74 protein-coding genes and 3 pseudogenes (2 of these 77 running past the window's edge) are annotated in these 115,343 nt (G+C 47.2%); 27 read left to right on the forward strand and 50 right to left on the reverse strand.

Annotated features, from left to right (window positions below):
* Positions 1-1,111, reverse strand: the 5' portion of a protein-coding gene (locus ABH897_RS14670) for a sensor histidine kinase (RefSeq protein ID WP_404592284.1). The gene continues 683 nt to the left of window position 1, outside the view; 1,111 of the gene's 1,794 nt are visible here — the first part of the coding sequence; its start codon is at positions 1,109-1,111; its stop codon lies beyond the left edge, outside the window.
* Between the two features lie 166 nt (positions 1,112-1,277).
* On the opposite strand from ABH897_RS14670, the gene ABH897_RS14675 reads away from it, so the two are divergent.
* A complete protein-coding gene (locus ABH897_RS14675; protein WP_404592286.1) occupies positions 1,278-2,264 on the forward strand; it encodes a LacI family DNA-binding transcriptional regulator in 987 nt (328 codons plus the stop codon).
* Positions 2,265-2,350: 86 nt separating this feature from the next.
* The gene (locus ABH897_RS14680; protein WP_404592288.1) at positions 2,351-4,630 is read left to right on the forward strand and encodes an alpha-galactosidase; all 2,280 of its coding nucleotides are present in this window, start codon (positions 2,351-2,353) and stop codon (positions 4,628-4,630) included.
* Positions 4,631-4,791: 161 nt separating this feature from the next.
* On the opposite strand, the gene ABH897_RS14685 is transcribed toward ABH897_RS14680, so the two are convergent.
* The 13 genes from ABH897_RS14685 to ABH897_RS14745 form a co-directional block, all read right to left on the reverse strand.
* Complete coding sequence (locus tag ABH897_RS14685) at positions 4,792-5,070, reverse strand: hypothetical protein (RefSeq protein WP_404592290.1); 279 nt, start codon at positions 5,068-5,070, stop codon at positions 4,792-4,794.
* Positions 5,071-5,297: 227 nt separating this feature from the next.
* Positions 5,298-8,408 carry an efflux RND transporter permease subunit gene (locus ABH897_RS14690; RefSeq protein ID WP_404592292.1) on the reverse strand — a complete coding sequence of 1,037 codons (3,111 nt, stop codon included), beginning with the start codon at positions 8,406-8,408 and terminating at the stop codon, positions 5,298-5,300.
* Positions 8,405-9,829, reverse strand: a complete 1,425-nt coding sequence (locus ABH897_RS14695; RefSeq protein ID WP_283655931.1) for an efflux RND transporter periplasmic adaptor subunit — start codon at positions 9,827-9,829, stop codon at positions 8,405-8,407. The genes ABH897_RS14690 and ABH897_RS14695 overlap by 4 nt, the downstream gene beginning before the upstream one ends.
* 165 nt (positions 9,830-9,994) lie before the next feature.
* Positions 9,995-10,645, reverse strand: coding sequence for a response regulator (locus ABH897_RS14700; protein WP_283655930.1), 651 nt, complete (start codon positions 10,643-10,645; stop codon positions 9,995-9,997).
* Positions 10,642-11,871 carry a sensor histidine kinase gene (locus ABH897_RS14705; protein ID WP_404592294.1) on the reverse strand — a complete coding sequence of 410 codons (1,230 nt, stop codon included), beginning with the start codon at positions 11,869-11,871 and terminating at the stop codon, positions 10,642-10,644. The genes ABH897_RS14700 and ABH897_RS14705 overlap by 4 nt, the downstream gene beginning before the upstream one ends.
* A gap of 471 nt (positions 11,872-12,342) precedes the next feature.
* A complete protein-coding gene (aguB, locus tag ABH897_RS14710; protein WP_283655928.1) occupies positions 12,343-13,218 on the reverse strand; it encodes an N-carbamoylputrescine amidase in 876 nt (291 codons plus the stop codon).
* 28 nt (positions 13,219-13,246) lie between these two features.
* Positions 13,247-14,278 (reverse strand): agmatine deiminase family protein, encoded by a 1,032-nt coding sequence (locus ABH897_RS14715; protein WP_404519020.1) that lies wholly within the window; start codon positions 14,276-14,278, stop codon positions 13,247-13,249.
* A gap of 168 nt (positions 14,279-14,446) precedes the next feature.
* Complete coding sequence (gene yfcE, locus ABH897_RS14720; protein ID WP_044645980.1) at positions 14,447-14,998, reverse strand: phosphodiesterase; 552 nt, start codon at positions 14,996-14,998, stop codon at positions 14,447-14,449.
* 203 nt (positions 14,999-15,201) lie between these two features.
* Entirely contained in the window at positions 15,202-16,620 is a 1,419-nt protein-coding gene (locus ABH897_RS14725; protein ID WP_404519022.1) for a glycoside hydrolase family 1 protein, read from the reverse strand.
* Between the two features lie 130 nt (positions 16,621-16,750).
* Positions 16,751-17,509, reverse strand: a complete 759-nt coding sequence (gene treR / locus ABH897_RS14730; RefSeq protein ID WP_404519023.1) for a trehalose operon repressor — start codon at positions 17,507-17,509, stop codon at positions 16,751-16,753.
* A gap of 60 nt (positions 17,510-17,569) precedes the next feature.
* A complete protein-coding gene (gene treP, locus ABH897_RS14735) occupies positions 17,570-19,609 on the reverse strand; it encodes a PTS system trehalose-specific EIIBC component (protein WP_404580301.1) in 2,040 nt (679 codons plus the stop codon).
* A gap of 97 nt (positions 19,610-19,706) precedes the next feature.
* Positions 19,707-21,434 carry an alpha,alpha-phosphotrehalase gene (gene treC / locus ABH897_RS14740; protein WP_404592366.1) on the reverse strand — a complete coding sequence of 576 codons (1,728 nt, stop codon included), beginning with the start codon at positions 21,432-21,434 and terminating at the stop codon, positions 19,707-19,709.
* Positions 21,435-21,664: 230 nt separating this feature from the next.
* Positions 21,665-22,684 carry a peptidoglycan DD-metalloendopeptidase family protein gene (locus tag ABH897_RS14745; protein WP_404592296.1) on the reverse strand — a complete coding sequence of 340 codons (1,020 nt, stop codon included), beginning with the start codon at positions 22,682-22,684 and terminating at the stop codon, positions 21,665-21,667.
* Positions 22,685-22,898: 214 nt separating this feature from the next.
* On the opposite strand from ABH897_RS14745, the gene ABH897_RS14750 reads away from it, so the two are divergent.
* Complete coding sequence (locus tag ABH897_RS14750; RefSeq protein ID WP_404592297.1) at positions 22,899-23,651, forward strand: response regulator transcription factor; 753 nt, start codon at positions 22,899-22,901, stop codon at positions 23,649-23,651.
* Positions 23,648-25,423, forward strand: coding sequence for a sensor histidine kinase (locus tag ABH897_RS14755; protein ID WP_283655920.1), 1,776 nt, complete (start codon positions 23,648-23,650; stop codon positions 25,421-25,423). The genes ABH897_RS14750 and ABH897_RS14755 overlap by 4 nt, the downstream gene beginning before the upstream one ends.
* 155 nt (positions 25,424-25,578) lie before the next feature.
* On the opposite strand, the gene ABH897_RS14760 is transcribed toward ABH897_RS14755, so the two are convergent.
* A complete protein-coding gene (locus ABH897_RS14760) occupies positions 25,579-26,796 on the reverse strand; it encodes a MalY/PatB family protein (protein ID WP_404592298.1) in 1,218 nt (405 codons plus the stop codon).
* Between the two features lie 237 nt (positions 26,797-27,033).
* Here ABH897_RS14760 and ABH897_RS14765 point away from each other — a divergent pair, with 237 nt between their 5' ends.
* Complete coding sequence (locus ABH897_RS14765) at positions 27,034-27,741, forward strand: helix-turn-helix domain-containing protein (protein WP_404592300.1); 708 nt, start codon at positions 27,034-27,036, stop codon at positions 27,739-27,741.
* Positions 27,742-27,902: 161 nt separating this feature from the next.
* Here ABH897_RS14765 and ABH897_RS14770 read toward each other — a convergent pair whose 3' ends face one another.
* On the reverse strand, positions 27,903-28,502 hold the full coding sequence (locus ABH897_RS14770; protein ID WP_200893409.1) for a DUF1349 domain-containing protein: 600 nt from the start codon (positions 28,500-28,502) through the stop codon (positions 27,903-27,905).
* Positions 28,503-28,546: 44 nt separating this feature from the next.
* Positions 28,547-29,455 (reverse strand): ROK family protein, encoded by a 909-nt coding sequence (locus ABH897_RS14775; protein ID WP_404592367.1) that lies wholly within the window; start codon positions 29,453-29,455, stop codon positions 28,547-28,549.
* Positions 29,456-29,845: 390 nt separating this feature from the next.
* Here ABH897_RS14775 and ABH897_RS14780 point away from each other — a divergent pair, with 390 nt between their 5' ends.
* The 3 genes and pseudogenes from ABH897_RS14780 (at position 29,846) to ABH897_RS14790 (ending at position 31,676) form a co-directional block, all read left to right on the forward strand.
* A complete protein-coding gene (locus ABH897_RS14780) occupies positions 29,846-30,172 on the forward strand; it encodes a ribosomal protein L7/L12 (protein WP_404519298.1) in 327 nt (108 codons plus the stop codon).
* 45 nt (positions 30,173-30,217) lie between these two features.
* Positions 30,218-30,313: pseudogene (locus tag ABH897_RS14785) on the forward strand (Cys-tRNA(Pro) deacylase); the annotation flags it as partial.
* A 169-nt stretch (positions 30,314-30,482) separates the two neighbouring features.
* Positions 30,483-31,676, forward strand: coding sequence for an oxalate decarboxylase family bicupin (locus ABH897_RS14790; RefSeq protein WP_404580408.1), 1,194 nt, complete (start codon positions 30,483-30,485; stop codon positions 31,674-31,676).
* Between the two features lie 246 nt (positions 31,677-31,922).
* On the opposite strand, the pseudogene ABH897_RS14795 reads toward ABH897_RS14790, so the two are convergent.
* Positions 31,923-32,315: pseudogene (locus tag ABH897_RS14795) on the reverse strand (response regulator transcription factor); the annotation flags it as partial.
* 182 nt (positions 32,316-32,497) lie between these two features.
* On the opposite strand from ABH897_RS14795, the gene ABH897_RS14800 reads away from it, so the two are divergent.
* Complete coding sequence (locus ABH897_RS14800) at positions 32,498-33,334, forward strand: COG4705 family protein (RefSeq protein ID WP_404592301.1); 837 nt, start codon at positions 32,498-32,500, stop codon at positions 33,332-33,334.
* Between the two features lie 279 nt (positions 33,335-33,613).
* Positions 33,614-35,335, forward strand: a complete 1,722-nt coding sequence (locus ABH897_RS14805) for a hypothetical protein (protein ID WP_404592303.1) — start codon at positions 33,614-33,616, stop codon at positions 35,333-35,335.
* A 68-nt stretch (positions 35,336-35,403) separates the two neighbouring features.
* On the opposite strand, the gene ABH897_RS14810 is transcribed toward ABH897_RS14805, so the two are convergent.
* The 3 genes from ABH897_RS14810 to ABH897_RS14820 form a co-directional block, all read right to left on the reverse strand.
* Entirely contained in the window at positions 35,404-36,036 is a 633-nt protein-coding gene (locus tag ABH897_RS14810; RefSeq protein WP_404592304.1) for an NmrA family NAD(P)-binding protein, read from the reverse strand.
* A 146-nt stretch (positions 36,037-36,182) separates the two neighbouring features.
* Complete coding sequence (locus ABH897_RS14815) at positions 36,183-36,641, reverse strand: TetR/AcrR family transcriptional regulator (RefSeq protein WP_404580295.1); 459 nt, start codon at positions 36,639-36,641, stop codon at positions 36,183-36,185.
* A gap of 161 nt (positions 36,642-36,802) precedes the next feature.
* Entirely contained in the window at positions 36,803-37,522 is a 720-nt protein-coding gene (locus tag ABH897_RS14820; protein ID WP_137063841.1) for a YebC/PmpR family DNA-binding transcriptional regulator, read from the reverse strand.
* 348 nt (positions 37,523-37,870) lie between these two features.
* Here ABH897_RS14820 and ABH897_RS14825 point away from each other — a divergent pair, with 348 nt between their 5' ends.
* Positions 37,871-38,482, forward strand: coding sequence for an undecaprenyl-diphosphatase (locus ABH897_RS14825; protein WP_404519031.1), 612 nt, complete (start codon positions 37,871-37,873; stop codon positions 38,480-38,482).
* A 62-nt stretch (positions 38,483-38,544) separates the two neighbouring features.
* On the opposite strand, the gene ABH897_RS14830 is transcribed toward ABH897_RS14825, so the two are convergent.
* Both ABH897_RS14830 and ABH897_RS14835 read right to left on the reverse strand, forming a co-directional pair.
* Positions 38,545-39,951, reverse strand: a complete 1,407-nt coding sequence (locus ABH897_RS14830) for a HAMP domain-containing sensor histidine kinase (RefSeq protein ID WP_404592306.1) — start codon at positions 39,949-39,951, stop codon at positions 38,545-38,547.
* Positions 39,948-40,619, reverse strand: coding sequence for a response regulator transcription factor (locus ABH897_RS14835; RefSeq protein ID WP_404519032.1), 672 nt, complete (start codon positions 40,617-40,619; stop codon positions 39,948-39,950). Before ABH897_RS14835 ends, ABH897_RS14830 begins: the two co-directional genes overlap by 4 nt.
* Before the next feature lie 163 nt (positions 40,620-40,782).
* Here ABH897_RS14835 and ABH897_RS14840 point away from each other — a divergent pair, with 163 nt between their 5' ends.
* On the forward strand, positions 40,783-41,151 hold the full coding sequence (locus ABH897_RS14840) for an alkaline phosphatase family protein (protein ID WP_283655907.1): 369 nt from the start codon (positions 40,783-40,785) through the stop codon (positions 41,149-41,151).
* Positions 41,152-41,178: 27 nt separating this feature from the next.
* Complete coding sequence (locus ABH897_RS14845; protein ID WP_404519300.1) at positions 41,179-41,943, forward strand: spermidine synthase; 765 nt, start codon at positions 41,179-41,181, stop codon at positions 41,941-41,943.
* Between the two features lie 109 nt (positions 41,944-42,052).
* Here the strand turns inward: ABH897_RS14845 and ABH897_RS14850 are convergent, their stop codons facing one another.
* The 5 genes and pseudogenes from ABH897_RS14850 to ABH897_RS14870 form a co-directional block, all read right to left on the reverse strand.
* A complete protein-coding gene (locus ABH897_RS14850; RefSeq protein ID WP_404519033.1) occupies positions 42,053-42,193 on the reverse strand; it encodes a His/Gly/Thr/Pro-type tRNA ligase C-terminal domain-containing protein in 141 nt (46 codons plus the stop codon).
* 14 nt (positions 42,194-42,207) lie between these two features.
* A pseudogene (gene proS / locus ABH897_RS14855) lies at positions 42,208-43,268 on the reverse strand (proline--tRNA ligase); the annotation flags it as partial.
* Between the two features lie 339 nt (positions 43,269-43,607).
* Positions 43,608-44,288 (reverse strand): P-loop NTPase family protein, encoded by a 681-nt coding sequence (locus ABH897_RS14860; RefSeq protein WP_283655905.1) that lies wholly within the window; start codon positions 44,286-44,288, stop codon positions 43,608-43,610.
* A gap of 61 nt (positions 44,289-44,349) precedes the next feature.
* Positions 44,350-45,393, reverse strand: a complete 1,044-nt coding sequence (locus ABH897_RS14865; RefSeq protein ID WP_404592308.1) for a carbohydrate kinase family protein — start codon at positions 45,391-45,393, stop codon at positions 44,350-44,352.
* A 208-nt stretch (positions 45,394-45,601) separates the two neighbouring features.
* Positions 45,602-46,891, reverse strand: a complete 1,290-nt coding sequence (locus ABH897_RS14870; RefSeq protein WP_404592310.1) for a glycoside hydrolase family 27 protein — start codon at positions 46,889-46,891, stop codon at positions 45,602-45,604.
* Positions 46,892-47,113: 222 nt separating this feature from the next.
* Between ABH897_RS14870 and trhO the strand changes: the two genes are divergently transcribed.
* Together trhO and ABH897_RS14880 are read left to right on the forward strand one after the other, a co-directional pair.
* On the forward strand, positions 47,114-48,007 hold the full coding sequence (gene trhO / locus ABH897_RS14875; RefSeq protein ID WP_404519038.1) for an oxygen-dependent tRNA uridine(34) hydroxylase TrhO: 894 nt from the start codon (positions 47,114-47,116) through the stop codon (positions 48,005-48,007).
* A 226-nt stretch (positions 48,008-48,233) separates the two neighbouring features.
* The gene (locus tag ABH897_RS14880) at positions 48,234-49,157 is read left to right on the forward strand and encodes an AEC family transporter (protein ID WP_283655901.1); all 924 of its coding nucleotides are present in this window, start codon (positions 48,234-48,236) and stop codon (positions 49,155-49,157) included.
* 78 nt (positions 49,158-49,235) lie between these two features.
* Here ABH897_RS14880 and ABH897_RS14885 read toward each other — a convergent pair whose 3' ends face one another.
* Genes ABH897_RS14885 through ABH897_RS14895 form a run of 3 tightly spaced genes read right to left on the reverse strand, consistent with a single transcriptional unit; the run spans position 49,236 to position 54,450 of the window.
* Positions 49,236-49,460, reverse strand: coding sequence for a hypothetical protein (locus tag ABH897_RS14885; protein ID WP_044646003.1), 225 nt, complete (start codon positions 49,458-49,460; stop codon positions 49,236-49,238).
* A gap of 13 nt (positions 49,461-49,473) precedes the next feature.
* On the reverse strand, positions 49,474-49,737 hold the full coding sequence (locus tag ABH897_RS14890) for a DUF5132 domain-containing protein (RefSeq protein WP_283655900.1): 264 nt from the start codon (positions 49,735-49,737) through the stop codon (positions 49,474-49,476).
* Between the two features lie 36 nt (positions 49,738-49,773).
* Positions 49,774-54,450 (reverse strand): cation-translocating P-type ATPase, encoded by a 4,677-nt coding sequence (locus tag ABH897_RS14895; RefSeq protein WP_404592368.1) that lies wholly within the window; start codon positions 54,448-54,450, stop codon positions 49,774-49,776.
* A gap of 155 nt (positions 54,451-54,605) precedes the next feature.
* Here ABH897_RS14895 and ABH897_RS14900 point away from each other — a divergent pair, with 155 nt between their 5' ends.
* The 3 genes from ABH897_RS14900 to ppk1 all read left to right on the forward strand — a co-directional run bounded on the left by ABH897_RS14900 (position 54,606) and on the right by ppk1 (position 57,604).
* Positions 54,606-54,815, forward strand: a complete 210-nt coding sequence (locus ABH897_RS14900; protein ID WP_044649175.1) for a hypothetical protein — start codon at positions 54,606-54,608, stop codon at positions 54,813-54,815.
* A gap of 63 nt (positions 54,816-54,878) precedes the next feature.
* A complete protein-coding gene (locus ABH897_RS14905; protein ID WP_283655898.1) occupies positions 54,879-55,271 on the forward strand; it encodes a hypothetical protein in 393 nt (130 codons plus the stop codon).
* Between the two features lie 194 nt (positions 55,272-55,465).
* Positions 55,466-57,604 (forward strand): polyphosphate kinase 1, encoded by a 2,139-nt coding sequence (ppk1, locus tag ABH897_RS14910; protein WP_404592312.1) that lies wholly within the window; start codon positions 55,466-55,468, stop codon positions 57,602-57,604.
* Here the strand turns inward: ppk1 and ytfJ are convergent.
* The 5 genes from ytfJ to ABH897_RS14935 all read right to left on the reverse strand — a co-directional run bounded on the left by ytfJ (position 57,598) and on the right by ABH897_RS14935 (position 61,952).
* On the reverse strand, positions 57,598-58,002 hold the full coding sequence (ytfJ, locus tag ABH897_RS14915; RefSeq protein WP_283655896.1) for a GerW family sporulation protein: 405 nt from the start codon (positions 58,000-58,002) through the stop codon (positions 57,598-57,600). The two genes, ppk1 and ytfJ, sit on opposite strands and share 7 nt — an antisense overlap.
* Before the next feature lie 74 nt (positions 58,003-58,076).
* Entirely contained in the window at positions 58,077-58,856 is a 780-nt protein-coding gene (locus tag ABH897_RS14920; protein ID WP_404592314.1) for an ABC transporter ATP-binding protein, read from the reverse strand.
* Between the two features lie 227 nt (positions 58,857-59,083).
* Positions 59,084-60,115: a cupin domain-containing protein gene (locus tag ABH897_RS14925; protein WP_404592316.1), complete on the reverse strand. Its 1,032-nt coding sequence runs from the start codon at positions 60,113-60,115 to the stop codon at positions 59,084-59,086.
* A 94-nt stretch (positions 60,116-60,209) separates the two neighbouring features.
* Entirely contained in the window at positions 60,210-60,917 is a 708-nt protein-coding gene (locus tag ABH897_RS14930) for a DUF421 domain-containing protein (protein WP_283657884.1), read from the reverse strand.
* 180 nt (positions 60,918-61,097) lie between these two features.
* Positions 61,098-61,952, reverse strand: coding sequence for a YheC/YheD family protein (locus ABH897_RS14935; RefSeq protein ID WP_404519043.1), 855 nt, complete (start codon positions 61,950-61,952; stop codon positions 61,098-61,100).
* Between the two features lie 211 nt (positions 61,953-62,163).
* Here ABH897_RS14935 and ABH897_RS14940 point away from each other — a divergent pair, with 211 nt between their 5' ends.
* Positions 62,164-62,994 carry a DUF6492 family protein gene (locus ABH897_RS14940; protein WP_404592318.1) on the forward strand — a complete coding sequence of 277 codons (831 nt, stop codon included), beginning with the start codon at positions 62,164-62,166 and terminating at the stop codon, positions 62,992-62,994.
* Between the two features lie 40 nt (positions 62,995-63,034).
* Positions 63,035-64,378 carry a sugar phosphate nucleotidyltransferase gene (locus ABH897_RS14945; RefSeq protein WP_404592320.1) on the forward strand — a complete coding sequence of 448 codons (1,344 nt, stop codon included), beginning with the start codon at positions 63,035-63,037 and terminating at the stop codon, positions 64,376-64,378.
* A gap of 117 nt (positions 64,379-64,495) precedes the next feature.
* Here ABH897_RS14945 and ABH897_RS14950 read toward each other — a convergent pair whose 3' ends face one another.
* The gene (locus ABH897_RS14950; RefSeq protein WP_283655891.1) at positions 64,496-65,218 is read right to left on the reverse strand and encodes a succinylglutamate desuccinylase/aspartoacylase family protein; all 723 of its coding nucleotides are present in this window, start codon (positions 65,216-65,218) and stop codon (positions 64,496-64,498) included.
* Between the two features lie 21 nt (positions 65,219-65,239).
* The gene (locus tag ABH897_RS14955) at positions 65,240-66,265 is read right to left on the reverse strand and encodes a glycosyltransferase (RefSeq protein WP_283655890.1); all 1,026 of its coding nucleotides are present in this window, start codon (positions 66,263-66,265) and stop codon (positions 65,240-65,242) included.
* Between the two features lie 362 nt (positions 66,266-66,627).
* Here ABH897_RS14955 and ABH897_RS14960 point away from each other — a divergent pair, with 362 nt between their 5' ends.
* Complete coding sequence (locus tag ABH897_RS14960) at positions 66,628-67,101, forward strand: C40 family peptidase (RefSeq protein ID WP_283657881.1); 474 nt, start codon at positions 66,628-66,630, stop codon at positions 67,099-67,101.
* A 106-nt stretch (positions 67,102-67,207) separates the two neighbouring features.
* Here ABH897_RS14960 and ABH897_RS14965 read toward each other — a convergent pair whose 3' ends face one another.
* The 6 genes from ABH897_RS14965 to ABH897_RS14990 all read right to left on the reverse strand — a co-directional run bounded on the left by ABH897_RS14965 (position 67,208) and on the right by ABH897_RS14990 (position 72,025).
* A complete protein-coding gene (locus ABH897_RS14965; protein ID WP_283655889.1) occupies positions 67,208-68,560 on the reverse strand; it encodes a sensor histidine kinase in 1,353 nt (450 codons plus the stop codon).
* Positions 68,557-69,267, reverse strand: a complete 711-nt coding sequence (locus ABH897_RS14970) for a response regulator transcription factor (RefSeq protein WP_283655888.1) — start codon at positions 69,265-69,267, stop codon at positions 68,557-68,559. The genes ABH897_RS14965 and ABH897_RS14970 overlap by 4 nt, the downstream gene beginning before the upstream one ends.
* A 300-nt stretch (positions 69,268-69,567) precedes the next feature.
* Positions 69,568-70,221 (reverse strand): phosphatase PAP2 family protein, encoded by a 654-nt coding sequence (locus tag ABH897_RS14975; RefSeq protein ID WP_404519050.1) that lies wholly within the window; start codon positions 70,219-70,221, stop codon positions 69,568-69,570.
* A 155-nt stretch (positions 70,222-70,376) separates the two neighbouring features.
* Positions 70,377-70,700: a hypothetical protein gene (locus ABH897_RS14980; protein ID WP_404519051.1), complete on the reverse strand. Its 324-nt coding sequence runs from the start codon at positions 70,698-70,700 to the stop codon at positions 70,377-70,379.
* A 205-nt stretch (positions 70,701-70,905) separates the two neighbouring features.
* Complete coding sequence (gene yidC / locus ABH897_RS14985; protein ID WP_404592323.1) at positions 70,906-71,739, reverse strand: membrane protein insertase YidC; 834 nt, start codon at positions 71,737-71,739, stop codon at positions 70,906-70,908.
* Positions 71,705-72,025 (reverse strand): hypothetical protein, encoded by a 321-nt coding sequence (locus ABH897_RS14990; RefSeq protein WP_404519053.1) that lies wholly within the window; start codon positions 72,023-72,025, stop codon positions 71,705-71,707. The genes yidC and ABH897_RS14990 overlap by 35 nt, the downstream gene beginning before the upstream one ends.
* A 235-nt stretch (positions 72,026-72,260) precedes the next feature.
* Between ABH897_RS14990 and ABH897_RS14995 the strand changes: the two genes are divergently transcribed.
* The gene (locus ABH897_RS14995) at positions 72,261-73,619 is read left to right on the forward strand and encodes a PQQ-binding-like beta-propeller repeat protein (protein WP_283655884.1); all 1,359 of its coding nucleotides are present in this window, start codon (positions 72,261-72,263) and stop codon (positions 73,617-73,619) included.
* 9 nt (positions 73,620-73,628) lie between these two features.
* On the opposite strand, the gene nadA is transcribed toward ABH897_RS14995, so the two are convergent.
* A complete protein-coding gene (nadA, locus tag ABH897_RS15000; RefSeq protein WP_283655883.1) occupies positions 73,629-74,735 on the reverse strand; it encodes a quinolinate synthase NadA in 1,107 nt (368 codons plus the stop codon).
* Between the two features lie 167 nt (positions 74,736-74,902).
* Between nadA and ABH897_RS15005 the strand changes: the two genes are divergently transcribed.
* Together ABH897_RS15005 and ABH897_RS15010 are read left to right on the forward strand one after the other, a co-directional pair.
* Positions 74,903-76,057, forward strand: coding sequence for an IscS subfamily cysteine desulfurase (locus ABH897_RS15005; protein WP_404592325.1), 1,155 nt, complete (start codon positions 74,903-74,905; stop codon positions 76,055-76,057).
* Complete coding sequence (locus ABH897_RS15010) at positions 76,054-76,593, forward strand: transcription repressor NadR (protein WP_404580282.1); 540 nt, start codon at positions 76,054-76,056, stop codon at positions 76,591-76,593. The genes ABH897_RS15005 and ABH897_RS15010 overlap by 4 nt, the downstream gene beginning before the upstream one ends.
* Positions 76,594-76,740: 147 nt before the next feature.
* On the opposite strand, the gene greA is transcribed toward ABH897_RS15010, so the two are convergent.
* Entirely contained in the window at positions 76,741-77,220 is a 480-nt protein-coding gene (gene greA, locus ABH897_RS15015; protein WP_137063003.1) for a transcription elongation factor GreA, read from the reverse strand.
* Between the two features lie 276 nt (positions 77,221-77,496).
* On the opposite strand from greA, the gene ABH897_RS15020 reads away from it, so the two are divergent.
* Positions 77,497-77,850: a hypothetical protein gene (locus ABH897_RS15020; RefSeq protein WP_404519058.1), complete on the forward strand. Its 354-nt coding sequence runs from the start codon at positions 77,497-77,499 to the stop codon at positions 77,848-77,850.
* Positions 77,851-77,879: 29 nt separating this feature from the next.
* Positions 77,880-78,014, forward strand: coding sequence for a hypothetical protein (locus ABH897_RS15025; protein WP_404519059.1), 135 nt, complete (start codon positions 77,880-77,882; stop codon positions 78,012-78,014).
* A gap of 145 nt (positions 78,015-78,159) precedes the next feature.
* On the opposite strand, the gene ABH897_RS15030 is transcribed toward ABH897_RS15025, so the two are convergent.
* Positions 78,160-81,195, reverse strand: coding sequence for a chitinase N-terminal domain-containing protein (locus tag ABH897_RS15030; RefSeq protein WP_404592326.1), 3,036 nt, complete (start codon positions 81,193-81,195; stop codon positions 78,160-78,162).
* Positions 81,196-81,361: 166 nt separating this feature from the next.
* Positions 81,362-83,263, reverse strand: coding sequence for a serine hydrolase domain-containing protein (locus tag ABH897_RS15035; RefSeq protein ID WP_404592328.1), 1,902 nt, complete (start codon positions 83,261-83,263; stop codon positions 81,362-81,364).
* A gap of 34 nt (positions 83,264-83,297) precedes the next feature.
* Here ABH897_RS15035 and ABH897_RS15040 point away from each other — a divergent pair, with 34 nt between their 5' ends.
* Positions 83,298-83,438: a hypothetical protein gene (locus tag ABH897_RS15040; protein WP_404592330.1), complete on the forward strand. Its 141-nt coding sequence runs from the start codon at positions 83,298-83,300 to the stop codon at positions 83,436-83,438.
* 88 nt (positions 83,439-83,526) lie between these two features.
* Here the strand turns inward: ABH897_RS15040 and ABH897_RS15045 are convergent, their stop codons facing one another.
* Positions 83,527-94,770, reverse strand: coding sequence for an amino acid adenylation domain-containing protein (locus tag ABH897_RS15045; protein ID WP_404592332.1), 11,244 nt, complete (start codon positions 94,768-94,770; stop codon positions 83,527-83,529).
* Between the two features lie 164 nt (positions 94,771-94,934).
* On the reverse strand, positions 94,935-115,343 hold the final stretch of the coding sequence (locus ABH897_RS15050) for a non-ribosomal peptide synthase/polyketide synthase (protein ID WP_404592334.1). Its footprint extends 21,696 nt past the window's final position; the window shows 20,409 of its 42,105 coding nt (coding positions 21,697-42,105); its start codon lies off the right edge, out of view — the gene reads right to left on this strand; it ends in the stop codon at positions 94,935-94,937.

Consider the following 115,343-nt stretch of genomic DNA (forward strand, 5'->3'; position numbering starts at 1 on the left):
TAAAGTTAAACGCTTCAGCAATGGTACCGATTTCATCCTCAGTGCGGACTGTCGCAACCGGTTGCAAATCACCGGTTACTACTTTTCGCATTGCCTTAGTCAGTTGTTCGAGAGGACTAACAACCATTCTGGACAGAAAGCTGGCGCCCAGCCAGGAAAAAACAAGGCATAATACGCCGATTAAAAGCGACAGCCTAACATTTTGCCGGACATCAGCCGTAAGCAGGCTGAGAGATACAATATTGACCAGCTTCCAATCCATCCGGTCATAATCAATGACCGTTACCAGATTGCCCTCATCCTCAAAAGAGCACGTTTCTTGGGACATATCAGGCGCGCAACGTTGAATGGCCTCAGCCAGATGTGGATTCACCGGATTCATCAGCCTCTCATTGTCTTTTGCCACGACCACGCGAGTTCCGTTATTCAAAAAATAATAGGATTTGGGCACATCCGGATCACTGGAACGAAAAAAAGCGGACAGACCTTCTTCCTTCACTAGCAGAAAAAGCGTTCCATACGGTTCGCCGGTGTCTATATTAATGACCGTCTTCCCCAGCGTCAAAACCGGGAGGTTCGGATCTGGTGTTAGGAAATCTCTCCTCTCCATATCAAACCAGAGTGCCTGTCCATAACTTTTGGATTCCCTTACCTGCTTAATCATGCTATAAACTTTGCTCTCATCCCCACTCTCGGTGTAAGAGGCGAAAATTGTCCCTTTATTATCAATGAATACAGCGGCATCCACCTCGCGAAAGATTGACAAGTCAATGGATAGGCGGCTCTGCATCAGGTTTCCAAACTGAATATGCTCCATGGCTGTATCAGGTTTGGCACCGTATGAATCATACATCCGGTTAATATTCGTGACCATAATATTGGCCGCCGTTTCCACACTGCTGAATATGTAATCGGTCCGAGATAGGATAAGCTGAGACTCGTCCACCACGTTGCTGGTGGTTCGGTCTATCAAAGAACGACTAAAGAGTTGGTTAGATAACAGTCCAAGAATGAGGAGAGAAACAATGATTAGCGGAAGAAATACCGTAATAACCTTGCTTTTGAATCGAAGCCGACCAAACCATTTTCGAGCTAGTGACAGAATATTCAATTTGAAACCCCTCCGTCATCAAGAGAATATTCATCATGTTAACACAACTAATCTGCACAGTAGTAGATTAAAAGTAAATTCAACAGCCATCTTGAAAGCATAAAGGGGATGTGTTAGGATGAAGTTGATTTTTAGTAAAATTATTAACTAAAAAGGTGTGAGCTCTTTGGCAACAATAAAAGACATTGCCCAAGAAGCGGGAGTGTCTGCCGCAACAGTTTCAAGGGTTTTAAATAACGATCAGTCTCTGGCTGTGAGCCCAGACACCAGAAACAGAATTTTTTCGGTTGCCGAACAGCTTGGGTATAAGCCTTCCCGGCTGAGACAATTAAAGCAGAACACGGAACGTGCTGGAAAGACGGTCTCCCTCCTGTTGTGGTGTTCCATTGAAGAGGAACGGGACGATCCGTATTACGCCTCGATCCGTCGTGGAATCGAGCTGCGCTGTGAAGAGCTTGGCCTGACGTTGGGACAGACCCTGCGGGGCCGCTCTTCCATCTCCACCTTGCAGAAGACAGACGGTCTGATTGTTGTGGGCGGCGTCGATCCTGAAGAGGTGATCAAGCTGCATCCCGACAAGAACTCCATTGTCCTTGTGGACCAGTACCATGAACAGCTGGAGTACGATTCTGTACGCCTCCACTTCCGTCAAGCTGTTGATCAGGCACTCGGACATCTAATCGAGCTTGGCCACCAACAAATCGGGTTTATCGGCGGCAAAAGCGACGGAGAGCGACGTGCGCATTATTTTGAACGGTTCATGCGGGAACAGGAATTGTACAATCCTCAATTCGTCCGTGTAGGCGCATGGAGTACCGCGGATGGATATCTGATGATGAACAATCTCCTTACCGAACAGGAAAGACCGACGGCTTGCTTCGTTGCAAGCGACCCGCTGGCCATCGGAGCCCTTCGCGCCCTGCATGGACATGGAATCCGGGTGCCCGAGGATATGGCTGTCGTCGGCTTCGACGACATTGAGATGGCGGCCTTCGTACAGCCTCCGCTCACCACCGTACGTGCCTACCCCGAAGAGATGGGAAAGGCTGCCGTTCAACTGCTCTCTGAACGGTTTGAGGGACGTGAACCACCTTCGCACAGCGTGATCGGGACTAAGCTTGTCATACGGGAGAGCTCGTGCAGAAACGGCTAAAATCAGCAAGTGAAATTCTCAATGTTTTTGATAAAATCCTTACATGAAAACAAATTGATATGATGAACCCTCAAGGAGTGAATACCATGAACATTCATGTAGACGAGACGCTTGGTTTGTTCCATCTGCAGTCCAAGGATTGCAGTTATATTATCCAGCTTGTAGAAGGATATCCCGCACATGTTTATTGGGGAGCACGACTTCATCATGACAAAAGTCTGGCAAGTATACTGGAGCTTAGGGAGCGGTGCTCCTTTTCTCCCAATCCTGTTCCTTCCAATCGTACGATTTCCCTGGATACGCTTCCCCAGGAATATCCCCAGTATGGAACAAGCGACTTTCGTCAGCCTGCTTACCAGGCTGCACTTGCGGACGGAACCCGGATTACGGAGCTAAAATATAGTGGTTACCGTATTGTAGCGGGTAAACCACAGCTCGAAGGACTTCCTGCCGTCTATACCGAATCGGATGATGAAGCGGCAACCCTCTTTCTAATCCTTGAGGACAAATACTCGGGTCTTAAGACTACACTGCTCTATACCGTATTTGCGAATCACAGCGCTATTGCCCGGTCTACACTTTTTGAGCATAAGGGAAGCGCTGTCATGAATATTGAGCATGCAATGAGCGCCTCTGTCGATTTCGCCGATTCCAACTACCAGGCTCTCTATCTGTCCGGAGCGTGGGTGCGGGAAAGACATATCCAGCGCCGCGACCTCGGACCCGGGGCCATTCGGTTGGAAAGCCGTCGGGGCTCCAGCAGTCACCAGATGAATCCCTTTCTGGCATTGCTTCGTCCTGATGCAACTGAAGATCACGGAGATGTGTACGGCTTCAGTCTGGTCTACAGCAGCAACTTCGTCGCACAGGCAGAAGTAGAGCAATTCAACCAGACCCGTGTAAGTATCGGAATCAATCCCTTTGACTTCTCCTGGCGACTTGAACCGGGTCAGTCATTCCAGACCCCTGAAGCCGTTCTGGTCTTTTCCGAAGAAGGTCTTGGAGGCATGTCGCGCACCTATCATCGTCTCTACCGCACACGTCTGTGCCGGGGCGTTTACCGTGACAAAGAGCGACCTATTCTTGTAAACAATTGGGAAGCCACTTATTTCAACTTCGACGCCGATAAAATCGAAGCGATTGCTAAGGAAGCGGGTCCCCTTGGTATTGAGCTCTTTGTTCTGGATGACGGTTGGTTTGGCAAACGTGACAACGACGATAATTCACTTGGAGACTGGTTTGAGGATCACCGCAAGCTGCCTGGCGGTCTTGCCGACCTAGCCAAAAGGGTTAATGAACAAGGATTACAGTTTGGCTTGTGGGTAGAGCCGGAAATGGTATCTCCTGATAGTGAATTGTACCGCAACCATCCTGACTGGTGCCTGCATGCTGAGGGTCGGCGGCGGACGGAAGGCCGATCCCAATTGGTGCTCGATCTCTCCCGCAAGGAAGTATGCGACTATTTGTACGATACGCTCAGCTCCGTTTTTTCGATCGCTCCAATTACTTATGTCAAGTGGGACATGAACCGTAATATGACGGAGATTGCTTCGGCTACAGCTTCTAGCGAACGGCAAAAGGAAACCGCACACCGTTATATGCTCGGACTTTACGATCTGCTGGAACGCCTGACCTCCCGGTTTCCGGACATCTTGTTCGAAAGCTGCTCCGGAGGAGGCGGACGATTTGATCCCGGAATGCTCTACTATATGCCGCAAACATGGACCAGCGACGATACCGATGCAATTGAAAGATTGGCTATCCAGTACGGAACAAGCATCGTGTATCCAGCCAGCACCATGGGAGCACACGTATCGAGCGTACCGAACCACCAGGTGGGACGAATGACCTCCCTCGCCATACGTGGTGACGTGGCAATGAGTGGCAACTTTGGCTACGAGCTTGACCTTACTGCATTTACAAAGGAAGAAAAAGAGCTCGCTGCCAAACAAATCGCCCAGTATAAGGAGATTCGCTCCCTTGTACAGCAGGGGAATATGTATCGGCTTCTTAGCCCGTTTGAAGGCCGAGGCGATACGGCTTGGATGTTCGTTAGCGAGGACCAGTCGGAAGCGTTTGTTGCTTATTTCCGCGTACTGGCTGAGCCCAATGGTCCAATCCTGCGATTAACTTTAAAAGGACTTAACCCAGAGAAAAAGTATAAGATCGAAACCGGCGCAGCAGGCAATACTACTGACCATACGGGTAATACCTTGGGGGAAGACGCTGGTTCCCCCTTCCACGAAGCGTTCGGCGGCGAAATCTTTGGAGGTGACCGCTTAATGAAAATTGGGCTTGTTGTCTCGGATCTGTCAGGAGATTTTGTCAGCTCCACCTTCCGCCTTAAGGCTGTCCCCCGCGGATAAACGATGCAGCCAGTGACGATAATAGGACGATAAAAAAATTAAAACAAGGCAGTCCGATTCTCTGGTCTGCCTTGTTTCATCATTAATCCGATAATTTAGGTATATTCATTCACTTTCGTTTGCTTCAAACCCTGTCTGCCACAGTGCGTGAAACCATCTCATCACTTGCCAACTTCTCGATGTATTTCTGAACGACCGTTGGCTCTTTCACTTCGGGGGATTCTGTATGCGCACACAGGTGGTATTATTTCCGTCAGTCTGTTCACTGTGCTTTGTTGCAGCATGTCACTGATCCTATTCCTGCGAAGCGGAGTTTTACCAAACTCCTTCCGTTCACCCGGTTCCTGATTAAACACCTGCAAGCCAATATAACGTAAGGCGATCAGAAATACAGTTTTAAATTTTACAAAACCGGGCTGGAATAACAGCTCGACTTTCATTTTAACCGTATAAGAATTGGCAAACCCTAATCGAGTACCCTACTTCGCCGCATTTAATTAATGTTAATTTGTATTATTGTCCTCCGACAAATGTACAGTTGTTATACTGTTTTGATCAGCAAACTGTTGCTGATATTCCGGGAGTTTTCAATGCCGAAGCAAACAGCCTAATGTACGATCGGGTAGATGCTCAAGCAAAGCTATGACCTATCTGTCTTTTGTATCAGTTACAAAGACAATGAGCTATCGTTATTTGTATGCATTTCCTTCTTCTGCTTCCGTTTCAGCTTCAGATTAGCTACGACCATATAAAGAGTAGGCACTACAAACAAAGTTAAGATGGTTGAAAAAATCAGTCCGAATATAATGGTCGTTGCCAACGGTTTGAACAAGATCTCCCCTATTGTGGCAATGGGGATCATACCGACAATCGCAGTTAACGAAGTAAGCAAGATCGGACGGAAACGGGCAGAGCATGCCATTAGAATCGCGTCTGTTAAATTAGCTCCTTCACGCCGCGCATCTTCAATAAACTCTATCAATACGATACCGTTACGCACGACGATACCAGCAAGTGAAATGATACCCATAATACTCATAAATCCAATCGGCATACCTGAAATAAAGCTTCCAAGGATTCCCCCTGCCGCTGCCAGATAAACAGTGGTCATAATAATTAGCGGTGTGGAAACCGAGTAAAACTGCATTGTGATCAAAAGGAGAATAAGAAAAATAACAATAACAGCTAATTTGCCCAAATCCTTAAACATATCGGACTGCGCGGATGTTTCCCCCCCCATCTCCCAGGTGTAGCCTGGTTCAAACTGTGTATTTGTAAGTTTGCTACGGATGTCCTGAGTGAGTTCTGTAGCCGTACGCCCATTTGCATTGGCTGAGATCGTTACAGTCCGTTCCAAATCATAGCGGTGGATTTGCTGGATGGAAAAGTCCGGTTTCATCGTGGCTAACTGGGATAAGGGGATTTGCTCCCTTGCTGAATTGTTCACACTTAATTGTTGGAATAATACCTCAGGATCATTGTTTGGTTTGTTCATATATACATTTACATCAAGTAATTCCTTACCCGTATCAAAATCCGTTACATTCACCCCGTCACCCATTAATAGCAAAGTACGCGTTAAATCGGAATAGCTAACCCGATATTTATCCAAGGCTTGCTGATTGATTTGGAAATTCAGATTATAGCTTTGCATACCCATATTATCGGTCACATCTACAGCTCCGGGGGTCCCCGCAACGATTTCTTTTACTTTAGTTGTCATATTTTGCAGTTTTCCGATGTCTTCTCCTTTAATACGGATAGACACCGCACTGCCGACCGGAATACCTAATTGAGGAACGCGAATGCTTATCAATGCAGATGGATATTTAGCTTGTAGCGTATGGGTCCAATTATCCACTGTTTTTTTGAGATCAAATAGCCCCTCTTTTCCAACGACAGCAAGTTGACCGTTTACCGCTCCCCCAGAGCCGTGACCACCTGCAACATCACTGTACAGCTGAGGCGCTCCTCCACCTGCCGTTGCCGCCAGCCGCTCTGTTTCCGGCTGTTTTTTGACCCAGTTCCCAATCTCCTTTACAACCTGATTGGTTGCCTGCAACGACGTTCCTTCTGGCATCGTTACGCTGATCGTGGCATCCGCTTGATCGGAATCCGGAAATAATTCAATGGGAACAATAGCAAGTAGTCCATAAGCTGCTGTACCAATCATAAGACCAATAAGCGCTGTTAAAAGTGGACGTCGCAGTATTCTTGGCATCCAGTTTTTAGAGTACACATTGGAGAGTGACTGTATTTGATTACCAAGAAGCCCAGGTGGCTTGGTCGTTTTGCTACGTTCTTTACCCTTACGGCGGCTATCATACCATTGACGGAAAATAGGAATGATCGTTAGCGACATAATCATGGAAGCCAGCATCGTTAACGAAATAACGGTAGGTATCGGTTTAATAAAGTCTCCAATAGTGCCCGGCAGGAATAAAAGCGGGGCAAATGCCGCAACCGTAGCTAACGTAGCTGTAATGATCGATAAGGATACCTCTTTCGTTCCTTTAATTGCCGCCTCCGTAGCATCTTCCCCAAATTCAGAGCGTCGGCGTTCAATGTTGTCATTTACCACGACGGCATCATCAACCAATATCCCTAGCACGATGATTAATCCGATGACTGAAATTTGATTCAGTGTGGTTCCTGTTGTGGGCAAGAAAATAAAACCGATGGCGATGGAAACAGGAATTGCCAAGGCCACAAATGCAGAAGTCAGCAAATTCAAACCTAATGTACATATAACAATGACCGATATAATAGCGATGAGCATCTCTTTGGTGAGATTACCAAACATTTCACTTACTCGATCATTTTGCGCAAAAAGCAGCTCAAAATGTACATTCTTCGGCAAACTGCTCGCAAGTTCATTAATTTTGGCTGCTGCCGCTTTAGATACCGTTGGCACGTCTGTGCCTGTATCTCCACTCACACTGATCGAAATAGCAGGCTTGTTATTCATATACGTATAACTAGCCGCTTTTTTAAATACAAGTGAGGCTGTACCTACATCTTTCAGAGATATCGGGAATCCATCGTCATTGCTTGAAATCTGGACGTTATTTAGAATAGATGGATCAGTTGAGGTATTTACCGTCAGTTGATAAGTACGCTCATTGAAATCCATACTTCCTGTAGGAACTCTGTCATTCTCATTTTTGATCGCTTGAACAACCTGCTCCCAGGAGATGTTATATTGTTGCATCTTTTGTGTGTCTAAACTGATTCGTACTTCTTGATCCGGTATTCCTTGAATATTAACCTGCGAAACACCCGAAACCGCTTTTAATTGATCCTTCCATTTGTTCATCAATTCATTCAACGAGTATAAATTCTCAACTTTATCAGAAGTAATCGCATATGAACCGATGAAAGAGCTTGTCATGCTATCATTGATAATGGGCTGCATCGCATCATCTGGAAGCTCAGACTGTGCATCCTGTACCTTTGTACGAAGATCAGCCCACACCTTTGTCGGGTCCGCATCTTCAAAAGCTTCTATCATTATACTGGATTGGCCTTTAGATGAAGTGGAAGAAATCGTTTTGACACCTTGTACTGCTTTAATTTTCTGTTCCATTACCTTAGTAATGGTTTGCTCGATTCTTTCAGGAGAGGCGCCCGGATAGACGGTTGTAACACTGGCTGACAAGGGAATAACATCAGGCTGCTCCTGTTTAGGTAGCGATGTAAAATTGTAGAGTCCTAGCAGAATACACATACCAAAGAAAATAAGTGTAATTTTCTGCTTTTTAACGATGTATTTAATCATTTAGACGATTCCTCCGATTTCCCAAGTACATCATTCCCAAGTAAATCGCCATTAAATAAAGTTCCTGCTCCTTGGGTAACAATTTGATCGCCTGCTTGTAGTCCAGAGACAACTTCGAACTGATTATTAGTCACTTTTCCAACTTTAATCGCTGTTTTAACGGCCTTGCCATTTACAGCTTTAAAGACATAAGGATCATCTCCGGTGCTAATTACAGCCTCTACTGGCACTAACAATGCTTCAGATTGATTCATCCTTTTAGATGCGCTGATGACTTGACCAGGCTTCCAATTTAGCTCAGGATTAGGAATGCTGACCTCCACATTGATGCTTCCCGTTTTGGAATTAGTCGATGGATAGATCTGGGTAACGGTCCCTGTTCTAATTTCATTATAGAGAGATATATTTACTTTTTGATCTTTCTTCCACGATAAGATTTCACTGTCCGGTACAGGCAGGAGCACTTTTAAAGTACTAATATTTCCGACAATAAACGCTTCACTCCCGCTGGAGCCCAGTTGACCATCAGATACCTTTTTCTCAATCACAACACCAGATATGGGGGATGTTAAAGTAGCTTTCTTAAGAGCTAAAGCCGTTTGTTCATAAGCAGCTACCGCATCCTCGTAGGAAGCCTGTGCCTGAGCTTTACTGGCTAGACCTTGTTGCTGAGTAGCCATAGCCGATTCCAGCCCTGCCCTGGCCTGATCGACGCCAGCCGAAGCTTGTGTACGCTGTTCCTGGGAAGCCCCTGCAAGCAAAAGGGACAATTTCTCTTGCGCATCACTTAAACTTTTTTGTGCGTTTGTTACTTCCAGCTGCGCATTTTCATTTTCCGTTAAGGATACTGCACCTGCCTGGAATAGACTTTGGGTCCGGGCGGCATCTGCCTTTTTCTTGTTGTACATATTGGTTGCCGCAGTAACCGCATTTTGAGACTGTGCAATTTCCTGTTTTTTGGCTCCATTGTTCAATTCCTGCAATTTGGATTGGGCTGAATTAATCTGGGATTGTGCATTATGAATGCTTGCCTGTGCCGATTGAACAGAAGCGTCCGCTTGGCTGACACCGGCTTTGGCCTTTTCCAAAGTTGCCTTGGCCTGTGCAAGCTGGAGCTGATAAGTGGTTGTGTCCAATTTCGCGAGGACTGCCCCTTTCTGTACCTGATCTCCCACTTCAACCGTCGTATTTAAAATACGTCCATTCGCTTCAAGGGAAACTGCGGTTTGATTGCTGGCCTGCAATGTTCCCGCCAGATTAAATTCATTAGTTAAAGGCTTCATCGCTACTTTTTGAATGTGTACCGGTTGACCGGATTTTACAGCGGTATCCTCCGAAGCACTTGAGCAACCGGAAACCACCATAGCGAAAGTTATTCCCGTGACTAGCATTTTGATTCGTGTCCTATTCAACAATTTCATCCTCCTCGACTTCCTCTAAGCAGTTTCAGCAATCCATAATATTAAACTGCATTTATTCTCTTTTAAGAGTACAACGGTTTATAAACAAAAAAATCGTACATAAGGGCAAGCACCTCATGTACGATAGGGCAAATTCAAAATGAATATATGTTTTTATTACCAATTTTAAAGATGCAGAATGCCTCGTTCCAGAGACACGGCTACCGCTTCAGATCGGGAATCTACACCGAGTTTATTGTAAATGTTTGTTAAATGCGCTTTCACGGTCCGCTCCGAAATCCCCATGTCGAACGCAATTTCTTTGCTCCTAAGCCCCCGTGCAACGGACTGTAATATAATCCTTTCTTTCTCGGTCAAGATAGAAGTATCTTCATGCTGCTCGCTCTTGACCTCTCTCTCACTTGTTTTAGCAAAAACTCTTGCTGTAATTTCCGGCTGAAGAAGTGTCTCTCCCCTTAATGCTGATTCAATAGTCCGAAATAGATTCTCACGGCTGGTATCCTTTAATAAATATCCTTTCGCTCCCAAGGACAGTCCCTGAATCATTAAATCATCCTCGTTATAGGTAGTCAGGATAATAACCGGTGTTTCATTTTGTCGCTCTTTTAAAGCTTTCATCGTTTCCAAGCCGCTCATTTGGGGCATATATAGATCCATTAGTATGACATCCGGCTGAAGTTCCTCAATCAGGGTAAGAGCTGTTGCCCCTTCTTCCGCTTCACCAACAACTTCGTAGCTGTCATTTGTCTCTAGTACAAGCTTTAGCCCTTCTCTAACCACCCAATGATCATCAACAATTAATATTTTAAATTTCATGATACGTCTCCTTTAGTAAGGGGGGCCTCTACTTTAATAGACGTCCCTTCTCTCACTGTGCTGTTGATACTTATTGTTCCGCCCAGCAGACGCGCACGCTCATGAATGCCTATTAGTCCATAGTGTCCTGCTTGTCTGGCAATGATATCTGGGTTAAATCCTTTCCCATCATCACTGACCTCTATAGAAATTATACCTTGACTATCCAAAATATTGATCCATACGTTCTTGGCATGCGAATGCTTGGCTATGTTCGTTAGACATTCACTTATGATGTGCAGCGCATGTTCAATCAACAGCCTGGATACCGAGGATTTGATCTTGATGTCCAGCGCTGTTCGGATTCCGGTAGCCATCGTAAAGCGCTGCGTTTCTTCCCGGACTGCATCAGCAAAGTCGACTTCCGAGGCCGATTTTGAACGCAGGTTGTCTATAGCCCGGCGTGAGTCAGCCAACGCTTTGCGTGCCTGGGACATGGACTGCTGAACGATCTCATGTGCTCTCTGTGAGCTGCCTTTTGTCAGATGGGCATCTATGGCTTCCAACTGCATAATAAGCCCAGCAAGACCTTGAGCCAGTGTATCATGCAAATCCCGTGCCATACGTTGCCGTTCATTGGCTAGCGTAAGCTCTTCCACTTTTTGATGTGCAAGCTCCAGCTCAGCAAGAAAGTTTTGGGTACGAATCCGAGCATTAACCTGCCTGTAGAAAAGATTAGCGTAGGCAGCTACGATAATGGTTAGCAGAATGAGCATTGAAATAAATAACACGGAGCTATCGCTATCGTAGCTCCATATAAAGTAAGAACAAAAAAGAAGATAGAAACTAAAAAACACCAATACAACTTTTTTCGCTTGATAATAAACACCTAGGCTTTGACCGAGTAATACCGGGATTAATCCAACCAGCACAATTGAAAAGCTTTTAGGCAGAAGAAAAGCGCTTGAAAAGATGAAGGCTCCTTGAATAATAAAATAAAACCATGAACAGTAGTGTAGAACTTTACGAACATGCCAGTACAAAAGTACATGCACAATCAGGGCCAGGGAGAACAAAAAACTCTGAAACGGCAGTAGTGTATATTTATTCTGAAAAATAAGCCCTTCACTATGAATCAAAATGACCCATATTATAATAGGAACTCTGGATGTACTAATTCGATCACTTTCTCCATCGTTTATTTTTAAGTCTACATTTTGTCCTTGTTCCTTGGATTCGTTGCCCATAATCCACCTCTTTATTCCTTTGGTCCAACTAAAATAACTGAAATGAAAAGTCATACAACTAACTTATATGCTTACAAAAAAACATTATATTTATATTTTATCACTTTGTAGCTTAGTTAAAAGTAAGTCAGACTTTCTCAAGCTATTTTACAAAATAATGGAGTTAACCCTTCATATCATAAAAAGAAAATTCGCATCATTAACATCCTGCTAATTTACTTTGATTTCTCATATTTATCTTAAATCGAATACCAAATAAAAAAATCGTACTTAAGGGTATAAATCTCATGTACGATAGGGCAAATTATTTTTTTGTAACTTTGCAAAGTGCTCGGAGAATCTTTATTTTATCTTTAGTCATATTCGTTCAAGCATTCAAAAAATCCCCTTCCCGAAAAGCCGGGCGAATCCGAATGTGGGGAACGCCTAGGCTTATCAGCAAGGGGAACTTTGTCTATATTCGTATAAAGGCTATACTTTTAAATCACCATCATAGGTAGCAATCATTTTATATAGTTCCGGGCGGCGGTCACGGAAAATGCCCCATTCAATCCGCCCCACTTCCAGCTCATCCAGATCAAATTCGGCAGTAAGCACTTCCTGATCCGTACGACCAGCTTCTGCAATTTTGTTACCCTGTGGCCCAGCAATAAAGGATGAACCGTAGAATGTGATACTGGAGTCCTCATCTGTCTCCATTCCAATGCGATTAGAAGCAACAACTGGCATCAGATTGGAAGCAGCATGACCGAGCATGCAAGTCTGCCAGTGATCCTTGGAGTCAATGGAAGAATCCTGCGGTTCCGAACCAATCGCTGTCGGATAGAACAAAATTTCTGCACCCATCAGCGCCATACAACGGGCAGCTTCAGGATACCACTGATCCCAACATACGCCTATTCCAATTTTGGCATATCGTGTATTCCACACTTTAAAACCGGTATCGCCCGGATTAAAATAAAACTTTTCCTCATACCCGGGACCGTCCGGGATGTGGCTCTTGCGGTATTTACCCAGCACTTCACCGTCCGCATCAATCACAGCAAGGCTGTTGTAGCGGGCGTAGTTTTTTTTCTCATAAAAGCTGATTGGCAGCACAACCTGCAATTCCTTGGCAATCTTCTTAAAATGGTTAACCGCCTTGTTATGCTCCAGTTCGGTTGCATATGCAAAATAATCGGACTTTTCCTTCTGGCAGAAGTACGGAGTCTCGAACAATTCCTGAAGTAAAATAATCTGCGCGCCTTGCGCAGCCGCTTCACGTACCAGCTTCTCAGCTTTGCTTATATTTTCATCAATGTTGGTAGAGCAGCTCATTTGGGTTGCTGCCACTTTTACTTTTCTCACGTCAGTCCTCCTCTTGGATTTATATAGATCAATTATTTACAGCGGGCATCTGCTGGGTAGTGCAGTGTACGTTACCGCCTTCACGGATGACCGCCATGCCGTCCACGGTACGAATGGTACGTTCAGGAAATACATTTGCCAGCACCTGCTCGGCTGCGCGGTCGCTTTCAGTAGCAGTGCCGCCAAACACGGGCAAAATAATGCCGCCGTTCACAAAATAGAAGTTGATATAGCTCAGCGTCAACCGACTGTCGTCAAAATCCACGCGCGGAGGTTGCCCGATTTGGATCACTTCCAGCTTGCGGCCTTTTGCATCCGTTGCCTGCTCCAGAATGCGCAGATTTTCCTGCGTGATTTGGTAATTTTCATCCATAGGATCATCGCATACTTGCATAATGACCTTGCCAGGAGCAGCAAAGCAAGCAATATTGTCCACATGCCCATCCGTTTCGTCGCCACTAAGTCCACGTTTCAGCCAGATAATCTTCTCAACGCCTGTATATTCGCACACATACCGTTCGATTTCTTCCCTGCTTAATTCCGGGTTGCGGTTCGGATTAAGCAAACACTCTTCTGTTGTAATTAATGTGCCTTCGCCGTCTACGTGCAGCGAGCCGCCTTCCATCACAAGCGGTGCATCAAGCCTCGGTAATCCAAGCTTGTCCAAAATTTGCGGCGCTACCTGATCATCCAGGTCCCACGGAGCGTATTTGCCGCCCCAGGCATTAAACTTCCAGTTCACACCTGCCAACTGTCCATGCTCATTCGTTAGAAAAGTAGGACCGTTGTCGCGCAGCCACGCATCACTATGCTCTATTGGAAGCAGCTCCACCCGTTCCCCGAGCTCAAGTGCCTGGACGCTCTCCAGATCATCTGGATTTACGACCACGGTAACTGGTTCAAACTCAGCCATGGCACGTACAATTCCAGCGTAGCCCATGCATACATCTGCATGCATATCCGGGTAAACCATGGAAGACTGTACAGGCCAGGAAATATACGTACGTTCATGCGGCGCCCATTCAGGCGGCATTTTATACTGTGAATCCTTAATTTGCATGTGTTGAAGCTCTCTTTCTTCATCATAATGTTGAGTCTTTTCTGTAGCTGGAAAACGTTGTCTACATAAACAAGACGGACGGACTCCGTTCCTATCATACAATAATATGATCTTTGTCTCAATCAGATCGAAAAAGTTTTGAATGAATCCCATTCAAGCTAAAATGGATTACATTGAAAATGTGATCGTTTTAATCGTGTCGCCATCAAAATCCTTAACCGTGAATTGCACTCCCTCCAATAGCCCATAGGATGGAGGATAGTTTTCCTTCGGCAACGCTATCGAACCGGGGTTCAGCACAAAGACGCCCTTTTCCACATCCGCTACCGGAATATGGGTATGTCCCTGGATGAACACATCCCCCTTTTCCAGTGGTGGTAAGTTCCCAATGCTGAAGCCATGTCCGTGCGTGACATAGATGCGCCGACCTTCATGGTACAATAAAGCATAATCGCCCATCATCGGGAACTCCAGCAGCATCTGATCCACTTCTGCATCGCAGTTACCGCGTACAGCCACTGCAATATGAGACTTGTACTGATTCAGCACAGCGGCCACTTCCGCCGGATTGTACCCTTCCGGTAGCCGATTACGCGGTCCATGGTACATATAGTCTCCAAGCAGGACAAGACGGTCTGCTTTTTCCTCCCTGAACTTTTCCAGTGCCAGCTGCAACCAGTGCAGCGAGCCGTGAATATCCGATACAAACATAAGCTTCATAATGGTTCATTCCTTTCTGGATATGCTTCTCACCGTATCATAGCCTTTCTGACAATCGCTCGTCAGTAATAAAATTATCAGCTAAGTGCCTGATCGTGATGCAAACAAAACTAAGCGACCGCTTCCCTGTACAATAGCAGGAAGCGGTCGCTGTATAAAATCCTTTTTCGTTGAATTGCTGCCTTGATCAAGCAAGCAGCATCTTATTTCCGTCGCAAGCTTGCACCATTGGTCGAAATAATATCTTTGTACCAATGGAACGATTTCTTCCGATATCTTTCAAGTGTGCCGCTTCCATCATCATGACGATCTACATAAATGTATCCATAACGTTTTTTAAGCTGAGCTGTCGATGCACTAACAACGTCGATGCAACCCCAAGACGTATAGCCCATAATTTCTACTCCGTCGTCAATAGCTTCGCCAACTTGAACCAGATGATCATTCAGATAGTTGATCCGATAGTCATCTTCAACGGTTTTTTCGCCTTTTTCATTGGTGATAAGCTCGTCAACGGCGCCCAAACCATTTTCAACTATGAATAGTGGTTTTTGGAAGCGGTCATAGAATGTGTTCAGTACATAACGCAAGCCTTGCGGATCAATTTGCCAGCCCCACTCGCTTGCCTCAAGATGCGGATTGCTGACACCACCGAGGATGTTGCCTTCACCTTTCGCTTTCTTGGCTTCGTCAGCCGTTTCACAAGTGCTCATGTAATAGCTGAACGAGATAAAATCAACGGTATGCTTCAAATCTTCGGCATCTCCTGGTTCAAAATGAATAGAGATTCCGTTTTCTCTAAAGAAACGTTTCATGTAACCTGGGTATTGACCTCTGGCATGAATATCTGCAAAGGCCATATTTCTGTGATCAAACTCCATCGCAGCGATCACATCGTCTGGATTAGGTGTCAGCGGATAAGTAGGCATACTCAGCACCATACATCCGATTTTGAAATCAGGATTGATCTGGTGACCGATTTTTACCGCTCTTGCACTCGCAACAAGCTCATGGTGAATGGCTTGATAAAGATCTTGCTTAGTAAGCTGATCTTTTGGTGTGCTAATCCCGCCACTCATGAATGGAGCTTCAAGAATGGAGTTGATTTCATTAAATGTCAACCAGTATTTTACTTTATTTTTGTAACGGTTAAATACCGTTGTAGCATAGCGCTCATAAAAATCAACAAGCTTGCGGTTTACCCAACCATCGTATTCTCTGGACAAATGTAGCGGTGTTTCATAATGAGATAATGTAACGAGCGGTTCAATTCCATATTTATGAAGTTCATCAAACAAATTATCATAAAATTGCAGTCCTTTTTCGTTAGGCTCCAGCTCGTCCCCTTTAGGAAAAATACGCGACCATGCGATAGAGGTCCGGAACACCTTGAAACCCATTTCTGCAAAAAGTTTAATATCTTCTTTATAATGGTGATAAAAATCAATACCAATCAACTTCATATTATCTTCTGTTGGCACATCCGTAATGGGTCCCCAACCACCACGAGGGGTTACATCCTGAATAGACCAGCCTTTTCCATCTTCTTGATAAGCGCCTTCCAGCTGATTAGCAGCAACTGCGCCGCCCCACAGGAAATCTTTTGGAAATTGTATACTCATTGTTCTCTCCGCCTTTACTTATGTTTTTTCATTAACCAGGGGAGGACCTTGTCCCCTTATGCTAATGTGTTATAAAGTGTTTCTATCTTAGATTCTAAGTTTTGTAACGCGTTTCATGTCAAGTGTTTTTTTAAACAGGGTTTCTGGATAGATCCGACTTTTTCTCTTCCCCGTGAGCACGTCTGGCAAAGTTGACAAATTGGAATTTGTCCAGCCGATGCCTTGACTCGGTGTACTGGAACAAGGTGGTATCTTCCAGATAGACATAATTACGCACTACTACCACGTGAATATAGTCGTTGAGATCCATCAACTTATGATCCTCTTCACTTGCATCTTCTACGGATACTACTTTTTTAGCATAACTGATTTGAAGATGAAGCTCATTCTCCAGATATTCATAAATGGATCCGCTACTAATCTCCTTGGTAAGCACAGGCACAATGTCTGATCGAAAATAATCTTTATCCAGAATAACGGATTCGTCTTCAATCTCACGCGCGCGAATCACTTCCCAGACAAGATGCCTATGCTTGTCGAGCTCAAGATGACCGGCTATCTCGTCTGAAGCCGGAATCAGGCGATTCTCATGCACAATCGTACGTGATTTACGCCCGATTCGTTCGGACATCTCTTTGAAGCTGACCAATCCGCCAACTGGAAAATCCATACGCCCGATATCCAGTACAAAGGAGCCTTTAGCTTTTATTTTATGGATATACCCATTTTGCGCAAGCAAGTGAAGTGCCTTACGTACGGTCTCACGGGAAGTATTATATTCCCTGGCCAGCTCATTTTCAGAGGGCATCTTCGTGCCTGAGGCTAATTCACCTGCCCGGATTTGTTCCAAATAATCCTGATAAATTTGCAGAAAAATATTCGTTGTCAATTATCATCACCACGTTTATTGTAGCATTCTTTCACTTCAATTTGGCGACCTGTGTGCTTTTTAAGTTTGTGGTTTATTCTTGTCTACAGATAAAGGCTTTAAGTGAATTTTCATAGAGATATATTGCAAAGTGTTCGCCTCACCTGGCAGTTCTTCAACGGACTCAATCATTTCCTGACCATCCGGAACAATTACTGGTGTAATAACCGGGTATCCGGATTCCTGGATTAGATCACGGTCGAATTCCATCAGCAATTGTCCCTGTTCAACTGTTTGGCCTGTCTTCACATGCATAGTGAAACCTTCGCCCTTCAGTGACACGGTATTAACGCCCACATGCACCAGAATCTGTACACCTGACGCATGTTCCAGAATCAGGGCATGCTTGCTCTTCATCATAATATGGATGACCTTTCCGCTGAAAGGGGCAAAAATTTTACCCTCCTCCGGTTGCACCGCAATTCCCTGTCCCATCTGACGATCGGCAAAAGCCGGATCAGGAACCTGTTCCAGAGGCACAATACGTCCCCGAACCGGAGTCATGACTTCAAGTACATCGAGCGCGGAAGTCTTATGGTCAGTTCCTTTTGTCTCGGCAGGTATGTTAGCTGGACTGTTCTGATTTGTGAATGAAGAAGTTGAATGATTAGCATTTGGCAACTCTTCCTTAGTAAGATCTGATTGTTGCTGGCGCTTATTTAATAATTTTCCATACGCTAAAGTTAAGCTGAACGGCAGAATTAACACGATCGCCATTCCAATGAAGAACACGCCCCAGTTCATAGGGAAAATAGACAGGAAGCCTGGAATACCCCCAACACCGATTGAAGAAGCCATAACATGATTCACCGTTAGCAAGACACCCGCAATACCTGAACCAATCATTCCGAACACAAATGGATATTTATAACGGATGTTTACCCCAAAGATCGCCGGTTCCGTGACACCCAGAAAAGCAGACACGGATGAAGTAAAGGCCAGCCCTTTGCCCTTCTGATCCTTTAATACCAGCATCATAGCCAATGCACCAGCACCTTGAGCAATGTTGGAAAGCGCCAGCATTGGCCATAGAAATGTCCCGCCCTGTGTTCCAATTAATTGTACGTCTACGGCCAAGAAAGTATGGTGCATTCCCGTAATGACGAGCAGCGCGTAAAGACCTCCATAAATCAGCCCTCCCAGCGCAGGAGCCAGAGAGAAAACGTATACAAGACCGCCCGTAATCGCATTGCCGATCATAAAAGTAACCGGTCCGATAACCGTAAATGCAAGAAATCCCGTAATTAATAATGTAATCGGCGCGACCAATAACAGCTTAAATGAATCAGCTATTCTGTTGTTCAAGAATTTTTCAATTTGTGCCAACACGTAAGCGGATACAAGAACCGGCAGAACCTGTCCTTGATAGCCAATCTTGTTCACTTCCCAGCCAAACAGATTCCATACCGGAACCGTTCCCTTAGTCACTGCATCTGCATAATTGTAAGCACTCAGCAGGTCTGGATGAACCAGAATCAGACCAAGTACAATCCCGAGTAATGGGCTGCCACCAAATCGGATAACTGCCGACCATCCGATCAAGGCGGGCAAGAACGTAAAAGCTGTGCTGGCGATGGTATTAATAATAGCAGCAAAATCAGTCCATTGAGGATAGACCTGAACCAGAGACATTCCCTCGAAGAAAATTCCCTGACCCGTCAGAATATTGTTAATTCCAAGCAGCAGGCCTGCGGTCACAATCGCGGGCAAGATAGGAATAAAAATATCTGCCAGTGTCTTGATGGCACGCTGAATCGGATTCTGTTTCTTGCTGGCCGCATTTTTAACATCATCTTTGGAAGCCCGGTTGCCGCCTGTAATTGCAATCATTTCGTCATACACCTTATCAACCAGACCTGGCCCAATGACGACCTGATACTGTCCTTGTGAGGAAAATTGGCCTTTGACCAAATCATTTTGATCCAATGCATTTTTATCGACCAGTTTGTCATCATAGAGGGCAAACCTCAGACGGGTTACACAATGGGTAGCAGCCTCAATATTATCTTTGCCGCCAACGGCTTCTATAATTCGTTCCACCTGTGCTCTTTCAATCGGCATTTAACTCACTCCCTTAATTTTAATGAAGTAGCAGCCCCGGTCGCCGTGACAGTAAGGAACCCGGGGCTATTGGTTGTTGCCACACTATAAACTGCGTCTAACGAAGTAGCCACATATAGGAAGCATATGGGGACAATGTGATAGACTGCTTTAATTCCGGCACTTGCTCGGTATTGCCAATTAACAGTTCAGCAGAAACCAATGCCTGATCTTTTAGTTGTAAGTAGCATGAATCAGGTATATGGAATTTGGCCTCCTGCCCGCTAAAATTAGAGATGACGATCATAGTCTCCTTTTCATTGCTGCGTTGGTAGGCATATATCTGAGGATGGGCCTCGTCCAGTCGCTGATAATTCCCATCAGTAATGACTTGCACCGTCTTGCGCAGTCTGATCAGCTTTTGGTAATGATGGTAGATGGAGTTCGGATCCTTTAACTGGGCCTGCACATTAATTTGTGGATAACGCTCATCTACCTTGATCCAAGGAGTACCTGAAGTGAACCCCGCATTTGGACTATCATCCCATTGCATCGGCGTCCTCGAATTATCACGGGATCGCTCCCGGATCATATTTAATGCTTCTTCAGCACTCTTACCCTGTTCTTGCAGAATACGATACATATTTAGAGATTCCACATCTCGAAATTCTTCGATATCTGACCATTTCGGATTGGCCATACCAATTTCTTCGCCTTGGAATATATAGGGCGTTCCTTGAAGTCCATGTAGTGTGGTCGCCAGCAGCTTAGCGCTTTCGGCATGGTATACGCCATCATCTAGAAAACGGGAGATCGCTCGTGGCTGATCATGGTTGTTAAAGAACAATGCACTCCAGCCACCACCCTGCTGCATACCCATTTGCCATTCCGAGAATAGGCTTTTCAGCATTTCAAAATCATAGGGCATCAGTTCCCACTTTCGACCATTCGGATAATCTACTTTCAAATGATGAAAATTGAAGGTCATAGACAATTCTTTTTTCTCTGGATTGGAGTAACGGATGCAGTGCTCCAGTGACGTAGAGGACATCTCACCCACCGTCACGTTATTATACTTTTGAAATACTTTTTCATATAGCTCGTGAATGTAGTCATGTACGCGCGGACCGTCCGTATAGTACTTGCGTCCGTCGCCTGGAGCCGTGCTGCGATCATCATTCAGGAATCGCTGATCTTTGGAAATTAAATTAATCACATCCAGCCGAAATCCGCTGACTCCCTTTTCAGCCCAAAACTCCAGCAGATTTACGACTTCCTGACGTACTTTCGGATTTTCCCAGTTTAGATCTGCCTGAGTCTTGTCAAACAGGGTTAGAAAATATTGATCTGTTGTTTGATCATACTGCCAAGCGGGTCCACCGAATTTAGACTTCCAGTTGTTAGGGGGCCCGCCATCGGGTGCAGGATCACGCCAAATGTAATAGTCCCTGTATGCATTATCCCTTGATTGTCGTGCCTCCTGAAACCAGACATGTTCTGTCGAAGAATGATTTACTACAATATCTATCATCAGACGCATTCCACGCGCTTGGATCTCCTGACTCAATTCCTCAAAGTCCTTCATAGTCCCAAAATCGGGGTTGATCCTGCAATAATCGGCTACATCATACCCGTTATCACGCTGCGGGGAGACATAAACCGGCTGTAACCAGATAATATCAACACCCAGTTCATATAAATAATCCAGCTTTTGTGTTAATCCTCGTATATCACCTGTTCCATTACCCGTTGTATCACTAAAGCTTTTGGGATAAACCTGATAGACCACCGATTTGCGCCACCAGTCCGTATCTTGATGAATCAAAGCTTTGTTTATCGCTTGCATCATACTCGTTCCTTTCTCCCTAAATTAAACATTATAACGCTTTCATCTTTCTTGTATATACAAGAATATATCATGTATATACAAGTTGTCAACAGATTTAAAATCGCATTCTGATTTGTAATGAGGACGATATTTTTCAATAACTTGTTGTCGGATAACAAAAAAAACAAAGGTTGATCATCATAAAACTGAAGATCAACCTTTGTCTGAGAGTTTGAATTTTTTTGAAATTACTCGGCTGTTATTGTCTCTCCCTGCACAGGAGCAATTCGGTTCTTCCAATTGATGTTGATCGAACGAGACTTGAATAAATCTGCACCGTCTGACACCTGAAAATGAAGATGGGCTTCGCTGGAATTGCCTGAATTACCAAGTAGCCCGATTTCATCGCCACTCTTCACCTTATCCCCTACCTTCACTTTAACAGAGCCTTTCTTCATATGAGCTAGCACGCTATATTCCCCGCCATGGTCAATCACAACTTCATTCCCGGCAGGCACCTTCTCGTTCATCACGCCGACAGGTTCGTTATCAGGAATGTTATTTACAACTGAGACCACGGTTCCGCTTGTCGGCGCATGAATCGGTTGGCCGAAAGCATAATAGCTTGTATTTTTCAGCGGATCACCTTTATAGGAATAGCCATCTTTTTTCTGTATAAGGTCATAGGCATATCGCTGGCTTTCATATTCATAGTGGTAATTCACAAGCGCATTGGTTCCACCCCAGGTAACAAACCATTCCCCCTTCAATGGCCAATCGTATTTGATTTTGGTCAGGCGATTGTCTGTTTCCGGCGAAGGGGAAAGTTTCTTGGCCTGAAGCCCCAATATAGTTCCCTTCTCATCAAAAACAGTGATCAGGCCTATTTTCCCTGAGTCGCTTATCCATGAACGTTGTTCGCTGCCATTGAGTTTCATGACTGACGCCTGCTTAAATGAATCAACACCTTTTAGAGAATCAGGAGCCATTTTTACAAAATCGGCTTCGCTCAGTTGTTGTTTAAACTCATTGCTGAATTGGTCATAAACCTCCGCATACTTGCCCTCAAGCAGTTTTTCCGGTACCTCCTCTGGCTTCACCGTTTGGTCCTTTGTATTTGTTGTTTCATTCGGTATATCTTTGGCCACTTCCGAGTTCCCCCCTCCTCCTCCGCATGCCGTTATAAAAGCAGCAAACGCACTTGCCACCAGTACCATTTTGCCATAGTGGAAGATTTCTATCCTGTTCTTTCTAGTTGCCTTCTTCACTGCTGCACCCCCGTTTTTGTGTATATTATTATTTTATCTATCCCATTCTAACAAGACGGTCTTAGATCCCGTGTAACATCACTTTAACTAAGCCTTAACTCTTTTTCAGATCTGCAGAGCACAATTAAGCTTCCGTTAAGACAACGCTTCGTTCATCCCTGAGGAATCATGATATTATGGAAGGAATAAAGATAGAGAAGAAAGGAATGAAAGCATGAACAATGCGGCAATTTTACTTGTCGACGACGAGCAATCCATTCTTGAACTCATGCTGACCGTCCTATATAAGGAAGGCTACACGAATGTCGATACAGTGATGACAGGTGAAGCGGCCATTACTGCCTGTGAAGGAAAAATCTACGATTTGATCATATTAGATGTCATGTTGCCAGGACGCAGTGGAATCGAAATATGTCCGTTTCTCCGTCAAACGACGGATGCTCCCATCTTGTTTTTAACCGCTCGGGAATCTGATTTTGATAAGCTGACTGGGTTCGCTGTTGGCGGCGATGATTACATTACCAAACCGTTTAATCCGTTAGAGATTGTCGCACGCATACGTTCACAACTACGGCGTTACTTGACCATTAATAATACAACCAAAGAATCTGGAACTGCACAGCCCTCCAGCAAAATGAACGCCATTTATGACTATGGACATTTTCAGATCGATGAAACAGCCGGTGAGCTTCGTGTTGAGCAAACAGTCGTAGCCTGTCCTGCGCTAGTCTTCCAATTATTGCTTTTCTTATGCAAAAACCCCAATCGAATTTTCAGTAAAAGCGAGCTATATGAAGCCGTCTGGGGAGAAGAAGCATTAAGCGATGACAATACCGTCATGGTACATATTCATCGCATCCGGGAACGAATTGAACCTGATCCTGCCAATCCAAGCTTTATCGTAAATGTTAGAGGACTTGGCTATAAGCTGGTACAAGCGAAAATAGGGAGTTCCCAACGATTATGAATATTAAACGCAAGCTAATGATGCGATTCGTGCTACAGTTGGCTACCGCTGAAGCTTTTGCGTTCCTGATTGCTGCTGTTACGTTCTTTTGGGCGTATCAACGCTTGGTCGATATCCGCCTCTCCAATGATTTTGCCTCTACTGGATTAGAACAGCTTGTAGCGTCCTCCGAAATAGGCAAGGACGGCATACACTTTGATCCACTTTTGCTAGAGCAGGTCAAGAAAAACGGCGGCTGGCTGCAAAGTCTTGACGAAAACGGGCAGGTGAATCAGTCCTACAATACACCGCAAGATGTACCGAAGAAATATGCACCCGGCGAGTTCGTCTCTTATTGGACAGGTACCCGCTCCTTCCCCTATGGGCTTTCTCTTTGGGTTCAGGAGAAAGATGGTCGAACTTTCACACTGCTATATGGTCAGCCTAATCCTATGGGAACCCTATTAAAAACAGTAAGCAGTCAGGGAACATTGTCTTCGAATGGAAAGCTGATATTGCCCCATGAAGTCACTGCCCGTCTCAAGCAGCTTGGTGGCTACATACAGTTACTGGATGCAACCGGGTCGGAGCTTGCTTCCTACAATCGTCCAACATCTGCACCGACAGCCTATACTCTTCAGGAGCTTTCCCTTCGCACCATGTACAGTGAAAGATACGGCTTCCACCTTTCCTCCGAATATATGGAAGAAACGGGTCGTACATGGGTCATTAGTCTTCCAAATGCTGGCGGTGTTGCTACAGGCAATAGCTGGCTTCCTCCTGAGGAAGAAAGAACGATACTAAAGTCCATAGTCGCCATGTTCTCAGCTATTTTTCTCTTATTCCTGCTTCTCTCACTGTGGCAGGCGCATCGCTTCGGAGTCCCGTTACTTCATATGCTCTCCTGGCTCGATGCACTCGGTAAATCCGTATATCAAGAGCCTGTTGATCATAGAGGCATTCAACGCAGCCGGTTGGGTTCAGGCAAATGGAAGCGACGTTACCTCATTTTTGCGGATGTGATGGATTCTATTGATAAGCTCTCAGGTACGCTGCAAAGAGATCAGGTACTGCGTCAGCAAACCGATAGTCTCAGAGAGGAATGGATTGCCGGGATCACCCATGATCTGAAAACACCGCTCGTTTCCATCAAAGGTTACGCTCACTTACTGGCTGAGCCGCAATATGATTGGACCGCAGAAGAAGTTCGTAAATTTTCGGGTACAATGCTGGAAAAATCCGCGCACATGGATATGTTGATTAATGATCTTGCCATGAGTTATCGCTTAAAAAGCGGTGCCCGTCCCCCGGAATCTGAGGAAATTGAGTTGAATAGCTGGCTACGGGAAACGTTAGAGCGGGTGGGTACCGACCCTTTTTATAAGGAAGAAGCCATTTTGTTCCGGCCTGCTCCTGTCGACATCTTCGTTAAGCTATATACGCCTTGGCTAGAAAGGGTCATTAACAATTTGACTGCCAATGCTCTGCTTCATAATCCGCCTGAAACGACACTTACCGTCTCGGTTATATCCAGCGAAGGTGGTAAAGGGTTCACGATTGAATTTGCTGATAACGGGAGAGGAATGGATGAAAATACGGTAAGCCGATTATTTGAGCGTTATTACCGGGGAACCAATACCTCTACTACGCCGAATGGGACGGGTCTTGGTATGGCTGTATCCAAAGGGCTGATTGAAGCCATGGGAGGGCAAATTACGGTCGACACGGCTTTAGGGAAAGGCACGGTCATTCGCCTTATTTGGCATGACGTTATGGCTAACAGTGAAAGTTGACTGGGCAGGAAATGAAGAACTATTTATGATGTACACGTATAAAGGCCGCCCTCGATCGATTTGAGGACGGCTCTTTTCATGGATACGATTTTATCGTTTCTATGGGGATCGAATATTTTGGAATGATCCATACATATCTATATATTAATAAGGAATTAGGTGAGATTAAGTATTAATGGATTTTCAGTTAGCACCTTGCATATTCTTCTTAGTCCCTCTTCCAGCGTGGACCTCGGACAAGCCAGATTCAGACGAATGTATCCCTCAGCGTTGGCAACAAACATCTTCCCGTCTTCCAACAAAACTCCGGCATGATTGGCAAAAAACAAAGGTAAATTCTCTTCTTTTGGTACATAGGCGCTGATATCAACCCATGCCAGATAAGTCGCCTCTGGAATATGGAATATAGCTTCTGGCAAGTAACGGTTCAAATATTGCTTGGTAAATATAAAATTCTCGTCCAAATAATTTTTTAATTGCCGCAGCCACTCATCTCCATGCAGGTATGCAGCTTGTGTTGCGACAATACTAAGCGGATTTTCAAAGCCGTAATGACGCGCTTTCCAGGTTCCCCTGAGCGTTTCATTGGGAATGATGACATTCGAAAACATCAGCCCGGCCATATTAAAGGTTTTACTAGGAGCCATACAAGTGATAATCCGATCTGAGTCCGGGAAAAGTTTGGCCATCGGGGTGTGGACTTGCCCGTTCCTCAACAAATCGCAGTGTATTTCATCCGATATAATCCAGACTCCATTTTCAAGACAAATCTTCCCTACTCTCTGTAACTCTTCCTTGGTCCATACACGGCCAGATGGATTATGCGGATTACAGAAAATGCATAGAGACACCTTTTCATCTCTAGCTTTTGCTTCCAGGTCTTCATAATTAATCGTATAATGACCCTCTTGATTGATTAGTTCTGAACACACCAGTTCCAAGCCGTTATAATCCGCCGCAGCCTTGAAGAAGGCATAGGATGGGGTAAGGATCAGTACTTTTTCATCCGACTTGCAAATGTATTCAGCCAGCTCATAGAGAGCAGGAATGATCCCTGGTGAAGTAACCAGCTGCTCCTCTGAAAAAGTCCAGTTATAATACCGCTGCGTCCAGCCGACCACAGCAAGGTAATAGTTGGGATCAAACACCTGGCTATAGCCAAAAATTCGTTTATCCAGCCGTTCCTTGATGGCTTCAATAATCTCAGGAGGTGTGGCAAACTCCATGTCAGCGATCCACATGCGAATAAATTCATCATCCTTATAAGGAAAGACCATATCACCCTCCGCCTTAAAAATATACTCCCGGAAGCCGTCAGTGTTCATGGCGTTGGTTCCTCTACGGTCAATAACCTCATCAAAATCATACTTCACGCTTTTTGTTCCCCTTCCTGTTTCCGTCCCTGCTTCTCATGAATGGATTCATTATGGCATACAGCTCTCCATTGACTCAAACACAATAAAATCTATTCATATGAAACAAATCATCATTTTTGTTTCGTCAGAATACTAAAATTGCTTATGAAATGGTATAATTATTATGAATATAGCGAAACGTATACAAAATCATCATTTGTAATATTCTCAGGAAACATATTGGGAGAGTGAACAATGCATACTATCAATCAGGAAGTGGGTAAAAAAATCAGAATCTTCCGCAAAATTAAGGGATTGACCGTTCAACAACTGGCAGACATGATTTACAAAAGCAAAGCTACGTTATCCAAATATGAGAGTGGCGATATTACCATTGACCTCGTCATCTTGTACAGCATTGCAAAAGCGTTAAACGTTCAGGTAGAGCAGCTTCTCTATATCGAACCGAGACAGCCCTCCGCGTTGATTAACACACTTCCCTCCACTTTTTTCAAGAATTCCACCCGGTTTTATTCTTATTTTTATGATGGACGAATTAATAAGCTGGTAAGATGTGTAGTGGACATGCTGGCGCAGCCGGATGACAATCGTTATAAGACGATGTTATATATGAATGTTAAAAATTTTGAACATTATCAGGAATGCGAAAATACATATTGGGGGCATACGGAGCACTATGACACACTGACCACCCTTATGCTCAAAAATCAGGCTACCCCTCTCGAAAATCTGACCATCAATATTCTGGCTTCTTTCCTGGAATCTGAGCAGAAGTGGGGTCTCATGTCCGGCGTTTCCTTCCGTCCCTTTATGCCGATTGCTTTAAAAATGCTTTTTTCGAGAACACCCATACCAGAAACTCCCGAGCTAATTCATGAGCTTAAAATTTCCAAAGATGATGTGCGAACCATGAAAATATACAATATGCTCGCTGTGACCTGATATTATCTGATGTTCGTATATATAAAAAAAGGCTATCCCAAAGGCCACAAAAATGGCGAACGGGACAGCCTCCTTTAGGTGAGCTGATAGTTGTTATGAAATCTAGTTGTAGTCCAAATGAGCAAATTGCTTCTCTGATTTTTCATCATAAGAATGTTCCTTTACATAGGTGGATCTATATGAAGATCGGCATCCGGCATTGTAGTTACCCAGCGTGTAAAGGTAACCTCAAAGCCGACACGAGTTGGCGAACATAAAAAAGGACCAGCTTGTTTTGCAGATTTATAAGGAAAAGGCGCCACACGCACTGTGCGCCAGCCGTGGGCTTCTGTCCGGGCACGGATAATCACTGCATCGTTCATCCGCGAAGCGCGCAAGGTCACTTCCTCACCGACCCAATCCGGCACAGCGGACAATGACCAATCTGAATAACCGTTAGTTACCACGACAGCCAATTGGGGAATATTGTCATTGATTTCAATCCCCGCTTTAATCCATTGCTCAGGTCCTTGATACAGCATAATTCCAGCCTGGTCATAGAGTTCATTAAAGGATGCAAGCTGAAATGTGACCTCTATGGCCTCAGAATCTTCCCAATTTGCCAATAAAGCATGTCCGCTGCTGCGATCAAATCCGTATAATGTATTTTTCCAGTAGTCACTTCCCTCTTTGGCTGTCACCTTGAGGGTGTCGCCATCTTGACAAGTTGACAATGGAGCATTGGTCCATGTTCCCGTTTCCCATAATAATGTTTTTTTCATAATAGATATCATCCTCTCCGGAATTATAGATGTATATCATCTCTCTATTTTCTTTTTTCTACCAATTGCAAATTGTATGTCAGACTTTCAAGAGTCACCGAAATCAACCCGTTCATGTATTCATCATACGTATCGTTTTTCACAAAAATCTCAGGCATATGCTCTGCTGGTATATCCTTAAGACAGCCAGTATAAATATCGTTCAATACAGCAGGCTTGGATAACTCTCCGGTCAAAGCGATAGCTACAGGATCAATAACAGCAATAATGGAAGTGATCGTCTTTATAGCCAGTGGAACGAATCCCTGAGCACTTTTTATCTGCTTGAGCTGTTCTTCTCTTGTCATATCAAAGGGTAAAAAGGAAACTTCGCCTGCAAATTTAGTATTTCCTTTTAATAAGTGTCCATCGACAATAAAGCCGGCTCCCGGAAAGTTATCCTTGGGAAAAGCAACAATGGCAAAGGTTTTGTCCTCATCATAATTTTGCATTTTATAAAATCCATAGACTGTTAAATGCATATCATTTTCAATGGTGATTTCCAGTCCGTATTTATTGTGAAGCTGCGGACCCAGAGGAATTCCTATGAGCGGATCGATATCACACACACCGATAACCCCTTGATGTACAACCCCGGGAATACCAATGCCAACCGCTTTGACATTTCCATAGATGTTAATGAGTTCTCCAATTTGGTTCTCTATGACCTCATAATCAATATAAGGCACAATCGAGGTCTTCTCTACAATGATTTCGCCCAGCAAATTGGCAACCGCATAAGTGAGAGTATGCACTCCGCCTTCTGTTTTCACATGTAAACAGAGAATATAGGAATAATCGGCGTTATATCTATACCGCCTTGCCGGGCGTCCACCGTTGGATTCCTCCAGCTCTGTCTCTAACACTTCCCCGGTTTGAAGAAGCTCTTTCAGAATATTACCGCAGGTAGCCACACTGAGTCCTGTTATGCTCGCTATGGACGATTTGGTGGCATATTCAAGAGACTTCAATGTATTTTTGACTAACTCCACATTAATTTGTTTGACTCGGATTGCATTATTGGAGACTGGCAGTATTTGAATCCTCTCCTTTTCCGGCACTTATTAAAAGCATTACAATAAGCTGTAATATAACGCTCTGTCTGTAAAAAGTCAATTCGTAGCCTTCCATGGTTGGGAGTAGCAACGGGTTCAAGAATATTCCCCACTCCGTACTCACGTAAATTCAGCGATTCCAGATAATATAACGTAAATCATCATGCTATACTATTTATATTGAGCAGATTCCAGTGTGGCATCTCTGGGATAAAATCAAGTGAAAAAGGGGGAACTTTAGTGGAAACTATGGAATTTATAGCATTGATCGCGCTGATCATCTCCGTCATACTTTTGATCAAAGTCTATAGCTTGCAAGCTCGGCTTAATGACTTGAAATCCGATGTAGAGCGTCTTGAGAATCGTTCTGGAATGTCGGGAATATCGCTGTCAGGCACAACCGCTACCGCGCCACCACATGTGCTAAACACAGCAGTTTCGGAGGATATCAATGAAAGGCTGCTCCTGCTGATTAGAGAAGGCAAAAAGATTCAGGCGATAAAAGAGCTAAGAGTAGCTAGAGACCTCTCTTTAAAGGAAGCAAAGGACTATGTAGATGACCTGGAACGGCTCTAAGTGAGAGTAGAATGATTCCGCCGAGGTATATTTGCAACAAATGCGATGCGAATATTGGATGGACAGAATGTAAACTACAAAATCCTGAGTTATGATCATCAGGATGTAAAAATAGATGGTATGAACGTAGCCGGGAAAATTGGAACCCAACTGGAATTAATTCCGCAGGATTTAGCTCAGCTCATGGATGCCCAGTTTACGGATCTGACTCAGAAAGCATAAAACCCTCCAAGAGTTCATAAAATCTTTATGCGGATTTTCTCTTATTCTAAGATTGATGAAGCTTCAACTTGGAGAGGAAGATCAAATGATGCATAATGATTGCTCGAAAAATGCCAGAGTGCCGCAGCCCATCAGAAGTGATGGTGCTGGAGGCATCGACAAGGGTCCCCGGGATGTGATGAGGGATTTGCAAAATCCCGACATGCTGGTTCCACCCGTAACAGATAATGGACTCATTCCGAACATGAGGTTTTCTTTTTCAGATGCCCATATGCAGTTGAATCACGGTGGATGGTCAAGAGAAGTTACCGCAAGGGAGCTCCCCATTGCCACAACCCTTGCCGGCGTGAACATGAGTTTGACACCGGGCGGCGTACGCGAACTTCATTGGCACCAGCAGGCGGAATGGTCTTATATGCTGTTGGGGAGTGCCCGTATTACAGCCGTCGACCAAAATGGTCGGAATTTTATTGCTGATGTGGGTCCTGGTGATCTCTGGTATTTCCCACCCGGCATTCCACACTCTATACAAGGTCTTGAGGAAGGCTGCGAATTTTTGCTGGTTTTTGATGACGGCAGCTTTTCTGATCTGAACACGTTATCCATCTCCGATTGGTTTGCACATACTCCAAAAGATGTACTGTCTGCCAATTTCGGCGTTCCTGAAGCTGATTTTTCGCCCATTCCTCAAGAACAAGTATACATTTATCAGGATGCCGTTCCCGGCTCTCTTCAAAGCCAAGCGGTTTCCTCTCCCTATGGTACGATACCTCAATCCTTTAAGCATGAATTACTCGCTCAGCCCCCCATCAAAACGCCGGGTGGAAGCGTACGAATCGTCGATTCTTCCAATTTTCCGATATCCCAAACGATCGCAGCTGCTCTGGTTGAGATTGAGCCTGGAGCCATGCGGGAAATGCACTGGCATCCCAATAATGACGAATGGCAATACTATCTTACCGGGCAAGGCCGAATGACTGTTTTTGGCGGAAATGGCGCGGCGCGTACATTTGATTTCAGAGCCGGGGATGTTGGATATGTGCCTTTTGCTTACGGTCATTACATCCAAAATACAGGCTCGAGCACGCTATGGTTTCTTGAAATGTTTAAAAGTGACCGTTTCGCTGATGTTTCCCTGAACCAATGGATGGCTCTTACCCCCACAGAGCTCATTCAGAGCAATTTAAATGTTGGTGCCGATGTGACCTCTAAATTGCGGAAGGTAAAATGGCCTGTCGTCAAGTATCCCGGTTATTCTTTTTATCCAAAGGATGAACTCTGAACAATCCGGTGAACGTGCATCTTGTCTGTGCTCTCAGAAAAAAAGCATATCCTCATGCATTTCTTACTGCTATCTGATGTGAATATAATCCCTGTACCGTTATTCGTTATCCATAGCTATTTAGCATACAAAGATATAGGCTCCGATTTTAGCCGGCAGCCTATATCTTTGTAGCATTATGACTGGGGCTGACTAATCCCTCCCCTAATCATATACTGTATAAAATCAAACTCATCCCGTGTTTATCTACTTTACAATTCCGTTACGAATGGCAAATACAACCGCTTGCGTGCGGTCTTCGACCGCGCATTTTTGAAGAATTCGATGAACATGTGTCTTAACCGTGCTCTCACCGATATAAAGCCTGGCGGCGATCTCTTCGTTACGTAATCCGTAAGCCATCTGTTGCAAAACTTCCAGTTCCCTATCTGTAAAAGGTTCAGGCGGCATAGTAACTGATATCTGATCTGGTGCCCGAACCGCATCTACAAGTTCATCAGGTGCCGCGTCCTTTAGTAAATACCCGATTGCTCCCGCACGGATGCCATCATACACATAATCCTCCTGATCGAATATGGTCAGAATGACAACCTTGCAATCCGGTATAGCGTCTATGATGTCACGGGTTGCTTCAATTCCTCCCCCTAGATGGAGCATTGAATACATTGAAATTCCTCATTCCTAATCAGTTTCTAATCTAAGCTTAAATGTTCTATGTTTTTTCACATGTAATTCTCACTATCGTTTCATGTTCTTTATGTACATTGTTCAGGAGGGACAAGTATCTAAATAGGTTCCCCAGAACATGAGGAGGATTATGAATGAAAAAAGAGGAACAGGATCAGAACATGAAAAGCGAGAGTCTCTCCATTTCCACGGAGGAGACTGCGAACATATCCATAATCCGCAAAATGCTAAACAAGGTGCCGGAGGTCACCATTTTCTTTTGGATTATTAAGATTATGACGACGACCGTGGGAGAAACCGCTGCCGACTTTCTTAACTTTAATTTGCATTGGGGCTTGACTCGTACAACTGTGGTCATGGTTGTTCTCTTACTCGTCACACTTCTATTTCAGTTTAGGTCGCGCAAATATATACCTGGAATCTACTGGCTCGTGGTGACTCTCATCAGTGTTGTGGGCACGCTTGTCTCAGATAACCTTGTGGACCACATAGGGATCTCGCTGCAAGTTACCACGACTGTCTTTGCCCTTGCTCTCCTGGTGACTTTTACACTTTGGTATGGGAGCGAGAAAACATTATCCATTCATTCTATTTACACGACCAAGCGTGAAATATTCTACTGGGCAACGATATTCTTTACCTTTGCCTTGGGTACAGCAGCTGGTGATCTTATATCAGAAGGCCTTGACTTAGGTTACTGGAGGTCAGCGCTTATGTTTGCTTCACTGATTGGTATCGTAACGATTGCCCGCTATCGGTTTAAATTCAATGCCGTGTGGTCCTTCTGGATGGCGTACATTGTGACCCGGCCTCTCGGCGCCTCTCTTGGGGATTATCTGTCACAATCTCACACCGATGGCGGACTCGGCCTGGGTACGGCCGGAACCAGCGTGATTTTTCTCGTAACTATTTTAACCTTGGTGATCTACCTGACGAAATCCGGAATAGATCAAACCCAACCATCATCATAATCAGCTAAAAAGCATAGAAGAAAACGTACCCGGGACATAGCCGGAATAATCCCGGGTAGATTGCATCTTGACTCTAATGCTATATTTTCACAATGAAAATATAGTAAAAATATTGAAATTAATAACCAAATGCCTTATAATTACAACAAATAATATCTCCTAACAATTATAATCCGCAAGTCTCAGCCAGATTTATGTTCAGGTTTTTCTTTTTCTCACATCGCTAAATTTATACTATTTTTGCGTTATTATTCCATTATCAGGAGAGTGGCTGTAATTATGTTTAAAAATGAGATTTTAACAGGCTCACTACAGGAGCGCAAACAGATCGTAATCGACGATGTAGCAGCATTGGGCTACCCTTACAGTGAGTATGATCAGGGCCGAAAGGTCGGTGGTTATGCGGCTATGGCGCAATTTTCCAAAGGAGATATCAGCACTGGACTTGCCTACGTCAACATTCATTTGGATCGGAATAAAGACATGTTCTGGGGAATTAACGTAATGGAAGCTTATATGAAGTATAAAGAGTATTACACACCCGCATTAAAGGATAAAGTAAAAGCAAAAATGCTCAGTTTTAACATTTTGAATGCCGATGGGACGGCTCTGTCGGGAAATACAGAAAATCAACGGCTCATGTATGCGGCAGTCGGGGTTGTCGGAGCGGAAGAATGGCCAGATTATCCGGTGAATTATGCTACCATCGCCAGAAGTTATCTGCTGTCCGAACTTTCCACAATTACAAAACAGGGGTACTTTGAATACGACTCCCCAACATATTTTATCCATCATGTAGGACCGCTATTGTTCATTACCGAACACTTGACAGATGCGACATTGCGGAATATGGCCAAACTGACGTTGGAGTGGTATTTTGCCAGTATTGTAGGGGAGTGGCTGCATGGGTACTGGGTGACCAGTCAGGCCAGAACATATAATGCGCAGCAAGAGCCGGGATATACACTTGATGAGAGTGCAGTGCTACTGTGGATGTTGTTTGGAGACAGTCGTAAGCCGATATATCTCGGCAATGAAACCAATCTGAAATTTACCACGATTCCATTTACGGTTGCGAACTACGAGTTACCAGACATTTTCAAGAGTATAGCGACAGCCCGTTCTACAACTTACACACATAAGGAACGGATGCCTAGAAACAGTAACAAACCGTATAAGACAAGCTACATCACCCCGGATTACGCCGTATTCAGTCAAAAGGACAATCGGCTCGCACAAAACCAGCTTCATCGTTGGGGCATCAAATGGGTGGGAGATACATACAGTGACGAACCAAATACGTTCTTCATGAAGCAACACTTCAGTGAGTCGATTAACTTGAATCCGTCCAACTCGGAATATTGGATTGGCGGAACGAATATGGAGGAAGTGCTTCAGGACGACGGTGCACTCATTGCGGTATACAATATCACAAATTCAAATACATGGATCGACGGCCCTGTTTCATATAACGGAATCAAAGCAACGATCGAACAGGACCCATTCAATAGGAACGGCTGGATATTCTTCCATACAGGTAAAATGCTGATTGCTGTCAGGACGGCACAACCTTACGATTGGCCTTATGACACGGAATCGTGGAAATACGGAGGTTATCAGAGAGCGTTGCGGAGTGACGGGGCAAAAAATGCGGTCATCGTTGAAACAGCACCTCTTATGGACTACGCAGGCGGTTCTTGCATTAGAGAGCTTGACTGCTTTGCTGAGGCTGTGCTGACGAAAACCGTAGTGGATTTCAGCGGTGTTAACGATACCAATCCCCGGGTCTATTACAAAGGATTAACAGGTAAAGAGATGGAAATCGTATATGCCACCTCACGTAAAATTCAGGGTGCAGAAGTCAATTATGCTAATTGGCCTCTGCTGGATGATCCGTGGATGCATCAGAATTATAATGGAAATAAACTCGATTTGGTTCATGATAGAGAGAGGCGGACCTATGATTTCAATAACTGGAAGGTAACATCAAGCATTATGTAAAGTGTCTGTCGCCAACTGACAAGGGCGTCTCAATCAGGCTATCAGATCTGTTTGAGACGCCCCTACATTTACTTCCAAGTGCCTACGTGGGTTTGCACAAACTGATCAAATGAGATCGGGCTGCGCCCAGTGACACGCTCCACGATATCGGACGCTTGGTCTTCACTTCCGTTTTCACGTATCCTTCTATCCAATCCCGCCAGCATGGCAGCGTAGTTCGCAGGTATACCTGCCTGAATCATGCCAACTTTCAGTTCTTCGTCAGACAGCGAGATATGCTGAATCGTTTTTCCTATAACATGGCTGATCAACTGGGCAACTTCACCATATGTCAACGAATGAGGCCCAGTGATCACATGAGCTGTGTTATGAGGCTTATCGTCAATCAGGGCTCTTACCCCCACTTCTGCAATGTCATCTGCGCTGACGAAACCCACTCTCCCATCCCCTGTCGCACTATAAATCGTACCGATGTTTTTGATGGTGCTTACATGCTGACCTTCGGTAAAGTTCTGCATAAAATAGGATGGCTGTAATACTGTCCACTCAGGAGCTAAATTGCTGAGGGCTTGATGCACTGGCCCGAATACCGGGTCATCCGCAGGGACAGATGCGCTATCCAGAAGCACGAACCTTTTCACGCCTTCATGAATGGCTTTTTCAATAAAAGGAATCATGACCTTGGCAGGATTTATGTCCATTACAGGCACAACCAAATAAACTTTATCTACATTTCTCCTTATCGAAAACGAATTTTTCAGACTAAACAGTCTAGAATATTCAAAAAAATTTTGACTAATCAGTCTAAAATGATTAAAAAATAAACGCTATAAAGCGTTCATAAAAATCAATCCAAAATCGACAGCGTCGTACGCACGACATCTTTAAGCACCTCAGGGCTTGCGGCTGTCTTGGCGGTAAATGTCAACGATAGCCGGGCATGATTTAGAAATCTGGCGATTGACAATAGCTCAGACTCCGTAGAATGAAGCTCTCCCTCTTTTTGAGCGCGGACCAAGGCGTTGTAGAAAGCAAGCTCAAGCCTTTCTGTATTCGCAGATATAAAAACTTTGATTTCATGATGATGCGGAACCTGTTCAATAGCACTGTTCATAATAAAGCATTCCTTGGATAGCTTGGGATCCGTCAAAACCCTGACAGATTCATTAAAAATCATCGTTATGGCTTCCTTAATGCTCCCTGGTTGACTTAGAAGATGAACTACGGCTTCGGTTTTGTCACCTATATAGAGCTGAATAGCCGAAAAGAACAAATCATATTTCGTTCCGTAGGTGCCTATGATCATATTTTTATCAGACTAATCAGTCAAGAAAAAATATTTTTTTATCCAAACATAGGCCCGTTGCCCAATTACACAGAAATAGCTGTATTTACGCAAAAAACACCGTATCGGAATACGATGTTTATGTTACTTATAAGTGAGGATTTTGCAAAATCCTGAAGTAATTATTCCTCAGAGTCTACGTTGTGGTAAACCTGCTGAACATCCTCCAAATCTTCTAATGCATCAATCAATTTGTCAAATTGAAGCTGTGCATCTTCTGGAAGTGTAATATCATTTTGGGCAAGCATGGTAAGTTCGGCCACTGTAAATTCTGTAACTCCCGCCTGCTTGAAAGCTTCCTGTACAGCATGGAATTGGTCAGGCTCTGCGTATACGATAACTGCTTCATCTTCTTCGATGATGTCACGTACCTCTACATCTGCCTCCATCAACAGCTCCAACACTTCATCTGCGGTTTTACCTACCAGACCAATAACCGCCGTTGAATCAAACATATAGGCTACAGATCCGCTTACACCCAGACTGCCGCCATTTTTAGTAAAAGCAGAGCGCACATCAGATGCCGTACGGTTTACGTTATTGGTGAGTGCATCTACAATGACCATGGAACCATTCGGTCCGAAGCCTTCATAGCGAAGCTCAACATAGTTTTCATCCCCGGCACCTTTTGCTTTTTCAATAGCCCGGTCAATGATGGCTTTCGGTACATTGTACGTTTTTGCACGTTCTAGTACGACTCTTAAAACCCGATTGGATTCAGGATCAGGCTCGCCCTGTTTGGCTGCTACATAGATTTCTACGCCAAATTTAGCATATATACGACTCGTATTAGCATCCTTGGATGCCTTTTTTTCTTTAATATTGTTCCACTTACGTCCCATAATATCCCGCTCTCTTTCTATATGAATATACACAACGGTATTCATTATATCCTTGAGCATTTTGCATAAATCCCAAGAGCGATTTTAGATCAGCAATATATAGATCGAAACGGTTTAGTTCGTCTATATATTGTACTTTCAAGCGTTGGGAATCGAATTATGCAAAATGCTGCCTTGTATATTATATCTCCTAAAGGACGCTTGAACAAGTTCAAAGGATTTAGTGATAAAAATATCTCCTTTTCTCATGAAATTCTAATTTTCATCTAAAGGTGCTCCCATGTTCAAGAGTTATGATCATATTACTTTCAACTTTTGAATCATATAAGAAAAGGAGTAATCTCTAATATGTTATCTAACCTGGACTATCAGATTTTCCACTTCATTAATGAACAAGCGAATAGCTTTTCTGTTTTGAATGGGCTGATGCGTTTTTTCGCCGAAGATGCCCAATATGTATTCGCCTTGGGCTTGCTCCTGTACTGGTTTTCAAGAAATAAACTCAACCGGAAAATGATCATATCGGCTGTGGTATCCGTATGTCTAGGCATGGGGATCAGCTTTATTATCGGACATCTTGTGTACCGGGATCGTCCCTTCGTCGCCCACGCCGTCATTCAGCTAATCAAGCACCCGGCCAATGCCTCCTTCCCGAGCGACCATGCCATTGGAGCTTTTGCGCTGGCGGCCACGTTTTGGCTGTACGGTAAGAGGTTTAGATTGTTGTGGCTCGCCGCAGCTTTACTTATCGGTTTTTCCCGTATCTGGGCTGGCGTTCATTACCCGTCAGATATTGCGGCTGGTGCACTGATTGGCACCTTGTGTGCAGTTAGTACCCAATATCTGCTCCTGCGTTTCAAACGTCCTCAGCAACTGGCAGACTCGTGCCTGAAACTGTACGAAAAAATAGAATATAAAATTTGGAACAAAACGACAAAACCTCAATCTGAGGATGCTTGAGTGTGATTAAGCCCATAAACCATCGATATGGTTTATGGGCTTCTTTAATTTATCCAATATGTTCAGACCCTGTACGCCCGAAAACAAAGCGTTACAGTTGCCCCTATATGTTCAATACTGCTTACTCTGATGTCACCGTTATATCGCTTGACCAGCTGCTTGGCTATCGCAAGGCCCAAACCTGTCCCGCCCTGCTCGCGGCTTCTGGCCTTATCCACCCGATAAAATCGGTCGAATAAATATGGCAAGTCCTCCGCCGGAATTCCGATTCCGTAATCGGTAATATGAATATAAACCTCATTTCGTTCCAGCGTCCCCGTTACAAGGATTTCTTTCGAAGAGCCAGAATATTTAACGGCGTTATCCAGCACGATCAGTAACAGTTGTTCCAGATGCTGAGGCGTGATGTGAATCTGCACCTTTTCGAGGGGAGTCAGTTCCTCTCGGAATATCATATCAGGATGCAGCATGGCAAAATTGGTGAGCGTATACTGAACGGTCTGACGGATATCTATTGCAGGCACATTCTGTTCAGAAGTTCCCGATTCGGCCCGCGTCAACTCCAGAAGATCGTTTACAATCCCTTTCAAACGTTCAAGCTCCTGAACGGACACACTGAGCGACTCATCCAATATAGCCGGATCGTGTTTGCCCCAACGGTTTAATAAGGAGATATGGCCTTCAATAATCGAAATGGGTGTACGTAATTCATGGGAGGCATCCTCAACAAACTGCTTTTGCTGTAGGAAAGAACGCTCCAACTGATCAATCAGCCCATTAAACACTCTTCCCAGATTTGACAGCTCGTCATTGTTATCGGATACTTGGACACGTTCCTCATGCAGCCCTTTTTTCCGTATTCTTGTCATCGTATCCGTCATGGACTGAATCGGCCGAATTAACTGGCGTGAAAGAAAAATTCCTCCTAGGGCGCTTAAAACAATAGCACCTATACCGCCCACAATCATGACACCTTTTATTTTGTCACTCACCTTCTCTAAATTTTCCATATTATTGATAATTTCAATTGTTCCCGTAAAACCACCTGAATTCAGCGGACTTCGCATGATCAAAACCTGATCCTCCAGATGCCAAGCAGTCATAATACGGGTGCTTTGCGCCGTTTGCGGCGGAAACCAATCCTCAGGCATCTCGTCGCTGACGCTCAATAGCGGGGTTCCTTGCTCGTTCAAAATACGAATCATTTGATGCGGATCATTCATATCCTCAATAAATCGTCGACTGTTCACGATTTCCTGTGCGGACATTTGTTTTACCTGAAAAAAACTTTGGATTTCATTCATACTCTTGCGGATGCTCACTTCTCCCTCACTGACCATCCATTGGTTAATCGTAAAGTATTGGACACCGTTGTACAAAACAAACAAAATACATAGCAGCAACGAAGACCACACCGCCATTTTCCAACGAATGGGCAGCCGGGAGAATATGGATTTTAACGTTGTCATTTTCGGATCACATACCCCAATCCGCGTAGTGTCTGAATAAAGCTCGGTTCCCCAGGCTCGTCGATTTTGCTTCGCAGGTAACGAATATACACATCTACGACATTCGTTTCCACCTCTGAATCATAGCCCCATATGAGTTCCATTAGCCTCTCCCGGGTCATGACGCGCCCAATATTCTGCATTAATATGGACAGCAGATCAAATTCACGCTTCGTCAATTCAATAATCTGCTGGTCTTTGGTCAAAATGCGGGCCTCGCTGTCCAGTACCAGTCCATTGTAGATAATTTGATTGGTATCTTCCACAGAGCCACTGCGTCGCAGCAAAGAACGCATCCGTGCCAGCAACTCTTCAATAGCAAAAGGCTTAGGGATATAATCATCTGCCCCGCTGTCCAGCCCCATCACTTTGTCCATCACACCGTCTCTGGCGGTCAGCATAATGATTGGAGTTTGTTTCGTTTTGCGAATCCGTCGGCATACTTCGATTCCGTTGAGGCCTGGGAGCATTAAATCCAGCAGGATGATATCCCATTCCTCGCTTAATGCAGACTCCAGCCCCTTCCGCCCTTCATAATTAACAGTTACCTCGTAAGATTCATGCTTTAGTTCCAGTTCAATGAAACGGGCCAAATTTTTCTCATCCTCGATCAGCAGTATCTTCTTCATAGCTATCCTTTCTATGCTCGGGGCGACTTCTCCTAGTATGCTTGTTTTAGAAACCAGTTTACTCTATGTACATTAAAAAATAATGATCTTTTCACTTTATTTTTCTCATGATATTTTAATGTGTCCTGAGTAAGTTTAATCATGAATCTATGAACACAGCTCTGTGCTCATCCGCCCCCTTTATGAATTACCTGATGAAAAACGGTGTCTCTCTGTTCCCAACCTGAACCACGATATGCACGACGGCACGATCCGGGAAGCAGATCAATGGCTGCAAGCCCATTTATCTGCTTATGCCCGCTGGGCACCGCAGCATAACAGTCTTTTAATCGTAACATGGGACGAAGATGACATGAGCAGTAACAACAAAATCCCGACTATGATTATAGGTCCTCATTTGAAAAACGGCCCTTACAACGGGAAAAGCACTCATTTCTCCGTGCTGCGCATGATCGAACAATTATATGGATTGGAGCTGCTCGGCAAGAGCAGAACGGCACCGCCGCTTAATATATGGACAACAGGCTCATAAATGTCTAATATGATGGTGGAGTATGACTTGAAGGGGATAGATCATTTGGAGGTACTATACAAAAAGCTGAGCAATAATCATGAAATAACGATATACGACACCACAGAGCTGTATGGTGAAAAGGGATTATTCCGGGTGATGCAGTTTTCAAATGCAGCCGTACAAGGCGCGGTGGATTTGAATCATCCGCAACGCATTCTGTTCGAATATCCGAGAGCCATCATCCATCTGATGGAGCTGAACGATCCGTCATTTGAAGACGTGTTTGTGATTGGGCATGGCATAGGTACGATTGCGGGTCATTTTACAGATAAACGCTTTAAGATTGCCGAGCTGGATGCACAAGTCGTGGAGTTCAGTCGAACATTCTTTGGATACGATAAGGACAATGTGACCGTTGGTGATGGACGTCGCATGTTGGAGAAGGAAGCGCCGGATGCATATGATTATATTATTTTGGACGCCTTCACAGATCAGGGAACGCCGCCGCATTTAATATCCCTGGAATTTTTCAGGATGGCCAAAGAAAAGCTAGATTCCGAAGGCTCCATGATTATGAATGTAATGGGCAAAAGTGAGCACGATCATCTGATGAATGCCATTCATACAACGTTGCGTGAGGTATTCGCTTATGTCACAGCTTTCTCCCTCCCCTCGGAAGGAGCTGCCGACATTCAAAATATTATTGTGATAGGCCGGGACAAGCCAATCCGGTTTCAGGCACGCCATATGGCAGGCTTTAATGAGATTGCACTTGGAGAAGGTCACATTCTACAGGACACAGATACGTAATGCTTGTACAGTAATTGTTGGTAAAGATACGCCCAAACGATTGTAGTCCGGGCGTATTGGATTGTAGAACCGGATATGGTACAGGCTTGTAAATTAATAAGCTGTGTGGCTATTGTTGAATAAGTTCCAATATCCGTCGCTCTACATCTTGGATATGAATCGTCTCTTTGCTGCTGGATCTTCGCTCCACTAACTCTATTTTCCCGTGTTCAGCATCTTTGCCAACAACAATGCGCACGGGAATACCCACTAAAGTCCAATCTCAATCCCACGATGGAGCTTCAATTTCCCTTTGTCACAGTGAGGACATGGGTCCCCTTCCACGAGGGGGTTCCAGTCGCCTTTGACACGGCATCTGAACTTGCTATTTCGAATTTTTCACTACCTAAAATATGTTTAACTTTTACTTCGTTGACCTCATGATCTCCCCTGACGACTACAGCAATGGGTTGATCGTCAGCCATATAAATCAATGTTTTGATCATATCTTGTGGCTGTATTTGCAGCGATTCAACCAGTTGATCTATCGTGCGCAGACCTGGAGTATGAAACTTTTCCATTTTGTCTGTATTGAGAGAAGGGTTGGTGTCTGATTTTTCCATTCTCCGTGGCTCAGCTTTTTCAAGATTAGCAGCATAGTCACAGCAGGTACAAGCGGCTATCGTATCCTCTCCAATGTCAGCCAGCGCCATAAATTCATGTGTTCCGCCTTTGCCGCCAATAGCACCCGCATCTGCTTCAACTGCGCGAAAGTTCAGACCACAACGGGTAAAAATACGATGATAGGCCTTAAACATGGTCCGATAAGCTTGATCCAGCCCTTCCCAGCTCGCATCAAACGAATAGGCATCCTTCATCAAAAATTCTCTGCTGCGGAGCAAGCCAAATCGTGGACGTCGTTCATCCCGAAACTTGGTTTGAATTTGATACAGCATTACAGGTAATTTTCCATATGAATTCACCTCATTCCGTACTAATGACGTAATGACCTCTTCATGGGTAGGACCCAAAGCAAACTCCCGATCATGTCGGTCTTGAATACGCATCAGCTCTGGACCGTACACCTCGTATCTCCCTGACTCTTGCCACAGCTCAGCAGGCTGCAATGCAGGCATTAACAACTCCCCAGCCCCTGCACGGTCCATTTCATCCCGTACGATTTGCTCCACTTTTCGGAGAACACGTCTGCCGAGTGGCATGTAGGTATACATTCCAGCTGCAAGTTGCCGGATAAACCCTGCACGCAGCATAAGCTGATGGCTGACCACTTCGGCTTCTGCGGGCGATTCACGTAATGTTGTCAGTAATAATCGACTTTGGCGCATGTGTGACTGCCTCCTTGTATGAACGATAAAATATACGCAAAAAAGACACATCCGTCAGGGACGAATGTGTCTGGTACCACCCTTAATTTGACCATATCCATAGCATGGAACAGCCCTTCATCAGATAACGGCGTCTAGCCGGTAACGCTCTAAAATACACTCCGCTACAGCTCGCAAGGCAGGGAAACGTTCATTCGCGGCGGAGAAACCTTTCAGCCCATGGATTTCTTCTCTGTACGGCGATTGTTGAACCTTTGATCCTTGGTCTACACTATTCCTGTATATTACAATTTTCATTACCTTACACGAAACGGAAACCGTGGTCAAGGAGATAATTATCTATCTGGAATTCATCCAGAGACATGAACGATATTTTGATTTCAAAATAATTAAACTTCGTTGTTTTCCATATTGCATAAGGAATGGCCAAATTTTAGGACGTATACGCCTGCGAAAACCCAAAACAAAGCGGACAAACCGAGGCGAAATGTCCCAAATACGAATCGCTTCCTGCTTTACTCCTTTGGGCAACTCATTGGAGAAAAGAAAGCGGTTAAGCGATCGTGTAATAACTCCTGTTATCGCTTCAATCGTGCTGACATCCATCACAATGATCGTATCAGAGCGCTGGAGCCGCTCCGTAAAATAATAATCATGATAATTCCCTTCGATGATCCATTCTTCCTTTTCGAGCACTTCGCCCAGCTGTTTGAAAAATTGTTTATCCGTGCTCCGCTTCCACTCGGGTCCCCAATACAAATCATCCAGAGAGATGTACGGCAAATGAGTCCACTTGGATAGACGTTTGGCAAAAAAGGTTTTGCCGCTCCCCGGCGAACCGATCACGATAATACGTTTGGCGTGCTGCACAGCAAAAATTTCGTCATTCACCCTCCGATGTAAGGGCAGCATTGCATAAATCAGTCGATAAAGCGAACCTACCACGAAAGAACCTCCCTTTAAAAACATATACAGGAGGAACAGCGGCAAAAAAACGATAGCGTATTTTACACTGTTCATCAAGCGACCTGCTCCTTTTACAATTTCAGCAACAAAAAGTAGGTTAGATTCTCTTCTTTATTTATGTATCTTTCTCCTTAAAATACATACCCTTAAAAAACACAAAATTTTGCGGATGCATGCCGTACAGCTCCTTGAACATGGAATGAAGATTATTTAGAGAAATGGTCTCTGAAACCGTCCGATCCGTTTGAATGGTCAAGGCCACACAGCTGATTCCGAATTGACACACTTGCTCCATAGGGTATCCTTGGATAATTCCATATATCATTCCGGCAATAAATGCATCATCTGCGCCCGTGACATCCATAACTTCCGGAACTGGGTGCATAAAAATTTGTCCATGAAATCCATCCTGCGAGGCAAACAAAACACTGTCTGCTCCCCGAATAAGAATTACATTTTGAACCCCGAGTTGATGAAAAATCCGGGTTGCATCCAGCATTTGCTGATCATCCTTAAGTTCTATTCCCAAATAGGATTCAGCTTCTACCTGGTTACATACCAGCCAACCCACCCCATTCAAATTTCGAGGAAGCCTTCTCATTTTGGAGGCGGACACTGAAGAAACGACGAGCGGAATCCGATGTTCATGGCATAGCCGTATGGTGGATGCAATTACGTTCATAGAGAAATTCGTGTCCAACAGCACAAGTCGGGACGAGGCGATCAAAGGAGTATTTTCAAAGATTACTGAAGGACGGATCTGATCATAAATCTCCATTTCTGCTGTCGCTACAATCAGCTCCCCACGTTCGTCCAGCAAAGCAGTGTAAACCCCGGTTGACGGTTCACCTTTGACTTGCAGAGGAACCACTTTCATATAATGTCTAGACTGCTCGACTATAAATTCACCTTCCGCATCATCCCCAACTGCGGTTAACAGGCTGACCTGTTGGCTTAGCCTCCCCAAATTTTCGGCAACATTGCGAGCCACCCCACCGCAAGATTGCTGCCTGGTGCTGCTCGGGTTGGAGGTGTGAAGCTGAAATGTACCTTTAAGCATAATTTTACGGTCAAGATTGGCCCCCCCGATACATAGTATTTTTTGTCTAGAAGGCCAAGGCTCGTCCAGTTCATTTTTGTGAATCTGTTTTAATTTCATCATTTGACTCCTTTCGCAAGTCTATTGGCATTGGATGTTTTAAATTTGTACAGAAATAGGCACTATATAAAATTAACATGTTCCAAATGTCAAATTCTCAAGAATAATGTCGATTGCATTAAAAAATCACCTATTCGTAAAAATACCAGCCATTTTACGAATAGGTGATTTGATTAAAAATACAGCCTAAATCCTTCGTTACGATATGCTATTTCAAAATAAATAGAGCAGCTCCATGAGGAGGTACCTCTGCGGACAGCTCTTGCTCTAAAGTGCCCAGATTCACACGATTCCATAAGTCTCTGCCACTTGTCTGTCCTTCAATGTCCAGGTCTTGCAGCGATACACAGACCCGCGAAGCTTCGTCTCCAGCATTAAACAAAGCCGCATATACATGACCTTCCACGTTATGTGAAGTCCAGACGATATGTTCATCCTTTCTGTACACCTGCCGGGCATCCAAACCGTTGCGGTGAGCATCCAGCACCTCTTCATTGGTCAGCAGAGAAAGCGTCCACGCATCGTTATCCCGCAGTTCTCCCCCAAACATTAGAGGGGATCGGAAAATACTCCACAAGGTCATCATCGTCAGTTGTTCATCCTTCGTAAAGCGTGTCCAGCGGTCATGGCTACCGGAATCTACAGAATCGACCGAGCGAATACCCAAATGACCCAGTGGCAGCATGTCGCAATCCGGCCAATGGCCCTGGCCCACGTGCTCTGCCCACTTCTCGCAGCGCTCAAACATGCCGTGCAGCAAAGGCCATACATCCCAGAAATCGTCGGTCATGCGCCACATATTGGCGTTGGCGATTAATTCGGATGCATGCTCCAGCGGTGCCGGACCTGGCGACAGACTCAAAACCATCGGACGTCCGCATTGGGCGATGGCCTGCCTAATCAGTTCAATTTCCGCCAAATGAGTATCATAGAGTCGTGAAGCTGCGATGTCATCCACCTTTACAAAATCAACACCCCATTCCGCATAGAGGTCAAACAGCGAATTATAATATTCCTGTGCGCCTTCCTTGGTAGCATCTACCCCATACATATCTGTATTCCAGGGACAAATGGAGTTGGGATGTGCAATCTGTCTCGCAGTTGCCTGGGTTCCCAAAATCGGCGTATCCTGATGTACCGCCTGTCTCGGAATGCCTCTCATAATATGTATACCGAATTTCAAGCCCAGACTGTGTACATATTCCGCAAGAGCCTGGAAGCCACGTCCATCCGCTGCGGAAGGAAAACGATTTACCGCTGGAATGAGACGTGAAAATGAATCCATTTCCAGCGGAACAAATGAGCGATATTGTGAAGAAACAGCTCCCGGCTCATACCACTGAATATCTACCACGACATATTCCCAACCGTATTCCTTCAAGTGCTCTGCCATATACTGCGCATTTCCCCGTACTTCTTCCTCACGCACCGCTGCGCCGTAGCAATCCCAGCTATTCCACCCCATAGGTGATGTATGCGCTACCAAATGATGCTTCATTCCGATTCATCCTTTCATCATAAGAATACTCATCCTGCTGCCAAAATCCACCTCGTCACTACGGTATTATTATAATGTAAACCCTTACTTTTGTCGCTCGTCACCTGCCTCTTTATTTTCCAGTCCCCCTTTTCATACAAATTAGTTGACTAACTTAAAGAATGTGGTACATTTAAAATTGGTTGTAAAAAAACTTTGACTTGAATCAGAGGGTGATTTTACGTGTGCGAGCATGCTTACAGAATTTTGTTGTTTTACAAATATGTCAATATTGAAGATCCTGCCACCTTTACAGCAGAGCATCTGGCTTACTGCAAGGAGCTGGGCGTCAAGGGAAGAATTTTGATTGCTCAGGAAGGAATTAACGGAACACTGTCTGGTACGGTAGAGCAAACCGAGCAATACATCCGTGATTTGCGCGCCAATCCGAAATTCCACGATATGGTTATTAAAATAGATGAGTCTGACGGTCATGCGTTCAAGAAAATATTTGTACGCCATCGTCAGGAGTTGGTTACGCTACGTCATGAGGATGAGCTGGACCCTAACGAAATCAGTGGCAAGCGTTTGTCACCGAAGGAGTTTTATGAGCAGCTTCAAGGTGAAGATGTGGTTGTGCTGGACGGACGTAACGACTATGAATATGACATCGGTCATTTCCGTGGCGCCATTCGTCCGGAAGTCGAATCTTTCCGTGAGTTTCCACAGTGGATTCGCGACAATATGAGTCAGTTCAAGGACAAGAAAATACTGACGTATTGTACTGGCGGAATCCGGTGCGAAAAGCTGTCCGGTCTTCTGATCAAAGAAGGCTTTGATGATGTGGGCCAGCTGGATGGCGGCATTGTAACCTACAGCAAGGACCCGGAGGTCCAAGGTCGTTTGTTTGACGGTAAATGTTATGTGTTTGATGAACGCATCTCGATCCCGATCAACCATACCGACGAGGACGTTATTGTCGGCACGTGCTTCCATTGTGAATCACCAAACGATCACTATATCAACTGTCCGGTGTGCAATCTCCAGCATATCGTATGTCCGGACTGTGAAGAGCAGCATCAACATTATTGCTCTGATGAGTGCCGGACCAAAGCGGAAACCGTTGCTTCTGCATAAATCAGCAAGATAATTGCTTTTATTGTAAAAAAGGGATGTTCCTATTAGCCTTTCAACATGGCTGTGGACATCCCTTTTGTTGTACACCTCGGTGCATTACATAGAATAACTACCACAAGCTTCATAGTATTTGCCTATGACCTTGATCGTATTTTCATCTTGGACGGGCTCAAAAGCTGCGCCTTATAATGAAAAATGTCATTACAAGAAAGGATTGGTGGATTTCATGATTCAAATCGTACTTTCAACCCTTCTATCCGTTATCGTTCCACTGTCCATTCCGGTGATCGCCGGGTTTTTACTCGGCAAATTCATGAAGCTGGAAACGAAACCGCTCTCGACTTTATACTTATATTTTTTAAGTCCCGCGATGATTCTGGACACGCTGCTCAAGGCACAGCTTTCTTTGCATGATGTGGCGCAAACTGCCGCCTTTTCGATCTTGAATCTGCTGCTGTTATGGGGAATTGCGCAGATTGCAGGGAAAATGTTTAAGCTAAGCGCCCCTGAAACGGCCGGACTCACCTTAATCTCCACGCTGACCAATAGCGCAAATTATGGCCTGCCCCTTATTTTACTTGCCTTTGGGCAGCTTGGATTGGATAAAGCCTCTGTATATGTTGTCATCCAGATAATTCTGGTCAATACCCTTGGAGTTTACTTTGCAGCCCGCTCTGAGTTTTCCGTTCAAAGCGCCGTTAAGTCAGTATTCTCGCTGCCTGCGATCTATGCAGCTTTACTCGCCCTGGGGCTTCGAATGCTAGATTGGCATCTGCCCTCAGGCATACAAGCGGGCGTTTCGATGATTGCTGCCGCCTATTCACCAGTCGTGCTGGCAATCCTTGGAACCCAGATGGCTTATGTAAAAATATTCAAGCTGGAGCCGTCTATTAAAAAAGCCAGCTACGCAGGACTCATCATCCGGCTTCTGCTCTCTCCGCTTGCGGCCTGTCTTGCCATGCTGATACTGGGGATATCAGGCCTTTTGTTCTCCGTGCTCTTTATTCTGGCTTCCATGCCTGTTGCCGTGAATGCTGTCATCTTGGCAGAAAAATTCAATGCATCGCCCAAACTCGTGTCCACCTGTATCCTGTGGAGCACTTTAGCCTCATTCCTGATTTTGCCTATCCTCATTATGATCGTAGCATGATAACTAGAAAAAAAGACTCTCTAGGGTGTAGTGAATCCAGTATGCAGCCTGCTGTCGACTTAGGCTGCATACAATTGATTAGCGTATTCGTGGAAAACTGATCCAGCCCAGCAGATTTAATCTTGATTTTTTTCCCTTTTCCCGGATTTGTCCCATAAATTCTCCAAGAAATCGTTCCCACTTTAAACCTATTTCTTTTTTCGCGCTATCGTTTTCAAGCACGCATCTTACACTCTGGTTTAAGGCAGATTCCAAGTGCGATAAGGCTTCGCGTAAATGATTATCTATACTTTGTTCGTTCATTTATCCGTTCTCCTCACTTTTGGGTATTGTCAAGCAATGAGATTTCTTGGTCAAGCTGCTTTTTCATTCTTTCAAATTGGGCTTCGGCAACGATATCTTCCACTTCTTGCCGGGCTAATTCAATGAAAGATTTGCTCCGATTGATCAAGTTGGCTCCACCTTGCATACCAGCTTCGGCAAGAGGGCGGAAAGTAGTTTTAGCAATAGGAAGCAAAGCAGAAGCGGCAAAAGCGAGCGCAGTGCCAATTACAATTTTATCCATGTTATTTTGCAGCATTGTGATCCTCCTGGTAATTAAGTATTACTGCGGCCGTTAAGCCGCAGCATAGGTTTGGTTTGCAGGCAAAGCGCTGATTGCTTGCTTTTTTGAAATTAGAGCCAAAATCGGTTTGGACAAAAGAGATACCGATCCGGCTACGCCAAGGATGGGAATCCAATATTTCAGCGGCAGACTGGCGGTATGGAAAAATCCGGCCAATGGCGGGATATACAGTGCTCCTAGCAAAGCCAGCCAAGAAACGCAGAGAGCCCCGATCAAAAAGCGATCTTTCGTCCAATCGCGCACTGTTTCTTCAGAGCCTTCCTGTCGCCACGAAAAGGTTTGGATCAACTGCCCTGCGACCAATGTTGCAAAAGCAACGCTCTGAGCGATAGGCATTGGCGTACCGACTGCAAGGCTTGCAGCAAATAAGCCGAGCGATCCCAATCCCAGCAAAACCCCTCTTGTAATCACTTTCTGGTACAGGTCTTTATCGATGAAATCGGTTCGTTTCTGCTGCTTCGTTTTCTGCCCTGGATTTACAGCTAGAACCATTGCTGGCAAAGCATCGGTCAACAAATTCATCAGCAGAATTTGAATAGGAACCAGAGGGATCGGCAATCCAACCATCACGGCAACGCTGGTGACGATAATCTCGGCCAGATTTCCGGTTAACAGACAGCCGAGTGCCTTACGAATATTGCCGATAATGGTTCGGCCTTCTTTGACCCCCTCTAGAATCGTGCCAAAATGATCTTCCGTTAGCACCATATCCGCAGTTTCCTTCGTTACTTCCGTTCCTGTTCTTCCCATTGCGATACCAACGTTGGCTTGTTTGATAGCAGGCGTATCGTTGACACCATCGCCAGTCATGGCAACGATTTGTCCTCCTTTTTGCAGCGCTGTTACAATGCGAAGCTTATGCTCAGGCGTGACCCGGGCAAAAATGGATACCTGGTCCACAATTTGGCTCAACTCTTCGTCTGATAAACGGTCAAGCTCATGCCCAGTTACAACACTCTGCGCATCACTGTAAATTCCGAGTTGCTTCGCGATGGCAATGGCGGTAATCGGGTGGTCACCAGTAATCATCACAGGTTTTAGCCCAAGTGCAAAAGCTTCCTGAATATTTTGTTCTACTTCAGGTTTGGGAGGATCCATCATGCCGGTCATGCCGACATAAATTAATTCACGTTCGTCATCAATGGACTCGTTATCGATACTCTCATCCAAAGGTCGATACGCGAAAGCAAGCACACGCAACGCTGCCGCTGAAAACTTTTCATTTTGCTGTATAATGTGCTGCTTCTGTTCTTCAGATAGAGGCAATATTTCTCCGTTCTTTTGATATCGATTGCAATGGCGGAGAATCGTCTCAACAGCCCCTTTGGAAAAGAGATAGCATTCCTGTTCCGCCTGAACATCCTTGCAAACCACGCTCATTTTCGCGGTTTTAGAATCAAATGGAATTTCATGCCCGCGATGCCAATGGGTCATATCGTTAAGCCACAGTCCGTTTTTGGCTGCAAGGGTCAAAAGCGCGCCCTCAGTCGGATCCCCTTTGGTCATCCACTGTCCTTCCTGCTGCTCAAGCTTGCTGTTGTTGCATAGCAAGCAGATTTGCAGCAAGCGAGTCAAATCAGGATGGGCTGAAGGGTTTTCGTAACTTCCTACATTTTTGAGCCCTGCCGCTGCAGCGGCAGCCTCTGGAGCAAGCTCCTCCAATGCTCCCGTCGGTTCGTAACCATCGCCTGTTACAGTCCACGCGCGATCCGCGGTAGAGAGCGCTTTTACCGTCATTTCATTTTTAGTTAACGTGCCTGTCTTGTCTGTGCAAATAACCGTAGTCCTTCCTAATGTTTCCAGTGAGGAGAGCTTTCGGATCAGCGCGTTTTTCTTCGCCATACGGAAGATGCCTGCGCTGAGGGCAATAGTGATGGTAACCGGAAGCCCTTCAGGGATGGCAGAAGCCGCCAGTGTGATCGAAGTCGAAATCATTTGTGGAAAAGGGATGCCACGGAGCATACCAATTGCGAATACGATCCCTCCAACGATAAGAGCGCCTTTCACAAATTTTTTGCTAATTGACGTTACTTTTTCCTGTAAAGGGGTTACTTCTTTTTCCTGCTGCTTCAAAAGCGACATTAAATGCCCCATCTCGGTACTCATCCCGGTTTGTACAACAATACCAATTCCCTTGCCTCCGCACACGTCGGTTCCCATGAAGAGCATGTTGGTTCTCTCAGATAAAGCACAATCCTCTGGCAAAGAGGACTCATTCTTTTCGACGGGAAGAGATTCCCCGGTGAGGGTCGACTCGTTGGCTCGCATGTTCCATGAGTTAATTAACCGGATATCCGCTGGAACGCGGTCCCCTGCTTCCAGGGAAACGATATCGCCGGGCACCAATTCCACAGCATTTAGCTCTACGTGCTGGCCTTGTCTGATGGCCTTACATACTGGGGGTTGAAATTGATTCAGCTTGTCCACAACTTTTTCCGCTTTGCGTTCCTGAATCGTTCCAATAGCAGCATTCGCGAGCAGGATTGCCCCCATTGCGAGTCCATCGAATACTCCCCCCGTAAGAAAGGCCAATGCACTTGTACCAAGGAGGATCAGCGTTGTGAATTCCTTGAATTGGCCTAAATATGAAATGAGCCAAGGAGTAGGTTTTTTACTCTCAAGCCGATTTGAACCATATTGGTTTCTTATAGAAAGAACCTGATCAGAGGTCAACCCGCTTTGCAGGTTGGTTTGTAACTTCGCGATGATTTGTTCGTTAGGTAGTTGATACCAGGCAAAAGCTTCGGAGGCGACCGCAGCCTCGTTCTTATACGCCATTTCCGGTGGAGATGGCAAGGCTTCACTCCTGTTTTTCGTTCTGGATATAAACACAAGCGATAAAGCATCTCCGATCAAATTGATCACTGGAGCACTGATCATGCCTAATGTAGCAAAAACGGACCCTATAATATTCCATTTTTTAGCAATTGAAGCATGCTCGTTTACGATTTGCTCTGTTTTCTCGGCGTACATAGCACTTTCCTGTATATGTTGCAGCTCATGAATGGAAATCGTCTGGATTCCTGCTTTTTTATAAAACTCATTGAGCGGATTTTGCTCCAGACCGGTGACAAATAAAACCTCTTCGCCATGCTGCTTGAGCTCAGCAATCCGTTCAATCACTTCGCCTTGTTCAAACGATGACCAGCTTGTATCCATTCGGTATTGGGAAAGCTCGTCAGTACTGATATGAAGGCTGTTATGCAACAGACCAAGCCGCCAGCCTTTTTCGCTGAGTGAAAAGGCGGCAGAGCCATATTCATTGACCGGTGATAGCCGATGTCTGGCAATTAACCCAAGACATTCGCCTTTGGCATCCCCCTGGCTTCCGACCAAAAGAACGTCGTATTCTTTTCTGGCAAGCCTCTTTGATTTAAGCTCATAGAAACTGCAATCAATACCGTGTTCCTCCATGTATTTGTAGCTGCCAATGATAACCTGTCTATCATTGACTTTTCCTTTTATACCCTGTGGCTCTTCTTTCACATGAAAAGCTGTGCGGATCGTCCGGCAAGTCCGTTTCGCCTTGCTGAACACCTCTTCTTTCCAAGGATGTTCTGTTTTCTCCATTAATGAAGCTGCCAAACAAATCGCTTTATCCGCATCTTGCTCCTTCTCCACCATGCATTGAATTTCTTCAATCTCTGTACGGTTAAACAGGAGTGATGCATCTTCGAATAAAATCGTTTTCGTTCGAGCGAGTTGGGATAATGATCCTTTTTCCGGAATCACGTATTTTCTTTCTCCTGAAACAAGCTCGGCCTGTTTCCAGGCATGCTCAGCAGGTACGGTCATCACCCGCGGATTTGCTGCCAGAAGCACAGCGATTGCACGAAGCGGATTCCGGGTAACGGCCCACGTCATTCCGGCTGCAATAAAACCTAATCTGCCTGCTTTATCGCTATATGTTTGAATTTCCGGTGACAAAGAAACCTCTTGCTGTCCATTTAATGCAGTGCAGTTTCGCTTCCAGTTCACATATTGCAAAATGCTGAGTCCGGCAAGCACTACAAGATTTTCGCGCATAAGCGCGAGAGCGAGAGCGCTTGTACCTAAAATGAGATCCGAGTTTATTTTTTTCTTTTCCGAATAGGTCTGAATTCCTCTTTTGAGAAAAGGGTAGCCGGTTACGACAGATACGAGCGCCGATAAAAAGAACGGCGCCGGGCTTCTTGCCAGGGCTGAACGTCCGAAAAAGACCTGCTTGATTCCCAGCACGGCTAAACCGCTCATGGAAATAGCCAATGCAATGGGGATTTTTCCTCTTGGCTCGCCCGTATTGGTCTTAGGTGTCGTAGGGATCATCGGCAGATCACAAGGAATATCCAATTCAATCTGGGTAGCGGCAGCTTCCCGCTCCGCTTTCTTCGACCCGGTAGCCTCGTTTTGGATATCCGGGCGGGCTGTTAGATTGGCCGAACAAATCCGATCTTCTGTTTCACGGAGTATATGGAAAATGTGCTGCTCAGAAACAAGCTTTACATCGTAAAGAAGCAGCACTCTGCCCGTCACAGTACAGGGTTCCGCTCTGGAAATTCCACTACAAGCGGACAGACTTTTGGATAAAAGCTCTGCGCCAGCTTTGCTTCCCTGCAAACCGTAAATTTCCATCCGTATCCTGCCAGGAAGGACATGAAGAAACCTGTTTTTGTTTCGCAGCAATACCATATTTAACCCCTCTTCCATATCAAAAGCCAAAATCAACTTTGCTTATGGTTAACAATAGTTAGCAAAATATGCATTTTATTTTCTAAATGTAATCTAGTATAAAATTCTTATTTAAAGGAATTATTTTACTAACAACTTTTTAAGGAGAGTGTATTGTGGTTAAATCACCGCTCGGTATTATTTTCGCTGCTGCGGCCGTAGCACTTGCTGTGTCCCCCGAAGCCCGAAAAGCCGCACGCAAACTTGCCGTTAAAGGAGCTGGAATTGTGCTTGAGCTCGCGGATCAAGTCAAAGACAGCACTAGAGAGCTACAGTCCGCAGAAGCAGTACAAATCGAAGAAAAGAATACAAATGAAAATAATTAAAAAACGCATAATGGGGAACTAATATTCGGGAGTAACAAAAAATCAAATAAAGGAGTGATCAGCATGCTTCAAGGCGGTTCATTATGGGGAGGTCTTATCTCCGGAGGTATAACCCAACTGCAGAATACCATTAGCTTGACGAAAGGACAAATGGATAACAAAGATTATATGGTTCATACGTCGGGGAATTTGACAGGAGCACTCGGCGTCATGGCCGGTATTGAGTATGGGGCTATCCTTGGAACTTCGTTGCTGCCAGGAGTAGGGACAGTCCTTGGTTCCGTTGTTGGTGGGTTGTTAGGGAACAGTATGGGCCAAACAGTTGGAATGCAAGCAGGCAATGTGCTTCTTAACAATCGTTTGGTCAGCAACATGACACAGTACGCATCGAAAGTAACCGAGTCCATAACGAGCCCGGTCGTGGATGCAATGCAGACGACAGCATCTCACGAATAAATAACAAAATATCCATATAACTCGCTAACTTCGTTTAGCGAGTTTTCCCCATTTTAAAAACGAGAGGAACCTAACAATTATGACTAAAAACGAACATGAGAATATTCCCGACACGATCACGATTCGCCTTAGCGCCACATGGCAATTGTTCCAAAAAATACGGTATTTATTATTTAGAAAAAAAGAATAAGCAGATGGAGGCATACGCTGTGAACTATATTAATCGTGAAATAAGCTGGCTTCGATTTAACAGACGTGTTCTTGAGGAAGCGCAAGACGAAAGCACTCCTCTGCTGGAGCGAACAAAGTTCATATCGATTGTTTCCACCAATCTGGATGAGTTTGTCAGTGTCAGGGTCGCAGGACTCATGGATAAAATTAGAGCGGGCAATCAAGAGATCGATTTCACTGGCTTTACCCCGCAACAGTTACAAAATAAAGTAATCGCCATGATTGAGCAATTAGTAGCAGATCAGTATGCAACCCATGCACGGATTATTCAACTGCTAAAGGCAGAGCGCCTTGTTTTTACTGCTTATTGCGAGCTTAATCCTGCTCAGCAGAAAGAAATGGAAACCTATTATCTTGAAAAAGTATTTCCCGTGCTAACTCCTCTAGCTATCGATAAAAGCCGCCCTTTTCCTCTGATTCGTTCGAAAAGTGTATATTTGGCCGTCGGTTTGAAGCCGCCTTCCGATGCATCGGGCAAGGACTGTTATATTGCCTTGGTTGAAATTCCGTCCAATCTGCCTCGCTATATTAAAGTTCCGTCTCTATCAGATCATGATGATTGGCAGTTTATTTTGCTCGAAGATTTGATTAAGCAGCATATTCACACTTTGTTTACTACGTATACGCCTGTTACTTTCCATACATTCCGTTTAACTCGAAATGCAGACCTTGATCTAAACGAGGAAGAGGCTGAAGATATCCTTGATGAAGTGGAGAAAGTATTGCGCGCAAGAAAATGGGGCACTCCGATTCGTTTGGAAATAGAAAAGGGATTTGATCCATTTGCACTGGAATTACTAGAAAAAGAACTGGAAATTGAAAGCCAGTTTTTAATTACGAATGATGGACCTATTGACTTAAGCTACTTCATGTCATTCGCCAATTCGATCGAGGGTTATGAGCATCTCAAGCATTCGAGATTTGATCCTCTTTATCCGCGAGAGTTTACGAAGACAGACGATTTTTTTTCAGTGCTGCGGAAAAGAGATGTTCTCTTATTTCATCCGTATGAATCGTTTGACGTTGTTAACGATTTTGTCGAACATTCTGCTGCCGATCCATCAGTTATGGCTATTAAAATGACCTTGTATCGCGTAAACGGTAATTCACGGATTATCCGATCTTTGAATCGAGCTGCCGAAGCAGGAAAGCAGGTCACTGTAGTCGTCGAATTGAAAGCACGGTTCGATGAAGCCCGAAATATCGAATGGGCAAAAGAATTGGAAAAAGCAGGTTGCCATGTCGTTTACGGCCTGCCCGGGTTAAAAATTCATGCCAAAATGATTTTGGTTGTACGTAAGGAAGCGGATTCTCTTAGACGTTACATTCATGTTGCCACCGGAAATTACAATGAAGTATCGGCGCAAATATTTACAGATATCGGACTGTTCTCTTCCTATCCGGAGATCGGCGAAGATGTCTCCAGCTTATTCAACAAAATTACGGGATTTTCCGCCCCGAGCCAGTGGCATTACCTCAGTGTAGCTCCGGCGCATTTGAAACAACGGTTGTTGGGCTGCATTCAGCGCGAAGTGGAAAATGCCTTGAGCGGCAAACCTGCAAGGATTATAGCCAAAATGAACTCGCTATCGAATAAACAGTTGGTCGACGAACTATATTCCGCTTCCCAGGCAGGCGTTCGAATTGATCTGATCGTTCGTGGCATCTGCTGCTTGCGTCCAGGAATTCCCGGACTGAGCGACAATATTACCGTTCGCAGTATTGTCGGCCGATTTTTGGAGCATTCCCGAATTTTTTATTTTGAGAATGCCGGCACGCCCCAATTGTGGCTATCCAGTGCGGACTGGATGACCAGAAATATGGACAAGCGGATTGAATTAATGTGCCCGCTATTGAATGAAGAACATCAATCTGTCGTCATCCAATATTTATTGCTGTTGCTGAACGATAATATTAAAGCCCGACAGCTGCTTCCCGATGGACAATATGTTATGGCGCACAATGAACAGCCCCCCTGCCGTAGCCAGTCAGAGGCCAAAAATCTGGTAGTAAGGAAAAACAACTCTTTTCCTATTCAAAACGACTGCATAACCCCGTTGGCAGCCTCTGCATACCCAAACGAGTCAGACCTGATTCACTGACTGTTATCATCTCCTGTTTGGTATTGCTTAATAAGATTGTTCAATTTATCCAAAAGATGTGGCGCCATATCCAAAATCTTGTCGTATACAGTAGGAGAGTTATCCAGGTAGATTGTTTGAACGCCCATTTTGCCGATTATTAAAATTGCGAGAGGTGTTACGGACACACCTCCGCCCATACCTCCGCCGAATGACGGCGTCACCCTTGCGGCTTGCTGATTGCGCCTTTCCCAATCGCTTCCACCTGCCGCAAAGCCATAGCTCACTTTACAAACCGGTATGATAATGGTGCCGTCAGACACCGTAACCGGTTCTCCAAGGGTCGTATTGACGTTCATCATGTCCTCTAAGTGATCTTTCGCCGTTTTTACAAAAGATTGTAATGGATGCTCTGACATTCATTCACCTCTCTACAATGGTTCTCTTATGTCATTGTAGTCAGGAATGAAAAAGAATAAACTGCATTGACTCTCTACACCATAGAGAGCCATGCACGATCCTGTCTCCACTCCACCTGCACCGGTGTTTCAAAAAAATCGCTAAGCGTTTCACTGCTCAGAATATCAGTCGTTTTGCCTTTGGCAAAAACGGTACCCCGGCGTATCAGTATGGTATGCGTGTACATAGGTAGAATTTCTTCTATGTGATGCGTGACATACAGCAAATTCGGCGCACCCGGCGACTCGGACAACTGACGGATACTAGTTAGTAAAGCTTCCCGGGAAAAGAAGTCCAGTCCGTTACACGCCTCGTCCAAAATCAGCAGCTTGGGCGAGGCCATCAGCGCACGGGCAATAAGCACTTTTTGCTTTTCCCCCTGTGAGCACCCCTGATACAATCGGTCCACGAGGTGAGCACAGCCCAGTTGGGTCATGAGTTGTACGGCCTGCTCATAATCTGTATCCGTTGTTTGATCATAAAGTCCAATGGAGGCAAATTTGCCGCTAATGACAACATCCTGCGTGCGCTGACTGCCATTGATTCTTTCCTGTAAAGAGGAACTGACCCAACCGATGGATTTGCGCAGTTCCCTCAGATCCACATCCCCGAAGGTATGACCCAGCACACCGACACTGCCTGTAGTTGGCCATATGTAACCATTAATTATGTTAAGCATCGTTGTTTTGCCTGATCCATTCAATCCGAGTACAGCCCAATGCTCTCCTTCGGCTACTTGCCAGTTAATTTGATCCAGTATGGTGCGATTGTCCCTTTTCCAGCTTACATTGTTAAGTTCAATGACAGAATTCATGTTTATCCTCCTATTGATCATATCATCTGATGTTTATGAGCATAATAAAAAATCACTTTTACTACGTTAATCTTCACTTTCGTATTAGAATAGCACAGGGTTGCAGGTTGTTCAATTCTAAATTCACTGTGTAAAATTTTAATAGTAACAGAAACGAAACCATGACTAATAGCCCACTTTCTGCTCACCCATACATACGGGAGCAAAAAGCAGGCTGTTTCGTTGTTTTATGATTTGGATTTTGAAGCGATAAAGACCGATTTATGAGGCAGTTTATTCGCTATTTCTCTAGGAAGGCTCAGATTCGTTGCTAATACATCAACAGGGTTCCCAGCCAGCCACTCACTCAAATCAATGGCTTCGTAATGACCGCTGTTAAAGCCAATCAAAATGCGGCATACCTCAGAACCGATATTTTTAATATAATGTCCGGCTCCCATGGGTACATACCCCACATCTCCGGCTTCAAACTGCTCTGTCACTGCATTCCCTTCAGCGAGAAATACAGTCATTTCTGCATTACCATCCAAATAATATTGCCATTCATCCGCATTGGGATGCCAGTGCATTTCTCGCAATCCGCCCGGCTCCAGCTCAATCACAGATCCTGCCATAGTCGAAGAAATCGGAAAATCTTCTACCGTAACCGTCCGCTGTGTCCCTCCGCCCGGTGCCAATCTGGGCTGTTTGGCCATTAAAGGATACCGATGTTTAGTGATCAGATCGGAAGAAACGCGAGGATATGCATTATGAGAATCGTTAGAAGGTACAGGTCCTTTTACAAAATAGGCTTCCTTATCTGGCAAAAGAGCCAGTTCGTCGGCTGCAAGTCCCAGATTCTGCATGAGAACCTCCGCAGGAGTCTGAGCGATGAAATCCGTTATGCTGAACGTGTGGTCCTCCGAAAAATCTCCATTATCAAAAATCAGTATAAAATGACACTCACCAGGACCAAGACCTTGAATTGAATGACCATAACCACGAGGAAAATACCAGACATCACCGGGATTGAAAATATCGACATATGAAGAACCGTCCGGATGGATAACCGTTGTCCGACAGGAGCCGCTAATCACATAGGCCCATTCAGCCGCATTAGCATGCCAGTGAAGCTCACGCATTCCACCCGGCTCCAAACGCATAGAAACCCCTGCTATTCCTTCCGATACAGGAAAATCATGGACCGAAGCCCCACGTGTGATACCTCCCGGTCCGGTTCTGGGTTCCTTTTTCTCCAAAGCATACTTAAATGATTTCATAGCCGATTCCTCCTCCAAATCATTTTATATGTCTATATTTACTTATTATAACATATCTATTATATACCTTTAATGTTAATGAAATAAAATTCATTCATTCTTTATCAACAGGATGTTTGATTCGATCCTTATATTCATCAAAATATATACTTCCATTAGAACTGATTACAGCATAATTGATGTTTTCAATCGAAAGCCCCTTCTTTTTTATCTGGGAATGTAGCCACTCTGTTGTAATGTCATTGTCCTTCAAATTAGCTTCAATAATGCTCCCATCCATAATCAATTCAATAGGAAAAATATGCTCGGAACGATCGTCCAAATGCAAATCTTTTCTGGTTACAGGTTTACTTTCCCACTTGGGTAATACGGAAATGGCTCCATTCATTTCGAGTACGGCATAGTGAACGTCTTGAATATTAAAAATATTTTTACTTCTTAGCTCCTGATTCAGTGTATCCAGTGTAATCTTAAGCTTTCTCATATTGCTCTCCAAAATTTTTCCTTCCTGAATCAACACGGTTGGTTTTCCCGAAAGCCAGTCCCTCAGTTTCCGGTTCTTCATGGCAAAAAACATCAGCAAGTAAGAAATTCCGGTAAATACAAGCAGGGATGTTAGTAAAATCCTTATACTTATTGTGTTATTAAAGGCAAGATTCGCGGTAATGGCCCCCAATGTAATGGCAGCCACAAAATCATGGTAGGTCATTTGCGCAATAGTCGATTTGCCCAATATACGTGCTATAAGCATCATTAGGGTAAATGCGGATATTGACCTTAACAGGGTTTCCCATAGTTCCATATATCAAGACCTCAGTTCTCATTGTTTTAATATAGCTTTTCCAATTCCACTTTTCTCATTACATTCATTTTCGATCAGCAATAAAACAGGAAAATCGAGTATGTAAAAAGGATGAATCGACAAGGCATTCATCCTTTTATTTCTCCATTCAGAGCTACAGTCACCGGAGTAATTCCTCGCTCATGAACTTTTTGCTTTTTTAGAGTCTATTTTTTTAGCCTTATCCTCATTCTTATTTCTATCTTTATCCTTATTTTTATCTTTGCTTGGAACTGTAGCCTTTCTCTTTTCATTGGCCAGTCGCCAATAGCTTAAAACTTTGCGGTACATCGACTTATCCTTTAATTGATTAAAAATATACGGATCAGGCTTCGTATTCACTTCAATAATCCATGGGGTAAAGGTGCGCTCCAGTCCAATGTCCACTCCAATTTGACGGAAATTCGGATATGTTTTTTGCAGTTGTGTGGCAATGGTAATGCCCAGGGCATTCAGCTTCTTTATCAGCTCAGCCTGCTTGCTTTGAGATAAATGGGTCTTTAGCAGCTCCGCCAGTGCCATCGGCTTACCGCCGCTATGATAATTGGTTACAATTTTACGAGGATGACCTAGCCGGCCAATAATTCCGGTAGATTCCCATGGACCTTTTGCATTGCGCTGCACCATGACCCGGATATCAAAATAACGCTTCTGATGGCGTAGTAAATGGATTCCCTTTTGAATGAGATAGCTTTTCTTCCCCGTTTTTTTCGACAGGCTGGCATGTAGTGCCTCTACATTTTTGAACTCCAAACGCTTTTCCTCATGTTGATAGGCAAAACGCTGACCTTCCTGCTCTACTCTCATTACACCTTTACCGAATGTACCTCGGTCGGGTTTTACATAGACCATACCGTACTTCTCCAGCATTGACTTCAAATTGGCTTTGGTATATTTCCGGGTATCCGGCACAAACGGCTTGATGCCACGATGCGGGAGCAGCAATTTGGTCTTATGCCACTTGCTGCGCAAAGCCTGTGCTTGTGAAGATTTCACTTGCTCCTCTCCTCTCTAATCTCAGGGTAGAACGCTCCTGTTAAAAAAAGATCAATCCATCGTATGCACCAACTCCCCATCCGAAAGCTACATCAGCCCTGTGCTGCTTAGAAATAGACGACTGGCCTTGCCCGGTCGGGTTCGCCTGACCAGGCATACGATATTGTAAGACGCCAGACGCGTACATTTGCATATATAGGGAGTGAATAGCATGTCAGCGCAATCGGATGGGCCACGGAAGGGTTCCCTTGCAATCGATGTTCTGATTCCTGCAATTGATAAAGATATTGCCACATTACCGCTGGTGATAGACAGTCTGCGCCGTCACGTACAGCACCGAATTGGAACGATTTATATCGTTTCACCGCAAAGCACTGGAATTCGTCGACTGTGTACCAGCAAAAGCTGTACATTTGTAGACGAAAAGACGGTGCTGCCCATCACAAAAAATCATATTCGTTACGGTACAGCACGCTGGGACCGCTCAGGCTGGCTATATCAGCAATTGCTCAAAATGAACGGCGATAAAATTAGTAAAGCTCCTTTCTTTCTCGTCATTGATGCGGATACGATTTTGATTCGTCCACATGCGTTTCGGAAGGACGGCAAAACGATATTTTACTATCGGAGCTGGAGCCAGCCTGAGTATTTCCGCACCTACCGCAAGCTGATGGGCGTGAAAGCTCCCTCGCCGAAGTCCTTTGTTACTCACTATATGCTGTTTGAAAAAGCGCAGCTCACCCGCCTCAAGCAGGTTATTGAGGCCCGTCATGGAAAACCTTGGTATAACGCGATTATCCAAAGTATAGACCGGAAAAAGCAGTTTGGTTTTTCCGAATATGAGACGTATGCCAACGATCTGTACAGCAAGCAGCCCTCTCGGATGATTTTGCGCAAGTCACTTAATAAAGCGCTTCATAGTCGGGCTTCTTCCCTCTCGCAAAAACAATTGGATGCCTTTGCTAAAAGCCATCGTTCTTTATCCTTTCATCAACGTAAGGTATATCAGATCGTTAAAAAGCAACAAAATTCCGCAAAATGATTCGTTCCACAATGAATCTGTATCAAAGGAGGAAGTGCCTGTGCACATCGTATTGTTATGCGGTGGTGCTGGAAAACGGCTGTGGCCATTGTCCAACGATATCCGCTCGAAGCTGTTTCTCCGGCTGCTGCCTGCCCCTGACGGGCAACAGGAATCTATGCTCAGTCGGGTGGTTCGACAGCTTACTATAGCCGGGCTGGATTCCTCTGCCCTGCTGCTGGCTCATCGGAGCCAGGTAAATTTAGCATTTCGCCATACGGAAGGACGTCTGCCCGTTCTAGGCGAACCGGCCAAACGGGGAACCTTCACCGCAGCTGCACTGGCAGCTGCTCATTTTCACGCCAGAGGCGTGGGACTGGACGAAATTGTTTGTATCGCTCCAGCGGATATGTTTGCGGGGGAGGATTTCTTCCACAGTGTAGCGGCACTCTCCAGTCTGTTGCTGGATAGTGGAGCCGATCTTGCCATGCTTGGGACAAGGCCTACTCATCCCTCCGACCAATACGGCTATATCGTTCCAGATCAGGGAGGGATAAAGAAAGGGAATATCTCCTATGCGTCAGTAGCCGGCTTCACAGAAAAGCCGGATCGCACGGGAGCGCAGCAGCTTATCAGCCAAGGTGCGCTCTGGAACTGCGGCATTTACGCTTTTAAGCTGCGGTATATGCTGGCCTGCATGGAGCGTAGTAATTTGCCGCTGAACGACAAGGCATTATGCGTGATGTATGACAGCCTCCCTGTTCGCAGCTTTGACGAGGAGATTGCGGAGCGTGCCGAGCGTGCCGTCGTTCTCCCCTACGAGGGTGAATGGCGCGATATCGGCAGCTGGCAGGCATTATCAGAGCAGCTTGGCAACCGAGTGATTGGACGTGGTCAGATCAGCGGTCCCGCTCATGGCACCCATATCGTCAATGAGCTGCCCTATCCACTCCATGTCATTGGCGTGGAGGATATTATTGCTGCTGCCAGCCCTGACGGTATCCTCATTGCCGCCAAGAGTCATGCCCACGCGATCAAGGAGAAGCTGGGAACACTTCTGCTACGCCCTATGCATGGTGAAACCGCTTGGGGCAGCTACCGGGTGCTGGACGAATTTGATCATCGGAGTTTGAACGATATTCTTGCCATACGCTTGACAGTTCTGCCAGATCATCGCTTAAACGGCCATTGTCACGGCAGTGGGCTGAAAGTGTGGACGATCGTTTCCGGCCGGGGTGAGGTCATGCTAAACGGAGAACGCTTTGCAGCGGCAAGCGGTTCAGTCTTTCGTATACCGGTTGATACGTATCACGCGATCCGTGCCGATATGGATAGACCATTGGAGCTGATCGAGGTTCGTCTGGGGGAAAGCTTGGTCACCGCCTTCTATAAATCCGAATCCTGACGCATAGATATGTCACATGAATGGCAAATAAAAAAATCGCTTTTGAGTATGGGAAAGGAGAATCCCTTGCTTCAGAAGCGATTTTTATTTTGTAATACATTTTCATTAATACACGCCCTAGGTAACAGCTCTAACCTTGGCAGATAAATATACCTCGTTGGCCTTGATCATCCCGGCTTCTCTTAAAAAATGCCGCACGATCTCCAACTGATACTTGATACGTACATTCTTGGGCAAACTCCAGCCTGTTTCTACTGTGACCGCGCGTGCGCCCAGGATACGGGCTGCCGCCGTACGGGAGGAACCTGGAAGCTCATGCAGCCGAAGGTTAAAATGTCGGTCTTTATTCTTGATGGAACGGTTCATTCGTTTTATAGTTCGACGCACCGCAGGGACTGCCGGATTGTCCTTATTGGAAATTAGCGTTTGACCCAGCACCTTGGCATCCTTTTGTGACAATCCGTTGGCTTCATGCAGGTCAAGATACCACTCGGGTTGATGCCTTTGTGTTAATTGGAATACCGCAGCGGAAAGTGGATTGGATGCCGCCTGCTTTTTTGTGCGTGGAAAGGTTCGGTTGAGATCAGGTACGCCCCTGATTCGTTTGCGGTAAGCCGCCTGGTTCACGATCGGTACGATAATCAGCTTGCCTTGGCTAATTTGCAGCTTCTGCTGCTTCAACAGCTCCACCAGCTTCTCAGCCGCGCGGATGCTTGCGATTTCCTTGCCGTGGATGCCCGCGACCACCATCACATGCGGACCGCCCTGTTCCCCAGTGGCTATATAATAAGGAGTCGCCCAAGAATAACCCTTTCCAAGCATAAGCTTTGTTACCTTCATTCCCTTCACCTCCGTCTAGGCTCAGGCTTTCGATGCCCTTTTCCCCTCTGCCTGTCGGCGGATAATTTCACGGTATAGATTCTCATATTTATCGGTCATCTGTTTGTTGGTAAATCTTTGCGTCACATACAGGCGAAGCTTGGCTGGTGGTGGGTAGTTTTTTTGCTGCACCTTTCGCGCCATTTGCTCAATCGACTTGCAAATAAGCTGTGGAAAGCCTGAGAGCACCTCGGGAACCGAGCCATTTTTCAGAGCCAGTACGGGTGTTCCAGAAGCCATCGCCTCCACCATCACAAGTCCGAATGGCTCTTCCCACAAGGTCGGAAACAACAGACATTCCGCGTATTTGAGCAATTCCTGCTTTTGTTTGCCTCCCACGGCTCCCACATAGCGGATATTGGGATTACGCTGAATTCGTTTCTGAATCTCCTGACGAAAAAATACCGGAGCTTTGATAGGGCCGGCAATGAGCAGTCTTTTTCCTGTTCGTTCTGCAACTTGAATAGCTTGCAATACGCCTTTATTACGTATAATCCTGCCCATGAACAGCAAATAGCCGCGCTTCTCGCTGCTGAACTCGTATTCATGTGTGTTGATACCATTATAGACATAAAATCCTTTGCCCCCGCCCATAAGCTGGCGTGCCCGTTTACTGACAAATACCGGGTTTTTACCGTGTCTCTTCACGGGAAGATGAACTGTGCATACCGATGGACAAGGCAGTTGCCTGCGTCCCAGAGCAGAGCGAAAGGTATGATCGTGAATGATTTGTGTGCCAGTAGGCATGTGCTGAAGGACGTACTGATGGATCTGCTCGTGCTTTAATCCCTTGGGATAAGCAATCAGCCTTGCACTGCTCCTGCTGCCGCGGGCGGCAAACAAAGATACATGATGTCCTCGTCTTACCAGTTCCTCCGTTAATTCATACACGACCTTTTCCGTTCCACCCTTGATGGAGGGTACCGGCTGTGCATTGGGATAGTTGGAGATGATCTGAACAATGGTTAGAGGTCGGCCTTTGGGCATTTTAATCTGCTTTGAAGCCATATGAATTCCCCTTCCTGAACAGAAATACGGTGTGATCTTCACGGTATGAACGGGAACCTTAGCTTACTCCCGTACAAGTTATAAACTGTAGTATATATGTATGTATATTTTTCGTGATTGCTTGTGCGAATCATCTTTAGGTCATTTTTTGTCATAGGTACCCAGTGATAAGGAGGAACTGCATATTTTGTCAATCCAAAATTAAGGTGAAAATTCTCATCGTTTTCTAATAATAGGGGGAAAAGCATTGAGGTTACAGGACTGTAACCTTGAGTGGTAAATTCAGGATATTTTATTTGTGTTATTGTCATCTCAAGACATCACAGCAAGATACAAAATACGAAATAATGGAGGAATGTTATATGACACACACTTCAAAAAAACTATGGATGGGCATTTGCTTTACGATGACTTTGGCATTCGGCGCCGGGAGTTTCGTTGTTGGACCTGACACCACACATGCCGCTTCTGTGAGCAAAGCTGATCAGATTATTTCCACTGGTTCACAGTTTATGGGTGTACGCTATCAGCATGGAGCACCAGCAGGGAACACAAGCTCTTTTGATTGCTCTTCATTTACTCAATATGTTTTTGGACAAAACGCTATCAATCTGCCGCGCTCTTCCAGACAGCAATCGACCGTCGGCACTTTTGTACCACGTAGTCAGCTGCAAAAAGGCGATCTGGTCTTTTTCTATGCGCCAATTCACCATGTAGCGATTTATATGGGGGACGGCAAAATTTTACACACATTCGGTAAAGGCGGCGTAACGATTACGGACCTTAATTCGGGCTGGTGGAATTCCCATTACACTACAGCACGTCGTGTCCTCTAGGACAAATGTAGATGCATTCTCAATCATCTGTAATCCCTTACAAAATATCAACAAATAAGGGCTGTTCCGCGAGTAGATATGTCTACTGGATGGACAGCCCTTCCTGTTATATTCGAGGCAGTGTGACGGTCACCTCCGTTCCTTCTCCTTCCACGCTTTCCATACCTATTGTCCCCTGATGGATGTCTGTAATAGCCTTGGCAATCGGCAGCCCAAGCCCGGTTCCTCCGGTTTTACGATGTCGAGAGCTGTCTACCCGATAAAATCGTTCAAAGACTCGCTTGACCTCGCCCACTGGTATCCCGATTCCATAATCCTTGACCCGGATGTACACATCCTTTTCATCTGTAGACAGCAATATTTCGATTGGAGCCGAGCTATACTTTAAAGCATTATCAAGCAAGATAACTAGTAGCTGGTTGATTTTTGCAAGGTTGGCATCAAGCCAGATTTCTTTTTCATCTGTAAAAATAGTTATTTGACGATCATGTACAGGCTTGAAATGCGCTATTACCTGTTGACAGCAACCGATCAGCTCTATCCGTTCATACGGCTCGGGTTCTTTTTGCTGTGAGGAAGCCAAAGTCAGTAATTGCTGTGTCATCGTTCGCATGCGCTGAGTTTCTTCATAGATGGATTCAATGGATTCCTTATAGATGTCCTCGTCACGCGTGCCCCACCGCCGCAGCATGTTAGCATAGCCCTCAATGATCATTAATGTCGTATTCAGCTCATGCGAAGCATCTGAGACGAATTGTTGCTGGCTTTGAAAGCTCTCTTCCAATCTGTCCATCATTCGATTAAAGGTCGCGGTCATTTGAGACAATTCATCTTGATTGTGAGTGCGAGCCGGGATTTTTTTGAATTTAAGGCTTCTTTCAATTTCCTGCATTGTCTGTATACTGCTCGAAATCGGTAGCAATATCGCATTCGCTAAAATCGTGCTGCCTACCAGACTAAGCAGCATAGCGCCTGTAGTTGAGGTGACCAAAATCGTATCTAAAATATCGAGATTATTTTCAAGCGCATCCCATTTTTCTACGATCTCCAGCGTTCCCTCCTGATTGCCTTCCGGTGAAAGCACTGGGAGATGAATTACTAAAATTTTATGACCCTGTACATCTGTCAGCTGTGAGCTTTGAGAAGGGTTAAAACGTATATCGCCCAGCTTAAAGCGGGACTGACGACTTACTTCATACAGAAGACGGGATTGCTGGTCAAAAACCCTCAGGATTGTGTCTCCTGAAAGCTCATCTTTCAACTCGGGTCCCCATGCATTTTTCAGAATCATCGCGGAACCGGTTTCGGCAATGATTTCAGTCCACTTATTTTGCAGCACTTCTCTTTCATTGCGAGTGGCGATTTTGACAAATAACAGATGAACGGTGACGTCCACAAACAGGAGAATGGTCATCACCAGAACCGAGCTGAGCAGAGTAATTTTGGTCCGCAGCTTCAATGGTCTTCCTCCCTGATGCAATACCCTACGCCACGCACGGTTTTAATCAGCTTTTTTTTGTAGCCATGGTCGATTTTTTTACGAACATATCGGATATACACATCGACTACATTCGTATCGCCGACAAAATCAAACCCCCATACGTCCTGAATCATTTGATCTCGCTGCAATACTTGATTTTTGTGCTCCATGAGGTAATGAAGCAGATCAAATTCTTTGGGCGTCAGTTCGATTCGCTTTCCTTCTCGCACCACAGAACGTGTCTTGGGTTCCAGCATCAAGCTATCGACCTGAAGATACGGCGGCTTGTCCTCTTCTTGTGAAGAGGTAGCTTTGGACTCCAATTGATGTCTCATACTGGCCCGCATCCGTGCTAATAATTCCTCGATTTCAAAAGGCTTCGTAATGTAATCATTTGCACCTTCATCCAGACCAGAAACCTTATCCGTAGTTGCGTTACGTGCAGTGACCATAATTACGGGCGTATGCTTGTCCACTTTTCGAATCTGCTTTAGCACCTCGACCCCGTTGATTTCCGGCAGCATCACATCCAAAATGATGATATTCCATGTGTGTGCCAAAGCTTTTTCTAATCCTTCTTTACCCGTTTGAGCAATTTCAACTGCATATCCTTCGTGGGATAACTCCAATTGGAGTAATCTGGATATTTTCTCTTCATCATCAATGACCAGTACCGATTTTTTCACCGCAAAACCACCTGATTTCTATAGAAAAACAAATTGAGTTATGGAGAAGACATGCATTTTTTTATTTGATTTTAAGCTCTTATCCGTGCAGTCGCTCTATAAAATAACTTTGTAATTCAATTTTTTGATGTTAAGGAGAAATTTATTCATGTTGAGCATTTTGCATAAATCCCAAGAGCGATTTCAAATCAGCAATATATAGATCAAAATGTTCTAGTTTGTCTATATATTGTACTTTTAAGCGTTGGGAATCGAATGATGCAAAATGCTGATGTTAATTATTGTAGACTATGTTTTGTTTCACTGGGTCAATGAACTGGCTAATATACGCTGATAAAACCAAATACAGGCCGCCATCCAGCAGCCACTCATAAAATAGCCACCCACAACGTCGCTCGGATAGTGCACGCCCAAATAAATGCGGCTTGTCCCTATCGCTATAATCAGCAGGCTACTGAGCACAATCAGAAGGATACGGCCTGGCCTGGAAGGAACATGTTTCCACACTAAAAACGTCAACGCCGCATACATACTAAAAGCGGTCATGGAATGTCCGCTCGGAAAGCTGTATCCATTCGCTTCAATAATACGGTTAATTTCGGGTCTCGCACGCTGAAATAGCCATTTTAAAACCGTATTCAGCAGCGCTGATCCCAGCACAGCAATCGCCAAAAATAGCAGTTCTCTGCGATGTCCCAATACTCTGTGCAGCACAAACATGGCGATTAAAATAATAATCACAACCGGAATTCCGCTGCCGATCATGGTGAAAAATTTCATTAGACGGGTCATGGCAGGCGACTCCAATTGTTGAATATCCGTAATGATTTTCTGGTCAAAATGCTGTACTTGGTGGTCGCTAACCCATAAGGCGATTAAACCAAAACCGAGCGCACATACTACACATGTGAGCAGGGCCAAGGATATAGGGAGCTTTGTTGGTGTTTGTTTCATGTCTTGTTGGTCCTCCATGAGGTTCGTTTCGTGTCTTTACTTTACCCACATTCCTTTTATAATTTCACCAAAAGAATTAGCTTTTAGCGTAAAACATGCTCAGCTTTTTGGCAAAAGAACGCGGGGTCAGCCTGTGATATGAAATCAACTCTCCGTTACAGTATGCCTGCCTTCTCAGCCGCTTCAATTACGTTTTGCGTGGTAATCTCCAAATAGGGGCATTGATGAGTTCGCAAGATGGTCAAGCCTTCACTAAAGCGCTCTAGCCGCTGTAGCCAGTTATTTGGAAAATAAGGATCAGAGTGGTCCCTATCAAGCTTGTATACATACATCTGAAAAGAATAAGGTGCGTCTTCCACATGCTGAAATCCATTTTCCAGAAAAATGTCCGGTGTCTTTTGCATGCTTCTCATGCAATAGCAGCCGTCCTCCCTGATTTGATTTTCATACCATTCAATGGACGTGGTTGAAGTTTTCATATAGCCTCTCCCAACTTTAAGAATTAACTTATCCAATAAGGATTTCATAATGACTAAAATAACGCAAGCGAATTGTCCACAATAAGCATAGGAAAAAAGGATGCCACTCAAGCCTTATAACGGCCCGAATGGCATCCTGTCATTATAAATTACATGCTACAAAATATAAACGCAATTTCCATATTAAACAAACATCATCTTCTTTTTAGGTTGGCGTAACTTCTCCAAGCTTAACCTTATCCTCTGCTTCCTGCGTTGGATAGCGTCTACGGAACCATAGCGACTGGAGCAGCAAAAAGGTACCACTTACCGTCCAGTATAACGGCATGGCGGCAGGCGCATTAAAAGAAAAAACAGCCATCATAATGGGCGAAAGATATCCCATGATCGCAAACTGCTTGCGCTGGTCAGCCGTCATTTGAAGCTGGGATAGCTTGGCCTGTGCCAAGTAAACGACTGCGACGAAGATTGCCAAAATCCAGTCCGGCTGCCCAAGTCGGAACCATAGGAACGAATGAGACGCCAGCTCCGGGGTTAAGCGGATGGCTGTGTACATACCGCTCAATATCGGGAGCTGAATGAGAATAGGCAGACAACCGATATTCAGCGGATTAAATTGATGCTCTTTGTATAACGACATCATTTCCTGCTGCATACTCTGCTGGCTGGCAGTATCCTTCTTATTTTCGTATTTTTTCTTAATGCGGTCCAAATCAGGCTGCATAGCGCTCATTTTGCGCTTCATCCCCTGTTGGGCGCGCGTTTGTCGCATCATAAGAGGTAGTAACGCCAGACGGACGATTAACGTCAATGACATGATCGCCAGCCCAAAGCTTCCGCCAAACCATTGCGCTAGTTGCTGAATGAGCCAGGATAGCGGGAACACCACGTAATGATTAAAAAATCCGGGTGTCTGTGCATTAATTTCCGCAGCATTCGCACCGCAGCCGGAAAGCAGCATAACCACCGCCAACGTTAACATGATTCCAAATATCCGTTCTTTTTTACCCCAAAAAGTGAATCCCTTGAATCGTTTCATATGTTCCTCCTCGTTGATTGGCTGTGCCATCGTTCAACGAGAGGGAACAATCTGACGCGTCTTCATCCGGCGCTTCCTTCCGCCGGATATGACGTGCCAGCCGGACAGGCATGTCCTGCCCACGGGCAGTTAACGGCATCAGCGGAGAAGCATGCGACCGTACGGCCCCGCCTTCTATCCAGCATTCGGGCACATTGCCGTACAAATGAGCGAGATATGCGTAGGTTACCGTACACAGCAAGCCGATCGTAAATAAATAGGGGAGCAGGTCCTGAAGCTCAAACAAGGGATTCACCTCCTTCGGTTCGTTGCTCCGATTATAGCACGAAACCAGACAAGCGACTATTACATTAGAAAGAGGTTCAACGGGTTGGCGTACTACTGAATTGAAGCATCCCTCTTACTCGAAAAAAACTGAAATGAAATGGATTATGAAACTTTTGGTTTTTTTTACAGTCTAATCAAAGAGAAGTTTACCAAAAGCCTTACTCACCAATTAACTATTAAAGGAGCAAGCATGTATGAAAAAAACGGTACATAGCTCATTGCTAACAGGATTGGCGATAGTCAGCATCGGGCTGCCTTTGACTGGCGGTGGTTTTGCCTTAACAGCAAATGCAGAGCAATCGACAGTCTCTATGAGCAACGGGGCTTATAGTTCTCCAATCCAAGCGCCTGTGATTAAACCTTCCTGGTCTTTTCCCGTTATCCCAATCGATAGAAATCAGGTTTCGGAACAGGCGGTTGCGGTTGCGGAAAACGGTAAGGTATTCGCAGTGGATTCTAACCACAGACTAGTTGCCCTTGAAGGTACTTCGGGCCGGAAATTGTGGCAATATGGCGATCAGCTTACCCCTGTTTTGATTTATAGCAACGGCTCCATCTACGGAATGACACAAAGTGGCTCCATCTATGCCGTTACAGAATCAGGCAAGAAAGCATGGACCACTTCGTTAGGATTTACTAAGGCAGATCATATTTATAGAATCGACTCTACAGTATACATTACACAGTCGGAGCAAACGGCTGCCGTTGATGCTGCCAGCGGCAAGCTCAAATGGAAAATCAGTGAGGATAAGGACTCGTACCACGGTCTGAACGAGCTAATGGAAACTAATGGTGTCCTTATCCGCAATTATAACGTACAGGGCAGCCTAACCTATGAACAGATCAATGCATATGACGCTAAAACTGGCAAAAAGCTTTGGGAAAGCTTCAGAACATCCTTTCCACTAACCGTTAAAGACGGGGTCGTCTACTCTGTTGTCAACACGTTTATGATTGATGACGACCCGGTAAACAGAAAGATTACGATAGCACAGTATAATCTCAAGACAGGAGAATCCAAAGGAGAGCGTCAATACCGCTGGACTGACCCTGAGAATAAAGACGGTATCTTCCGATCCGGGGGCATTTATGGCTCTGCTTTTCTGGACGGCAAAGACCTTTATGTTTTTCAGGGAAAGGCACTGGCTTCCTATGACTTCTGGAACTACAAGCCAGACAGCAAACCTGCTCGCAAGTGGTCGCAAAATGGCTATGAGCAGCTTGTTCCTTTATGGTCCATTCATGAAGGTCGCATGTTCTACCAGGATTTTAGTACGGGCGGACTGATTGCCATGAAGCTGGCTTCCGGGCAATTCATCCATTATGATTACGGTGATAATCCAACCATTCAGGCTGACGTATTCGGCAAAGGGGTCTATGTTGGACAATCAGATGGCGTGTTTCATGGTTATGACCTGATGACCTTGAAACCCGTGTTTACCGTCAACATTGGATCACGCTCCTTCGGTCCAACGCTCAAATCCGGCGGAATGATATTTATTCAAAGCGGCAACCGTCTGCATGCTGTCAAGCTCCCTGCTTCTTTAAAATAATTTCAAACCTTAACGAATAGCAAGCATACGGTTCAGGGCCAGCACAGCATCCTGCCTAATCTGATCGTTAACACGAATCACACCCACAGGCTCTCCACGGTCAATCTGCTCCATCGCCCACAGCAGATGGGGAAGATCAATCCGGTTCATCGTCAGGCAGGGACACATATCGGGATTGAGCGATTCAATTTGCTGTTCGGGGTACTGCTGCCGGATACGCTGCACGAGATTCATTTCCGTGCCAACGGCCCATTTTGTCCCCGGCTCTGCCGCATGGATCGTGTCGATGATGAATTTCGTGGAGCCTGCGCAATCTGCAAGCTGAACAACCTCATAGGAGCATTCGGGGTGAACGATGACCCGGATGCTCTCGTCACGCTCACGGATACGATGGATATTTTCGACTGTAAATTTTTCATGAACAGAGCAATGCCCTTTCCATAAAATAATTTTTACTTCTGCCGGGTCACGGTCCGTCTCCAGTTGATCGGTCATTGGATTCCACACCGCCATTTCATTCAGCGGAACTCCAAGATCATAAGCTGTGTTGCGGCCCAGGTGCTGATCCGGCAAAAACAAAATGCGTTCCTTCTGCTTCAGCGCCCAGTCCAGCACTTGCTTGGCATTCGAAGAGGTCACCGTAGCCCCGCCATGTCTCCCCACAAAAGCTTTAATTTCTGCCGTGGAATTCACATAGGTCAGTGGGATGATCGTGTCGCCCACCATCTCCTGCAAATGCTTCCAGGCCCGCTCTGTCTGCTCCATATTGGCCATATCTGCCATCGAGCATCCTGCGCGCATATCCGGCAGCACGACCGTTTGCCGATCCGTAGTCAGCATATCCGCTGTTTCTGCCATAAAATGTACTCCACAAAACACAATAAATTCTGCTTCCTGATTTTGTGCCGCCATTTGGGCAAGCTGAAGGGAATCCCCTGTCATATCTGCAAACTGAATAACCTCATCCTTCTGATAGTGATGGCCCGGAATTAGCAGCTTTTGCCCCCATTTTTGCTTTAGTTGGGCAACACGCTGCTCCATATCAGCAATCGCCAGTGTCTTGTAGTACTCTGGCATGAGTCCACGATTTCCTTGTAAAACGTCAAGCATAGACATTTGAATCCCTCCATTATCTCTGCGGCTGTCTGCCCGTCTTCCCAGTAACAGACAAGCGTTGTGTGTTCATATATGTTTACAAGTGTCTTGACACTTATATTTACACATGCCTACAATAATCTCAAGGCTTTTTGGATGGAATTATTTTTAGCAGGGGGAGATTCGCCATGATTTATCTGGACTACGCCGCTTCTACACCGATGTGTGACGAAGCTTTGAATATGTATAACACATTAAATAAGGAAATGTTCGGAAATGCCAGCAGCCTCCATGATGCAGGCGGTCAAGCGGCTTATGCACTGGATTTAAGCAGACAACGGATCGCAGACATGACTGGAGGCCAAAAGGAAGGAGTTTATTTTACAACAGGGGGAACGGAGTCTAACATGCTGGCTGTACAGTCCATCCTGAACGGCCTGCCACAGCATAAAAAGCACTGGATCATGAGCGCTCTGGAGCACCATTCGATGTACAATCTGGCTGCTTTGCTGGAGCGGCAGGGCTATGAGCTGACCATTGTACAGCCGGACAAGGCAGGACGAATCACCCGTGATATTCTCTTACCTCATCTCAGAGAAAACACCGGGCTTGTATCCGTACAGCACGCCAACTCGGAAACCGGGCTTATTCAGGATCTTGCTGCCTTGTCTCCCCTGCTACGCGAACGAGGGATTCTGCTGCATAGCGATGCGGTGCAAACCTTTGGCAACATTCCCATTGATGTAGCAGCCATGGGGGTGGATGCCCTCTCCGTATCAAGCCATAAAGTGTATGGTCCCAAGGGTGTGGGGGCGGTATATCTCAGGCCGGGAACGCCGTGGCGCCCTGTGTATCCTGAAACACTGCATGAAAACGGGTTTCGCCCCGGAACGGTCAACGTTCCCGGCATTGCGGCGTTTGTTGCGGCAGCGGAAATGATGACAAAACAAATGGAGCTACATCAGGAACGATACGCTAGGTTAAGACAGTATTTTTTCACCAAAATTCAGGAAAGATCAATTCCATTGCGTTTGGCCGCACCAGAAAACAATAAGATTGAGAGACTCAGTCATATACTGGGATGTTTTTTTCACGGTTATGAGGGACAATATGTTATGCTGGAATGTAACCGTAGCGGTGTCTGTATATCCACCGGAAGCGCCTGTTCCGCCGGACATCATGAGCCTTCTCCTGCCTTGCAAGCGCTTGGAGCATCCGGTCGTGAAGCATTGCAATTTATCCGTATTTCCTTCGGAAAAACGACAACCACCGGGGATCTGGATGTGTTGGTGGATATTTTAACAGACCTGACAAGTAGACAAGAAAGGAGCTTATCCCGTTGATTGAACCTTTAAAACGGATGGGCACGGAACGCCGCGAACAGCTACTGCTGTGGCTTAAGAGCGAGTCCCCGCTGACCGGGAGCGAGCTGGCACGCAGGGCTTCCGTCTCCAGACAAGTAATCGTACAGGATATTTCCCTGTTAAAAGCTAGCCAAGAGCCTATTCTTGCGACAAGCCAAGGATATATTTATATGGAACCTGCGGGCCAGGAAGCTCCCCCGGCCTCACGTATTATCGTGTGCAAGCACCGACCTGAACAGACAGAAGAGGAACTAAAGCTGATCGTCGACTATGGCGTAAGTGTACAGGATGTTATTGTAGAGCATCCCGTATACGGTGATCTGACTGCTCCGATTCGGGTCGGAACCCGCAAGGAAGTGGACGATTTTATCCGCAAAATCAGCTCCACCCAAGCGACCTATCTGTCCCAGCTGACCGGAGGTATTCACCTTCATACCTTGCATGCCCCTGATGAAGCTAAAATTAATGAAGCCTGTGCCGCATTGGAGAATGCCGGTTTTCTAATGACGGACTAGCTTGCAGTGTTATAGCAGATACTATGTAACCCCTGTCTCGCATGTGGAGCGCACTCTGCGCTCCTGTGGGGGCGGCTTTAGCCCTAAAATTATGCTCATTAAAAAGTAAAAATCCCGGCCCCCTCATAAAAGGGAATCGGGAACGGATTACGTCAGCTTAATTTCGAGCAGTTCGTATTTGATGACAGCCATGGGTGCATTCACATGAACGATACTGCCTACTTCTTTACCCAAAAGTTCCTTTCCTAGAGGGCTTTCGTAGGAAATTTTATTATCCAGCACGTCCGCCTCAGCAGGACTTACAATTTTGTACTCCATCTTCTCAGAAAATTCGATGTCATTCAGAATGACTGTCGATCCGATACTAACGGTTCTAAGATCCAAACTGCTCTCATCCACGACCCGAGCTTTGGTCAGCATCTTCTCCAATATGAGAATCCGGGTTTCCATAAATGCTTGGTCGTCCTTCGCTGAGTGATACTCACTATTTTCTTTCAAATCGCCGTAGCTGATAGCCAGCTTAAGCCGTTCGGCGAGTTCCTTGCGTTTTACGGTCTTTAGTTCCTTAAGCTCATCCTCCAGCTTGGTCAATCCCTCTTTAGTCAACAAAACTTCTTCATTCGACATATTTTATCTACAACTCCTATTTCAGCATTTTGCATCATTCGATTACCAACGCATTTGGCTTTCTTTATTGTAGTTTACTCTATATTGAGCCAACATGCGAAAAGAAATTACAGGGTGATAGGAGTCGGGTTCAACCAGACAGGGTTATTCTTACAGTAACCAACGCTCTCTGGTTCGCATATCATATGAATATAACGGCATTTTGAATGAGCACGTGCAGTTCCGTTGTCCTTGTCCCGCAATGGCAAGGACAACATATGGCGGGAGGAAGATTCAATGACTTCCTTAGGAAAGAATGGAAACCAAAATCGCAATCAAAAATCCAAATCATCCCCTAACCCCAACGGACAAAAGAAAAATGGGTTAAATAGTAACTCGGCTATCTTCTCCGCCCTGCATGGAAAAAATGTGGAGGTCATCGTAGCAGCCCTGTTATTAACAGGAAAGCTACATGTCGATTCCGTTACTTTATACAGACAAGCAACGCTGCTTGTGGGATTAACGGGAAAATACAAAACATTAGCAGCAGACTCTTCCAATGTCGATAATATGGTGAAATTTTTAAATGATAACGGGAATATGACGCTGGATCAAGTGATACAAGCCTTTCAAAAGAAAATGCAAAAGTAATATGCCGATTACGAAAGGGGTTATTTGTGGTGAGTGAGCTTGTACCAAGTGAGTTTGATGGAGAGCATTTTGCAGAGTTTGTTATTATTACAATTCTGGTTGTTTTATTCTTCTTTGGCTCCACCAATATAGAGAATCTCTCGGCTCAACCAACCCAACCTTAAATGGTCAGGTCCCCGTTTCCGGGGGCTTTTTTGTAATAATACCGATATACAATATGAGAAGCGATGGTCAGACATAGGAGTAACAGCCTGAATTAAAAAAAGAGCATCTATCGACAATTGAGAAGTCAATAGATGCTCTTACGATTTAACGGTCCTTCACTTCGACGATTATCGTTTTGCCAAAAGTTTCTCCTGAGGCATTGACCAGCTCGGCCCGATACTCATAAGTGCCCGATTTGCGGCCTTGGATATCTGTGACTGCACTTTGAGCCTGCGGCGTTTGGTTCGGTAGCTCTTGCGTGTCGATCAGCTCGCCATTTTCATATAAATTGTATTGGGTCGCATTCGTGCCCCACCACATGTTCACAGCAACGGTGTAATTGCCGTCACCATCCCAGTTGTTGTGAGACAGCACCGGAATGCCGGGCGAAGCATCGGTCACTTCGACGGTTAACGGATCACTAACCGTTTTACCGGAAGCGTTGATCAGCTCGGCGTTGTACGTATAAGTGCCATTTGCCTTGCCCGTTACCGGGATGACTGCTTTCTGTGCCCCGGGGGAGGCGGATTTCAACGGTTGAGTCCCGATCAGCTCGCCGTTTTCATACAGCTTGAGTTCATCACCGTTCGTACCCCACCATAGATTCATAGTGATATTATAATCGCCGTCCTTCAATCCGGTATTCTGCCCGTTATCATGGGACAATACAGGTTTGCCCGGCACTTCGCCTGCAGCAGCTTTCCGGACTGTAACGGTTACTGGATTGGATACGACGGTTTTACCGTCCAGGGTTACGCTGGCCGTAATTTCGGCGCTCCCCTCTTTTTCTGCCTTAATTTGTCCATACGTATCGAGGGTAACAGACTCATGACTGCTGGCATACTGAACGGAAGCATGACTTAAATCCGCTTTGCTGCCATCTGTGAGCGTACCACTGAGATGTGTTACTGCTGTATCCCCAACATTAAGGGTTGTTTGATCCAGCGAAAGCTTCACTTCTTGCAATGCCGCCCCTGCCTGAGCTGTAAAATCAGCAAGACCACGAGGCTTTAACTGGTAATTCCCTTTGAAAATCGCTGAAATTCCCTTAATCCTCACTTGCTGTCCTTCTTGATATGGAAAAGAGGTCCGTGTTACGCCTGTACGTGCATCCACACGCACATGGTGGCTTACTTCGCCGGACACCGCATCAAATTCAAACGAACCGATGGGAGTCGCGTCTGCTACATTACGAATGATGGCCTGTGGAAGCTCGACCAACTGCCCTTGGTTAGCATCGCTTAGTTCGGTGATCTGTAGAGCTTCCGGAAGCTGTCCTTCTCCTGTTTTTTCAATAGCCACCGGATCGGTCAGCTCCAGCTCGCTGTTATACAGCGCCAAGGTTGCCGTAATCTTCACCTGATCGCCTTGGTGAAAACCGCTTTGGTTTTGATATACATAAATACCGCCGCTTTCATCCTGCATATAAAAGGCTTGACCGCCATATGCACCCGGCTCGGTCGTCACCGTACCTGCCAATGTAACAACTTTGCCAGCCGGGAGGCTCCGTGCTTCTGCAACACTGATACGAGCCGGAACAGTATTCCCTTCCTCTGGCAACGGCTGGGCCGGAACATCTGCCAGCACGACCGATTGGGTCAACAGGTTGCTGCCGTTTTGTCTCAGCCTAAGACTGGCCGAACCGCTGGTTCCCGGCTTAATCCGTACGGTGAGGTCTTTGTAGGCATGTCCCTTGCTGTCGGACTCCAGGCTGAATGCTCCGCTATAGCCGTACGAGGTCGGCCAGGTGCCATCCTGGTTTTGAATCTGGGCTACCTGATTGCCGCCCGCTACATAAATGCCTGCGCTGAATCCGCTAATCGTGGTATTCGGAGCCAGTTGGTCCGCAGTAATTCGAATTTGAAAAGGCTCTGCATTGGGCAGCTGATCCTGACGGACGATGCTGTAAACAGGCTGCGTACTGGCTGTCGAGCTACCATAGGCTCCAGGCTTGTACGTCTGCTGATCCCACCACTTGTAACCTGCTGCAGGAGCAGACCAAGGCTCGGCTTGTGGCTCCGTCGAAGCCTGCGGCTCCTCAAAAGGCAGCAGTGCTGTCGGCTGATCAAGCTGCAAGCTTTTCACATCCGTCAGACTGGTGTAGTTCTCCTTCTTGGATAACCAATCGACGATATTAACCAGCAACACGGCATCATCCTGCTCCTTAAAGCCGTCATACGTCGTCTTCTTGGTTCCTGTCTCTTCGCGCAGATATTTTGGCGTCGCATCTTCAACAGGAGATGAGTCCCCTAGAAAGGCAGCTTTACCGAGTCCTACTTTGGATACGGCTGCATAGGGTCCTTCCGGTATGCCGCCTCCGTTATAGACGCCCTGATCTACCGCGTTGCCCCAAGCCTGATTGGTTTTAGGGAGATATACGATCCCCTTGGCTTTCGCCGGGTCGATAATCGCCAGTGTTGATCCTGCATGCATTGCGACATTGCTCACTCCAGCTGTAATGCCGAACGCCTGCGCTGGCTCGACAACTTGATTAGCGGTAATATCGCCTAATGCATTGTAGCGAAAACGCACACCAAACTGGCTACCCAGCCAATCCGAGCTGACTACGCCCTGCATCGCCGCCGAGCTTCTTTCTTCCGCGCCCATTCCCTTCGCAGGATCTTCCCATGCTCCGCGACGGTAGCCGTTAATACTCTCCGATCCGTCCCAACGGTTCTTGTTGCGGTCCGCATTATAGTGATCTCCAATGAAGAAAATGCTGTTGCCTGCTTTGACATACTGCTCCATCGCAGCCTGTTCGCTTTGTTTGAAAGGAATATTCGGCTCTGCTGTCACAAATACATCATAATCCTTCAGATCATTGTAAGTAATCGGCGTAGATTTGCGAAGCTCATGTACATCATAGCCACGATTCGCGAGGGCCTGTCCAAAGTCTGAAAAACCTCCGTCAATGACCCAGTCTGCAGCGCCAGCTGTCTGTCCGTGTGTATTATCGAACAATACTTTTTTGCCAGCATTCTCATTGACCACCTTGGCGGCGATAAAAGGGGCCGGATCAGCCGGACCTTCCGCCGATGCAGGGTTTAGGCTGCTCGCAACACCAGCGTACAATGACAAAGTGAACACCATAGCGGTTACATATTTGAAGCCACGGGATGTAAAACTGCGAAAGATTCCCATTCTATTCCTCCTGTATGTTAGTTTGCGCCCCCGGTTGATGGGGAACCAAGTATAAATTTTAGCATTCATTTATGATCGGACATGCAATGTTTTGTAAATTAGTTTCCATCTCTATATGGCTGATTAAAAAATGGCTCTTGGGATTTATGCAAAATGCTTAGAATGTTTAGGAATAATGGACAGGGAGAAAATTCCAATAAAAAAGATATACGGTATGCAGCAATGTGAGCACCGCAAACAGGATTTTGCCTGTGGCTCTACCTCTCCTTTCCCCCGTAATCAGCTTTGCACCATTCACGATCAATACCCATACAGCAATGAGCGCTGAAATCAGTGGGAGCGTACAAATCCCCCAGACATACCAGGCCGGATAGCCATATACAATCTGACTATTTCCATAAATAAACTGTACGCCGAGAAAAATCGTATTCAGTAACGCGATGAATGCAAGGGTTGAAGAAATGTGGGTTTTATCTTTGCGGATAGATCTTATTGCATACCTTACGACCCAAATCAGCAGGGTTGTGATAAAAAACAAGGAGGCAGCAGCGTAGTTGACAAGCAGCGTCCAGGTACGGTGCCAAAGTGCCGTCTGCTTCATGGTCTTGCTATCCGGGGCGACCATCATCCATGTACCGTTTTGCGGATACAGCAAAATTTTAAGCTGGCCCCCCTTTTCCACAAACAGCCCATCGCCTGCTGCTTGAAAAACTTTGTTCGTTGCTTCATTTTCATTCGGGTACACACCGTTAACAATTAACGTATGATCATCTTGAATCTGAACGGTGTATTTAATGCTTCCCAGCATCCGAATCCATTTCCCCCACCCATGAACGGGGTTCACATTCACCTGATATACGCCCTCGATCTCTGGCGGAAGCTTCACTTGGGTAGCAGAAGGAGCCAGTGACTGAGAATCGGCCTGCGGCTCTGCGGGCAGCATTTGGGCTATCGCATTTATGACTTCTCCATGAAGCAGGGTGTCCGTGTCAGCCGTATTAATGGTCACAAAAATTCCAATCTTTTGAGACGGAATCAGTACCATTTCGGAAATAAAATCATCAATTTCCCCGGTAGCCCACAGCATGGGTACGCCCGTCTCCAGTTGGCCACGGAAAAATCCGTAGCCCACGCCATCCAGACGTGGATCTGCTGCAAATTGCTGTGTATGCATGGCTTTTACCGTTTGGGGCTGGAGCACCGCCCTCCCCTCATATCTGCCTTCGTTTAAATGAGTGATCAGATAATGTGAAAATTCGTTGGGTGTGACGTTCAACGCTCCTGCTCCCGGCAGATTAATATACGAAAAAGGCTGTTTCAAATATGCTCCATGTTTCCACCGATACGATTGAGCCAGTGCCGGATTATTTAGCGGCAAATCCAGTGTCGCGCCAGGCATATTCATCGGCTGGAACAGATGTGTACGGAGGTAATCATTCAGTCCCTGACCGCTCACTTGCTCCACTATATTACCGACCAGACCGTAGGCGACATTACTGTAATCAAACTGAATTCCGGGCTCGCGAATGGGCGGCTGATTTTGAAAATAAGTGCTGAGATACTGCTCTGTAGGCAAAGAGCCTGCCTTGGTCGAGCTGTTAATGCCGTACAGCGCTTCGTCCAATCCCGAGGTATGTGTCAAAAGCTGATGCAGATTAAAAGGCTGATTCTGGTATTGAGAAGCTTTATAGCTGTAGAGATAGCTGTTCACGTCTTCATTCAGATCAAGCTTGTTTCGCTCGACCATCTGCATAGCGGCGCTTGCACTATAAGATTTGGTTAGAGAGCCGACACGAACAATGGTCTTTGCCGGGTCGAAGGCTGTTTTTCTCTCCAGGTCTGCATATCCATACCCTTTGCTAAAAAGTATTTGATCTCCCTGGGTCACGACGACGGCAGCCCCCGGAATATGCCATTTGTCCAATTTTGTGTTCATGATGTGATCCACTGCTTTTTCCAATGAATTCGGCGTTATGTTGCCTGCTGCCCCTGCCGGAGCAATGAGCAGATTCCAGAGAAACAACGATGCAATGAATGCGGATAGGCAACAAATGCCTCTATTCTTCATGTGAAGTACCATCCTTACGTATGAAGTTGGCTTCTTGATTGAACGGTGCGGTGATTGCATAGCGGAGCAGATGTTTTCACTCGGATTCGGAGCCATCAGCATGGCGCTATGGAATCATCGCACTTCCCATAGAGAGAGTGCAGATGATAGAGCGAATCCTGAGCGAATCACGTAAGCAGCAGGCTTCTTACATGTTCGATCAGGATTCATGGGTTACAGATTAAAAATTAGTGAACTCCAGTCAAATCATCGACCGTAGTTTTTCAAGAATTATGATGTGCCAGATCTTGTGCCATGTCTTTGTCCATGTTCCGGATTATGTTTTGTATTGCGGCACGGATACTTTTTACATTTTCCTCGATAAATCCGGGTTCCAGCAGTTCATAATGATTGCCAATCAAGCTATGCTCTTCATAGCTTCCTTGTGTAGCGTCTTTCCATAAAAGTCGATTGTCTTCTGTACCCTTGACCGTTTCCGATCCAACGGCGACAAAGCCGTGAATATTCGCCTGAACGCTCTCTGTATTCACAAGCTGGTTGCCATACACCGCGTAAGCGATCATTTTACGCTGGTATGTTTCATTCAACAGCTCACGGTAGGATTCGGGAACCTGTTCCAGCATGGCATGAATTTCGTGCTCTGTTTCTTCGACTGTGAAGGGCAGGGCTTCCTTCCTTTTGACCGAATCGAGCATCAAAATGTCGGATACAGCATGACCTTGACGCTCCAGTGTGTCGGCAACCTTATGCGCCAGGTTACCGCCTATGGAATAACCAAGCAGCACATACGGACCTTGCGCTTGCGTGCTGACGATCAAATCAACATACCGTGCCAGCATTTCCTGCTCATCCGCTGCATCATCTACGAACTCCAATCCATACACGACTGCATCCTGATCCAGTTGTTTCGCAAGCTCCGCGAACGACAGCCCGTATCCAAGCATGGGCGGAAAGCAGAAGATGGAGACAGGACCGTGTTCATTCAATCGAATGATTGGACTATCTGCCTTAGATTGCAAATCCGATTTCAATAATGCGAGCGCCTGCTCTTCGATGGTCGGGAACTCCAGAACACTGCGGATTGGAAGCTCGATGTCTGTGGCAAGGTGGACTTTGCGTACAAGCTCCAGCACTTTCAAGGAATGTCCCCCCAACGTGAAAAAGTCATCGTGGATACCCACTTGCGGGATTTCGAGCACTTCCTGCCAAATGGCTGCCAGCAACTGCTCCACATCGGTTCGCGGTGCGACATATTCTATGCCCGTGTGCAGCGCTTTGTCCGGCACAGGTAAAGCTTTGCGGTCGATTTTGCCGTTTGTCGTCAGCGGTAACCGATCCAGCTGTACGAATGCGGATGGAATCATATAGTTCGGCAGACTGGCCGACATCACAGCTCGAATCTCACGGATGGTCAGCTGTTCATCGGAAGTGAAGTAAGCACATAATTGCTGCTGGCCTGTTTCATCTGCACGGGCCATGACGACCGCTTCTCGTACCGACTCCACCTTCAACAACTGCGATTCGACCTCGCCCAGCTCGATCCGGTACCCCCGGATTTTCACCTGATGGTCGATCCGGCCCAAATATTCGATGTTGCCGTCCGGCATCCATCTCGCCAAATCGCCCGTGCGGTACATCCGCTCATCGCCTGCTTCGCCACCGGCAAACGGATCAGCAACGAATTTCTCTGCCGTCAGTTCTGGACGGTTCAGATAGCCTCGCGCTACGCCTACACCGCCGATGCACAGCTCCCCTGCTACCCCAATCGGCTGCAATTGCTCCGTCCCTTCCTTCACGATGTACAGACGGATGTTCTGAATCGGTTTTCCGATTGGAATAACGGCATATTCCTCCGTCGGCTCGCAATCGAAATACGATACGTCCACCGTGGCTTCCGTCGGTCCGTACAGGTTGATCAGCTTCGCTCCAGCGATTCCTGACACGAGCCGTTGGAAACGTGCCACATGCTGCGGAGGCAACGCTTCCCCACTGGCAAATACATGACGCAGCGTTCCCAGCTTCGCTTGCATTACTTCCTGCGGCTGCTGCTCCACATACTCCAGGAATGCATGCAGCATCGCAGGCACAAAGTGCATCGTGCTTACGCTATCGCGGGCAATCGTTTCGACGATGTCCTCCGGATTCTTTTCCCCGCCAACCGACAACAGACTCACCTTCGAGCCAACCATCGACCACCAGAACAGTTCCCACACCGACACGTCGAAGGTGAAGGCGGTCTTTTGCAGGATCGTATCCTCCGCACTCAAGCCGTAACGGTCATGCATCCACAAAATCCGGTTCAGCACGGAATGGTGTTCGACCATAACGCCCTTCGGTTTTCCAGTGGAGCCGGAGGTGTAGATGACATAGGCTACATGGTGCGGACCAGCCAGCGGTGCCAAATTCGAGCCGTCTTCTTGGTAAATTTCTTCGCTGTCCAGCACCAGCACCTTGCCGTCGAAGCTCAGCGACGCTTGCTCGGCCAAATGCGATTGCGTCAGCACCAGCTTCGCTCCCGAGTCCTCCAGCATGAAACGGATCCGGTCCGTCGGATATTCCGGGTCAATTGGTACATATGCGCCGCCTGCCTTGAGGATCGCATAGATGCCCACGATCATTTCCAGCGAGCGCTGTACTAAAATGCCTACCGGCTGATCCGGTTCAACGCCTTCCGCACGCAGGGTACGTGCAAGACGGTTGGCCGTCTCATTGAGTTCTCGATAGGTCAATGATTGATGACCCAAAGCTACAGCAATATGATCCGGCGTGCGCTCTGCCTGCTCCTCAAACAGTTTTTGGATCGTGTGATTGCTTGGATATGCAGAGGCAGTGTCATTAAACTCTCCTGTAATTTGTTGTTTTTCCGCCGCTGTAACCAGTTCCAGCTCTTCTACGCAAACATTCGGGTTAAGCAAAACTTGCTCCAACAGGTTCACAAAATGTCCATGCAGACGCTCAATGTCTGTTTGATCAAAGCTTAACGCGTTATACATAAAACGAATCTTTATGCATTCTCCCGGCATAACGACGAGGTTCAGTTCGTAGTTGGTCTGCTCTGCAGCCACCACGTTGGAAATCGGGAATGGTTCCTGCCCGTCAATTCCCAGTTCCTCGACCTGCTCCTCCACCGGATAATTTTCAAACACCATAATATGGTTAATTAAATCCTGCTTCTGGTCGGTCAATGCCTGAATTTCAAACAGTGGATACGTATCATATGCATGAGAAGCCAGCGCCTGCTCTTGCATTTTCTTCATAACTTCTGCAAAAGATTCCCCTGCCTCGCAGCGGATGCGAACGGGAATGGTATTAATGAACAAGCCGATAATATCCTCGACCCCGATAATATCCGATGGACGACCTGAGACAACACTGCCAAATACGACATCACTGTGGTTGTTATATTTTTGCAGCACAATCCCCCATGCGGTTTGTAATAACGTATTCATGGTCACCTGATACCGCTTAGCCGTCTCCTCCACCCGGAGGGTCAGCTCACGCTCCAAATCCGTCGCCCAATCGCTGGCCTTGTAGCCTTCACTCTTTCGACCGGATTTTATAGCTGGTAGTGCTGTTTGCTGCTCATACCCGGATAAATAGCTGCTCCAGTAGTCGGCTGCCGCCTTGCCATCCTGTGCTTCCAGCCATTCAATAAAGCTGCTGTACGGCACTGCCGGTGCCAGCTCTGGCACTCTGCCCTCCTGAAGTGCTGCATAGCTTTCAAACACTTCTTTATTTATAAGGGACAGACACCAGCCGTCCATGACGATATGATGGAAGCTCCATACAAAATGATAGCTGTCTTCTCCGGTACGTAAAATCGCTACACGCAGCAGGACATCTCGACGCAGATCAAAGCCCCGTGCTCTATCCTCCAACTCGAAGTTTTTCACCCAGGTATCTCTTGTACCCACATCCAGCTTGTGTAAATCCTCATATTGAAAGCCGCAATCCCGACTTCGATACACCACCTGCAACGGCTCCGTATCCCGGCCAAAATAAAAATGTGTACGCAGCGCCTCATGTCGCCGAACCAGAATATTCAGGCTTTCTGCAAAAGCCCGAATGTCCATCCGACCTCGCATATCATAAGAAACCTGCTCAAAATACGCGTCATTCGCGGCTGCTTGACTATCCAGTTGGCTGTGAAACAGCATTCCTTTTTGCATCGGGGTCAGTGCATATACATTGTCAACCTCACCCGCAGCACCCATTTCAGATAACAGGCTGTCCAAGCCCTCCACACTCATTCCTTTATAGGAAATATCACTTGGGGTCAGCTCCGGGTGTTCTTTATGAATGCAATGCGTCAAAATTTCACGCAGACTCGATTCCAGTAATTTCGCCAATCGCTCTATCGTCTCCGGTCGATAGCAGGTACGGCTATAGCTAATCGTCAGACCCAACTGACCTCCCGAAATGATGCCGCCAAAATCCAGCGTATACGTCCGAGCCATGGTCGGGCTCAGCGGCATCCCACCCCCATATGAGGATGATTGCAAGTCGTTCCCTTTCATATCCTGATCGAACTGTCCCAAATAGTTAAAGCTGATTTCGGGATCTGTCGTAAATAGGGCTGGAGATGCCTCCGGTGCCTGTGTCTGGCGGTCGGCTAAATATTTCAGTACACCGTAGCCAATCCCTTTTTTCGGGATGCCGCGCAGTCCTTCCTTCACATGCTTAATCCGTTGCGAAAGAGTAATTTCTTGCGGCATATTAAGCAAAACAGGATATTGGCTTGTAAACCACCCAATTGTTCGGGTAATGTCTACCTCAGGTAAAATAGCTTCGCGTCCATGCCCCTCCAGATGTATCAGGAAACGCTCATATCCGCTCCACGCTTGCAATGCCATCCCTACCGCCGTCAGCAACAGATCGTTAACCTCCGTGTGGTAGGCACGATTGGCCTGCTTGAGCAGCTGCTCTGTCTCCGCACTAGTCCATACAGCGGTAACCGACTCACTGTCACCAATCAACGGCTTTTTGTGCTCATGATGCCCGTAATCCTGCGGCAAGGGAGCCAGCTCGGCTTGTGCAAGCTCCTCCCAGTACGAGCGCTCACGTTCCATGGCTGGGCTATTGGCATAAGCGTACAGCTGCTGGGCCCACGTTTGGAACGAATCCGTTTTATGAGGTAACTGAATCACCGGTTCCCCCTTGGAGGCCTGATCATAAGCAGTTGCCAAATCCTCGAATAAAATGCGCCAGGATACCCCGTCCACCACCAAATGGTGAATCGCGACCAGCAGATGATCTCCATCCGGGCAACGGAACAGCCCCAGCCTCATGAGCGGCCCTTCGCTTAGGGAAATGCTGGATTGAATTTCATTGCAATTGGCTTCAACCATCTTCGCCAAATCGCCCTCGTTTACTTTGCTGTCCCTATAATCAAAGATTTCCAGATGGTATGGTTCGCCTTCCTCTATACCACGATTCCATGCCGTATACCCATTCTCCGACGAACGAAAAACCATACGCAATGCATCATGGTGCGATGTAATCTGGTTGAGTGCCTGCCGAAGTGCCTGTTCATCGTAGCCTTCTTGTCGATAAAGCATGACAGATTGGTTAAAATAGTGCGGCTCTGCCGTTGACTGTTCAAAAAACCAGCGCTGAATCGGTGTAAGCAAAACAGAACCTGTAACCTCTCCCTGCTCTGCTATTCGGTTAACAGGCTGAATAAATTTGCTTAGTCCCGCAATCGTCGGGTATTTGAACAAGTCCTTCATTTCCAGCTTGTATCCAGCCTGAAACAATCGGGACGACACTTGAATGGCCTTGATGGAGTCGCCACCCAGATGGAAAAAGTTATCCTGTATGCCCACTCGCTGAATCCCAAGAATTGCCCCCCAGGCGGTAGCCAGTGCTTGCTGAACATCCGTCTCGGGTGCTACATAATCCATGCCTGTATCGACGTTTTGCTCCGGTGCAGGCAGAGCCCTGCGGTCTACTTTACCATTCAGCGTCAAAGGCAGTCTGGAAAGTTGCACAAAATAGGAAGGCACCATATAGCCAGGCAGATCCTGCGACAAAACGTTACGTAAGTCACTGGCGCTCAATTCGCTGTCTGTTACAAAATAAGCACACAACTGTTTTTGCCCGTTATCATCCTGCCGTACGGTAACAATCGATTCCTTCACTCCTGCAATCGTGGACAAACGGGTTTCTATTTCACCCAGCTCAATGCGGTAGCCGCGAATTTTGACCTGCTCATCCATTCTTCCCTTGTACTCCAACACGCCATCTGCACGCCAACGCACTAAATCCCCTGTACGATAGCAGTGCTCCCCGGGCCGGAACGGACTTTCTATAAACTTTTCCGCCGTGAGCTCCGGCCGATTCAGATATCCACGTCCCACACCGTCACCACCGACGATCAGTTCCCCCCAGGCTCCGATCGGCTGCAGCTTCAACGAACGATTGACCACATACGCGGTCGAATGATCAATCGGACGCCCAATGGGAATAGCTTGGGTTTGCGGTTCTGTAATGTCATAGATGGTGGAAAAGGTGGCGTTTTCCGTCGGCCCATAAATATTGGCCAAACGAAGCTGCGGGTGCTCCTTCAGCACACGATTGACGTGTGGTATGGATAACACATCACCACCCACAAGCAATTCCTTCAGGGAGGAAAACACTCCAATAGCTTGCTGTGAATGCTGATTGAATAAAGCCGTGGTCATGAACATGGTGTTAATACGATACTTGTCAATCGCCTGTTTGAGCTTGGCGGCGTCCAAAATAGTGTCATGACTTACCACATACAGTTGACCTCCGTTCAGCAGCGTTCCCCAGATTTCAAACGTGGAGGCATCGAACACCACGGCACCCATTTGCAGCATACGCGTATTTTCGTCAAGCGTGGCATAGCTTTTGTTTTTCACCAAACGCACGACATTACGGTGATCGATCATCACGCCCTTCGGCTTGCCTGTCGTACCAGAGGTGTAGATCACATACGCAAGATCCGAGGAAGATCCCTCCATTGGAACAGCAGCAGATTCATCCACATGAGCGTAAAGTTCAGATTCGCTACTCCATCGTTGTTCATCACTCAAATCTATGATCGGAATACCTGGTTCAAAAGGAACCTGCTCACGTCGCTGTGAAAGTAACAGCCGAGTACTGGAATCCTCCAGTAAATAACGGATACGCTCCTCAGGATATTCGGGATCAATGGGAACGTAAGCCCCTCCGGCCTTCAAAATCGCCAGCATACCCACGATCATTTCAATGGAGCGCTCCGCCATAATCCCTACTCGCTGTATCTCTGGCTCGGAGCCGCGCCGTATCCCATGAGAAGCGAGTATACGTGCCAGACGGTCGGAGCGTTCTTTCAGTTCGTGGTAGGTGAGCTGTGTGTCCGCAAAGGTGACAGCCAGCCGATCCGGTGATTGTGCGGCCTGTTCCTCGAACAGCACATGCAGCACTTGATCACGTGGATACGGATAGTCTGCTACTGTATCGTTGAATTGCATTACAATCTGCTCTTTTTCTTGGTACGAAACCATTTCAATAGCCGAAAGAGCGATATCCGGCTGTTCTATCACCGCATGGATAAGCTGCTGCAAATGTACAGCCAGTCGTTCGATGGTTTCCCGTTTGTACAGTCGGGTTCCGTATTGAAGACCGCAGGCAATTTGCTCCCCATCCTCCATCGCGAACAGACTCAAATCAAATTTTGCAGTATTTTGTTCACTCGGATAGGGTGTCAATTGCAAGCCTTCCAGTTGCTGCTCCTTTTGCTCCAAATTTTGCAGAGCAAACATGGTATCAAATAACGGATTACGGCTTAAATCTCGATCCACGCCCAGCTTGTCCACCAGCTCTTCAAACGGATAATCCTGATGTTCAAATGCCTTCAGCGCATTTTCCTTGACCTCCAATACATAATCGCGGAAGGTCTTACTGCCTTCCGGAACATTGCGGATTGCCAGTGTATTCACAAACATCCCGATCAGGCTACCAAGATCAGCATGGGGCCGCCCCGCAATCGGTGAACCGACGATAATATCCTCCTGCCCGCTGTAGTGGCTAAGCAAAGTCGTATAAGCTGCCAATAGCACCATATATAATGTCGATTCCGTCTGTACCGCAATGCTTTTTAAACCTTCGCTCTGCCGTTGATCGAGCGTAAATTCCAGCAAATCTCCTTCAAAGCTTCTCGTCGCCGGACGTGGATAATCGGTTGGTATATCCAGCACAGGCAGCTCTCCTGCGAAGGTATTCAGCCAGTAGCTTTCCTGCTGCCGATAGCGTTCACTTTGCTGCTGCTCCTGTTGCCAAGCAGCGTAGTCCTTATACTGAATGCGCAATGGTGGCAGTGTGTCACCTGTATATAAATGGATGAAGTCCTGAATCATCACATTTATAGAGGTACCGTCCGAAATGATGTGATGCATATCCAGTAGTAAAATATGATGCTCTGGATCTGTTTCAATCAAACCGACTCGGAAAAGCGGAGCCTGTCCAAGATCGAACGGCTGGACAAAGTCGCGTACTAGTTCGTCCGTCTCCTTTGGGTCAGCTCCATGGGCATGAATCAACTCCATACGAAAAGAAACTTCGTCATGTACTCGCTGGACAGGTTCACCGTTCATGGTCTCAAAGCTGGTACGCAATATTTCATGGCGGTCAATAAGCTGGCGGAACGCATTGTCCAGTGCATTATGATCAAATGAACCTGTCAGTGTCAGAGCGCCAGGAATGTTATAGCTAATTCCCGCTCCATCAAGCTGATTGAGGATATACATCCGTTTTTGTGCCGAGGACACCGCATAAAATGGCTTATTCTCCGTAACAGGTATGGATTCATAGGCGGTTTGCTCCAGCGCTTCAATCACCTGCGCAAGCTGTTCAATCGTCGGGTGCTGAAACAGGTCCTTTAGCTGCACATTTTTATGCAATTCCTTATGAATAAGTGATATAACATGTGTCGCTCGCAGGGAGTGCCCTCCTGCTTCAAAAAAGTTATCCTTAATCCCAATGCGCTCAAGCTCCAGCACATCTTTCCAGATACTCGCCAGTTGTACTTGTAATTGATTTTGAGGAGCTACATATTCTGCGCCTGAGCTTATACTTCCCTCCGGCTGCGGCAACGCCCGGCGATCCACCTTGCCGTTCGGTGTCAGTGGCAATTGCTCCAGCTGTACAAAATATGACGGCACCATGTAGCCCGGTAATTCTTGGCTCAAAGCGCTGCGCAACTCACTTGCTGTTACTTCCTCATGGGTCACCACATAAGCGCAGAGCTGCTTTTGCCCCTGCTCATCCTCATGTGCAATAACGACGGATTCTTGCACCGCCTCCAGCTTCAACAGCTGCGCTTCCACCTCGCCCAGCTCGATCCGGTAGCCCCGAATTTTCACCTGGGCGTCGATCCGTCCCTTGTATTCCAGCGCCCCGTCCGCCTTCCAGCGTACCAGGTCGCCTGTGCGATAGCAGCGTTCTCCGCTGCGGAACGGACTGTCGATGAACTTTTCAGCCGTCAGGTCCGGACGGTTGCGGTAGCCACGTGCTACCCCGTCACCGCCGACGATCAGCTCACCCCACGCCCCGACAGGCTGGAGCTGCATCGAGCGATCCACGACATACGCCGTTGAGTTAGTGATTGGGCGGCCAATTGGCACCGATTCGGATTGCACACCGGCGATCGCATGCATGGTGGAGAAGGTCGTATTTTCGGTTGGGCCATAGATGTTACTGATCCGCAGGGAAGGATGAGCCTCCAGCACCCGGTTCATATGCGGAACGGACATCACATCCCCGCCGACCAGCAGCTCCCGTATCCCCTCGAACAGCGCCAGATCCTGCTGGGACAACTGGTTAAAGAGCGGTGTGGTCAGAAACATCGTGGTAATGCCGTGGCTGCGGACCGCTTCCTTGAGCTTCGGCGCGTCCAGAATGACATCCTGACTCACCAGCACCAGCTGTCCACCGTTCAATAGCGCACCCCAAATTTCAAAGGTGGACGCGTCAAAGACAACGGCCCCGGTCTGCAAAATACGCGTATCGGCATTCAATTGCGCGTAGTTTGTATTTTTCACTAGACGGACGACATTGCGGTGTTCCACCATAACCCCTTTCGGCTGGCCAGTTGTTCCAGAGGTGTACATGATATAGGCCAAGCGATCAGCAGCGGTTGCCTCCACTTGTTCTGATTGCGTAACTTCTGGTTGTATAATTTCTGGTTGTGTGGTTGTAGTAGAAGCAAGCTCAGGACTAGCGGAAATGGAGTAGAGCGGGTTTAAGCAATCTACATATCCGATGCCAGTTACGTCAGCATACGTCTCGTTGTCGTTCCGCAAAACCGGATCGAAACGATCAGCATCATCCGTTCCATAAATTGCGGAATCGCTCAGGTCGAGCACAGTTCCCTTAAAATCAACGGGCCGATGCTCCATTCGCTGTACGAGCAGTATGTTAGCACCAGAATCCTCCAGCAAATAGCGTACGCGCTCATTCGGGTATTCGGAGTCAATCGGGACATATGCTCCGCCTGCCTTGAGAATTGCAAGCATACCGACGATCATCTCAATCGAGCGTTCAGCCACAATGCCGACAGTCTGCTCGGTGCAGATCCCTTGCTTACGTAATGTATGAGCTAGACGGTTGGCCTTTTCATTCAATTCTCCATAGGTTAGGCTATCTTTTCCGAACACTACCGCCACCTGCTGTGGGACCTGCTTCACCTGTTTCTGGAACAATTCATGAATGGACGCATGACGTGGATAATCCACAGCTGTATCGTTGAAGGTATGAAGCAGCTGCTCCACTTCTTGCTCTGACAGCAGTTGTGCTGCGGAAATCTCCAGTTCTGGCTGATGCAGAACAACGCTGTACAAGCGCAACAGTTGCTCAACAAAGCGTTCAATCGTCGCCTCGTTATAACGGTCGCTACTGTACTTCACGTTCAGGGAAACCGCTGCATTTTCCCACTGAAATTGCAAATCAAACTCAGACTGTACATAATTCGAAAAATCAGGAATATGGATATTTTGCATAGACGCCGTGGTGTAAATCAGAGGCTTTTCATCCTCGTTACGTGGAATTTCAAGCCCCTCGGTATAGTTCCAAAAAGGTATATTTTGGTGCTCAATCGCTTCGCTGACAGAGGTTTTGATTTGAGACAGCAAGGCTTTGAAGGTCGTTGTGGAATCCAGTGTGTTTTTCAGTATAAGCAGATGATTGATCGGCTTTGTAGCACCGTTGCCAGACTTGGCTACCGGAATGCCCAGCAGCACACGTTCCTCACCTGTGTACTTATGTAACAGACTTTCTACTCCAGCAAGCAGAACCATAAACACTGCCCATGGAGCGCCACCTGTTATAGACAATATTCGCTCGGAAATTTCAGATGGAAATGTGAGCGTGTACGTAAGGGAATTTAAATTCGTTACAATTGCATCCTTGGACACGTTGTTGGTGTATGGAAGGCAGATGATATGATCCTCGGATTCCAGCTTATGACTCCAGTAATTTTTTTCCTTCTCAAATAAGGCTTTCAATGACATCCCTCCTGCTTTATGGGGTCTGTACCCCGGTTGGAATGGTGCGTTGTTACGTAGATGAGCGTTGTGTCGGAAAAATAATACTTTGCGGGCAAGGGCAGTCGGATAAGCCGCCGCCCTCTGCACACGCAAAGTGAAATCATTGCATTTTAGAAAATGATTTAGAAAACAAAGTCGATGGAATCCGGTGAGAAGCCTTCCGGCTGCTCGCCCGAGTTCACCTGAATTTCGCTTAACAGCAGATCCGGGTTTGCCCCAACCTGTGACAGAATCGCTATCAAATCTTCCGTTAATCGTTCAATCGCCTCTGCCCCAAACAGCTTCGTGCAATATTCAAAGGAACCCTTGATCACCCCGTCTTCATCGCTCATGGACAAGGTCAAATCAAATTTGGAGATACGATGCTCCCGAACATACGGACTGAAGGACAGGGTCTCAAGCTTCGCTTCCTGCGACTCCGTATTTTCCAGTGCAAACATGGTGTCAAACAATGGGTTACGGCTTGTATCCCGTGCTACATCCAGCTTTTCCACTAACTCTTCCAGTGGATAATCCTGATGCTCGAAGGCTTGCAGCGTACGATCTCTGGCTTCCAGCAAGTAGTTGTGGAACGTTTGGTTGCCCTTCGGCTGATGCCGGATGGCTAGCGTATTGACGAACATTCCGATCAGTGGCTCCAACTCAGGCAACAAGCGGCCTGCTACCGGAGTACCGATGATCAAATCGTCCTGACCGCTGTATTTGGACAGCAGAACGGTGTAGGCGCTCAATAGCACCATGTACAACGTACTTCCGGTCTGTGCCGCCATTCGGTGCAGTTGTTCGGATACATTCGGGTCAACTGTAAATTCATACAGCACACCCTCGAAGCTGCGAACAGCAGGTCTTGGATAAGCAATCGGCAAATCCAGTACCGGCAATTCTCCGGCTAAATGCTCCAGCCAGAAGTGTTCCCGGCGTTGATATGACTCACGCTGCATTTCCTGCTGCTGCCACACGGCATAGTCCTTGTACTGAATCGGCAGCGGCTCCAATTCCTGCTCCTCGTACAGCTGTACCAGTTCCTGCACGATATTGTTAGACGATACACCGTCTGAAATAATATGGTGCATGTCGTACATCAGGAAATGGCGCTCTGGTCCGGTTTGAATGATCCGGACACGCAGCAGTGGTGCCTGCCGAAGATCAAAGCTGCGTACAAAGGATTCGATATACGCTTCGGCTTCAGATTCACTAACCTGCAGGCGCTCTACTGCAAACTCAACCTGATCGTAAACCCGCTGAACAACCTCGCCTTCCACCATTTCAAAGGAAGTCCGCAACGTTTCATGGCGGGCTATTAACTGACGGAATGCTTCCTCCAGTCGATCTGCCTGAAGCGGTCCTTCCACCGTTAGCACATCCGGCATGTTGTAGCTGACATCCCCACCTTCCAGATGGCTCAAAATGTACAGACGTTTTTGAGCCGAGGAAACCGGGTAGTAGGCCTGTTTCGCCGCCGCAGGGATCACCGTATAGGTGTCTGTGCCGTGCGTAGCTATGAGCTGGGCTTGCTGCTCAATCGTAATGTGCTGGAACACCTCACGCAGTGTAATCCGGCTGTCCAGTTCCTGATGGATTTTGGTCACCAGCGTTGTTGCTCGCAGGGAGTGTCCACCCATGTCGAAGAATGAGTCGGTGACTCCAACGCTGGACAGCTTCAACACATCCTGCCAAATTTGAGCAAGCTTGGCTTCGAGCGGCGTCCGCGGCGCAACGTATTCCATGCCACCTTCGAGGCGCGTTTCCGGCGCTGGCAACGCCTTGCGGTCAATTTTTCCGCTTGGGGTCAGCTGGAAACGATCCAGTTGTACAACATATATCGGGATCATGTAATCCGGCAGCTTCGGCTGCAGCGCATTGCGCAGCTCCGGCAGACTCAGCGGTGCTGTGGCTACGATGTAGGCACACAGGTCCTTATGTCCGTCTTCGCTTTCCCATGCCGTGACCACGGCTTTCTGAATGCCGTCTACGGTCAGCAGCTGTGCTTCCACCTCGCCCAGCTCGATCCGGTACCCCCGGATTTTCACCTGGTGGTCGATCCGGCCTAAATACTCGATGCTTCCATCTGGCAGCCATCGGGCCAGGTCGCCCGTCCGATACATCCGGTGGATGTGGGCATCTGGAGCTTGTTCAGCTTCCACTGAAGCTGAGGCAAACGGATTCGGTATGAACTTCTCTGCCGTCAGTTCCGGCAGGTTCAGGTATCCTCTTCCTACACCTGCACCTCCAATATAGAGCTCACCTGCGATACCGATCGGCACCAGTTGCTGCTGGCTGTTCAGGATGTACACAGACTGGTTCGCTATCGGCGTTCCGATGGATACGGTGTGTTCACCTTTTTCCAGCAGCACGTTCAGGGCTTCTACATCTTCAATCGTATAAGCTGTTGCATCTACCGTCGTTTCGGTCGGACCATACACATTAGTAATTACCGGGCGGTACCCGGACCACTTGTGCAGGAACACATTGACCAGTTGTACAGATAATGCTTCACCGCCGATCAGGTAATGCTTCACTTCTGGCGCTTCCGTCACACTGACGCTTTCGTTCAAAATATGCAGATGCGCAGGTGTGCCGTCCGACAGATCAATTCGGTGCGTTCGGTAGTAGGCGATCAAATGCTCCCCGCTCAGGCTGACGTCACGGGATACCACATGCAAGGTGTGGCCTAATAACAAGCTGGCAAAGATTTGCTTCACCGAAGCGTCAAATACAAATGCCGACAGCCATGCGACATGAAGCGGCTGTTCATAACGGCTGTATACTCGCTCAAATAAAGCATCTACCAGATTGCTGACACTGCCCTGCTCGATCATGACACCTTTCGGCTGACCGGTTGTGCCTGACGTGTAAATCATATAGGCCAGGTTATGCGGGCGGGCCACAGGGATCAGGTTGCTCGCATCCTGTGCTCCCAGTTGAGCTTGAACGTTCTCATCGTCAAGAACTACTGCTCGAACTGTGGATGGCAAGCTGAGTGAGAGATTGGCGACTCTGCTTGTAATCACGACCTTTGCCCCGCTGTCTTGGAGCATGTAGTCGATACGTTCCTGCGGATACATGGTATCCATCGGCACATACGCGCCTCCGGCCTTAAGTACTCCTAGAATGCTCACCAGGATATCGGCAGAACGTTCCAGTAACACGCCTACCGGTTGATCTGCATCGATTCCTTCCGCTCGTAACACACGGGCCAATCGGTTCGCACGCTCGTTCAGCTCGGCGTAGGTCAGCGTCGTGCCCCCAGACACGACCGCTACCCGATCAGGGCTGCGCTTCGCTTGCTCTTCAAATCGTTCGCTGAGCGAGCGACCTTGTTCTGTTTCACGCACGCTATGCGCGTTCGGGTCATTGAACACCTTCAGAATCCGCTCGGTTTCTTCCGCTGTAATCAGCTCCAGCTCGCCCAACTTCGCATCCGGGTTCGCTGCCACGGCTTCGGCCAAACGAATGAAGTGACGTGTCATCCGTTCTACGGTTTCCCGTTGATACAACGCGGTTGCATACTGCAATCCAAACTGGATGCCTACCCCTTCCTCCCTGGCTTCCAGCATCAAATCAAACTTGACTGGCGTTTGTTCCAAGCCGTATGGACGGAAGCTTAGGTCTGCCAGCTGCAATTCGCTTTCCTCAGTGGTTTGCAGCGTAAACATCGTATCGAACAGCGGATGGCGGCTCATATCCCGCTTCACGTTCAGCTTTTCCACCAGTTCCTCAAATGGATAGTCCTGATGTTCGTATGCTTGCAGGGCACGATCTTTCACTTCTTCCACGTAGCTGCGGAAGGTATGCTCTGCCGTCGGATAGTTTCGCAATGCCAACGTACCAACGAACATCCCAAGGATCGACTCCAGATCTGCATGCGGTCGTCCTGCAATCGGCGTGCCGACTACCATGTCCTCTTGGCCGCTGTATTGGTGCAAGAGTGCGGTGTACGCAGCCAGCAGCACCATGTACAATGTAGAGCCTGTGTGCGCCGCCAGTTCTTTCAGGCGTTCGCTAACTTCATGCTCCAGTCCGAACACGACCGTATCCCCTGCCGTACTGCGTACCGCCGGACGGGCAAAGTCCGTAGGTACATCCAGTACAGGCAACTCACCCCGGAAGGTGTCGAGCCAGTACGCTTCCTGACGCTGCATCCACTCCTGATGGGCTTCGCTTTGCTGCCATACCGCATAATCCTTGTACTGAATCCGCAATGGCGATAGCTCTTCACCCTCATACAAGCGGACAAATTCATCAGTCAGTACGCCCATGGACACACCATCCGAGACGATATGGTGCATATCGAGCATAAGCAAATGCTGTTGTTCTTGTTCCACTCCTTGTACGCCCAGGTCCACCAAGCCTACCCGCAGCAGCGGCGCTGCTTGCAGAACGAACGGACGGACAAAGCGCCGTACCAGTTCTTGCGTTTCCTTGCTGACCATCATGTCCGTATCCGTAGTCGCACCCTCTGCCTGTACCTTTGCATATTCCACCTCGAACGGCACGATCTCCTCAATCCATTGCATCGGCTCACTGTCCACTAGTTCAAAGCGGGTACGCAAGGTTGCATGGCGGGCGATCAGTTGCCGGAACGCGTCTTCTACTCGTTTCACATCGAGCGGACCACTCACTTGCAGCACCGACGGCATGTTGTAGTTCACATCATTCGGGTCGAACTGATGCAGCACATACAGTCGTTTTTGCGCCGAGGATAACGGGTAGAAGCCACGGGCTTCTGTCACCGGAATGGACGCATAGTTCACTTGATCCAGCTGTTCCAAAACGGCTGCCAGTTGTTCAATCGTTGGTGCTTCAAAAATACTGCGCAATGGAAGCGGCTTATTCAGCTCCTTGTGAATCTTCGAGGCCAGGGTTGTCGCCCGCAGTGAATGTCCGCCAATCTCAAAGAAGTTTTCCTTCACTCCAACCTGTGCCAATCCAAGTACATTTTGCCAAATTTGGGCCAACTTCACTTCCACCCATGTCCGCGGTGCAACATAATCCGCTCCGCTTTGCAGACTGACCTCTGGTGCCGGTAGTGCTTTGCGGTCGATTTTACCGTTTGGTGTCAGCGGCACCTGCTCCAAGTGGATGAAATATGACGGCATCATGTAGCCTGGCAGCTCCTGGCTTAAAGCGCTGCGTAGCTCACTTGCCACAACTTCCTCATCGGTGACCACATAAGCGCAGAGCTGCTTCTGCCCTTGCTCATCTTCTCGTGCGATGACCACAGCTTCTCGCACCGCCTCCAGCTTCAGCAGCTGGGTTTCTACCTCGCCCAGCTCGATCCGGTAGCCGCGAATTTTCACCTGTGCGTCGATCCGTCCCTTATATTCCAGGGTCCCGTCCACATTCAAGCGTACTAGGTCGCCTGTGCGATAGCAGCGTTCTCCGCTGCGGAACGGGCTGTCGATGAACTTTTCGGCCGTCAGATCCGGACGGTTGAGGTATCCACGTGCCACCCCGTCACCGCCCACGATCAGTTCTCCCCATACCCCGATAGGCTGGAGCCGCATCGAACGGTCCACGACATACGCCGTCGAGTTATGGATCGGTCTGCCAATTGGTACCGATCCTGATTGCACGCCAGTAATCGTATGTGTTGTGGAGAAGGTCGTATTTTCGGTCGGGCCGTAGCCGTTAATAATCTGCAGGTTCGGATGGGCTATCATTACCCGGTTAATATGCGGTACAGACAGCACATCACCACCGACCAACAGCTCCCGTACCCCCTCAAACAGATCAAGATCCTGCTGGGACAGCTGGTTAAAGAGCGGCGCGGTCAGCCACATCGTGGTAATGCCATGATTGCGAACAGCTTCCTTAAGCTTAGGCCCGTCCAAAATGACATCCTGACTTACCAGCACCAGCTGTCCACCATTCAATAGCGCACCCCAAATTTCAAAGGTGGATGCGTCGAAGACAATAGCCCCTGTCTGCAAAATGCGCGTGTCGGCATCCAACTGCGCATAGTTAGTATTTTTCACCAAACGTACAACATTACGGTGTTCTACCATGACGCCCTTTGGCTGGCCCGTCGTACCCGACGTATAAATCACATACGCAAGGTCGTTCGGACCAGACAACGGCTCTAGATGGGAGCCATCCTCGTGGTACACACCCTGTGCCCCATCCAACACCAGCACGTTGCCATTAAAAGCAGCTTTGTCCAGCAGATGGCTTTGCGTCAACAACAGCTCTGCCCCCGAGTCATTCAGCATGTAGCGGATACGCTCCTCTGGATACGTCGGATCGATCGGAACATATGCACCCCCGGCTTTCAAAATGCCTAAGATACCCACGATCAAGTCTACCGAACGCTCGGTCATCAGTCCCACCAGGCGATCCTTCGTCACGCCTTGATTGCGCAGAGTACGAGCCAGACGAGTCGCGCGTTCATTCAGCTCGCGATAGGTCAACTGCTCTCCTTCGAAGAACAACGCTGCCTGCTCCGGTGTCTGCGCTGCTTGTGTTTCGAACAAGCCATGGATCGTTTGCTCCCTTGGATACTTGACGGCTGTATCTCCCCATACGCCCAGAATTTGCTCGCGCTCCTGCTCACTTAAAACATCCAACTCATGCACTTGAATGTCTGGCTTCGCTGTCACTTGCTCCAGCAGCTGCACCAGATGGCTCTGAGTCCGTTCAACGGCTTCACGATCATAGAGCTTCGCATTGTATTCAAATCGGATTTTCATCGCTTCCAGCGGAATGACGAGCAAATTGAAATCATAGTTGGTTTGTTCAATCATACCTGCGTTGCTAATTTCAAAATCCGATTCTGCACCTTCGCCAAGTTGCTCGACCTGCTCCTCCACCGGATAGTTTTCGAACACGATAATGTGGTTGATCAAGTCTTGCTTTTGCTCGCTTAAGGCTTGAATTTCATATAGCGGATACGTTTCATAAGCTTGAGAAGCCAGCGCCTGCTTCTGATTCGCTCTGATCATGTCGGCAAATGTATCCTCAGCTCCACTACGGATACGTACTGGAATGGTGTTAATGAACAAGCCCACCATATTTTCAATACCCGAAATATCAGCCGGACGACCCGACACTACACCGCCAAAAACAGCGTCATCACTACCGTTGTACTTTTGAAGCAGCAAGCCCCATGCCGTTTGCAGTAATGTATTCGTGGTCACGTGGTGCTCCTTGGCAACCATTTCAATGCGGCCTGTCAAATCCTTGCCCAGATCGCACAGCACATGCTCAAATTGTGCACCTTCCGCTTTCACGCCTACTTTTCCGGTCGGAATCGAAGTTTGCTGATCATAGTCGAGCAAATAATCCTTCCAGTATGAAGATGCAGCCTCTACATCCTGTGCTTCAAGCCACTCAATATATTGACTGTACGGAGTAACTGGGGCAAGCTTCGGTTCTCTATGCTCGACGGCTGCAAAATAAGCCTCAAACACCTCATCCGTTACCAACGCCACACACCAGCCATCCATCAAGATGTGATGAGAGCTCCACACAAAATAATAATCCTCATCACCTGTTCGTAAAATCGCCACGCGCATCAATGCATCCTGGGACAAATCGAATCCGGCTGCCTTGTCTTTGCGAATAAATTCCTTCACGTACGCGTCACGCTCCTGCTTAGCCAAATGACGCAGATCCTCATATTTGAAACCAATATCCTTGCGGCGGAAAATGACCTGCACCGGCTCATCCTGCCAACCACTGTAGAAATTAGCTCTAAAAATCTCATGCCGCTGCGCCAAATGATTCAAGCTATCTTGGAAAATATCCGCTTGGAAGCGTCCGCGCAAATCAAATGTCGTTTGTTCAAAATAAGCACCTGACTTTGCATCCATCAGATTATGGAACAGCATACCTTTTTGCATCGGCGTTAACGCATATACATTTTCCAGTTCGCCAATGTCACGAGTCCGCTCTACCAATTGATCCAGCTCAGCCATGGTTACATTTTTAAGCATTACATCGCTTGGAGTCAGCTCCTGTTGTTTGCGGCCTGCGCAATGCGCAATGATTTCCCGCAAGCTGGTTCTGAACTCCTCGGCTAGCTGCTCCATCGTTTCTCGGCGATATTCCTGATTGCTGTAGCTGATCGTCAATTGCAGTTCGCCTTCCGAAATCATTCCATTAATGTCTAGCGTGTGCGATCTGGCTGCATGTGCGCCAAGCTCTTCACCGCTGGAGTAAGGAGATACGTCAATGGATTGATTTTGCATATCTTGATCAAATTGTCCCAAATAGTTAAAGCTGATTTCAGGCTCGGTTACAAAACGCTCTTGCTCACGTGCGGCGGACAGGTATCTCAAAATACCGTAGCCGATACCCTTTTGCGGAATGCGACGCAGCCCTTCCTTCACATGTTTGATGCACTGTGAAAGGTCTTGTCCCACGCTCATATCCAGCACAACCGGGAATTGAGTCGTGAACCAGCCGACGGTGCGAGTAATATCCAGCTCTGGCAAAATGGACTCCCGTCCATGACCTTCCAGGTTGACGAGCACTCGTCCAATGCCAGCCCAGCGATGAATCGTCATTCCTAATGCTGTAAGCAGCAAATCATTCATATCCGTGTTGTAGGCACGATGCGCCTGTTTTAACAGCTGCTCCGTTTCCTGAGCTGTCCACGTGGCAGTAACGATATCGCTGTCTCTATTTAAGGAATAGGACTGTGGCTGGTCTTTTGGAAGCGGCTCATACATTCCCTGTTCAATTTCTTGCCAGAATGTGAGTTCCGCTGCAATTTCCGGACCGTTCGCATATTGAGATTGTCCATCAGCCCAGGTGCGGAACGAATCCGTTTTGTACGGAAGACGAATCGCTTGTCCGTTCAATGCCTGCTCATAGGCTGTTGTAATATCCTCGAACAAAATGCGCCAGGATACGGTGTCCACCACTAAGTGATGAATCGCAATCAGCAAATGGTCTCCATCTGGGCAATGGAACAGCCCCAGCTTCACCAGCGGTCCTTCACTCAAATCAATTCCAGCTTGAATTTCATTCGCTTTGGCCTCAATGGCCGCAGACACCTCAGTCTCATTGCGGAAGTCCGTCTGCTCCAGCGTGTACAGCTTACCCTCACCAATCGCACGGCTCCATGCTTCGTATCCGTGATCGGTAGGACGGAAAATGGTACGCAGCGCGTCGTGATGGCTAACAATTTGCTCCATCGCTGTACGCAATGCCGTTTCATCAAAACCGTCCTTGCTATGCAGCATGATGGACTGGTTATGGTGATGAGCATCCGTCAGGTTTTGCTCAAAGAACCATTGTTGAACTGGTGTCAGCTTCACAGCGCCCACCACTTCGCTCTGATCTGCCAATCTTGTCACAGATTGGACTTTCAGCGCCAATGCAGACACCGTTGGATTGCTGAACAGGTCTTTCATGTTCAGTCGATAGCCTGCTTGCAGCAATCGGGACGATACCTGCAGGGCCTTGATCGAATCGCCGCCCAGCTCGAAGAAGTTATCCTGCGTGCCTACCGCTTCCACGCCGAGCACCCCTGCCCATACCGAAGCCAGTACCTGCTCGACCGTTGTACGCGGTGCCACATAGGCTGCACCTGTATGGATGCTGCCTTCCGGATCCGGCAACGCCTTACGGTCGATTTTGCCGTTGCTCGTCAGCGGGATCGTCTCCAGTCGCATCAAGCGTGCTGGCACCATGTGTGTCGGCAGTCCTGCTTCCAGCTCAGCCTGTACCTCCTCGATCCGCAGCTCCGCTTCTCCCGTGATATAGCCGCACAAATACTTGTGCCCACGCTCATCTGTCCGGTCGATCACGACCGCTTGACGCACACCCGGCACCCGCTGGATCACGGTTTCGATCTCGCCCAGCTCAATCCGGTAGCCCCGGATTTTGACCTGATAGTCCATCCGGCCGATAAAGTCCACGTTCCCGTCCGGCATCCACCGTGCCAGGTCACCTGTGCGATACAATCGTTCACCCGGCACGTACGGATTCGCCACGAATTTCTCGGCCGTCAGGTCGGCACGGTTCAGGTACCCGCGTGCTACCCCGGCTCCGCCAATGCATAGCTCGCCCAGTACGCCGATAGGTACCGGATTCAATTGGCTGTCCACGATATAAAAACGTGCATTCAGCCACGCCTGACCAATCGGCACACTGCCGCTGCTTGGCAGCTTCGATAGCTCTTCGTCATAGAAGCTGGAGTCAATCGCTGCTTCCGTTACGCCGTAGCTGTTAATGATGCGAATATCTGCACCAAATCGTTCTTGTAGCACCCGGTAATCTGTCACGCTACAGCTATCCGAGCTGGTGATCAGCAGCTCCAGACTGCTCATGTCCAGTCCGTGTTCATGCACATGCTGCATGAATGGTACGATCAAGGCCGGTGTCGATTCGAACACCGTAACCTGATAGTCACGAATCCAGCTGTATAGACGGCTCGGATCAATCCGGTCGTCTTTCGGGCAGATGACCATTGTTCCGCCGTTATAGAGCGCCCGTGCGATATCCCCGACGAATACGTCAAAGGAGAAGCTTGCCAGTTGCAGCAATCGTACCGGGAATTGGTTCAGACGGTAATCCCGCCGATACGCCGCAGCCGTATTCACCAAGCTCCGATGCTCAATCATGACTCCCTTCGGACGTCCCGTTGTTCCGGAGGTGTAGATCACATACGCCAGATCCTGCGGCTCGTTGATATGCTCGATATCCGCAGTATCCCCGGTGTACAGCGACTCATCGTCCAACGCCAGTACGGTATGCAGACGCAGTCCTGTTGCTGGTTCGGATGTTGCTTTGTTTTCCTCCAGCCATCCCTGCGCACGCTCCTGCAAGCCTGTTTGAGTCAAGAGTACCGTCGCACCGCTGTCCTCCAGCATGAAACGAATACGTTCTGACGGATAATCGGCATCCAGCGGCACATACGCGCCTCCTGCCTTCCATACCGCCAGTACGCCGACCAGCATATCCACCGAGCGTTCGCTCAAGATGCCGACAATCGACTCGCGTTCAATGCCTTCATTTCGCAATCTACGAGCCAACTGGTTCGCACGCTCGTTCAGTTTGCGGTACGTAAGCTGTTGCTCCTCGTACACAACCGCCACGTGATCCGGTACAAGCTGCGCCTGTTCCTCCACAAAGGTATGGAACAGGGCTCCTGCTTCAACGGCAGCAACATCCGATACCCCCACATCTCCAAAACCGTAGATGATTTGTGCTTTTTCCTCGACGGTTACCATATCCAAAGCTGCCAGTGGCTGCTGTGGATGAAGTGTAATGGCACGAACAAGTTCGGTAAAATGCTTGGCCAATCGCGCGATGGTTTCAGGCTTGTACAGCGCCGTGCTGTATTCCAGACTGCACAGGATACCTTCCGGCTGCTCCACTGCATCCAGAGTCAAATCAAATTTGGCAGTATTATTTTCCGTCGGATACGGCTTTAAGGTCAGACCTTCCAGCTCCAACTCCTGCTGCTCAAATGTTTTCAACTCAAACATCGTGTCAAACAGCGCATTTCGGCTCGTATCCCGTGTCAAATTCAGCTTTTCAACCAGCTCTTCAAAAGGATAGTCTTGATGCTCATAGGCACTGAGCGCATGCTCTTTGACCTCTCGCAGATGATCAAGGAACGTTTTCTCGCCAGATGGATAATTGCGGATCGCCAGCGTGTTAAGGAATACGCCTATCAGGCCCCCCAACTCCGCATGTGGTCTTCCCGCAATCGGCGTTCCGACGATAATGTCCTCCTGCCCCGAATATTTATGCAAGAGCGTGCTATACGCTGCAAGCAACACCATGTACAAGGTTGATCCGGTTTGAGCGGCCAGCTGCTTCAACTGCTCGCTGTCCTCCATGCTGATGGCAAAATCCAATCGAGTTCCTTCCAGACGCTGTACGGCTGGTCTTGCAAAATCTGTTGGCATATCCAGCGCCGGAATTTCACCAGCCATGGTTTTCAGCCAATAGCTTTCTTGCTCATGAAGACGTTCACTTTGCATATCTGCATGCTGCCAAACGGCATAGTCCTTGTACTGGATGCGAAGCGGCAGCAGCTCCTTGCCTGCATACAATTGAGAAAGCTCCTGCACGATAATTCCCTCAGTAACGCCATCCGAAATAATATGGTGCATGTCATAGAGCATAACGTGACGTTGCGGTCCGTTTTCTACCAACTGAACCCGCAGCAACGGTGCTTGCGCGAGATCAAATGCACGTACAAAGTCCAGTGCATACTGCTGTGTCTCTTCTTCGCTTGCACGCACATGCTCGACGTTGAATTCGACATTTGGTTCAATACGTTGAACAACCTCGCCATCCACCATATCGAATCTGGTTCGCAGGGTTTCATGACGGGCAATCAGCTGACGGAAGGCTTGCTCCAGTCGCGTTTTATCCAGGGAACCTTCAATAATCAAAGCTTCCGGCATGTTGTAGCTAACCTCTCCACCTTCCAGATGACTCAAAACATACATCCGTTTTTGCGCCGAGGAAACTGGATAATATGCGCGCTCCTCCACAACAGGTATGGATACATACGTGTGCTGTGTCTGATGTTCACCCATCACCTGTACCAGTTGCTCAATCGTCGGATATTGGAAAATATCTCGCAGCGCCAGCTTGTGATGCAGCTCCTGATGAATTTTCGCCACCAGTGTTGTAGCACGCAGAGAATGTCCTCCCACTTCAAAGAAGTTATCCTTAATGCCTATCTGCGAATGATTCAGCACACTTTGCCAGATACGTACCAGTTGCTCTTCCAGCAATGTCCGCGGTGCAGCGTACTCCGTACCTCCCAAGCGTGCTTCCGGCGCAGGCAACGCTTTGCGGTCGATTTTTCCGTTAGGTGTCAGCGGGAAATGATCCAGTTGTACGACATACGTCGGGATCATATAGCCCGGCAGCTTTGGCTGCAGCGCATTGCGTAGCTCCGGCAAGCTCAATGCCTCTGAGGCTACGAGATACGCACACAGGTCCTTGTTGCCATCTTCGTTTTCCCAGGCGGTGACCATCGCTTTTTCAATACCATCCACGGTCAGCAGCTGCGCTTCCACCTCGCCCAGTTCAATCCGGTAGCCCCGGATTTTGACTTGATAGTCCATCCGGCCGATAAAGTCCACATTTCCGTCCGGCATCCACCGCGCCAAATCGCCTGTGCGGTACAATCGTTCACCCGGCACATACGGATTCGCGACGAATTTCTCGGCCGTCAGATCCGCACGGTTCAGGTACCCACGCGCTACCCCAGCTCCGCCAATGCATAGCTCGCCCAGTACGCCGATAGGTACTGGATTCAATTGGCTGTCCACGATATAAAAACGTGCATTCAGCCACGCCTGACCAATCGGCACACTGCCGCTGCTTGGCAGCTTCGATAGCTCTTCGTCGTAGAAGCTGGAGTCAATCGCCGCTTCCGTTACGCCATAGCTGTTAATAATCCGAGTAGCTGCGCCAAACCGCTCTTGCAGCACTCGGTAATCCGCCACATTGCAGCTATCCGAGCTGGTGATGAGTAGCTCCAGACTGCTCATGTCCAGTCCCTGTTCATGCACATGCTGCATGAACGGTACGATCAGAGCTGGTGTCGATTCAAACACCGTAATCTGATAATCGTGAATCCAGTCATACAGACGGCTGAGATCAATCCGGTCGTCTTTCGGACAAATCACCATCGTTCCGCCGTTATAGAGCGCCCGTGCGATATCCCCGACGAATACGTCGAAGGAGAAGCTCGCCAGCTGCAGCAGCCGTACCGGGAACTGGTTCAGACGGTAATCCCGGCGATACGCCGCAGCCGTATTCACCAAGCTGCGATGCTCGATCATGACTCCCTTCGGACGTCCCGTTGTTCCGGAGGTGTAGATCACATACGCCAGATCCTGCGGTTCATTGATAGGTTCGATATCCGTGGTGTCTCCGGTGTACAGCGACTCATCATCCAACGCCAGCATTGTCTGCAAGCACAGTCCAGTTGCTGGTTCGGATGTTGCTTTACTGTCAGATGGCGAGTCTAATGTTAAACTCAGGTCTCCATGGAGGGTATCTGATTCCACCGTCTCAGCGCTAACCGCCGTTTCCAGTTGGCCCTCAGACTTCCCTCCGGCCAAGGCCCCTCGGCTTTCCTCCAGCCATACCTGCGCACGCTCCTGCAAGCCTGTTTGGGTCAACAGTACCGTCGCACCGCTGTCCTCCAGCATGAAACGAATACGTTCTGACGGATAGTCTGCATCCAGCGGCACATATGCGCCTCCAGCCTTCCACACCGCCAGTACGCCGACCAGCATGTCTACCGAACGTTCGCTCAAGATGCCGACAATCGACTCGCGTCCAATGCCTTCATTTCTCAATCTACGAGCCAATTGGTTCGCACGCTCGTTCAGTTTGCGGTACGTAAGTTGTTGCTCCTCGTACACAACCGCCACGTGATCCGGTACAAGCTGCGCCTGTTCTTCCACAAAGGTATGGAACAGGGCTCCTGCTTCAACAGCAGCAACCTCCGATACCCCCACATCTCCAAAACCGTAGATGATTTGTGCTTTTTCCTCCACGGTTACCATATCCAAAGCTGCCAGTGGCTGCTGCGGATCAAGTGTAATCGCACGAACGAGCTCGGTAAAATGCTTGGCCAATCGTGCGATGGTTTCAGGCTTATACAGCGCCGTGCTGTATTCCAGACTGCACAGAATACCTTCCGGCTGCTCCACTGCATCCAGAGTCAAATCAAATTTGGCAGTATTATTTTCCATCGGATACGAATTTAGAGTAAGACCTTCCAACTGCAACTCCTGCTGCTCCAATGTTTTCAACTCAAACATCGTGTCAAACAGCGCATTTCGACTTGTATCCCGCGTTAAATTCAGCTTCTCAACCAGCTCTTCAAAAGGATAGTCTTGATGCTCATAAGCACTGAGCGCATGCTCTTTGACCTCTTGCAGATAATCAAGATATGATTTGTCGCCAGACGGATAATTACGGATCGCCAACGTGTTGATGAATACACCTACCAGGCTCTCCAGTTCCGCATGCGGTCTTCCGGCAATCGGCGTTCCAACCACGATGTCCTCTTGGCCCGTGTATTTATGCAAGAGCGCGGTGTACGCCGCCAGCAGCACCATATACAGTGTTGCGCCTGTTTGTGCGGCCAGCTCTTTCAGACGTTCGCTAACTTCACGCTCCAGTCCGAATTCGATCGTATTTCCTGCTGTACTCTGCATCGCCGGACGGGCAAAGTCGGTTGCCAGATCCAGCACAGGCAGTTCGCCTCGGAAGGTGTCGAGCCAGTACGCTTCCTGACGCTGCATCCACTCCTGATGGGCTTCGCTTTGCTGCCATACCGCATAATCCTTGTACTGAATCCGCAATGGCGACAGCTCTTCACCGTCATACAAGCGAACAAATTCATCGGTCAGTACCTCCATGGACACACCATCCGAAACGATATGATGCATGTCGAGCATGAGCAAATGCTGCGGTTCTTGCTCCACTCCTTGTACGCCAAGGTCCACCAAGCCTACCCGCAGCAGCGGCGCAGCTTCCAGATCGAACGGACGGACAAAGCGTCGCACCCGCTCTCTCGTTTCCTTGCTGACCATCGTGTCTGTATCCGTAGTAGTCGTATCCTCTGCCTGAATCTTTGCATATTCCACCTCGAACGGCACTGTGTCCTCAATCCATTGCATCGGCTCACTGTACATCAGCTCAAAGCGGGTACGCAAGGTCGCATGGCGGGCGATCAGTTGACGGAACACATCTTCTACTCGTTTCACGTCCAGCGGGCCACTCACTTGCAGCACCGACGGCATGTTGTAATTCACATCATTCGGGTCGAACTGATGCAGCACATACAGTCGTTTTTGCGCCGAGGATAACGGGTAGAAATCACGGGCTTCCGTCACCGGAATGGACGCATACGCCACTTGATCCAGACTTTCCAGAACTGCTGCCAGTTGTTCAATCGTTGGTGCTTCAAAAATACTCCGCAATGGAAGCGGCTTGTTCAGCTCCTTGTGAATCTTCGAGGCCAGTGTCGTCGCACGCAGCGAATGTCCGCCAATCTCAAAGAAGTTTTCCTTCACGCCGACCTGCGCCAAGCCCAGCACATCCTGCCAAATTTGCGCCAGCTTCACTTCCACCCACGTCCGCGGTGCAACATAATCCGCTTCGTTTTGCAGGCTGCCTTCCGGTGCTGGCAGTGCCTTGCGGTCGATTTTGCCGTTCGGACTCAGTGGCATCTGCTCCAGTTGTACAAAGTACGATGGCACCATATAGCTTGGCAGCCCCCGGCCCAGCTCACTTCTCAGCTCGCTGGCTCCGAGCTCTTGACCCGCGACGTAGTACGCTACCATTTGTTTTTGGCCTGTTTCGTCCGCACGAGCCATGACTACGGCTTCGCGTACCGACTCCACCTTCAACAACTGCGATTCGACCTCACCCAGCTCGATCCGGTACCCCCGGATTTTCACCTGATGGTCGATCCGGCCCAAGTACTCGATGTTGCCGTCCGGCATCCATCTCGCCAAATCGCCCGTGCGGTACATCCGCTCATAGCCTGCTTCGCCATCCGCAAACGGATCGGCAACGAATTTCTCTGCCGTCAGCTCTGGACGGTTCAGATAGCCGCGTGCTACGCCTACACCGCCGATGCACAGTTCCCCTGCAACCCCGATCGGCTGCAATTGCTCCGTGCCTTCCTTCACGATGTACAGACGGATGTTCTGAATCGGTTTTCCGATTGGAATGACGGTATATTCCTCCGTCGGCTCGCAATCAAAGTACGATACGTCCACCGTCGCTTCGGTTGGGCCATACAGGTTGATCAGCTTCGCTCCAGCGATACCTGACACGAGTCGTTGGAACCGCGCCACATGCTGCGGCGGCAACGCTTCCCCGCTGGCAAATACATGGCGTAGTGTTCCCAGCTTCGCTTGCATCACTTCCTGCGGCTGCTGCTCCACATACTCCAGGAATGCATGCAGCATCGCAGGCACAAAGTGCATCGTGCTTACGCTATCGCGGGCAATCGTGTCTACGATGTCCTCCGGATTCTTTTCCCCGCCAACCGACAGCAGACTCACCTTCGAGCCAACCATCGACCACCAGAACAGCTCCCACACCGACACGTCGAATGTGAAGGCAGTCTTTTGCAGGATCGTATCCTCTGCACTCAAGCCGTAACGGTCATGCATCCACAAAATCCGGTTCAGCACGGAATGGTGCTCAACCATAACGCCCTTCGGTTTTCCAGTCGAGCCGGAGGTGTAGATGACATAGGCTACATGACGCGGACCAGCCAGTGGCTCCAGATTCGAGCCGTCTTCGTGGTACATGTCCTTGCCACCCTGCACCGGACGATCCAGCACCAGCACCTTGCCGTCGAAGCTCAGCGACGCTTGCTCGGCCAAATGCGATTGCGTCAATACCAGCTTCGCTCCCGAGTCTTCCAGCATAAAGCGAATACGGTCCGCCGGATATTCCGGATCAATCGGCACGTAGGCTCCACCTGCCTTGAGGATCGCATAGATGCCTACGATCATTTCCAGCGAGCGCTGTACTAAAATGCCTACCGGCTGATCCGGTTCAACGCCTTCCGCACGCAGGGTGCGTGCGAGACGGTTGGCCCGCTCGTTCAGTTCACCGTAGGTCAACGTCTCTGCTCCAAACAGCACCGCCACCTGATCCGGTGTTCGTGCCGCCTGTTCCTCGAACAGCGCACTTAACGTCTGACCCTGCGGATAAGCTGCCGCCGTAGCTCCCCAAACCTGAACAATCTGCGCTTGTTCTTCCGGTGTTACCAATTCCAGCTCATTCACACGGATATGCGGATTGTTCACGATTTGCTCAATCACATGCAATACATGTCCTTGCATACGCTCCACGGTAGCCCGATCGTACACATTAGCGTTATATCTGAACATGATGCTGAAGACTTCATCAGGCATCACAATCAAGTCCAGATCATAATTCGTTTGCTCGACAACCTCTACATTCGTAATTTCAAAAGCGGACGGACGAACTTCGCCAAGCTGCTCCACCTGCTGCTCTACCGGATAGTTTTCAAACACCATAATGTGGTTAATCAGATTTTGCTTCTGCTCCGTCAGCGCCTGAATCTCATACAGCGGGAAACTGTCGTATACTCCTGAGGCCAGTGCCTGCTCCTGCGTTTTCCGCATAACCTCCACAAAAGTGGCATTCCGTTCACTTTGAATCCGAACTGGTATCGTATTAATGAACAAACCGATCATATTCTCTACACCAGCAATATCTGTCGGGCGTCCAGATACGACACTACCGAAAATAACATCCTCATTGTTGTTATATTTCTGCAAAATAAGGCCCCACACGCTTTGCATCAGCGTATTAATCGTCACCTGCTGCTGCTTCGCAATCCGGTACATGGCTTCGCTCCACGTTTGATCCAGCTCCACCGTTATTTTTTCAGAAATATATTCGCTGGTTTCACTAGCTGTAGTGGATAGAGCATTTTCCCTGCTGTCCACGGCTTGATCTTTTGATGAAGCATCCGAGCCAGGTAGCAAAGTCTGCTGTTCAAAGCCCGCCAAATAGCTGCTCCAATAATCTTTTGCCGCACGTTCATCCTGACGCTCCAGCCATTCGATATATTGGCCATATGGGGTGATATTAGCAAGCTTCGGCTGCTTCTGCTCCACCAGCGCAAAGTACGTACCGAACACTTCACCTGTAACTAGCGACAAGCACCAGCCGTCCATGACAATGTGATGGAAGCTCCACACCAAATGATACGTTTCTTCATTTGTCTGCAACACCTGTACGCGCATGAGCGCATCGGTACCGAGATTAAAGCCCCGGGCCTGGTCCTCCTGCTTGAACGCATGGATATACGCCTTTTGCTCCGCTTCCTGCATTCCACGTAAATCCTTGAAGGAAAGGTCGCTATCTTTGTGACGGAACACGATCTGTAATGGCTCCTCACTGTGCCCTGTCTCAAACATATGGAAATTCGTCCGCAGCGCCTCATGACGCTGTGTCAGTAGATCAAGACTCTTCCGGAAAACAGCAACATCAAAGCTGCCTTTTTGATCAAACGACGCTTGCTGGAAGTATGCGCCTGATTCCGGCTCCATCAAGCTATGGAAAAGCATCCCCTTCTGCATAGGCGAGAGAGCATAAACATTTTCCAGTTCACCCACAGCAGCCATTTGCTCCGTCAATTGTTCCAGCTGCTCCAACGTCAAGCCCTTGAACAATACATCGCTTGGTGTTAGCTCACTCCGCTCTTTGGAGGCACAATGAACGATCACTTCCTGCAAGCTCTCCTGCAGCAATTGTGCAAATTTTTCCACGTTTTGTTGATGATATACCTTGCTGTCATAGCGAATTTCCAACGTGAGCACGCCTGCTGTAATCATCCCGTTCACATTCAGTGGATGCTCCAGAGCGGTATTGTCACTCATCGGCTCTCCACCTGTATGTGAAGACAGAGTGATATCACCATTTTCCAAATCCTGATCAAATTGCCCCAAATAGTTAAAGCTAATTTCAGGCTGCAAGGTCAAGGAAGGATTGGCAGCATGCTGAGACATATATTTCAAAATACCGTAGCTAATGCCCTTATGTGGCACATGACGCAGATCTTCCTTCACCCGTTTGATTCGCTGACCAACTTCTGCCTTACCGTCAACATCGAGCAGCAGCGGATATTGGCTTGTAAACCAGCCCACTGTACGTGTGATGTCGATATCTGGAATAATGGCTTCCCGGCCATGTCCTTCCAGGTTGACCAGCACACGCTCCTGACCGCTCCAGTTGTATAACGCTGTACCCAGTGCGGTTAACAGCAGATCATTGACCTCTGTGTTATACGCACGGTGTGCTTCCTGAAGCAGTAGTCGTGTTTCCTGCTCGCTCCAAGCCACGGTCACAGTCTCACTGTCTCTTATCAGAGAATGCTGTCCTTCCGTGCTCTCTTGATCCTTAGGCAACGATGCGAATTCCATTTGGGCGAGATGCTGCCAATATTCGCGTTCGTTTTCGATGGCCGGACTATTCGCATATTGAGACAAGCGCTCTGCCCAAGCGGAGAAAGAGTCCGTTTTATATGGCAGACGAATCGCTTCTCCCCGAACCGCCTGCTCATATCCGGTGGCAAAATCCTCAAACACAATCCGCCATGAAATGCCGTCTACGACCAAATGGTGGATCGCAATCAGTAAATGATCTCCGTCCGTGCAATGGAACAGCCCCAGCTTGACCAGTGGTCCCTCGTCCAGACGAATGGAACTTTGAATAGCATTCGCTTTCTCTTCAATGGCCTTCACCACGTCCGCAGCGTCTTCGTTGCCCGTCAAATCAACAACGTCCAGACTATAGAACTTGCCTTCGTTCAAGCCACGATTCCTCGCTTCATAGCCCTGTTCGGTCTGACGGAAGACCATGCGCAGCGCATCATGATGCTCGGTCACCTTGGTCACCGTTTGATGCAATGCGGCTTCATCGAAGCCTTGCTCTCTATACAGCATCACCGACTGATTGAAATAATGCGGCTCTGCTAAAAATTGTCCAAAGAACCATTGCTGAATCGGGGTCAGCTTGACCGCTCCCGAAACCGCACG

Source organism: Paenibacillus sp. RC73 (assembly GCF_044908085.1).
GTDB lineage: Bacteria > Bacillota > Bacilli > Paenibacillales > Paenibacillaceae > Paenibacillus > Paenibacillus terrae_A.

Excerpts from the sequence above, each read along its gene's own strand:
- yidC (WP_404592323.1), bottom strand. The coding sequence starts at position 71,739 with ATGAAACGATTCAAGGGATTCACTTTTTGGGGTAAAAAAGAACGGATA.
- ABH897_RS14715 (WP_404519020.1), bottom strand. The coding sequence starts at position 14,278 with ATGCAAATTAAGGATTCACAGTATAAAATGCCGCCTGAATGGGCGCCG.
- ABH897_RS14860 (WP_283655905.1), bottom strand. The coding sequence starts at position 44,288 with ATGAACAGTGTAAAATACGCTATCGTTTTTTTGCCGCTGTTCCTCCTG.
- ABH897_RS14680 (WP_404592288.1), top strand. The coding sequence starts at position 2,351 with ATGAACATTCATGTAGACGAGACGCTTGGTTTGTTCCATCTGCAGTCC.
- ABH897_RS14980 (WP_404519051.1), bottom strand. The coding sequence starts at position 70,700 with ATGAAAACTTCAACCACGTCCATTGAATGGTATGAAAATCAAATCAGG.
- ABH897_RS14685 (WP_404592290.1), bottom strand. The coding sequence starts at position 5,070 with ATGAAAGTCGAGCTGTTATTCCAGCCCGGTTTTGTAAAATTTAAAACT.
- ABH897_RS14770 (WP_200893409.1), bottom strand. The coding sequence starts at position 28,502 with ATGAAAAAAACATTATTATGGGAAACGGGAACATGGACCAATGCTCCA.
- ABH897_RS14820 (WP_137063841.1), bottom strand. The coding sequence starts at position 37,522 with ATGGGACGTAAGTGGAACAATATTAAAGAAAAAAAGGCATCCAAGGAT.
- ytfJ (WP_283655896.1), bottom strand. The coding sequence starts at position 58,002 with ATGTCAGAGCATCCATTACAATCTTTTGTAAAAACGGCGAAAGATCAC.
- ABH897_RS14885 (WP_044646003.1), bottom strand. The coding sequence starts at position 49,460 with ATGAACGAACAAAGTATAGATAATCATTTACGCGAAGCCTTATCGCAC.
- ABH897_RS14800 (WP_404592301.1), top strand. The coding sequence starts at position 32,498 with ATGAAAAAAGAGGAACAGGATCAGAACATGAAAAGCGAGAGTCTCTCC.
- ABH897_RS14780 (WP_404519298.1), top strand. The coding sequence starts at position 29,846 with ATGGAATTTATAGCATTGATCGCGCTGATCATCTCCGTCATACTTTTG.
- ABH897_RS14995 (WP_283655884.1), top strand. The coding sequence starts at position 72,261 with ATGAAAAAAACGGTACATAGCTCATTGCTAACAGGATTGGCGATAGTC.
- ABH897_RS14925 (WP_404592316.1), bottom strand. The coding sequence starts at position 60,115 with ATGAAATCATTTAAGTATGCTTTGGAGAAAAAGGAACCCAGAACCGGA.
- ABH897_RS14975 (WP_404519050.1), bottom strand. The coding sequence starts at position 70,221 with ATGAAACAAACACCAACAAAGCTCCCTATATCCTTGGCCCTGCTCACA.
- ABH897_RS14700 (WP_283655930.1), bottom strand. The coding sequence starts at position 10,645 with ATGAAATTTAAAATATTAATTGTTGATGATCATTGGGTGGTTAGAGAA.
- treP (WP_404580301.1), bottom strand. The coding sequence starts at position 19,609 with ATGCCGATTGAAAGAGCACAGGTGGAACGAATTATAGAAGCCGTTGGC.
- ABH897_RS14805 (WP_404592303.1), top strand. The coding sequence starts at position 33,614 with ATGTTTAAAAATGAGATTTTAACAGGCTCACTACAGGAGCGCAAACAG.
- ABH897_RS15020 (WP_404519058.1), top strand. The coding sequence starts at position 77,497 with ATGACTTCCTTAGGAAAGAATGGAAACCAAAATCGCAATCAAAAATCC.
- ABH897_RS14750 (WP_404592297.1), top strand. The coding sequence starts at position 22,899 with ATGAACAATGCGGCAATTTTACTTGTCGACGACGAGCAATCCATTCTT.
- ABH897_RS14815 (WP_404580295.1), bottom strand. The coding sequence starts at position 36,641 with ATGATCATAGGCACCTACGGAACGAAATATGATTTGTTCTTTTCGGCT.
- ABH897_RS14690 (WP_404592292.1), bottom strand. The coding sequence starts at position 8,408 with ATGATTAAATACATCGTTAAAAAGCAGAAAATTACACTTATTTTCTTT.
- nadA (WP_283655883.1), bottom strand. The coding sequence starts at position 74,735 with ATGTCTATGCTTGACGTTTTACAAGGAAATCGTGGACTCATGCCAGAG.
- ABH897_RS14765 (WP_404592300.1), top strand. The coding sequence starts at position 27,034 with ATGCATACTATCAATCAGGAAGTGGGTAAAAAAATCAGAATCTTCCGC.
- ABH897_RS14950 (WP_283655891.1), bottom strand. The coding sequence starts at position 65,218 with ATGAAGGTAACAAAGCTTATGCTTGGAAAGGGTTATTCTTGGGCGACT.
- ABH897_RS14890 (WP_283655900.1), bottom strand. The coding sequence starts at position 49,737 with ATGCTGCAAAATAACATGGATAAAATTGTAATTGGCACTGCGCTCGCT.
- ppk1 (WP_404592312.1), top strand. The coding sequence starts at position 55,466 with ATGGAGGCATACGCTGTGAACTATATTAATCGTGAAATAAGCTGGCTT.
- ABH897_RS14895 (WP_404592368.1), bottom strand. The coding sequence starts at position 54,450 with ATGGTATTGCTGCGAAACAAAAACAGGTTTCTTCATGTCCTTCCTGGC.
- ABH897_RS14790 (WP_404580408.1), top strand. The coding sequence starts at position 30,483 with ATGCATAATGATTGCTCGAAAAATGCCAGAGTGCCGCAGCCCATCAGA.
- ABH897_RS14695 (WP_283655931.1), bottom strand. The coding sequence starts at position 9,829 with ATGAAATTGTTGAATAGGACACGAATCAAAATGCTAGTCACGGGAATA.
- greA (WP_137063003.1), bottom strand. The coding sequence starts at position 77,220 with ATGTCGAATGAAGAAGTTTTGTTGACTAAAGAGGGATTGACCAAGCTG.
- ABH897_RS14810 (WP_404592304.1), bottom strand. The coding sequence starts at position 36,036 with ATGGACATAAATCCTGCCAAGGTCATGATTCCTTTTATTGAAAAAGCC.
- ABH897_RS14865 (WP_404592308.1), bottom strand. The coding sequence starts at position 45,393 with ATGAAATTAAAACAGATTCACAAAAATGAACTGGACGAGCCTTGGCCT.
- ABH897_RS14930 (WP_283657884.1), bottom strand. The coding sequence starts at position 60,917 with ATGGAACTATGGGAAACCCTGTTAAGGTCAATATCCGCATTTACCCTA.
- ABH897_RS15030 (WP_404592326.1), bottom strand. The coding sequence starts at position 81,195 with ATGGGAATCTTTCGCAGTTTTACATCCCGTGGCTTCAAATATGTAACC.
- ABH897_RS15005 (WP_404592325.1), top strand. The coding sequence starts at position 74,903 with ATGATTTATCTGGACTACGCCGCTTCTACACCGATGTGTGACGAAGCT.
- ABH897_RS14870 (WP_404592310.1), bottom strand. The coding sequence starts at position 46,891 with ATGAAGCATCATTTGGTAGCGCATACATCACCTATGGGGTGGAATAGC.
- ABH897_RS14880 (WP_283655901.1), top strand. The coding sequence starts at position 48,234 with ATGATTCAAATCGTACTTTCAACCCTTCTATCCGTTATCGTTCCACTG.
- ABH897_RS14960 (WP_283657881.1), top strand. The coding sequence starts at position 66,628 with ATGACACACACTTCAAAAAAACTATGGATGGGCATTTGCTTTACGATG.
- ABH897_RS14905 (WP_283655898.1), top strand. The coding sequence starts at position 54,879 with ATGCTTCAAGGCGGTTCATTATGGGGAGGTCTTATCTCCGGAGGTATA.
- ABH897_RS14955 (WP_283655890.1), bottom strand. The coding sequence starts at position 66,265 with ATGGCTTCAAAGCAGATTAAAATGCCCAAAGGCCGACCTCTAACCATT.
- yfcE (WP_044645980.1), bottom strand. The coding sequence starts at position 14,998 with ATGAAGCTTATGTTTGTATCGGATATTCACGGCTCGCTGCACTGGTTG.
- ABH897_RS14920 (WP_404592314.1), bottom strand. The coding sequence starts at position 58,856 with ATGAATTCTGTCATTGAACTTAACAATGTAAGCTGGAAAAGGGACAAT.
- ABH897_RS15035 (WP_404592328.1), bottom strand. The coding sequence starts at position 83,263 with ATGAAGAATAGAGGCATTTGTTGCCTATCCGCATTCATTGCATCGTTG.
- ABH897_RS14940 (WP_404592318.1), top strand. The coding sequence starts at position 62,164 with ATGTCAGCGCAATCGGATGGGCCACGGAAGGGTTCCCTTGCAATCGAT.
- ABH897_RS14755 (WP_283655920.1), top strand. The coding sequence starts at position 23,648 with ATGAATATTAAACGCAAGCTAATGATGCGATTCGTGCTACAGTTGGCT.
- ABH897_RS14825 (WP_404519031.1), top strand. The coding sequence starts at position 37,871 with ATGTTATCTAACCTGGACTATCAGATTTTCCACTTCATTAATGAACAA.
- ABH897_RS14725 (WP_404519022.1), bottom strand. The coding sequence starts at position 16,620 with ATGAGTATACAATTTCCAAAAGATTTCCTGTGGGGCGGCGCAGTTGCT.
- ABH897_RS14830 (WP_404592306.1), bottom strand. The coding sequence starts at position 39,951 with ATGACAACGTTAAAATCCATATTCTCCCGGCTGCCCATTCGTTGGAAA.
- ABH897_RS14705 (WP_404592294.1), bottom strand. The coding sequence starts at position 11,871 with ATGGGCAACGAATCCAAGGAACAAGGACAAAATGTAGACTTAAAAATA.
- treC (WP_404592366.1), bottom strand. The coding sequence starts at position 21,434 with ATGCAAGCGATAAACAAAGCTTTGATTCATCAAGATACGGACTGGTGG.
- ABH897_RS14835 (WP_404519032.1), bottom strand. The coding sequence starts at position 40,619 with ATGAAGAAGATACTGCTGATCGAGGATGAGAAAAATTTGGCCCGTTTC.